We start from the raw sequence: 115,343 nt of genomic DNA, 5'->3' as shown, positions 1-115,343 counted from the left end.
AAGTGTTCTTCGCCGCACCGACGGAAAGCGCCTTGAAACCATTGCTGGCCTGAATGCCGGCAATGCCTGTCAGGTTGCTGGTCAGACCGTAGGCGAAAGTGCCGCCCAGGAAGGCCGGCTTGTCGTAGCCCTCGCTGTTGTTGTTGAATTTGCCGCTCGACAGGCTGTACTTCAACTGTCCCTCACGCACCATCGTCGGCAAGGCGGAGAACGCCTGCCGGGTGACCTTGCGCCGACCATCCGCCTCGACAATGGTGATCTCCAGATCGCCATTGGAACCCGATGGATAGATATCACTGATCTCGAACGGCCCCGGCGGCACGTTGGTGGTGTAAAGAATGTAGTTATCCTGGCGGACCTCGATCTTCGCATTGGTTTCAGCCACGCCACGAATGATCGGCGCATAGCCGCGCTCGCTGTCTGCGCGCATGCCCTCATCAGAGGCCACCTTGACGCCTTGATAGCGCACGCTGTCGAACAGATCCGAATCGGAAAATATTTCACCCGCACTCAGTTGCCCCTTGATCGCCGTAAGGTCGCGCTGGATGAACGTGCGATTGCTGACAAACCGATTGGGCCGGCCGGTGGCACTGCTCAGATTGGACTCGTTGCGCAAACGCCAGGCACCGAAGTTGATGCCGTTGCGCAGCCCCAGATTATTGGAGATTTGCGTCGAGTAATCGGTTTTGCTGCGGGTGCTGCTCAACTGATAGTTGATGAATCCGGCGGCCACGCCATCGTCCCAAAGCTCTGGGTCAACATAGCCGCGCATGCCGCGTGCCATAGCAACCTGCGGCACGCTGATATTGAGGCGCAGGCGGTTGGCGTCAAAACTGATACTGGCTTGCTCGATCATCGACGCAAGATCGTAGTGATCGGCAGGCCGTTGCTCATCAACCAGACCTTGCTCACGCAGTTTGCGCATGTCCACACCCAGCTGCTGTAACAATTCCAGGGTGATACGTGGCTCGACTTTGCCGTTGAGCGGGTTGGCCGCGAAATCAACGTCGCGACGCCCGACCAGCGTGCCGTTGCTGAAAACGTCAACGCGATATCGGCCAGGCAGAACGCTGTTGGCATTCAACAAAGGCTGCAGATCGACCGCCGATGAACCTTCCAGAAACAAGGTATTGAACGCTTCACCCGCTACCGCGGCCGGGGCTTCGGCACCCATGGCGAAGCCACAAATGGCCATGTTGATGGCAAAGCACAATGGATGCAGGCAGCCCAACGCCGTTTTGCTTTTATGGCGCACAACGTGATGCTTTACACAACTTGAAGATGTGTGGTGTTGGGAGGAGAACATGCAATTTGCCTTATCAGTCCGTGTTGCTTCAACCGGAGTCCGGAACTCGTAAATAGCTTGTGAATTGGCGGGGTGGGGCGAGGAAGTTACTGGGCGGATGCATCTTTCACGCGCTCGGCATGACTTTCGGTAGCGCTGAGTGGTGCATCGAATCGTTGTTGTGCGCCGTAATCATTAATGGCCGAAAAAGTCAGGCGTGGAGAACCGGATGGCAACGCTTTCAAATTGAACGAACGAACTTCGCCCGGAACGATCATTGTCGAATCAATCACCAGTTCCGCTTTATTTCCAGCAGCGACTTTCAGGTCGGCCAGCGATACGTGGTAATTGCTTTGATTTTTTACTTTCAGTACCGACTTGCCAGCTTGCGTGACCAATTGCCATACAAGTTGCACTGGCGCTTGCGCAGCGTCACCGGTGAGTCCGTCCGGGCGGAAGAACACCTTGATGCGCTGACGCACCGCCAATTGCAGCGTATTGACATCGGCAGCGCTGGCCTGAGGGATTTCCTGCACGTTCAGCCACACCACTGACTCTTTGTCTGCAGGCATGCCGCGGCCTTCATAGAGAATCCTCAACAGTTGCTGTTGATTGGGTTCGAGTCGGGCCAGCGGTGGAGTCACCGCAAATGGCGGCGCGCTGCCAGCCGTGTCGCCGGCATCCAGCCACGATTGCGCCAGGATGGTTTGCCCGCCGTTGCGCACGGTGACGTTCGCCTCTTTGTGCGCGCCATCGAAAATGATCCGGGTGGAACTCAAGGAGATGCTGGCGAATGCCGAGTGCGTCATCAACACCCCGGCAAGCCCCAGGCACAGCGGAAAATAGCGACTTAACATAGTTTTCACCGATTGATCTGGTGGGGAAGGACGAGGCACAGCGGCCCCGTCCAGGTATTGCGTGCTGCTTATTCGTATTCGAGAACGAACGGCAGAGTGGCGTTACCGGTACCTGCAGTAGCGGTGGTCTTGTCGCCGGTGGTGACGTAAGCGGCTGCGAACGACAGGGTGCCGTCGCCGCCAGTGGTGCCGTCGCCGGTCAGACTGGTCTGTACTTTGGCAGTGGCTTCAGAGCTCAGGTCGATCAACTGGCCGTTGCTGTCCAGCAGCGCGATACCTACGCCTTTGGCCGCATCAGTACCTTGCAGCTTGAGAACTTTCTTGCCATCAACCAGGCCCGAACCACCGTTTACGGTTGGTTTGAACAGCATCGACACTTTGGTGCCGGCGTTGCAGTTCACTTTCAGGTTGAAATCGTTGGCAGCCACGCGACCAGCACCCGGGGCAGAATCGGTGCCCATGTCTTTGATCGATACGCTGCCCATGTCCACAGCGATCATCTTGTCGTTACCCGAAGCGCCATCTACCGAGCACGCGTCGTTGTTGATGACGCCGGTGAAACTGATTTGACCGCTGCCGCCCTTGACGGCTTTAGCGGCTTCTTCAGCCAGTGCGCCAGTGGAGGCAGCCAGTACGGAAAGAGTGAGTACTGCGAAAGCGAACTTTTTCATGTTTATATCCGAAGTTATTGTGAAGTGCTGCATTGAAATGCCAGGCCATGTTAGGTCGGTGATAGCGGTGGGTCTTTGAGATTTGTCTTAAAGCGTGGCAAGTGCGAGTTATTCAGCAATATCGGAAGTGCGTGTTTATATTTTCAGTCAATTGTATGGCGGACTAAATGAGACAATTCTCAAAGTCGCACGGGCTCTGTCTGGTTAGTATTCGCGGACGCAGAAATTCTCAGTCAATGCAAAGTTTGTGAGCAATCTTTCTGTTGGAAGATGATTCAGGCTTTTCGCTATTAATGGCTGATAGAAAGAGGTTCCCGGTTTGTGAACACGCTTCGTATATTGGTATTGGAAGATCACGCCTTCCAGCGCACGGCTGCGGTCAGCGCGCTTAATAGTCTGGGTTACAAAAATATCTTTCAGGCGGCTGACGGCAAGGATGCGCTGGCTGTGATCTCCCAGGCAGGAGGTGTGGACGTTGCGTTGTGTGACTTGAGCATGGCCGGGATGGATGGTTTGACCTTTTTGCGCCTGGCGAGAGAGGCCGGATTGATACGCGCAGTGATCATCTGCAGTTCATTGCCTGAAGACTTGTTACGCACGGTCGATCGAATTGTCACGTTGCAGGGCCTGGAATTGCTTGGCAGTGTCGGCAAGCCCTTGATGGTAGATGTACTGGCGCCATTGCTGGCTCGCTATCGGCCGCACAGCCAGGTCGATGCCAAACTGGCGGAAAGTCATCTCGATCAGCCTACGGAGAACGAAGTACTGGAAGCGATACGCCGGCAGGAATTTCGCGCGTACTTCCAGCCCAAGTTTCACCTGCGCAGTGGTGAGGTGGATGGCGCCGAGGTGCTGGTGCGCTGGCAAAGCCCCAGTCGCGGGTTGCTTTCACCGGGTATGTTTCTGCCAACGATCGAGCGTTGCGGACTGCTCGACGAAATGTTTTTCAGCCTGCTCACGCAAGGCCTGAGTCTGCAGCGTTTCGTGCAGTCCCACGGCAAGCCGTTCAAGCTCGCCTTCAATCTCGACGTCACGCAGATGGCCAACCCGAATCTCGTCGACCGGATCAAGGCGCTGTTGCGCATTCACGGCGCCTCGCCAGCCGGGCTCATATTCGAGCTGACGGAAACCGGTCTGCTGCAGATGCCCGAGATCAGCATGGAAAACATGGTGCGTCTGCGCATGCTCGGCTTCAGCCTGGCGATCGATGATTTCGGTGTCGGCTATTCTTCGCTGGAACGACTGTGTCAGATGCCGTTCAACGAAATCAAACTCGACGCCGGTTTCGTGCAGAATTTCCAGCAGGCTCGCTACAGTGCAGTTATCCACGGTGCACTGGCCTTGGCGCGCGAGCTGGACATGCGAGTGGTCGCAGAAGGCATTGAAACCGCAGATCAGGTCCATCACCTGGCTCGACTCGGTTGCCAGTGGGGGCAGGGCTTCTTCTATGCTCGACCCATGAATTGGGCGCATCTGGTCGATTGGCGTTTTGAGGGGCAAAAATCGTCCTGGCGCCGGGCAATAGGCACGTCCGACCTTTGATCCGCGCGCGCGGTCTGACTTTTGGGACAAAGCCCTATTTCGTCACGTCTTCAAAACAATCATCATGTGACGAGAAATCAATCAGATGCACCTGAATGCTTCGGTGATGCCCGGGATCGGCTGCGGTTGCCAAGTGCTGATGATCCTTCAACCCTCCTCATCATGGAGCTGTTCATGCATTGGTCAGTCGTGAATCCGTTACGCGTTGCCATCCTTGATGATCACTCGCTCATACGTCTGGCGATGAAATCGCGGCTGACGCGCGAAGCCGAGTTCAGTGTCGTGGGCGTGTACGCGAGCAGTGCGCAGTTGCTCGCTGGATTGCGCGAGACCGAAATCGACCTGCTGATACTCGACTACAAGCTGCACGATGGCGAGCTGGACGGGCTTAATCTGATTCGCCTGCTGCGCAAGCAATATCCGGGCATGCGCATCCTCGTCTCATCCTCCGAAGAGCGCCCGGCAGTAGTGAACATGGCGATCGGAGCGGGCGTCAGCGGATTCTTCGGCAAGTCCCAGCCAGTCGATGACCTGATCACCGGCATCCGCTGCGCAGCGTCCGGCCAGTTGTACCTGTCGCAGGCAATGGCCTTCGAACTTGATGTGCTGCCTGTGTCAGTCGATGAGCCTGCTGGTAGCAATGATGACGGCGCGGCGCACAGCGACGATTTTCTGAGCAATCCTCTGCTGTCGCCGAAAGAGAAAGAAGTCTTGCGCTGCTGCCTCGAGGGTATGGGGGTGACGCAGATCGCTTTGAAGTTCTCGCGCAGTCGCAAAACCATCAGTGGGCAAAAACAGGCCGCTTTCAAAAAGCTTGGCATTCGTGGTGATGCAGAGCTGTTCAAGTTGCAGCACAGCCTGACAGCCGACAACCAGGGATAACTCGCTTATGTTTCATCTGTTGCGCGGTGTTTTGCTAGTCAGTGTGCTTTTCGTGTTCGGTAGCGGGTCGTTGTGGGCAGCAGAGCCGCGCACTCTGCAGGTGTTCGGTCGATCGGACTGCAAGGAGGTGCAAGTCGATCTGGGCAATGAAGACTGGAGTTGGCTACGGCAGAAACGCAGCCTCGTATTGGGATCGGCGCTTCCGGATTTTCCGCCCTATGTGATGACCGCAAGCGGTACGCGTTATGAGGGGATTGCCGCCGACATTGCCTGCATTATCGGCCAGGCCTTGCATGTCGACGTTACCGTCAAGGCTTATCCTGACCGTCGCGACGCCATGGCGGCGCTTGAACGCGGCGACATCGACATGTTGGGCAGCTCCAACAGTTTCGAGTTGATCGACGGTCTCGTCACGCTCAGCAAACCTTATGTCGAAGACCTGCCGGCGATGTTCATGCGCGGCGATGATCGGCGACCGATGCCGGCCAATCTGGCCGGTTTGCGTATTGCGGTTGCCGACGATTACCTGCCATCCAGTCAGTTGCATGGCTTGTATCCCAACGCCGAGTTCGTGCTTTTCCCGTCGAACGAGTTAGCACTGGCTGCGCTGGCGTTTGGCAAAGTCGATCTGTTTCTGGGCGACACGGTGTCCAGCAACTATCTGATCAACCTCAACTACTTCAACTATGTGCGCCTGCACTCTTTCGTCAAAACGCAAACCAACGGTTTCAGCTTTGCCCTGCGCCGAGGGAATGATCAATTGTTGCGTCTGATCGACTCGGTCATTGAGTCGATTGGTGAGGGCAAGATAGCCGAAATCACCAAGCGCTGGTCCGGTGGCGGCGGGGCACTGACACCCAAACGTATCGATCTGACACCCGGCGAAGCACGCTGGCTTGAGCTGCACCCGGTCGCGCGGTTCGTGATCAATGACGACCAAGCGCCATTTGCGTTCTTTGATGGCGATGGCAACTTTGGCGGAATCGGCGCCGATCTGCTGGAACTGATTCAGCGGCGCACTGGTTTGCAGATCGATGTAGAGCGCACCGACAGTTTTTCCAGCTTGAGCACGCGCCTGCTTGATGGCAGCGCTGATATCTCGTTGCTGACGCCAACCGTCTCCCGTGAAGTCGGTATGCGTTTCACCCACCCGTTCCTCGCCAGTCCCTTTGTGATCGTCACCGCCAAGGAAGCTGGCGCGCCTTCAAGCCTGCAGGAGCTACGCGGCAAGCGCGTCGCCGTCCCCGAGAGCTCCGCAGAGCGTGAGCTGCTCAAGGATTATCCCGACATTGAAATTGTCGACAACGAGACAGTGCTCGGCGCTCTGGCTGACGTGAAGGATGGGCGAGCAGACGCGATGATTACCACGCTGCACAGTGCGCGCTATTACATCGCTCACATCTACAGTGACAGTTTGCGCATCTCCAACATCGTCGGCATGAACAAGGGTTTTCTCGCCTTCGCCGCCCGACGTGCCGATACCGAACTGGTCAGCATTCTGAACAAGGCTCTGCTGAGCATTCCACCCGATGAGCTGGACGTAATCCTCAACCGTTGGCGCCCCATTGCTGCGTTCTCGGGCTTGTCATGGCGCGATTACAAGACGTTGATCTACCAGATCAGCGCTGGCGCTTTCTTGATTATCCTCGGATCGCTGGCGTGGAATTTCTATATTCGCCGGCAGATCCGCGAGCGCAGTCGGGCAGAGCGCTTGCTCGGCGATCAACTGAAGTTCATGGGGGCGCTGATCAACGGCACGCCGCATCCCATTTACGTTCGCGATCGGGAAGGCCGGCTTGTCACCTGCAATAACAATTATCTGCAAACGTTTGGCCTGCTGGAAAAGGACGTGATCGGAAAGACCGTGCTCGAAAGCGGCAAGCGCAATCGCCAGGAAGCGTTGCAATTTCACGATGACTATCTGCGTGTCATCGAGCGGGACGAACCTTACGAGGTGGATCGCACGCTGCATGTCGGTGAAACGCGGCTGATCATTTATCACTGGATCCAGCCTTATCACGACACGACGGGCGAAGTCAGAGGCGTGATCTGCGGCTGGATCGACATCAGCGAGCGCCGCGAACTGATCGAAGAGTTGCGTTCGGCGAAAGAGCTGGCCGATGAGTCGAGCCGCGCCAAAACCACATTCCTGGCGACCATGAGCCACGAAATCCGTACGCCGATGAGCGCCGTGATCGGCATGCTTGAACTCACACTCAAGCGCGCCGAGCAGGGCCACTTCGATCGACCGGCGATTGAAGTGGCCTACGACTCGGCCAAAGGCCTGCTGGAGCTGATCGGCGACATTCTCGATGTGGTTCGCATCGAGTCTGGGCATGTCAGTCTTTCGCCGAAACGCGCCAACCTGCGCGAACTGGTGGAGTCCGTGGCGCGGGTGTTCGACGGCCTGGCCAGGCAGAAGAGCCTGGTATTGAAACTCGATATCGACGCCACTGTCGGCTGTGACGTACTGGTTGATCCGATGCGCTTCCAGCAGGTGCTCTCGAACCTGGTCGGCAATGCCATCAAGTTTACCGATACCGGGCATGTCAGCGTCTCTATACGCGGCCAACGCCTTGCTGACGAACGGTTGCAGGTCGACTTGAAAGTCGAGGACACAGGCATCGGCATTTCCAGCGCTGATCTGCAGAACCTGTTCCAGCCGTTTTCGCAAGCCAATCACGGCCCCTCGAACCGGGGCGGCACCGGTCTGGGGTTGGCGATTTCACGCTCGTTGTGCGAGTTGATGGGCGGGCGACTGAATATAACCAGCACCTTGGGCAAGGGCACCTGCCTGGAAGTGTCGCTGTTCTTCAATATCCTCAGCCCGCTCGGCGGCAAGGTGCTGCCTGTCTCGGTTGTCCAGGACAAGCCAGTGCCGACGCTGCGGATTCTGGTAGTGGATGACCAGAGCGCCAACCGCCTGTTACTGACGCAGCAGCTCAGCTTTCTTGGTCAGGCGGTGCGTGATGCTGCCGATGGTGCGCAGGCATTGGCATTGTGGCGCTCTGAGCCGTTCGACATTGTCATCACGGACTGCAACATGCCGGTCATGAACGGCTATGAACTGGCCCGCACCATCCGCCAGGACGAACGCGACAGTGGTGGCGCGCCGTGTATCGTCTTGGGCTTCACAGCCAACGCGCAGCCGGAAGAAAAAGTGAAATGCCGAGAGGCGGGGATGGATGACTGTCTGTTCAAACCGATCAGCCTCAGCACCTTGTCGACCCTGCTTGCCGGCTGGGAAAAAGATGTCGAAACCGAGCCAGTTGAGAGCCCGCCTGCGACGGGTACCAAGGAGCTGGGATCGATTCGCGAGCGTCTGAACGAGCTCACCGGAGGCGACCTCGACATGATGAAAGAACTGCTGCGCGAGGCGCTGTCGAGTTGTGAGAAGGATCTGGAGGAGCTGCATTCGCTGATACCCGAAAGCGATCCCGGGTTGTTGGCTGACCTGGCACATCGGATCAAGGGCGCGGCGCGCATCGTCGCCGAGCATCAGGTCATCGAGGCGTGTAACGAGCTTGAGGCCGAGTGCGAAGCGCCGGTCATCGATCCACTGGATATCAATCGCAGCGCGTTGAAGCTTGAGCATGCACAGGCTGATCTGATCAAGAAAATCAAACGGGTCGAGCTGTAATCCGTATTGACGCAGGGCCCTGCTGACTGGCCCTGCATTGAAGGGGACGTTAAAGATCATTTTGCAACGGGCGATACCTTGGTTAATAACCATGGAGTTTCGCGATGATCATTCGACGTCCTTTATTGATTGCCTGTCTCTGCCTGCTGGGTTTTGACACCGTCAGCGCGGCCCAGTCTGCGCCCGTCAGCGGAGTGATTCGCTTCAATGGACGGATTGTTGAGGCAAGTTGCACGGCGAGTGGCGCCAGCCATGCTTCTGTCGAGCTGCTTGATTGTCCGCAGGCGAGCACCGGTCAGATATTCTCGGTGACTAACGTCAGTGCGGCAGGCCGGGGTGAGCCGCGCCAGCAAGTGTTCGTGAAGATGATTGCCGATTCCCACGAGCAGGAAAAATATTACGACCAGCGTTTGCTGCTCACGGACAACAAGGGCCACCCGATAATGACTGGCAATTACGTCGTGACGCTGACGCTGCCTTGATGGACTGAGAAAGAATGAGTTTGCGCCCCTTGTTTCAAGGTTACTGACAACAAGGGGCGTTAATAATGAGAATTGTCTGGTTCGTACACAACCGTCCCGCGCTTCTGGCATTGCGCCGCTCGCCACCGCTGCAAAACCCCTCCCTCCAAAGACTTTGAACCATGCCGTGCCCCGCTAGCGCGGGCTTGTCAGCAAAGTGTGGTTTTCGTTCAGCGATCCCCGTGCTCATTTTGAGACAAGTCTCATATCGGACTGGTTGGCCCTTGGTTATTTTCTTGAAAGGAAGAATGGAGCTGCCAAAGGTGTCCGATGTTTCTTGAAAATAACCGAAGTCGATCCTTGCGGATCCTGATCGCCGATAACGACGTGCGTAGAGGTCTGTCGATTGAACAACAGTTCAACAAGCTGGGCTGTCTCAGCGTAGTGAACGTCTGTACTTATCGTGACCTGAGAATACTGACGTATTACTGCCCCCAACGGCTCAGCCTGGTCGTCGTCAATGCTGAGTTGCTCAACGAGATGGCAATGGATCCGCTCGATTTTTTTGGGGAAAACCCGCTGATTCGTCACCTGTTGATTTTCAACCCCAGTGATGATCATCAGTGGTCGAAGACCTTCTTCACCCCGCATCCGCAACGCTGGATGCGTCTGGTCTCGAAAATCAATCTGCCGCGATTGGCGGATTTTCTGATGCTGGCCGACCCGACGCTCAAGGAACTGGCGGAGCCGGCCTCATCCGATTCCACGCTTTCTTCAGGTGCAAACCGCTAGCTGTTGCGCCTTCGCGCGGTAATCCGCTTGTGCTTTGAGGTGCTATTGCCCAGCGCCTGCTGTGCTGCCCACTCGTTTGCCCCATTGTCTTGAATACACTCTAAGGTAAGCATCATGCTGCTTCGTAAACTCAATCTCGCGCCGCGTTCGGCGCTGTGTTTTGGCTTGTTCTGTCTCATGATTATCGCGATCGGACTGATCGCCTTGCAGCAAGTCGACTTGCTCAACAAGGCAGAGACCTATGTCGAGACGACCATCGTGCCAAGCATCAAGCTGCTCGGCCAACTGGATCGTGAGTTCATCGAAATCAAGGGCAATAACGCCCGCCTGCGCAACCCTATCGAAACCCCTGAGCGTAAGGCTCAGGCCTTGATGGACATTCAGCAGTCGCGTCAGCTCATCAAAAATCATCAGCGAGCGCTCATTGATCTGCTGGCAACTGACGCCGGGCGTGAGGCCTTCGAGGCGTTCGCCAAAGCACAACAGGTCAATGATCAGGCGCAGGACCAATACCTTGAAACCGTGGCAAAAGGGCAGCTTGAAGCGGCCATTGCGCTGTCAAAGAATCAGATGCGTGCCGCCTCGGACGGCGTGCAGGTCGCGCTCAAGAAGCTGATTGCTCTCAACGAAATTGAAGCTTATGAAGCGGGCAAGCAGGCCGACAATGTTTACGAACATACGCTGTTGATCGTCAGTGTGTTCATTGTCATTGCCATCGGTGCTTCCTTGGCCTTGGCAGTGTTGTACACCCGCAGCCTGACGGTGCCGATTGCAGGCTCGCTAAGGGTTGCGGAATGCATCGCCGCCAACGATTTGAGCGAAACCATCGCGCTGGATGGTTCCGATGAGGCGGCGCAGATGCTGTCGTCACTGGCGGCGATGCAAACCAGTTTGCGTGACGCCCTGATCATGATCCGTGACTCGTCCACGCAGTTGGCCGAAACCTCGGAAGTCATGCACGGCGTCACCGAAGATATCTCGCGTATCACTCAGCGTCAGAGCCATGAAATCGAAATGGCCGCCACGGCCGTGACGCAAATGAGTGCAGCGGTGGAACAGGTTGCGGACAACGCCGCATCGACCTCGCAACTGACGTCGGAATCAAGCGCCGCAGCCATTGCCGGCAAAACCCGGGTCAGCGAAACGGTTGCGGCAATTAACCTGATGGTTTCCAGCGTGCATAGCACCTCGGCAGAAGTGCAGGCGCTTTCTACGATGGCGAGCGATATCAGCAGCGTGCTGGACGTGATCCGAGAAGTCGCCGAACAAACCAATCTGCTTGCCTTGAACGCAGCGATCGAAGCGGCGCGGGCGGGGGAGGCGGGCCGTGGCTTTGCCGTGGTCGCAGATGAGGTGAGAGGGCTGGCCCAGCGTACGCAGAAATCGACCGAAGACATCGAGTCCATGGTCAGCTCCATTCAATCGGGCACCAGCAGGGCAGTTTCTTCCATGAGTCACACCCGTTCTCAGGCCGAAAGAACACTCGAGATGGCCAATATCGCCGGCGAAGTGCTGACCGACATCACTGGCTCACTGAATCTTATCAATGAACGAAACCTGCTGATGGCGACCGCCGCTGAAGAGCAGGCTCAGGTTGCGCGCGAAGTGGATCGAAGCCTGATCAGCATTCGCGACTTGTCCTGTGAAACCGCAGAAGGCTCGAAACAGACGGCGGTTGCATCGGCGGAGCTCTCGCAGTTAGCGGCGTCGCTGAACAAATTGACCAAGGAATTCAAGCTCTGACTGTGAGCATAAAGCCCTGGTTGCCAGGGCTTTTTTATCAGTGCTTGATCGGTGAAGTGAAGTCTTGCGCATCGGGTGCAGAATTCTGAGCTGGCGATGCGGTTTGTGCCGTCAGTTGTTCAATGCAGGTGGCGAGTTGTTTTTCATAGCTTTCAAGCACCGCTTCGGCTTCAGCTTCGCGCTCATCACGTAAGCGAAAGAAGTCGTCGCGACTGAGCTGATCCGCTACGAGGCGGATATTTTGCTCGATGATCGCGCACAGAGAATCTTCGTCCTCTAACGCGGCGCTGGTTTGCGCCGCGCGTTGAGTGTTTTCGAGCTCCGTCTTTGCCGCCTCGGCGGCCTTCACTTGTTCCTTCGTGGTAAGCAGGTCGGTTTCCAGGGCTTGCTTCTGTTCTGCCAGACGCTTGAGTTCTGCGCTCATTGACTGGATAGCATCAGCGCGGTGGGTGAGCTGGACCTCCTGTTGCTGCACCACAGCCTTCAGTGGAAACAGTTCATTGAGCTGGTAACCGGCGACCACAGTCATGGCGATCAGCGCCAGTGCCAGAATCGTCAGGCAGTAGATGGCGGCGTTGCTCTGGGGTTTTGGACTATTGAGGGTATCGAGGGCTCTCACGGAATCGTTTCTCCTATCAAGAGCCACCAGTGTAATGGCCGAGTTTCGTTGCGCCTTTAAGACGAGTCTTAAATTGGGTGTTGGTTATTTACGCTGGTAAAGGAGGTGTTCAACAACGCGTCCTTTTTATAGGTTTCAAGATTTAGTTAGTTGACTATAAATCCATGAGAATTGTCTGATTGTTGAATAAATAAACTTTTTGCCCAAGTGCTATTTATTCATTATCTTCTCGCTCCGGTTGTGGTGATTTTGCTGCCGGTTGAATATTCGCACCATCGTCAATCATTCAGTTGTTTGCATGCAACGCAGAGTCAGAGAGAGTGTTATGAAGTTATGCTATATATTAATTGTCGGGCTCTTGTATGTGCTGTCGTCAAATGCAATGGCGGCGGTATGCGAGTTCTATCCCGACAACTCCAAGGGCAACGTCCAAGTTGTCCTTCCGGCCACGATCTCGGTGCCGCAGGACACACCGAACGGCACGGTTATCTATGAAAGCCCAATCGTGACCCTGGGAGCCATTCCCAGTTCGTTCAGGTGCTCTGCGGTACACAATGAAGGTGTGCGCAACTCTGTGGGTGTCACCCAATCAGGCGCGCAGATTTTTCCTGTTGGAAATACCGGGATCGGCTGGCAATGGATTCGACCGCCCTCGGGTAAAGCATGGAAAGGCTTTCCGGGAGACAGCGACGTTGCTGGCGGTTGGGGTTGGAATGGCAGTGAGCACATCTTGCGGCTCGTAAAGACGGGCACTATTTCAGGGAGTGCGACGATACCCTCAGGCCAATTGGGAGTCTTTGTCGCCGCTGAAATCGAGCCTCTGGCAATGAATACAAATGGCACCCGGGTCGTCTCACAGTCTTGCGAAACACCCGATGTGAAAGTTGATATGGGTAGTTATAACTTGAGCGATTTCCCAAAGAACGGTGCCTATGCCAAGGAGCAATACTTTTTTCTCAGTATGAAAAACTGTCCTACCGGAATAAACAACTTCCGCTACTCCTTTTCGCCCACTGCGGGCAGCCCTGCGTGGGACGCTAATACTGGCATGGTAAATCTGAACAGTAGCTCCACTGCCAAAGGTTTGGCATTGCAGATGCGCTTCAGAGACGGGAAGCCACTCAAGCTGAATCAGAACTACATAATGAAAGCGCCCACATCGGAAGGCGGGAATGCATCTGTAGACTTGCAAGCCCGCTTCGTGCGCATCGAGCCTTCCAATGCGCAAATGCGAGCGGGCAATGCCAATGCCGAAATTGCCTTTGTCGTTGAGTATCTATGAGGAGGCCAACAGCTTCTTCACCTCAGCCACAATCACCGCAATGTCGAAAGGCTTGGGCAGCACCACGTCAAACAGATCCGAGCGCTGCATGCCAATGTGCGCCTGCGCTCCACTCATGAGAATGATCGGCAGGTGTTTGACGGAAGGCTGGGCACGCACGGCTTCGGCGAATTCGAGGCCGTCCATGACCGGCATCATGAAGTCCGTGATGATCAGTGCTGGCCGTTCTCTCTCCAGCACTTCGAGGGCTTTCTTGCCATTGCTGGCCGTCACCGTCATGAAGCCTTCATCCTCCAGCGCAAAGCCAAGAATGTCAGCAATCAGATACTCGTCGTCGACTACCAGGATGGTGGTCATGTTATTTCAACCCGCTCGAAGACTTACGATATTGAACCAGGCAATGACTCGGATGAGACGGAAGGTTCATTTCTCAAAGCCTTTTCCAGGAACACATCTTGATCACGGATGACTACCTCGAACCGCGAAGGGTTATAGGAGCTATCACGTATCTTGAGAATGGAAAGCGTCCTGCGAAGTTCAGCGTGATTTTCAAAGAAACGCATGAGAATCAGGTTGTCGGCAATACTGGACAGGTCGGAATTCGGTGCGCTGACCTCGGAGCCGAACAGATCGCGCATTTCCCAGGAGGCGAAGACCGTGACGCCTCGGGATCGCAGCTCGTTCATCATTGCACTGAAAAAGTCCGTGATGCGTTCCGGTGTGGTTGAAACCCGAGTCATGCCGCTGAGGCTGTCGATGAACAGACGTTTGATACCTTTTTCATCGACCAAGCTCAGCAGGCGCGCACCGAGGGCGTCCAGCAAGCCCTCGGTGGTCGGCTGCCAGGCAATGCTCAACGCACCGCTGTGTTCCATTTGTTCAATATCGATGCCCAGCGAACGGCCTTTGAGTCGCAGCCGTTGCGGGCTCTCATAGAAACCGAAATGCAGGCCCGGCGCTTCGGTCGTCGACTGCGCGAGAAACTTCAGCCCCAGCGTGGTTTTGCCGATCCCGGAAGGCCCCATGACGAGCGTGACGCTGGAGCTGTGCAAGCCGCCACCGAGGATGTCATCCAGCGAAGCGATGCCGCTGGGAATGCGTGTCATGTCTGCGCTGTCGGGGGCGGAAGGGCGCTTGTACAGACTTTCCAGGCGCGGATAGACCACCAGGCCGTTTTCGGTGATCTCACACTCGTGAACACCGGTCAAAGCGCCGCTGCCGCGGGTCTTGCGCAGGTGAATGCGTCGCACCGATCGCGTGCCGAACAGCTCTTCGCCCATTTCGATGACGCCGTCGACCATCGTGTGTTCCGGGCTGCCGTCGTCCAGGCGCGAGCTGGTGAGAAACAGCACGGTGCAACCGGCGAATGCCGCGTGGCCTTGCAGTTCGGAGATGAATTTTTTCGTGTCGATCGGTGAGTCGGCCTTCGAGCGCGCGTTGAGCAAACCGTCGACGACCATGACCGTCGCTTTCTGCCGGCTGATTTCGCGCCGCAGCAGTTTCACCACTTCATCGAGGCCTTCGTTTTCCAGCGTATCGAAAGCGCTGACAAACTGTATTTCGGCGCCCACTCGCGACGCATCGAAAAAACTCATGGTCGACAGAAACTGAAACAGCCGGTCGTGGGACTCGGCCAGCAACGTGGCGACCAGAACGCGACCGCCATTGCGGGCATGATTGAAGCCGAGCTGATTGGCGAGGATGGTCTTGCCGGAACCGGGGCGGCCCTGAACGATGTACGAAGCACCCGCGACCAGGCCACCCTGAAGCAGCGCGTCGAGCCCTTCGATTCCGCTTTGAAGGCGTTTTAGCTTTTCCACTTTGCGACCCTGATCTGAAAAAACAGGCTTGTTAAGCCGAATGGGTGAAATGCTAACGCCATTTCCATTTTTGGGCCATGCCGGTGGAGGGAAAGTATCGTTGGAACGTATCGTTTTGGCGTGTTCCACCCCCCCGTGACTTCTGCCAAACCTTTCGAAAACGGTGCCCATCCAGGGCACCGTCATTAATCGAGAACTCAACCCGTTTCAAATCAAGTCTTCCGGCTGCATCGTCAAAATGATTTTCCCGACGTTCCCGGAAGACTCCATCCGGCGATGCGCATCGGCAGCCCGCGCTAGAGCAAACGTGCTATCGACGACCGGCTCAAGGCTTCCGGCACCCTCGAAGCGATCAAGCCAGTGATCGCGGAATCGCTTGATCATGGCGTGCTTCTCCGGTTGCGTGCGTGACTTCATCACCGTGCCGATGATTTGCAAGTGGCGGTAAAGAATGTCCTCCAGCGCCACCGTGACGTTGCCGCCACCGCCAAGGATGCCGACCTGAATCAGGCGACCGCCCTTGGCAAGGGACGCGATGTTGCGGGCGAAGTAGGGCTCACCGATAAAGTCGATGATCACATCGACGCCACGCCCCTGGGTTTTGTCGGCGATCACTTGAGCGAAGTCCTGCGTCTTGTAATCGATCGCCACGTCTGCGCCCAAATGCTCGACACGCGCCAGCTTGCTGCCTTCGGTGGTCGCATACACCGTGGCGCCGGTGGCGTAAGCCAACTGCACCGCAGCAGACCCGACGCCGCCAGCGGCCGCGTGTATCAGCACCGAATCGCCAGCCTTGAGCCGAGCCAGGTGCATCATCGCTTCATGGGCCGTGACGAAGACCTCGGGAATGGCCGCCGCATGTACATAGTCAACCTGCGCAGGGATGTGCATGGCCATGCGGTAATCGATGCGTGCCTGCTCGGCGTAGGCGCCGCCGCCGACCACACCCATGACGCGATCTCCGACCTCGAACCCCGTCACCGCTTTACCTTTGCCGATCACTTCGCCAGCGATTTCCAGGCCGATGATCAGCGAGTCACCGAAATTCGGATGGCCGTACCCACCGGTCCGGTGAGTCAGATCCGCACGGTTCACCCCGGCGGCATAGACACGCACCAGCAGGTCGTCGGGACGGACTTCAGGATTGGCGACCTCGACGAGTTCGAGGACGTCTGGCGCACCGAATTCTATGATGTTGATGGCTTTCATTCAGTTGTTCTCCGTTTCGCTGAACGTGGCGTTGGCGATAGCCGATGCGGTGATGGCGCCAGGGAAGCCCACATAGAAAGCCAGGTGTGTGATCGCTGCCGCCAGTTCGTCTTGGGTTACACCGTTGCCAGCCGCGCGGCGTAAGTGGGCAGGCAACTCTTCCGAGTGACCAGCGGCAATCAATGCCGCCACGGTGATCAGACTACGGTCGCGCAGGGACAGCGCGGGATCGCTCCAGATTTGCGGATAAAGCGTCGAGTCGACGAATTGCGCCAGCTTTGGCGTGAACGCGCGCGCGGCTTCCCGAGGACTGCTGAAATTGAGCTTGGACATGGGCGAGTTCCTTAAACCTGGCTGATGAATTTGTGGGTCAGATAGTGCTCGATGCCTTCAATGCCACCTTCGGAGCCGTGACCGCTTTCTTTCATGCCGCCGAACGGGAGCTCGGTTGCGACGATGCGGTATTGGTTGATCCCGATCATCCCGGCCTCTAACCCGTCGGCGACGTCAATGGCCGTGCGCGCGCTGGAGGTGAACGCGTAGGCCGAAAGTCCGTAGGGCAGGCGGTTGGCTTCTTGCAGCCCATCGGCCAGCTCATCGAACCGCATCAGTACGGCGATGGGGCCGAAGGGTTCTTCGTGCATGATGCGGGCGTTCATCGGCACATCCGCCAGAACGGTGGGCTGGAAGAAGTAGCCCTCGCCTGACAAGGCTTCGCCACCGACCAATACTCGTGCACCTTTTTCGACGGCATCGGCGACCAGTTCTTCCATTTTTGCCAATTGCCTTGGGTTGGCTAACGGTCCGACCTGAGTGTCCGGATGCAGGCCGTCACCGATTCTCAGGGCTTGGGTCGCCGCGACAAAGTGATCGACAAAGGCTTGATAGGCGCCACGCTGGATCAGAAACCGAGTGGATGAAATGCACACCTGCCCGGTGCCGCGAAAGCGGTTGGCGACGCCCTCAACGGCGGCTTTTTCAATGTCGGCATCTTCGAACACCAGCACCGGTCCGTGCCCGCCCAGTTCAAGGGTGATGGGCTTCACGCCTTCGGCAGCGCGTGCAGACAGCAGACGACCGATGGGCACCGAGCCGGTGAAGGTCACCTTGCGAATGATCGGCGAGGCGATCAGATGGCTGGACACTTGATCCGGTACGCCAAACACCACTTGCAGCACACCCTTGGGCAATCCTGCATCGTCGAGTGCACGCGCCAGGGCCAGTGCTGTGGAGGGGCTTTCCTCACCCGGTTTGAGGATGACGCTGCAACCGGCGGCCAGTGCTGCCGAGAGCTTGCGTGCCGGGGTGATGGCCGGGAAATTCCACGGTGTAAATGCGGCCACCGGGCCGATGGCCTGGCGTTTGACCAGTTGCAACACGCCTGGTCGGTTAGCCGGGACCACACGGCCATCGATACGCCGGGCGCTTTCGGCGAACCATTCGAAATACTCCGCCGCACGGGTCACTTCATCGAGGCTTTCACTCAGCGGTTTGCCTTCCTCCAAGGTCATCTGCGCGGCAATCTGCGGTGCACGTTCCAGGATCAGGTCGGCGGCACGCTTGAGGATTTTTGCGCGTTGGTCAGGCACGGTCTGGCGCCACTGCTCGAAGCTCAGGCCAGTCACTTCCAGGGTGTGATCAAGATCGCCTGCGGTGGCGAGCGGGACGCGGCCGATTTCCCGGCCGGTCGCCGGGTTGACGACGGCGGCGGTATCGCGCCCTTCGGCACTGATCCATTCACCACCGATGAAAAGATAAAGCGGGTCGTAGGAAGTCTTCATGATGTGCCCTTCAGTTGGTTGTCAGAGATTCGTAAGAAACCCGGCGCCGGCTCAGGCAGCCTGTGCAACCAAGTTTATGGAAGGAGGGGGCATTGATTTAGACGGGCCAGAGGGAATCATTGTTGTTGCCAGAGGTAATATCGAGTCGCGGGCCGAACGTGTAGCATCCGGAAAAAATGCGCGTTATCACGGGTGAGCGTCAGATCTACAGGAAGGTCGCGATGGATAAACTTTCGAACATGTCGGTGTACATAAAGGTTGTCGAGATGGGCAGTTTCACGGCCGTGGCCAATCATCTGGACTCCACCGTCGGTAACGTATCGCGTGCTGTATCGGCGCTGGAAAACGTGCTCGACGCACGTCTGTTGCAACGCTCGACCCGACGCCTGTCGGTCACCGATGCCGGGCGACGGTTCTATGAGCGCTGCACGAAAATTCTCGCTGATCTGGAGAGTGCCGAAGCCGAAGCCAGCAATGCCGCGCTGGAGCCTCGGGGAACACTGCGGGTGCATTGCGTTCCTGGGCTGGCCCGGCATCTGGTCACCGGGGCCGTGCTGGAGTACCGCCAGCAATTCCCGGAGGTGACGGTGGATTTATTGCTCTCGCAACGCATGCCTAACCTGTTGGAAGACCAACTGGATGTCTCGATCCTGATCGCCCGCGCGCTCCCCGATTCGGCGTATGTCAGCCAGAAGATCGGTGTCAGCCATTGTGTGTTGGTGGCGTCGCCAGACTACTTGGCCCGGCATGCGGCTCCCGAGACGCCAGAAGACCTGCGTGATCACCAGTGTCTGCTGTTGGGCACCGTCGACTATGTGCGGGATGAGTGGCAACTCAAGAGCAAGGCCGGGGACGCCACGTTTGTCCCGACAGGGCCAAGTTTCAGCGTCAACGATATGGATGCGATGGCGCTGGCCATTCGAGAGGGCGCGGGGATTGGCTTGCTGGCCGGATTTACGGCCATCGATGATTTGCGTTCCGGCAAGCTCGTGCGGGTTTTGCCTGACTACCATACCTATGAGCGTAACGTGTACGCCGTCTATACCTCTCGGCAGTTTGTCGATGCAAAAATCACCCGGTTTATTGAAACGCTGAAAGATCGGGTTGGCAGTCAGCTGGCAGCCACGGCCAAAGAACTGATCGATTGAAATACTGCGGAGCAAAAAGGTATTTGCGCCTCGATGAGACCACTCTCCGAGGCGCAATGATGGGTAAACAGCTGACTTAGCCCTGGCTGCAACGGCCCATGACGTTATAGGCCAGTACATGGCGTTTGCCTTGCGAGTCCTGGTAAGTCATGTGCGTCGGTACCACTGCGCAAACATCCGGCACCGGTTCTTCAGAGATGACCTTGGCGACATCCAGGTGGGTACCGTAGCGATATTGCTCGACCTGTTTAGTCGTTGCAGGACCGTCCTGCGCTGCTACCACAGAGCTGAAGCCCAAGAGTGCGACGATGATCATTGCCGTTTTCATGATGAGATTTCCTAAAGTAAGTGTGATGTTGCTGGCAGGACGAACTTTAGGCTTGAGGGTGTTGCGCAAACAGGCACGGATCAGGGAAAGACTTTTATCAATTTCGAACACAATCGGGAGGTGTCTGACGTTACGGGCGCTCTACAAGGTCGGCGTGGCGGTGACAGTAACCGGGCTTGAGTGCCGCGCACCTTCGGATGCGCGGCAAGCTGTGTTTCGACGCTCACGAAACTGTCGTGAGACGAACCGCGCTTTTACAACGCAAACGTAGTCCCCCGAGTATTCACAAACAGCGAATAGATCGAGTGACTACTGGCCATGAACAACCGATTGCCTTCGCGCCCCCCAAAGCACAAATTCGGGCAGCGCTCTGGCAGGGAAATGTGCCCGATGGCCTTGCCCTGCTGATTGAAAACGCGCACGCCGTCGAGTTTTTCCAGGTCAGCCTTGGGATCACCATTGCCGCCCCAGCCGCACCACAGGTTGCCGGCTTCGTCGCATTTGATGCCGTCGATGGCGGCATATTCCAGCCCTTCGATGTGCTTTCGGCGTTCGCCAAGTGTGCCGTCGTCATTCACGGCAATCGCCCAGATCAAGCGATTAGGCTTGGCGCGACCTTCGACGACGTAAAGGGTTTTTTCATCGGGCGAAAAGCACAGGCCGTTGGGGCCGTTGAGATCATCGATGACCCGAGTGACTTTTTTGCTCTCGCCGTCGATTCGGTACACGGCGTGGGGTTGGCTCGGGGTGATTTTGTGGCCCTCGTAGTTATTGCTGGTCTGGAATGGCGGGTCGGTGAACCAGATCGAGCCGTCACTTTTGCAGACGATGTCGTTGGGCGAGTTGAAGGGCTTGCCGTCGAAGCTGTCGGCCAGCACGGTGATCGTGCCATTGGCTTCGGTGCGCGTGATGCGCCGGCCTTCGCTGGTCGTGGTGGAGCCTTCGCAGACGATCAGACGCCCTTGGCGATCCCGGCACATGCCGTTGGAGAAATTGGAATGTTCGCGATACACGCTGAAGGTGTCGGTGATTTCGTCCCAGCGCATGATGCGATTATTGGGGATGTCGCTGACCAGCAAATAGCGGCCATCACCGAACCAAACCGGTCCTTCAGCCCAGCGCATGCCGGTGGCAAGTTTTTCAACACTGGCGTTGAAAATACGCAGCTCAAGGAAGCTGTCGTCGAGGATGTGAATCAGCGGATCAGGGTAGCGCTGACTCAAGGGTTCGGCGGCCTCGGCGATCCGCGTCAGTGCGGTGCTGCCGACGGTGGCGAGCGTGGCGGAAACAGCGAGAGACTTTTTCAGGAAGCTGCGGCGGGTATTGCCTTGCGCTCGGTCAGGGCTTTCAGGTCGAGCGGACAGGGATGAGTCCATGTAGCGATCTCCGTGGTTTTATTTTTTTTGTGGGAGACGTAGTAATACCTTGTGATAGGACATCGTACAAGTGGCTCGTAGTGCTCAAGTTGTAGGGCGCTTGTCCATAAGCGCCCTGACAGGTCAGCGGTCAAGCCAGAGCTTGATCTGCGCGCAGACGGCTTGGGTAGAAATGCCGTAACGATCGTGCAGTGTTGGCAATGCCCCCGCGTCGAGAAACGCATCGGGCAAAGCGATCTGCCTGAATGTTGGGGTTACCCCGTTACGCAGAAGCACCCCAGCGACGGCCTCACCGAGACCGCCAATAATCGAACTGTTTTCTGCGGTGACCACCAGGCGACCTGATTTGCGAGCTTCGGCAAGAATGGCTTGCTCGTCCAGCGGCTTTATCGTCGGTACGTGCAACACGGCGACATCCACGCCATCGGCTTGCAGTTCCTTGGCGGCTTCAAGTGCGCGCATGGTCATCAGGCCGGTGGAGATGATCAGCACATCGTTACCGGTGCGCAGGGTTTTGGCTTTGCCGATCTCGAACTGATAGCCGTATTCGTCGAGCACCAACGGTACATTGCCGCGCAGCAAACGCATGTACACAGGCCCCTGATGCGCGGCGATCGCGGGTACGGCCTGTTCGATTTCCAGGGCATCGCAGGGGTCGACAATCATCAGGTTGGGCATGGCACGGAAGATGGCCAGGTCATCGGTGGCCTGGTGGCTGGGGCCGTATCCGGTGGTGAGACCGGGCAGGCCGCAGACGATTTTGACGTTGAGGTTTTCCTCGGCGATGGCCATGCAGATGAAGTCATAGGCACGCCGCGAAGCAAACACCGCGTAGGTCGTGGCAAAGGGTACGAAACCTTCACGGGCCATGCCTGCGGCTGCACTCATCAGCAGTTGTTCGGCCATGCCCATTTGATAGAACCGGTCCGGGTGGGCCTTGGCAAAGATGTGCAGGTCGGTGTATTTGGACAGGTCGGCGGACAGACCGACGATGTCCTGGCGTTGATCAGCCAGCGCCGCCAGCGCATGACCGAAAGGCGCGGCTTTGGTGGCTTGGCCCTCCGAAGCGATGGACGCGATCATCGCCGACGTGGTCAGGCGTTTCTTGCTCGGCTCGGCAGTCGGCATGGGTGTTTTGACGGCGTTGTTCATTGGTTTTTTCCTTCTTCAAGATTGCGCAGCGCCAGTTCCCATTCGTGCTCTTCCACACGGATGAAGTGGGTTTTCTCGCGGGTTTCCAGGAAGGGCACGCCTTTGCCCATTTTGGTGTCGCAGATGATCACCCGTGGCTGACGGCCGGAATGATTACGCGCAGCATCGAACGCACTGACCAACGCCTCCAGATCATTGCCGTCGACGCGCTGGGTGAACCAGCCAAACGCCTGCCAGCGATCGACGATGGGTTCGAACGAGAGGATTTCGCTGGAGTGGCCGTCGGCTTGCTGGTTGTTGACGTCGACGATGGCGATCAGGTTGTCGAGCTTCCAGTGCGAAGCCGACATGACCGCTTCCCAGGTCGAGCCTTCGTTCAACTCGCCATCGGACAGCAGGTTGTAGACGAAGGATGGCGAATCTTTGCGCTTGAGTCCCAGACAGGCGCCGACCGCGATGCCCAAGCCTTGGCCCAGCGAGCCGCCGGTGATTTCCATGCCCGGGGTGTAGGCGGCCATGCCCGACATCGGCAGGCGACTGTCGTCCGAGCCGTAGGTTTCCAGCTCTTCGAGCGGGATGATCTCGGCCTCGATCAGCGCTGCGTACAGCGCAATGGCGTAGTGACCGATGGAAAGGTAGAAGCGATCGCGCTGCTCCCATTCGGGATCAGTTGGGCGATGATTCATCGCATGAAAGTAAGACACCGCCAGCAAATCGGCAGCGCCGAGTGCCTGGCCGACGTAGCCCTGACCCTGGACCTGGCCCATGCGCAGCGCGTGGCGGCGAATGTTGTGCGCGCGCTCCGTCAGGCTCAGGGATGCAGCGTGTGAAAGATTAGTCGTCATGATGAAACTCCGTTAACTCAACGATTGACCAAGGCGGCGGGGATGCGCAGGACCAGACTGGCACCGAGGAACAGCACGCCCGTGATCAGGTACATGCCGATGGCACTGGAGCCGGTCAGGGTGGTGATCCAGCCGATCAGATAAGGCGAGCAGAACCCGGCAAGATTGGCGAAGCTGTTGACCGCGGCGATGCCAGCGGCAGCAGACACCCCGCCCAGCAGCGTGGTGGGCAGCATCCAGAACAGCGACGTCGCCGACAAAATGCCGGAAGCGGCCAGGCACAGACTGAGGATCGACAGCGTTGAGTTGCCACCCATCATCGCCGCCAGGCTCAAGCCAATCGCACCGGCAATCATCGGCACGATGAGGTGCCAGCGGCGTTCGCGATGCTTGTCACCACTGCGGCCCACCAACAACATCGCGACGATGGCGCACAGGTAGGGCAGGCTGGTCATAAAACCGATGTGCAGCGGGTCGGAAACCCCTGCATTGCGCACCAGCGTGGGCAGCCAGAAGGTGATTGCGTACTGGCCCATCACCACGCAGAAGTAGATGGCTGCCAGCAGCCATAACCGGCGATCGCGAATGAACTCGCCAACCGAGGCGTGGGTGACTTTTTGCTGGTCGTCGTCGGCCAATTCGCGAGTGATCAGGGCTTTTTCTTCGTCATTCAGCCAGGTGGCCTGATGCACGCCGTCTTTCAGATAGCTCAGCACCAGCAGCCCGACGATGACGGTCGGTACCGCCTCCAGAACGAACATCCACTGCCAGCCGGCCCAACCGTGCACGCCGGCAAAGTGGTTCATGATCCAGCCGGACAGCGGACCACCGACCATGCCTGACAACGGAATGGCGATGAACCACAACACCGTCATGCGTGCCCGACGGTAGGACGGAAACCAGTAGGTAAGGTAGAGCAACAGGCCCGGCGCCAGACCCGCTTCGGCGATCCCCAGCAGAAAGCGCAGCGCATAGAACTGCCACGCGGTTTCGACGAAGGCGAACAACGCCGAGACGATGCCCCAAGTGATCATGATCCGCGCGATCCACACGCGCGCACCGACCTTGTGCAGGATGATGTTGCTCGGTACTTCGCAGAGGAAGTAGCCGATGAAGAACACGCCAGCGCCCAGCCCGTAGACCGTTTCGCTGAGGGCCAGATCGTTCATCATTTGCAGCTTGGCGAAGCCGACGTTGACCCGATCCAGATAAGCGCACAAATAGCACAGCATCAGGAACGGCATCAGGCGCCAAGCGGTTTTGCGATAGGCAGAGGAGCGCACGGTCGAAACCGCTTCGAGCGACAGGGTAGTCATGATGGTCTGATCTCTTGTTTTTATTGACCGCCAGGCCATCAGGCCCGGCTGCATCATCGATCCAGAACCGCACGGGCCGCACAGGCCCGCCCAGAAGTACTCAGTGAATCAGCATGCCGCCGTTCACATCCAAGGTGATGCCAGTCAGATAAGAGGATAAGTCGCTGGCGAGAAACAGCGCAGCGTTGGCGACGTCTTGCGCCTCACCCAAGCGACCCAGCGGAATGCCGTCGATGATGGCGTGACGGCGCTCATCCTGCATCAGGCCGCCGGTAATGTCGGTGTGGATCAGGCCCGGCGCGATGGAGTTGACGCGAATGTTGTCGGGGCCCAGTTCCCGCGCCATGGCTTTACCCAGACCCAGCACACCGGCCTTGGCCGCGCTGTAATGCGGGCCACCGAAAATGCCGCCACCGCGTTGGGCTGACACGGACGACATGCAGACGATGCTGCCGCTGGCCTGTTGACGCATAAGCGGAATCACCGCTTGGGACATGAGCAGGGTGCCGCGCAGGCTGACGTCCAGCACCTTGTCATAGTCCGAAGGACGAATGTCGAGGGTCTTGAGTGGCTGGGTAATGCCGGCGTTGTTGACGAGGATATCAATGCGCCCGAAGTGCTCGATGATGGTGGCGACGGCTTGCTGAACCTGCGCCTCGTCCGCGACGTTAGCCGCCAGTCCCAGGTGACCTTCGCCCAGCGACGCAGCAGCGTCGCGCGCGGCGGATGCATCCAGATCAAGGATCACGACACGAGCGCCTTGTTGTGCGAACGTCGTCGCTGTAGCGCGGCCGATGCCACGGGCAGATGCGGCACCGGTGATGATTGCGACTTTGCCTTGGAGAAGCATGGAGGTGTTCCTCTAATTGTTTTTATGGGTTCGGTCCGCAAAGAACCGATGACTCAGCTTGTCCTCCAGACCGGCCCTGAGCAATAACGCAAACCTCACTGGGTGCTGAAAAAAATTCAGCACTCGCCAGCGCTGTCTGCCAATGCTTGAATAGCCATAAGCCCGGCCCAAGCCACTTGCAGCGGAAAAACAATCATCATGAGTTCATCTGGCGATGCACCTGCGACCCTGCCACCCCTGAAAGCCATTCAGGCCTTTGAGCAAACGGCACGCTTCGGCAACGTTGCCCGCGCCGCCGAATTGCTGGACTTGACCCCGTCAGCGGTCAGTCACCAGTTGGCCAAGCTGGAGGCGATGATCGGGCGTCAGCTATTTCTCAGAACAGCCAGAGGCGTGACACTGACGCCAGTGGGCGAGCAATACCTGACTGAAGTGTCCGGCATCCTGCACAGCCTAGCGGTGGCGACAGAGCGTGCCGCCAGCGATGTCAGCCTCGATTGTCTGCGGTTGCACTCGTCGCCCAGCTTCGGGCTGCTGTGGCTGATGCCGCGGCTGGAACAGTTCCGCCAGAGTCATCCCGACATCCAGCTCAATCTTTCGTGTTCTTACGAATCACTGCATTTCAGTCGCGACAAGATCGATGTCGACATCCGTCACGGCATGCCCAATTGGCCAAGTTTCGAAGTCCGTACGGTGCGCAATGAAAAGATCGCGGTTCTGGCGTCACCGAAACTGCTGCAGCAGCGCCCGATCCGCACAGTCGTGGATCTGCTCGACTGCAACCTGATCCTGTCGGAAGCGACGCTGATCAAGTGGCCGCAGCTGTTTGCTCAACATGGCCTGTCGCGTCCTGAAAAACCCTATTCACTCAGCTTTGACCGCTCCTACATGACATTGGAGGCGGCCAGTCACGGTCTTGGGTTCGCGTTGGAAAGCACGCTGCTTGCGCAGGATTATATGGCGCGCGGCGCGTTAGTCGAAGTGACGCCAGGGTTGAGTGCCCCGATCACCGCACACCACCTGGTGTTCCCGAGGGCGCACGCCGGTTTTCCGCGGGTCAGGCGATTTCTGGAGTGGATGCAGAATGAGCTGGGGCACGACTTCAACTACTGACGGTTATGTCATGAAGCCTGTGCCCGAATGCCGGGTATCTATTGATGTATCTCGGTCACGGACATGGTGAACACCAATTTGGATCTGCCCGCGTTGGAATAGGAGTGAGGTACATCGGTTTTCGCTACTGCCGAACTCCCGGCCGGAATGATCAGCTCTGTTTCCCCGATCATGCATTTCAACGTGCCTTTCTCTACATGGAACAGTTCAAGCGTGCCTTGAGGGTGCCCCGGTGAAGCGAACGATTCACCGGGATGCATTTCCCAGCGCCATAACTCGATCATGTTCGGGCCGGACGTTCCTGCAAGAAGTCGCGCAGTGCCTCCAAGGTCACCGGTCCAGAGCGTGGGGATATCCTGGCTTTCGATGATATGGGCAGAGGGTGCCTCGGTCACATTGACTATGTCGGCAACCGACAGGCCCAGCGCGGCGGCGATTTTGCAAAGAATGCCGATACTGGGATTCGCGGTGCATTTTTCTATTTCGACGACCATTCCTTTACTCACGCCTGAGCGCCGAGAAAGCTCGTCCAGCGTAATTTTCTGTGCCTTGCGGGCTTGTTTGAGTGTGCGTGCGACGGCCAGGCTGACGGCTTGAGCATCAGCACCCGGGGTAGTCGACAAACTGGCATTCATGGTCATTGATCAGGTTCATGAAAAAAGTACTGGAATTTTCGGCCCTTAACGATCGTGGCGTCAATCGACTCAGCCACTGAAGTGGATCATGGTGGTCATTATATTGACTAAATCGGTCATCGATAGATAGCATGAAACACCATTTGAATCCTCGAGGTTTTTTATGCAGTCCGTACTGCCGTTGATTGATCAAGCCGTTGCAGAACTGGCTCCGGAGTTCCGGGCCCTGAGCATTGTGGTGGAAGCTGCACTACTCACCCGTCCTGAAGTTGCTCGGGCCGCCCTGGATCATGCTTGCAAGGCTGTGCAGGCGGGTGGTCCAAGCTGGGGAGACGCTCACCTTGCCGCCTGGGCCGACGCCTTCAGAAAGTTCGGGGCCAAGCCACAGCGCACGCCTTGTTCAGCCGAAGCGTTGCGTAAAAGGGTTTTACGTGACGGGACCTTGCCGAGCCTCGATCCCATCGTCGATCTCTACAACGCCATCAGTATCGAGTACGCCATTCCGGTAGGCGGGGAAAACATAGAGGCTTATGCAGGCGCTCCGCATCTTGTCGTCGCCGATGGCAGCGAGCCGTTTGACACGATGAAAGAGGGCGTTCCTGCTGTCGAGTATCCGGATGCCGGTGAAGTGGTCTGGCGCGATGACAAAGGCGTGACCTGCCGCCGCTGGAATTGGCGGCAAGGTGTCAGAACCCGCCTTGGGGCCGATGCGAAGTGCATGTGGTTCATTCTGGAGAGTTTGCCAGCGATGCCGCTTGAAGCCTTGACTGAGGCAGGGGACAAGCTGATCGCAGGTTTGCAGCAAATGATGCCCGGCGTGCAGATTGAAAGCTCGCTGATTGGTCCCGGGACCAAATAGTCGATAGACCACTGAACAGAATGATGAACCGCCTTGCTGGAAGAAGGGCACACGTCGGGAATGCCCTTCTGGAGTTCAAGCGTTAGGAACGATATGGGATCTTAGTCAACCATCACCTCATCCAGTGCCTGCTCCAGCAGGCTGACCGTGCGCTCGATATTCTGCAGCTTCTCCAGTCCGAACAGCCCGAGGCGAAAGGTCTGGAAGTCGGCCGGTTCGTCGCATTGCAGTGGCACACCGGCAGCGATCTGCAGGCCGTGTTCGGCAAATTTCCTGCCGTTCTTGATATCCGCATCATCGGTGTAGCTCACCACCACGCCAGGCGCCTGAAAGCCGGCTGCGGCGACGCTTTTGAAACCTCTGCCGGTCAATAGCGCACGCACCCGATCGCCCAGCGCCTGTTGTTCACCGCGAACCTTGTCGAACCCGTACGCTTGCGTCTCTTTCATCACATCGTTGAACCGCGCCAGGGAATCGCTGGGCATGGTCGCGTGATAGGCATGTCCGCCCTGTTCGTAGGCCTGCATGATCTGCAGCCACTTTTTCAGGTCGCAGGCGAAGCTGCTGCTTTGCGTCTGTTCGATGCGCTCAAGTGCCAGAGCACTGAACATCACCAGGGCGCAGCAAGGGGAGGCGCTCCAGCCTTTCTGCGGTGCGCTGATCAGCAGGTCGACGGCGCATTTGTGCATATCCACCCAGATCGTGCCGGAGGCGATGCAGTCCAGCACAAACAGACCGCCCACCGCATGCACGGCGTCGCCGACCGCTCGCAGGTAGTCGTCGGGCAGGAGGATCCCGGATGAAGTTTCAACGTGGGGCGCGAAGACCACCTGCGGTTTCTGTGCGGCGATGGCGGCCAGCACTTCGTCCAGCGGCAGCGGGGCGTAGGCTGCCTGGCGCCCCGTCTCGACCGGCCGGGCTTTGAGCACCGTGGTGGCCGCCGGAATATTGCCCATATCAAGGATCTGGCTCCAGCGATAACTGAACCAACCGTTGCGTATCACCAGACATTGCTGGTCGGTAGCGAACTGCCGCGCCACCGCTTCCATGCCGAATGTGCCGCTGCCCGGAACCACCGCCACCGCTTCGGCGTTGTAGACCTGTTTCAGGGTCGTGGAAATGTTCCTCATCACGCCTTGAAAGGACTGCGACATGTGGTTCAGCGAGCGGTCGGTGTAGACCACTGAGTACTCGACCAATCCCTCGGGATCGATGCTCGGATAGAGCTTGGACATGGTGACTCCTTTGGCAGAGGGGTAAACATCATTGGCAAGCAAGTGTAGGCAAAGGGCAGGGAACAGCTCATTGAATTACGCAAATGAGGTTAGAGTGCTCAGCACTGTCTCGATCGTTGCGTGAATCATGAATCTGCCGCTGTTTATTTCTCTGGATGGGCCCAAGGGCACCGGCAAAACCACACTGCTGGAGGCCGTTACCGCAGCACTGCGGGCAAACAACCAGAAAGTCATTCGGCTGTGCGAGAGAAAAAGCGATCCATACCGCGGCGAAACCATGGCCCTGGTCAACCAACTCGCCAGACATCCCTCGCGGGATCTGGAGTGGGCGGTGTGTCAGCGCCTTGCGGATAGCCGTCGCTGGATTTCTGAGCGGGTGCTGCCCAAACAGCCATTGAACAGCATCATCCTGATCGACCGCTGGTATCCGTCGGATGCCGCATTTCGTCATAGCGTGCCGTTTGCCGAGATTCTGCAGTTGAACATCGAGCGAGGCGTGCGCGTGCCGGATCTGCATGTCGGTGTTGTCACCGCGCCGGATATTTCATGGGCGAGGGCAACGGCACGGTCACGCGGACTTGGCGGCACGGTGATCCAGAAACACGCAGAGCACGTCACCTGTAGCGAGATGTTCGAGCAGGCGGTTGTCGATCACGGCTGGATGTTGTGCCGTAACGAAGGAACCATCGAAGCCGCAACGACTCAGGTGGTTGCAGAGATCTATAAAGTGCTTGGCTGATTGTCGATGTGCAGGCGCTGGTTTAATTTGAATTTCAGGTTTCTCTGATCTGAGCTAACTGTACTGACGGATCAACCCCCACCCATGCTCACAAACCTCTGGTATGTCGTTCTCCCATCGTCCCAGTTGACTGATGGATTGATGCCGGTTCGATTGCTCGGACAACCCTTCGTAGCGTTCCGCGATGACGCGGGGGTCGCTCACCTGCTTTCGGACATCTGCGTGCATCGCGGCGGCTCGCTGTCCGCTGGCCGCAAGGTCGGCAACAGCGTGCAGTGTCCCTATCACGGCTGGCGGTTTGGCGCTGATGGCGTCTGCACGCAGATACCGGCGCAGCCCGACCTGCTGATTCCCGCCAAGGCCCGCGTCGATGCGTACCCGACGCTGGAGCGATACGGTTGGATCTGGGCATTTTTAGGTGATCTGCCTGAGTCCGAACGTCCACCCTTGCCCACGCTCGACTGGGTCGACGATCCCGCCCTCCGCGTGGTCTCGGGCCACTTTGACTGGCAGGCCAGTTGGGACCGGATTATTGAAAACGGTCTGGACTTCGCGCACGCGCCGTTTGTCCATGGCTCAACCTTCGGCGATCCGGATCATCCCGAGATTGAATCGTTCGAGGTCAACAGCGATGCGTGGAGCGGCAGCGCCCAAATGCTCATGCGCAGGCCAGCACGCAAAGGGCTGCTGCGGCGTAAATCCTCCACCGAGTTTGTTAGTGTGACCACCGTTCCGGGTTTCCACTTGTCCGGCCCTTGTACAACGCTTGAGCTTGAGTTGCCCAACGGCTGGCGGATCTACATCGTCTCGGCGCATGTCCCGATTGACGCCAATCGCACCCGCACCTGGTGGATGATGGGCAGAACGTTTCTGCGCTCACGGCTGCTGGATCGCAGATTCATTGCGAGCAATATCCGTATCTTCGACCAAGATCATGCCGTGCTGAAAAACGTCCGGCCCGAACGTGTGCCGGACTCTTTCCAGCAGGAGGTTTCGTTGAAATCCGATGCGCTGCAGATTGCTTTTCGCAAAGGCGTGCAGACACTGGAGTTGCGCGGCTGGCGCATCGATGAAGAGCGGCTGGCGCGAACGTTCACCGGACGCAAGGCCTGTGCAATACCCAGCCCCGAACGTCGACAAATTCGCGCTTGGGCGATCGAGCCGATTCCGCTCGTGGATATCACCCACGAATCTGAATAGCGGTGCGAGCCAGCCTGCGTTTGGCGCAGACTGGCGCAACCCTTAGCGCGTCTCGCACTGAGGTGAAGGCTCGCCGCTCAGTGCATCCACCATCGGCGGATGCTCCTGCACCGCCTGACGCAAGTCCTCGGTCACCCGCAGCTCCGCACCTGTCGGCGAGAACGTGGCTGCCGCTGCAAACGGCGCGGGATTGGCTGGAACCGGGCGTTTGCCACGGCGCCACAGGAAGAAGGTGACCATGCACAGATTGACCAGCGCAAATACCCAGAACAAACCATTGGCGCCGAACGAATTCATCACCGGAGAGATCATCATCGGGCTGATCGCCGAGCCGAGCGAATTGATCAGCAGCAGGCCCTGAATCATCGGCACCAAGGCTTCGGCCGGGGCGCGGTCGGCGGCGTGGCTGACGGCAACCGGGTACAACGCAAACACACCGCCACCGAGCAGAAACAACATCACCGCGAGCATTGTCGCGGACAACGGCAACAGCACGATCACCAGCGATAACACCGTGCACGCCACCGTCAGAATCGTCAGCACCTGCAAGCGATCCTTGCGGTCGGACCAACGCCCCACCGGGTATTGCAGAAGCATCGCGCCGAGGATCGTCCAGGCCATCATGCTGCCGACTTCACTGACATTCAGACCGGCGCGTTGCAGATACAACGGCAGCAAGGTGTAAATTGCCGCGATGGTCACACCCGAACCGAAACAGCCGACCAGCCCGGTCGGCGTCACGCCCAGCAGTTGGCGTGGCTTGAGCGGCTCGACCTGATCGAGCAGCGGCGACACGCGCGGCAGGATCACGATCGGCAGCACCGAAAACGAAGCGAGCATGCCGGCAACCATGAACGGTGCGCTCTCGCTCAACCCGGTGATTTTTCCCAGCGCTGCCTGGCCCAGTACACCGGCGCCGTACAGGACGATCATGTACAACGCGAGCAAGCGCCCGCGAATCTTCGCGTCGCCCGCCAGCAGCAGCCAGCTTTCGATCACCAGAAACACACCGACCGTGGCCCAACCGTTGATCAGGCGTAGCGCGAACCAGCCCCAGGTGTCATAGAACAATCCCTGCAGCAGGATGGTCACGGCGATCAGCGAGGCAAAGCTGCCGTAGGCGCGGATATGGCCGATGCGCAGAATCAAACGGTCATTGAACACGGCACCCAGGGTCAGGCCGATGAAGTAGGCCGATGAAACGATACCGATCATCGTGGTCGACGCACCGGCAGCGTCCAGGCGAAGGGTGGTCAGCGATGACATGAAACCGTTGCCCAGCGCAACAATGAACAGCCCGAGCAGGGGCGCCAGCGCCATGGCCAGCAAACGCGGAGACATAAAAACCTCTAGAGATCGAACAGCGCAACGTGCGCCTCTGCGCATGCGATTGCCAAGCCGAAAAAATGTGTGGTGCGAATGCCTGCCGAACGGGCAGGGCGGTTGAGTCGGACACACGTCAGCGAGGTGTGGCCAGCCATTCAGGAACACGTTTTTGTGACCGTGATGCAGGCAGCCACCGATGGGGGCTGCAAGAGAGCGCGGGATTCTAAGGCTTGTGCAGGATTTGCCAAGAGCTGCTTGCTGCGACGTTAGGACGCAGGTGTTGCCATTTATGCCAGTCCTGAGTGGCTGAGCAAAAAACAGCTTTTTGCCATCACCTAAGTGCTAAATTGCCTCGCGTACGGTCAGTGTTCAGCAATCACGCACGTTCCAGGAGATCAACCGCATGGAAGCCACCCCAATAGGCCGAAGAGCCGCAACACGTTACCTCGCAGCATTTGGTCTATCGCTGCTGTTCAACCCTTCAACCCCGGCCTTCGCCTTCAACCCCGACCTGCATTCGGTTTACGCACTGAAAGCGGCTCACGCTTATCAGCGCTGCGCGGGGGTGAAGTTGCCCGAGCATTTGGCCGAGGCATTGGCGATTGGCACTGACGCTGAGGATTCAAACCTGCTGACGCTCCCTCAGCGCGCTACCAATTGGCACTTCTATAACCGCAACAAAAAACTTGAGCCATTCTGGTTCGCCAACCGTAGCCTGGACGTGATCTTTTCAAAACGTATTGAAAAGCTGAACGCGCTGCTGGCGAAGCCTGACGCCGACCCGGTTGAAGTATACGAGCAGGCAGGAAGAGTCTTGCATTACATACAGGACATGAGCGTACCCGGCCATGTAATCCCGGCTTACCACGCCAAGTTGCCGGGCAATCATTCCGATCCGTTTGATGAGTTCGAGAGCATTGAAGCGCTGCCTGTTTTCGACTTGTCTGACACACAGTGTCAGGCACTTCGTGATGAGGCGGATAAAGCCGATGCCAACCCTCGACGTTTTCTGGATGCCGCTGCCACAGCAACCTTGCAAGCGATAGAGCAGATAGACGCGGCCGGTAAACCTGTCGTCGATGGTGCATGGAAAGCGTATTGGGTTTACCCCGCGCGAGACACCGATGAAGCCCGCAAAGGCTGGGGCCAATACGGTACCTGCGAATTTGCAAAGGGCAATGTCAATGCTGGGTGCAAGCGTGAAGAACAGCTTGTGGCGTTGTTCGAACAACAGTCTCGGCAGGCTCAGAGAAACTCGGTGCTGATGCTTTTTTATGTGCAAAAGAAGCTGGCCAAAGCAGGCCAGAAAAACGCCAGTGCAATGGCTAATCAATAATTAGGACTGAAATCTAGAATGCGCCGCTTAATAGCTCATGGATGTGTTGTTGTCAGTGTTGCGATGCTGTGTTCAGGATGTACCTCCTATGCGACCGTGCCGACAATCAACGAGCACGCTGGAACCGCAACCCAGGAAATCATCTCCAGCTTCAGTTACGAAACAGACTCTCCTTGGAAAAACAGTCGCCTTGGCAAAGACGCCTATGCGCTGACAAAGAACATGATTCCAAATGCACAGGATCACAGCTCCAGCCCTGCAGCCTCAAGCCTCCCTGCACTGGAAATAAAAGTCTCGGAATTTTCATTGGGTGGCGCTTGCACACAAGAGTATTTGACGGGGTTGAGTTTTGGTTTGATTCCGAGTTGGTGTACAAGGCCAGACCTGTACAAGTTTGATTTCACCCTGAATAAAGATAACGGCTTTTGCAGGCAAAGAACTTACTCAGTAAGCGCCACAACCGTTTCACACCTCGTGATGATTCCGTTTGCGCTGTTTGAGCCAGAGAAACGACCACTGGCCATTTATCAGGCTTCGCTAAAAGATTTCCTTCAAGCCGATCAATGTTCCAAAGGCTTGTGACCAGCGCATCAGGCTTTCAAAAATCTCGCGGCGTAACTGACAAACAACAACAGAAAAACCAAGCCACCCAACGCGACCACCAGCGTACTGAGATGCGCAACCATGCCGATGAACGCTGGGCCCATGAGAATGCCGGCGTAGCCCATCGAGATGATCGCCGGAATCGCGGTGCGCTGCGGCATACGCTGTTGTCGACCCGCCGCAGTAAACAGCACCGGAACAATGTTCGAGCAGCCGATGCCGACCAAGGCATAACCCAGCAATGCCGCCTGCCAACTCTCGAACACCAGCGAAACCAACATGCCAGCGGCCGCGCAAATCCCGCCTAGCGCCACCACACGAATGCCCCCCAGTCGGCTGACGATGGCATCTCCGGTCAGGCGCCCGAGCGTCATCGCCGCGGCGAAACTCGCATAGCCCAAACCGGCGTAGCTGGGTTCCATTGCCCGTTGCGAGGCGAGAAAAACCGCGCTCCAGTCGAGCATGGCGCCTTCGGTCAAAAAAACAATGAAGCACAGGCAGCCCAGCAGCAGCACGATCCCCCGTGGCAGCGCCAACAACGGACCGTCTCTCTCGGTGCCATAGGGCAGCAAACTCGGCGCAGCCTTGTACAGTGCGGCGAGGATGATCGCTACCAGACATAGCACAGACAACAGCGGATCCAGACCCAGGCTGAGCATCGCCGTCATGGCCCCGGCACCCGCGATACCGCCGACGCTGTAAAGCCCGTGAAAACCGGATTGCAGGGTTTCGCCGCTGTTCTTTTCAACAATGATCGACTGGATATTGATCGCGCAATCGAGCATGCCCATGCTGGCGCCGAACCCCAGCACCGCAAGAGCCAGCCCCGGCAGCCATGTCAGATGGCTGAGCATCGGCAGCACCGAACACAACGCGAGAGTTGAGCAGATGATCACTGGCCGGCAGCCAAAACGTGCGGTCAGGTAACCGGCAAACGGCATGGCGACGATCGAGCCGATACCAAATCCCAGCAACAACAGGCCCAGTCCACCGTCGTCCAGCCCGGTACGCGCTTTCACCAACGGCACGAGCGGCGCCCAGGCCGACATCACAATGCCGGTGATCAAAAATACGATGCGCGTGGACATGCGCTCGCCGTAGTTCGCATAAGCTGCCAGGGATGACGTCGAAGCGTTCATTGATGCGGACATCCTTATCGGTGTCTCCCGGCTTTTTTGGCGACGAACCGGAACAACAGCTTTTCGGGACAAAAGAGTCCCTGCCAGCATCCGTCGGGATGCTGGCAGGGAAGAGGGATGGAACTGGTGAGGAGAACGGGTCAGCCAACAGACTTCAAAGGGATGGGGCCTTTGAGCCGTTCCATCATGGTCGCGCAGTACCAGTCATCGAACTGACAAACACCGGTCTCGGCGGTTTCCGAATAAGGGCCCGGCTCGTACGACGGCGAGGTCACGCCACGCTGGGTGCCCTCGACCAGCGTGCGGTCCTGATCGTTGGTGGCAATCCAGACTTTGGTCAGGCGTTCGAGATCGTAATCCACGCCTTCCACTGCGCTGTCGGGTACCAGCCATTTGGTCGTGACCAAGGTTTCGGTGGCGCTGATTGGCAGCACCCGGAAGCTCAACGCATGGTCACCGAGGAAGTGATTCCAGGTGGAGGGGTAGTGGAAGTACAGCAGCGCGCCGATGTCCGTTTCAGCTGTCTTGTCCAGGCGTCCGGCAACGGCCGGTTTACCATCCATGGTGTAACTGACGGCACCGGATGACAGCGGAATACGGGTCATGCGGAACTGACCATTGATATCCATCACCAGACGGCTTGGCAACCCGGCGCTCTCGCACTTGGACCAGTAGGCCGACAGCTCTGGATCATCTTCGCCACTGACGCCGCCCACCGAAAGGTTATCGACGAACGAATGCAGCAGCTCCGGGTGTGAGCCGTCGCAGTGATAGCACTCGCGATTGTTTTCGAAGACCAGTTTCCAGTTGCCTTTCTCGATGATGTTCGACTCGAACGCCACTTTGCAGTTTTCAAGGTAATGTGGCGCGATGAAAGGGCTGACGGCTTTGCGGAATCCTTCGAAGTCCGGGGCCTTGGCGGCCACGCAGACATAAATGTAGGTATCAACGATCTCGCAGTGAACGCTTTTCAGACTGTATTGGGATTTGTCGAAATCCTGGCCCATGTTGCCGGCGAACAACAGGTTGCCATCCAGCTCGTACGTCCACTTGTGATACGGGCAAACCATCTTCGCCACTTTGCCGTGATCGGCCTCGCAGATTTTTGCGCCACGGTGACGGCAGGCGTTATGGAACGCCCGAACTTCTCCGTCTTTGCCGCGTACCACTGCAACGGGATAGTCCCCGATCTGCAGGGTGAAATACTGCCCCGGCTTGGTGATTTCAAAGGTGTGGCCGGCGAAAATCCAGTCCTTGTGCCAGATCTGCTCAAGATCCTGGCGGTAAACGCTTTCACTGCTGTAAAGAGCGCCGGGCAACGAGTGCCAAGCTTTACGCTGTGCAATCAGGTCAAAAACGCTTTCTTTATTGTTCATTTTTATCCTCCCATAGGCGACATGGTTCTCAGCCTATATGGCCCAGGACTGACGTCACAAACGACATTTGCTGTGGGCAATTCATGCGTTGGCGTTATCGATGCAGGCCTGACTGGAGTGGTGGGACTGCGTGAAAAATCAGTTCCAAAGCAGTAATGGCGCAACTGGATTGAGCAATGTGTTTGATCGCTGTTTTCACCTCGGCACTGCGCTCTACACCGAGACCGCTGGCGAACAGATCAAATTTATGATCCAGCTCTTCTTCGCTGAGGGCCGTTTCGGGATCGCCCCGCGCGGCGGTGACCGGACTCACCAACACGGCACCGTTTTTCAGGTTGATGGTCAGTCGCGAGAGGATTTCGTCGGGGAATCGGGCGGAGATATCGGCGGCTTCGACGATTTCGATACGGCGGCTCAACGCCAGAATATCTTCAGCAAAAATCGCCGCCCCGGTGACTTCCTCCGGACCGACCTTGCCCCGGACAATCAGTGCTGCCAGCGGGAAGGCCAAGGCGTACTGCGCCTGGTCGGCATCACTCGGCGTATGGCCCTGTAAACACATCGACTCGTAGAACGTTTCCACGCGTACAGTTTCAATTGAGTCGGCATCGAGCTGAGGGTTTTCCCGCTGCAGTTCGAGCATGGCGGTCAGCGCCGGTTGCGCCCAACGGCAGACCGGCCAGGGTTTGAAGTACTGACTGTCGATCTCCCAGCGTGTACCAATGTCGGTCCAGTATTCGGCGACGGTGACGTCTTCAACCGTTTCTGCCGGTGCACCGGTGATGCCTTCCCGGGCCATGAACAGCGCGTTCAAACCCGCAAATGCGCCTGCGCCGTGGGCATCGCGCAGCATCGTCGGTGCTTGCACCACGCGCATCATCGGGCAGCGTGCGCTGAAGTACTCGGCGATGCCCAAGGCATGGCGAAAGGTCGGTTCATCGAAGCCCAGCAAGCGCGCGCCGGCACAGACCACACCTAGCGCGGAAAAACCGCCGGATGCGTGATAAGTCGGCGAGGTCGCCATCAAGGCCGAACCTGCCCGCAGTGCCGTTTCATAACCGATGCACAGGGCGGTGAGCAGTTCATGACCACTAATTGACTGACCCTGATGATGCAGCGCATCGGCGAGGGCGAGCACGGCGGGAACAACAGTCGCTCCGGCGTGCCCCTTGGATTTGAAGTGGCCTTCGTGAGCGTCGAGGCTGTCAGCGCTGAATCCTCCGGCCCACGCTGCGCCGAGTACGTTGACACGCTGACCGGCAAAGATCAGGCGACTGCTGTAAGCGCCCGCCGGGTAATGCCGTTCGGCAAAACGCCGCATTGCCCTGCTGGTGTCATTGCTGGCCGCACCGGCCATGACGCCGACGATATCCAGCAGACTGTCCTGCACGATTGCACGAGTCTTGAGCGGGGCATCGAAGAAATCAAAGTCGCGACAGAATTCGAAGAGTGACATTCAACAATCCCTTCCTGTGAGTTGAGCCTTACCGATCATGGCCGGCACGGCTCAACAATGAGCCACGGGGAGGGTGCCGCTCTAGCAACATTTTCGTCGGGCTATTGATAACCAAATCGCCCGAGGCTTGTGCAGGCTGGATTAACGGCGGGGAAACTTCGCCAGAATCCATTCGCGAAAACGCCGCAGTTCGTCTTCGTTTTCGGAGCTTTCGCGACAGCTCAGGTAGTGCCAGCTATTACGCAATTGCACCTGTTGCTCGATCGGTCGCACCAGCAGGCCTTGCTGCACCAATCCCGTGACCAAGTGATTCCAGCCCAATGCAATGCCCTGATGGGTCAGGACCATACTGATGAGCAGGTTGTAGTCGTTGGCGTTGAAGATTTGCGGGCTGTTGGTCGGACGGTCATCGATATCGATGGCCTGAAATGCCAGCCACACACCCCAGTCGACATGCTCGGCGACTTGCGAGCGGCCGTAAGGGCTGAGGTTGAGCAGTGCCGAATCGCGCACGCCTTCGATCGTCGAAATCTCCGGGTGTTTCTCCAGATACTGCGGGGTGCAGACCGGGTAAATCACGTCGTGGCACAACGGGTAGCTTCTATAACCATCACGGATGCGCGAAATCTTGGTGATGAAGATGTCCGGCTGCACACCGGGTTCCATGGTCAGAAAGTTCTGCGTGGTGATCAGGTTGAGTTCGATGTCCGGGCACTGCGCGAAGAACTCCTGCAGGTGATTCGACAGCCACAGTGCGGAAAAGGCCGGCGAGCAACAGACGGTGAGCACCTTCTTGGTCGACTGGCTGCTGCGAATGCGTTCGGCAGCCTGAGCGATGTTGACGAACGACAGTTGCGCGGCATCGAAGAACACTGCACCAGCGGCCGTCAGTTCCACCGCACGGCCGACCCGGGTAAACAGTTGCGCGCCCAGATAGCTTTCAAGTTCACGGATCTGCCGGCTGATCGCGGCTTGCGAAACGCACAATGCCTCGGCCGCACGGGTGAAGCTTTCGTATTTGGCGGCGGCCACAAATGCCTTCACAGCCCTCAAGGACGGCATTTTCAGCAGGATGGTGTCAGGGTCGACATGCTTGCTCATTCGTACACACTCCTAACGATACAGCTCCCCAACGAAGCGCGAGGAGGGTAACGGAACCGTGCGGGGAGGGCTACGCGAGCGTCGCTTTGGGGATAGACCCGGTCGCTCATGGTGCTGACGCGGCACTCGGCAGTGGCAGTCGTCGCAACCGATAACCCGACGTTATCGAATTGCCCCTGTAAATGTAGTTGGATTAAGCGGGGTGATGCTAATAGATTTGAAACATCCCTTTTTCCTGGGACCTCAAAAATAATAAAAGGAAGCCCGTCGTGAAGACATTTATTCATTACCGCTGCCGCTTACAATTATTTTTGCTCGTTTGCCTGTCGCTTAATGCGAAAGATGCACGATGCGAAGGAGGCAAGGTATGACAAGTTCCGACGAGATCATTTGCGTAAAGAATGTTTTCAAAGTCTTCGGTACGCAGCCAGCACTTGCCATGAAAATGGTTAAAGAAGGCGCATCAAAATCTGAAGTGTTCAAAAAGACCGGTCAGGCGATTGGTGTTTTTGATGCCAACTTCTCTGTTCGCCGTGGCGAGATTTTTGTGATCATGGGGTTGTCCGGCTCCGGCAAATCGACCATGGTCAGATTGTTTAACCGGCTGATTGAACCGACGTCCGGGCAGATCTTTCTCAATGGCAAGGAAATCACCGGCCTGGGCGACAAGGACTTGTTGCAGGTTCGTCGCAAAGACATGGGCATGGTTTTCCAGTCGTTTGCTTTAATGCCGCACATGAGCGTCATCGACAACGTCAGCTTCGGCCTGGAAATCAGCGGTGTCAGCGAGAAGGAACGCTATTGCCGCGCGATGGGCGCACTGGAGCAGGTCGGGCTTTCGGGGCAGGAGCTGAGCTTTCCTCACCAACTCTCCGGCGGTATGCAACAACGCGTCGGCCTGGCCCGCGCGCTGGCCAATGATCCCGCCATTCTGCTGATGGACGAAGCGTTCTCGGCACTCGATCCGATGATTCGCAGCGAGATGCAGGGGGAGCTGATCAAGCTCCAGGCCGAGCAGGACCGCACGATCATTTTCATCTCCCACGATATAGAAGAAGCGGTTCGCATCGGTCACCGCATTGCGATCATGGAAGGCGGGCGCGTGGTGCAAATCGGCACGCCGCGCGAACTTCTGTGCAACCCGGTGAATAAATATGTTCGTGATTTCTTTAATGGCTTCGACACCAGTCGCATTCTGAAAGCGGGTGATATCGCGCAACAGGATTGCAATGTCGCTTATATACCGGGCGGGCAAACGCCGATTAAAGCGGAAGCGTCTCTTCGAGACATCTTTCATCTGGTTGCTGCCTCGGCAACTCCCATGCCGGTGGTGGATGAAGTTGGGCTTTATAAAGGTTCGATTTCGCAAGGCCATCTTCTGAGCTGTCTGTGTAACAGCTGAACTCTGAATAATCAGAATTGATTTACCGCTTCTGAGGGCGAGGTAGCACCATGTCAGACTTCAACTTTTTAGATCCTTTTCAAAGTCTCAATATTCCCTTGGGATCGTGGGTGGAAACCGCCCTTAAATATCTGGTGCATAACTTCAGGGAAGTGTTTCGCTCGATCCGCTGGCCGGTCGATCAAGTGCTGGACGGTGTGCAGTGGGGACTGCTGTCGGTTCCGCCGACGGTGTTCATCATCATTGCCGGACTGATCAGTTGGCAGATTGGCGGCAAGCGCATCGCCATTTTCAGCGTCGCCACCCTCACCGGGCTTGGGCTGATCGGTGTGTGGAGCGATGCGATGGTCACGCTCGCCCTGGTGCTGACATCGCTGTTGTTCTGCGCAGTGATCGGCATACCGCTGGGCATCCTGTGTGCACGCAGTGATCGCACGGAAATGATCATCCGCCCGGTGCTGGATGCCATGCAGACACTGCCGGCGTTCGTCTATCTGGTGCCGGTGGTGATGCTCTTTGGTATCGGCAACGTCCCCGGTGTGATCGTCACCATCATCTTTTCCGTCGCGCCGCTGGTGCGGCTGACCAACCTTGGTATTCGTCAGGTCCCTGCGGACAAGGTCGAAGCCGCCCGAGCGTTCGGCTGCACGGCTACGCAAATGCTGATGAAGGTGCAGTTGCCGTTGGCGGCGCCAACGATGATGGCTGGTCTCAACCAGACATTGATGTTGTCGCTGTCGATGGTGGTCGTCGCCTCGATGATCTCGGTGGGCGGTCTGGGTTTGATGGTGTTGAGCGGCATCGGCCGCCTCGACATGGGCCTGGCCAGCGTCGGCGGCGCCGGCCTGGTGCTGCTCGCGGTATTCCTTGATCGACTGACCCAGGCAATGGGAGAGCGCAGCAGCGATCTGGCCACAGGGCAGCGCTGGTATGAAAGCGGCCCCGTGGGGCTGGTCATGAAACTGAAGAAAAAGAAGAACGTTGCACGTCCAGTGACGAATTGAGTTGGCCTGCTCACCCCATTAAAAACTCCAAGCGTGGTGAAACATGAAACTGACAAATCTCAAGAAAAGCGTGGTTGCGAGCCTGGTAGCTGCAGTGTTTGGCACCTTGTTGTGCTCGGCGGCCTACGCGGCCGATGCCAATAAACCCGGTGCCGGTGTTTCGATTACGCCGATTTTCCCGACGATCGCCGAAGAGCGCTTTCGCGGCGAAGTAGTGATCGCTGGCCTTAAGGAGTTGGGCTACGACGTCAAACAGCCTAAAGAAGTCGACTACCCGGCGATGTTTCTCGCGCTGTCTTATGGTGATGCGGATTTCACCGTGCATGAATGGGAACACCTGCACCAAGCGTTTTATGAGAAGGCCGGCGGCGATGACGTGATGGTCAAGGTCGGGCAAATCATGAAGGGCGTGCTGCAGGGCTACATGATCGACAAGAAGACCGCAGAGGCTTATCAGATCAAGGATCTGTCGGACTTGAAGAAACCCGAAATCGCCAAACTCTTTGACAGCAACGGTGACGGCAAGGCTGACCTGACAGGCTGCAACCCGGGTTGGGGCTGCGAGATCATGGTCGAGCACCACATGAAAGCCTACGGCCTGGGGCCAACGGTGGTCGACAACCGCGGCTCGTATTTCGCGTTGATGGCGGACACCATTGCGCGCTTTCAGCAAGGCAAACCCGTGCTGTTCTTCACCTGGGTTCCGCAGTGGATCGCCAGTGTTCTGGTAGAAGGGCGTGACGTGGTTTGGTTGCCGGTGCCGTTCACTTCGCTGCCGGATGGCAAGGAAAGCAAGGACACCTTCCACGACGGCAAGAACCTCGGTTTCCCGGTGGACACGATCAATGCCGTCATGAGCAAAGAGTTCGCCGAAAAGAACCCGGTGGCGCGCAAGTTCCTCTCTGAAGTCAGCATCCCGACGGCCGCTGAAAGTGCGCAAAACCTGCGTATGCAAAACGGTGAGAAGTCGCTGGCCGACATCAAGCGCCATGCCGCGGAATGGATCAAGGCCAACCAGCAAGCCTATGACGGCTGGTTGAGTGACGCCCGGGCGGCAGCGAAGTAATCGGTTCGACCACGGTTTGGCGGCGGGCGGTGCCAGTCGCCAAACCAACGAGTTGTCGTTTCAAGTGAAGGCGAGCGGGTGACGCAACATGGAAACTTTCCAGAGTCCGTTGAAACAACAGAACATCGGCTTTCGCCCATCCACCGTGATGTCGGGCCACGAACGTGTGGTGCGGGTGGCGTTTATCCTGCTCGATCATTTTTCGTTGACGACCCTTTCAACGGCGATGGATGCCCTGGCCACTGGAAACCTGATCAATGGCGAAACGATTTACCAAGTGTCGACCTACTCACTGCAGGGCGGGCTGGTTGAAAGTGATATCGGCGTGTCGCTGGCCACGCAAAGGCTGGTGGCGGAAGGCTTCAGTCATGATGCAGTGATTGTCGTCGGAGGCCAGCGTGTGAGGCTTGCCACACAGCCAGTGCTGCGCCGAGTGCTGAAGAAGTCCGCGAGCAAAGGGATCGTTGCCGGTTGCTGGAATGCCGCGTTTTATCTGGCCGATGCCGGTTTGCTCGAGACTGGAGACTTTGCTTGTCACAGCGACAGCTGCGGTCTGCTCCATGAATATTTCCCGCAGTTGAAGGTATCCACTCGCGAGTTTATTTGCACACAGCGCCGGGCCACTTGCGCCAACGCTCATTCAGCGCTGGATATGACCTTGGCGATCATGCAGGAACTGGGTGCGCACAACGATGCGCCATTGGTTGATGAAATAAAAAGGGTTCACCAGTCTGGACATCTTCAACCGAAGACTGCCGACAGTCTGCGCTGTTCAGCGATTCCCAAGCCTTTGAACATCGCGCTCGACTTGATGGAAAAAAACATTGAGGAACCGTTGGAAATTGACGCAATCGCCAGCCAGGTTGGCGTGTCTCGCCGGCAATTGGAAAGAAGGTTTGCCCGCTATCTGAATGCGGCACCGAATCGTTACTACCTGGAACTGCGTTTGACTCGGGCCCGACAATTGATTGTGCAAAGTGATCGTTCGTTGACGGATGTGGCTCTAGCCACCGGGTTTGTCAGTTATCCGCACTTCTATAAACGCTTCAAGGATCTGTTCGGCTTACCGCCCATGACCTTCAGGGATTATTACTACTCGAGTGACTATGCCAGCAGCGGCCGTTATGCCGTGGCGGCCGGTTTTTAGAACAAACAGTCAAATCATCATTGTTTGAACAAGTGTGAGTTTTGCAAGTTTCCGGATCGACGCTACTGCGTGCGTTTGCTTTGTGCCGCGTGCGTTTTGCAACTTCAACGATTAACGGTTTAACACTATGAAAGTCAGTTCATTACCCGCCGATGATGATAGTTGTGGCTGGTTTCATTTGAGCAAGCCACGCAGTCCCGAGCCGGCTCACCATGGGCACCGTTCCGCTCGCTGGGTGATCATCGGTGCCGGCTTCACGGGACTGGCGTGCGCGCGGCAACTGGCGTTGAATTTTCCCGACGACGAAGTGGTGCTTATCGAAGCGCAGGAAGTCGGGCTGGGGCCATCGGGGCGCAATGCCGGTTTTGCCATTGATCTTCCCCATGACATTGGCGCTGAGGATTACATCGGTGACATCGCGCAGGCCCGGACCAGTTTGAAACTCAATCTGGCCGGCCAATCGATACTTCGCGAGCTGGTCGATCAGTACCGCATCGAATGCCAGATGAAAGCCTGCGGCAAATATCAGGCGGCGGTGGAGAACCGTGGTATCGCTGTACTCGATGCCTATCGCCGGGGCCTGGAAAAACTCGATCAGCCTTTTCAAATGATTGATGCCGATGAGTTGCCCGAACACTTGGGCACGCGGTTTTATCGCAAGGCGTTGTTCACCCCGGGCGCAGTGTTATTGCAACCGTCCGGACTGGTGAAAGGCCTGGCCGACCATTTGCCATCGAACGTCACGCTGTATGAGCGCACCCCGATTCTGGAAGCGGAATACGGCGTCAAGACGGTCCTCAAACACGCTCACGGCAGCATCACCGCCGACAAGCTGATTCTGGCGAACAACTCGTTCGGCATGCGCTTCGGTTTCCTGCAAGGGCGCATGTTGCCGATCTACACCTACGCGAGCATCACTCGGCCGCTGACCGAAGAGGAGCAGGCGCGCCTGGGCGGCAAACCGTTCTGGGGCGCCATTCCGGCGGATCCGTTCGGTACCACGGTGCGGCGTACCCCGGACAACCGCCTGCTGATCCGCAACAGTTTCACCTTCAACCCGGATGGCCGCAGCAACAGCAAATACAACGAACGTTTCGTGCGCCGGCACAAGGCTTCATTCGATCAGCGTTTTCCGATGCTGCCGGACGTGACGTTCGACTACACCTGGGGCGGCGCCTTGGCCATGTCGCGCAATCACAACGGCTTCTTCGGTGAACTGGCGCCCAATGTATATGGCGCGCTGGGATGCAACGGTCTAGGCGTCACGCGGGGAACCGTCACCGGCAAGTTGCTCGCTGACTGGCTGGCGGGGCAGCGTGACCCGCTGATTGATTTCCTGTTGCAGGCGCCCGGGCCCAACAGCAACCCGCCAGAACCGTTTCTTTCGCTTGGGGTGAACATGAACCTCAAGTGGGGGCAGTACCGCGCCGGGAGAGAAAGTTGAGTCTCCTTTGACTAGTCGCTGCAGCCTCGTCGCTCTGCTGCCGTCCTGAAGGCTTGCGCCGCCAATAACCACGGTCTGCCCGGCATGCCGTCGGGCGCTCGGATTGAACATTGAACCACTGGAGAAAACGCTATGAACTTTGACGGAATTTTTACCCCTGCCATTACCCCGTTGTCCGCTGATGGCCAAATCGACTATTCAGCGTTCTCCGACGTGCTCGAATATCTGATCGAGTCCAAGGTTCACGGCATCGTTATTGGCGGCTCCACCGGCGAGTATTACGCGCACACCGCCGAAGAGCGCGTGGCAGTCGCCGAGCGAGCCAAAGACGTGATCCGTGGACGTTTGCCACTGGTGATCGGCACCGGTGGCATTCGTACCGAAGACTCGGTGTACTTCGCCGAAAAGGCCAAGTCTCTCGAAGCGGACGCCATTCTGGTCGGTTCGCCACCGTATGCGTTGCCGACGCAAAAGGAAATTGCCGCCCATGTGCTCGCCGTGGACAAGGCGGCCGGGCTGCCGATCATGCTTTACAACTATCCGTCGCGAATGGGCGTGGCGATGGGCGACGAGTTTTTCGAAGCGATTGCCGGCTGCAAGAACATCGCCGCGATCAAGGAAAGTTCGGGCGAGATGAGTCGCCTGCACCGTCTGGCGCATGCCCATCCGTCGATCCAGCTGTCCTGTGGCTGGGATGATCAGGCGCTGGAGTTCTTCGCCTGGGGTGCGCGCAGCTGGGTCTGCGCCGGCTCGAACTTCATCCCGCGTGAACACATCGCGCTTTACGAGGCCTGCGTGCTCGAAAAGAACTTCGATAAAGGCCGGCGGATCATGTCGGCGATGCTGCCGTTGATGGATTTCCTCGAGAGCGGCAAGTTCGTGCAGTCGATCAAACACGGTAGCGAACTCAGTGGCCTGCGTGCCGGCGGGGTCCGTGCGCCACTGCAACCGCTGGAGCCTTCCGAGAAGCAGACGCTGGAAGACGTGATCAAAACCCTGCAGAAAAACGTCGCGCGTATCGTCGAGGAGGCTTGAAATGGCAGACCTGCTGAGTCAAGAGCAATACCGTGAACTGGCTGCGAAGCTCGAGTTTCGCAATCAAGCGTTCATCAACGGCCAGTTTTGCTCGTCGTGTTCAGGCAAGACATTCACCACGACCAACCCGGCTACCGACCAGGTGCTGACTGAGATTGCCGCGTGCAACGCCGATGATGTCGACGAGGCCGTAGCGGCGGCGAAGGAAGCCTTCGACGACGCACGCTGGCATTCACTGGCGCCGTCCGCACGCAAATCGGTATTGCTGCGCTTTGCCCAATTGCTGGAAGACAACGCCCATGAACTGGCAGTGCTGGAAAGCCTGGACAGTGGCAAGCCGATTCGCGAATGCCAGAACATCGACGTGCCGGAAACGATTCATACGTTGCGTTGGCATGCCGAGCTGATCGACAAGATTTACGACGCTACGGCTCCCGTCGGCTCGGGTGCGGTGACCATGGTTGTGCGTGAACCGATTGGCGTTGTCGGCCTGGTGTTGCCGTGGAACTTCCCGCTGCTGATGCTCGCCTGGAAAATCGGTCCGTCGCTGGCCGCAGGCTGTTCGATCGTGGTCAAACCCGCCAAGGAAACCACCTTGAGCACCTTGCGCGTCGCCGAGCTGGCGCATCAGGCGGGGATTCCCGCCGGTGTTTTCAACGTCGTGCCCGGCGGAGGCAAGGAAGCGGGTGAGCCGCTAGGCCGTCACTCGGATGTGGCCATGGTCAGCTTCACTGGTTCAACCGATACCGGGCGGCTATTCCTCAAATACTCCAGCGAATCGAACCTGAAACGCATCGTGCTGGAATGTGGCGGCAAGAACCCTGCCGTGGTGATGAATGATGTCGAAGACATCGACCTCGTTGCCCAGCATGTGGTGAACGGCGCGTTCTGGAATATGGGTGAAAACTGCTCGGCCTCTTCGCGCCTGATCGTCCACGCCGACGTCAAGGATGAACTGTTGCAGCGTGTGCAGGTTCATTTGGGTGACTGGAAAATGGGCGATCCATTGGACCCTGAAAATCGCTTGGGCTCGATGATCAGCAAGGCGCATTTCGACAAGGTGCGCTCCTACCTTGATGTGGCCCGCGACGAAAACCTCAGCGTGTTGGTGGGCGGAAACACCCGCGACGACATCTTCGTCGAACCCACCATCGTTGATGGCGTGAGCCGCGATAGTCGTCTGTTCCAGGAGGAGATCTTCGGCCCGGTACTGAGCGTCACCACGTTCCAGACCGTTGACGAAGCCATTGAGCTGGCCAACGACACGGCCTACGGCCTGGCAGCGTCGGCTTACACCGGCAACCTGCGCCATGCCCTGAAACTCTCACGCGGGATTCGCGCCGGGATCGTCACGGTGAACTGCTTCGGTGAGGGCGACGCCTCCACGCCATTCGGCGGCTACAAGGAATCAGGGTTCGGCGGGCGCGACAAGTCGATCTGGGCGCACGACCAGTACACTGAAATCAAAACCATCTGGATTGATGCTTCCTGATAGCGCCTTGACGCAAGAAACCACATCGCCCCGACCACTCGATTGAGTGGCGGGGCGATTGCCCCATACCGTTATCCAATCCGTGAGCTGGATTGGTTGGTAGCCACATCAGCAGAAAGCTTTCAGTCATCCGCTTTTCTTCAGACATTTTGAACCTAAGCCGAAGTCGGTCGCTCAACCGGGAAATGTTCGGGGTGAGCGAAATGAACGCGTTCAAAAATCAACTGACGTTCGCACAAGAAACCAGATTACTCGCTTTGGCGGCCTGGCAACGTGCACTGGAAAACCTTGAACTGCGCATGGATTGCCCAGACGCTTATCACGACGAACTGGTGCGCCAGTCGGATGAAATGGATCGCTTGGGCCTGCTCAGTTGGGATGAATGGCGCGACCTGCGGAGAGAAGCAGATGTCGCGTACCTGCGCGCAGTCGCTGGAGACGATTACCATTGAGGCCATGTACGGTCGTTATCCGCATCCGCTGAAAATATCGAATCAGCAAAACAGGAGATTTCCATGCCCGAGCCGTTGACCTCATCAGGCGCACCACCTCGCTCCTGGTTTGCCCGTTTCTCAGCATCCGGGTGGGGCGGGCGCGTCTTCTGGTCAATTCTGATCGGGGTGACAATCTTCCTGCTGATCAGCGGGTATGGCGCCTTCGTCGGGGCCAACAAACAGAATCTGTACTTCGCCTTTCTCGGTGGCATGACCGGCTTCGCGGCCACGGCAATGGGCGCTGTCGTAGCGATTGCGTTGCGAGACATCGCCGCCCGAACCCAAGACATCATGCTCGGCTTCGCCGCCGGGATGATGCTGGCCGCCAGTTCGTTTTCGCTGATTCTGCCGGGCATAGAAGCGGCTCAGGCGCTTTGCGATAACCAGTTGCTTGCGGCCTGCGTCGTTGTTGCAGGGTTGGGGTTGGGTGTCGCGCTGATGGTCGGTCTTGATCGTTTCGTCCCTCACGAACACGAGAAAAGCGGACGCCGTGGGCCGGACGCGCAGCGCATCAATCGTGTCTGGTTGTTCGTGCTGGCAATCACATTGCATAACCTGCCGGAAGGCATGGCCATTGGCGTGAGCTTCGCCAACGGCGATATGAAGGTCGGACTGCCGCTGACCACTGCCATCGCCATTCAAGACATTCCCGAAGGTCTGGCAGTCGCCCTGGCATTACGCGTAACCGGCATCTCAGCGCTTCGCGCCGCGCTGATTGCGGTGGGTTCGGGGTTGATGGAACCGATTGGCGCCGTTGTCGGCTTGGGTATTTCCAGCAGCTTTGCGTTGGGATATCCCATTGCGCTCGGTCTGGCCGCCGGGGCGATGATTTTTGTGGTGTCCCATGAGGTCATTCCCGAAACCCATCGTAACGGGCATGAGACCCCGGCCACGTTGGGACTGATGCTTGGCTTTGGGGTGATGATGTTTCTCGATACTGCTTTGGGTTAATCACGAACCTGACCACTGGAGAGAAACCCTCACGCACTGGCTTTAACCTCAACCTTGACCACTGATTTGCGATAAGTCAGCAAAACGATGCCCATGACCACAATCACTCCCCCGAAGATCTGTCCTGTACTGAGCATCTGATCCAGCACAATCCAGCCCATCAGCAGCGTTGCCAATGGCTCGATGTTCATGACCGGCGCATTGCGCGGCATGTCGAGTCGCGGCACGGAAATGAACAGGACGATAAAGCCTGTGCCGTACAGCACTACCAAAGTGGCGAGGGCCAGCCATCCGGTTGAGGTGGCGGGCAGGTTCAATCCGCCGGGAAGGGCACCTGTCAACCCTGCCAGGTTGACGCTGCTGAACACGATGAAAATGGTCAGCAGACTGCGCACCGAGCCACGTACCTGAGACAACTTGTGGTCGGTGATCCACAGCGCGCAGGCGAACACGCTGGCGGCGCAGAATGCGAGCGCGACGCCCGTCAGCCATTGCGCACTGACGTCTGTCGTGGTCGAGAGACGCCCGGGGACGTCCAGCACAAACACCAGGCCCAATAGAATCAACCCCATTAAACTCGCGGTGCGTGCGCTCGGTCGCGGGCCACCCAGCGCCCAGGTGAGCAATGCCAGCAGAATTGGGAATACGTTCGCCACCAGCAGGGCCAGCGCCACCGGCACCCGCGCGACAGCGGAATACAGACACAGACTCTGCGCTGTGATCAGCAACCCCAGCAACAGTTGCCAGCGCCAGGCACCCGCCGGCAAGCGCGGGCTTTGTCTTTGCCACAGCACCAGGATGGCGAGCACCAGCAAGGTCCCGCCGGAACGCATCAAAATCGCCAGCAGCACACCCGCACCATCATCAAAGGCGACTCGCGCCGCCACATGATTGCCGGCAAACGCACAGCCCATGCACAACAGAATGATCACCGCCAGAGAACGGGGGTAGGGCGGCGGTACGGTTTGCGTAGCGGTAGGGCGAGGCATGGCAGATCTCAGGATTGTTAGCCGTTCGAGCGACTTGGTTTTATTAGGTTGTCGTACAACTAGCCCGTTTTATCGCATTCGGCGACGTCGGGCAATAGACCTGAAAGCGCACAGCTACGCATAAGTTCAGCGTTATGGTGGATTTTTAATTATTTGATTAATCGCAGAGATCGTATGACTTGAAAGGGCAGGGGCGCATCGGCCCCTGCTTCCAGGGATTTACACATTCATGAGAGGCGGGTGGTCTGCTTCTGCTCAGGCATGAAATGGATAATCGATGTACCCACGCTGATCCCCACCGAAAAAGCTGCTCGGATCCGGCGCGTTGAGCGCCAGGCCATCGTGCAGCCGACGCGGCAAGTCAGGGTTGGCCAGGAACGGGCGGCCAAACGCGATGATGTCGGCACGATCGGCAATCAGCGCCTGTTCGGCAGATCGCGCATCGTAGCCACCCGCCAGGATCAGCACGCCGTTCCACGTCTTGCGCAACTGGGCAATGATCGCGTCCCAGCGCGGGTCGAAGTTCTCGTCTTTAACTGTGCCGACCATCGCCGGCTCGACCAGGTGCAGATAGGCCAGATTCCAATGATTGAGCGCTTCGACGAGATGGCCGAAGGTGGCCTCCGGGGTGTCATCACCCATGCCCATAAAACGCCCCATCGGCGTCAGGCGTACGCCGACCCGTTCGGCGCCGACCTCTTCAGTGACGGCCGCGACCACTTCCAGCAGAAACCGCGCGCGGTTCTCCACGCTGCCGCCATAGGCATCGTCACGCTGGTTGCTGTTGCTGTTAAGAAACTGGTCGAGCAGGTAACCGTTGCCGGCATGAATCTCTACACCGTCCATGCCCGCCTGCAATGCGTTGCGCGCAGCCACGCGGTAGTCCTCGACGATACCGGCGATTTCCGCGGTTTCCAGCGCGCGTGGCACCGGCACATCACCCCAGACGCCGTTACCGTTTTCATCGACGATAAACGTCTTGCCCGGCACTGGCAGCGCGCTGGGCGCAACCGGCAGGCCGGCATCGGGTTGAAAGCTCGGATGGGACACCCGGCCGACATGCCACAGCTGCATGAAGATCAACCCGCCGGCCTCATGCACCGCCGCGCTGACGTCACGCCATGCCTCAACTTGCTCAGGACTGTAGATGCCCGGCGTCCAGGCGTAACCCTGAGCCTGCCGGGAGATTTGTGTGGCCTCGGTGATGATCAGCGCGGCACTGGCCCGTTGGCGGTAGTACTCGGCGTTCATCGGCGTCGGCACATCGCCCGGGTGGCCGGCGCGGGAGCGCGTTAACGGCGCCATGGCCACGCGGTGGGCGAGGGTGTAAGGACCGAGTGCAAGGGGTTGGAACAGACGACGGGTCATGGGTAGCTCCAGATTTCAATAAAGGAAATTCAAGCGCGGCAGCGGCGCCGCGAACCAGTGCCGCTAACTTAACCGCGCTCAGCGGGGCTGATAATCGGTGACCGGCGCTACGCTGTTTTGCGCGCAACGCAACGGCGCCCGTGCTCATCAGCGATGTACACGGGCGTGGCTCAGGCGGGCTGGTTGGAACGGGTCAGCGGCAGGTTCAGCCAGCGCCGGCCGGTGGCGTTGGCGACGGCGTTGCCAAGGGCGGCGGCCATCGGCCCCTGAACGATTTCAGCGGCACCGAGGAAGGGTTCTCCCGGCTGGTCGAGCAAATGCACATCGACTTTATTCGGCAGTTGCGTGAAACGCAGAATCGGATAACCGCTCCAGTCGTAGCTGCGAATGCCTCCCGCGTCGTAGGCGACTTTTTCGTACAGGGTCCAGCTCGCGGACTGGACGATGCCGCCCTCGACCTGATTGCGCAGGCCATCGGGGCTGACGATCTGGCCGACGTCCACCGCCGTCACCACGTGATCGATGCGGATCTCGCCGGTCTGCGGATGCACTCGAAGTTTCACCGCGATGGCGCAGTAACCCATGATGTTTTTGTAGCGGGCAAAGGCGAAACCGATACCGGCGCCGGGCTCGCTGCGTTTTTGCGGCCAGCCGATCTCATCACGCACACGTTCTACGACCGCGCGAGCACGCGGGTCGCTGAGATGAGCCAGACGCAAAGCGACCGCGTCGATGCCGGCCCGGATCGCCAACTCGTCGATACTCGCTTCGATGGCGAAGATGTTGATGTGCGCACCCAGCGAACGCATGGCCGAGGTGCGAAAGGGCATTTCGGTGACGAAGGTCATGTTGATGCGCGTCGAGTTCAACTCGTACAACGGCACCGCGTTGCGATCACCATCGCCTTCGGGCTGGGCGATCGGCACAGAGGGCGCCGAGGCGAAGGGCCGCGCGAGCAAGCGTGCCGGCAGCAGACGCCCGGCGTTGACGATGCGTTCGTTGTGCGGCGTGGTCCATAGTTCGTAGGCCCAGTCCTGCAAACGGCCATGGCTGAGGCCGGCGTCGACTTCAGTGACCATCGCCGAGCTATACGGCTCCCAAAGATTTTCCTGTTCGCGCATCCATTGCACGCGCACCGGCGTACCGGGCACGCGCAGGGCAATCAATGCCGCATCGGCGGCGGCATCATCGGCGCCGTTATGCCCGTAGCACCCTGAGCCTTCGGTATGAATACAGCGCACCCGCTCAGGCGGCAGGCCGAGCATTTCGGCAATGCCGGCGCGCAGCGGGTAAACACCTTGGGTATGGGTCCAGACGGTGAGCGTGCCGTCCTTGAACCAGGCCACTGCGCAAGACGGGCCGATCGAGCCGTGCATCAGATATTGCTTGGTGACCCGCGCCTGAAAACGCGTGTCGGCCGCGCCGTTTGGCGTGCCGCTGTTGCTGATCGGATAGCGCCGTGAGGGCAGGCGTTTGAGCAGGCCATGAATCTCGGCCGCCTCGGGAATCGCTTCGCCCTCGCTCCATTGCGTCACATCGCTGGCACGGCGCATGGCTTTGATCGCTTGCCACTCATCACCGGCGACCACCGCCAGATAGTTGCCGTCACGGATCACCTTGACCACCCCAGCCAGCGCCTCGATGGACGCCGCATCGAATGCTTGCAACGTGCAGCCCGGACGAGGCGGGCGGATCACCCGCGCATGCAGCATGCCCGGCAGGCGCATGTCCTGGACGAATGCTGCGCCACCGCTGACCTTCGCCGGAATGTCGAGACGCGGCAACGAATGGCCGATCAGTTTGAAATCAGCGGCGGCCATTGCCGGCGACTGAGCCTTGGCATATTGATGCACATCGACATGCTTGACCGCGTCGGCGTAACTCATCCGCTGAGCGGCCGGGCCTTCGATCACACCGTCGCGGGTGCTTAGCAGTGCTGCATCAACCTGCCAACTGCGCGCTGCGGCATCGACGAGCATTTCGCGCACCTGCGCGGCGGCGTTATACAACGCGGTACCGCTGTCGAAAATGCTGTGGCTGCCGGCGGTGTAGCCTTCGTTGGGTGTCAGCGCGGTGTCGGCGGTGAGGAGGTTGATGGAAGCAGCCGGCACCTGCAAACGCTCGGCGGCGATTTGCAGCAGCGCGGTTTTCACCCCGGTGCCCAATTCGACCTTGCCGGTGTAGACGGTAATGCCGTCGGCGCCGATGCGGATCCAGGCGTCGAGAAACGGGTTAGTGCGCAGGCTGCCGGGGAGGTCGGGGGCGAGGACCACGGTGCCGAGCGTATCGACTTCGGTGTCGGCCAGTGCTCGCCGCGCCACCGGCATCAGGGTAAACGCCATCAACAACGCACCACCACGCAGGAAAGCGCGCCGACTCGGGTTCAATTCATTCGACTCACTCATGTCAAGCTCCCGTTGTGCCCGGCTACCTGCTTGATCGCCTCGATGATCCGCAAGTGCGTACCGCAGCGGCATAGGTTGCCGGCCATATGCTCGCGAATGGTCGCCTCATCCGGGTGACGATTACGCTCAAGCAACGCTTGCGCGCGCATCAACATGCCGGCGATGCAGTAGCCGCATTGCGCGGCCTGTTTCTCGATGAACGCCGCTTGCAGAGGGCCAGGTTTTTCCGCGCTGCCGAGGCTTTCCACGGTGCGGATTTTTTTGCCTTCGAGGCCGGCGCAGGGCGTCAGGCAGGCGAACACCGGTTGATCGTCGACGATCACCGTGCAGGCGCCGCACTGACCGAGACCGCAGCCGTATTTGGCGCCGTTGAGGTTCAAGTGATTGCGCAGCGCATACAGCAGCGGCATGTCCGGCTCCAGCTCAAGCGGTTGCGCGGCTCCGTTGACGTTGAGGGTGATCTGGCTCATTTCGTCTCCTGACGTAACGCTTCAATAGTGGAAGAGAGGTCGGCCCACGGCTGATCGGGGCTGGCTTGCTGACGCAGATACGCGGCCAGTGCGCCGAGTTGCGCGTTGTCCAGGCTGGCGGCGAATGCAGGCATCAGCGGACCGGGCGATCCGGGTGTGGCGGGCAAACCTTCGAGCACGGTTTTGAGGAAGTTGCGCGCACTGGCCGCTTGCAGCGCCGAGGTGTTTTGCAGGCCCGGACGACCATCGATGGTGCGCATCGGCGCCGCTGGGCCATGGCAACCGGCGCAGGCGCTGCTGAAAAGCAGGGCGCCAGTCGAGTGGTCTGCCGCTTCACTGGCAGGCGTCTTTGGCAGCGGTTGCGTCAGTGGGTGCGGGTTTTCCAGGCTGAGTAAATAGTCGGCAATCGCCTCGGCCTCACTGGCGGGCAAGCGGGCCAGACTCAAGCTGACCGGACGCATCGGCCCGGCGGGTGTGCCGTGGCCATCGACGATCTCGGCGCGCAGATAGCCGACCAATTGCGCACGACTCCACGGGTTGACGCGCTGGCCCATGCCGACCAGCGCCGGCGCTTGCCAGCCATCGACGCTGCCGCCCTGCAAATACTCCGAGGACTTTTCCGCGCCGATCAGGTTCAGCGGCGAATGGCAGCCAGCGCAATGGCCCGGGCCGTCGACCAGATAACGTCCGCGATTCCACGCGTCGCTGCGCCGCGCCAACGGCGTCATGGGCTCACCGTGTAGAAACAGCAGGTTCCAGAACGCCACCAACGGGCGAATATTCATCGGGAAATTCATCTGGTTCTGCTCGGCCGGCGCGTTCACGGCGGGGCCGCTCATCAAGTAGGCGTAGGCGTCGGCGATATCTGCTGCACTCATGCGCCGGTAGTGCACGTAGGGGAACGCCGGATAAAGGAAGTGACCATCGCGAGCAACGCCCTGACGCATCGCCCGCTCGAAGGCCGGCAGTGACCATTGGCCGATACCGGTTTCTACGTCCGGGGTGATGTTGGTGCTGTACAGCGTGCCGAACGGCGTTACCAGCGGCAGCCCGCCGGCCAGATATTCACCACCGGGGCGGGTATGGCAGACCGCACAGTCGCCGGCCTCGACCACCCGCGCCCCGCGTTGCAACTGCGCAACATCGAACATCGTCGGGCGCTCGATCGGCGCAATCGCCGGGCGCCACATCAGCCAAACGGCGCCGATCAGGCCGAGCACGGCGGCGACTGCCACGCTGATCCATAGCGTTCTGGACTTCAGCAAATGGCGGTTCATGGGACGGAGAACAACGCGGCAGGCAATGGCAGAACGGATGGGATACGGATCATGACAACGCTCCTTGTAACAGCCGGGGGAGGGCGCCGCTGGGGACGACAGCGCCAGAGGCCAAAGCGTAGAGAAACCGTCTGCGCGGGAGAATCAGCGGCGCGCGCAACAGCGCGTTGCGCGAGAAGCAACGCCTGCGCCGTTGCGCCGGACGCATCACTGCGTTGCCCGCCGCGTGGATTCTGTGGATCGCCACAGGGCCGTAGCCTTGGCAGCACTTTCCTGAACTCAATGAGGTGTCATCATGCTCACGGGCAATCCAGCCGTTGCGGCCAGCGCCGAGCAGCCAACTTCACTCTCCGGCCTGATGGTCGCGTTCCTGGCATTTTGCTGTGGCGCGGTCGTGGCCAATCTTTATTACGCACAGCCGATCGTCGAACTGATTGCACCGCAGATCGGTCTGTCCAGCGCCAATGCCAGCCTGATCGTTTCGCTGACGCAGTTTGGTTATGCACTGGGCCTGTTACTGCTGGTGCCACTGGCCGACCTGATGGAAAACCGTCGGCTGGTGGTCGGCTTCACGCTAGCGGCGAGCGTCACGCTGTTGTGCGCCGGGCTGACCCATTCACCGTCGATGTTCCTGGTGTTGTCTTTGCTGATCGGCCTGACCTCGGTGGCCGTGCAAATCCTGGTGCCGCTGGCGGCGCACCTGGCGCCCGAGGCCAGCCGTGGCCGCGTTGTCGGCAATATCATGAGCGGTCTGCTGCTGGGGATTCTGTTGTCGCGGCCACTGTCGAGCCTGTTGGTTGAAGTGTTCGGCTGGCGCGGGGTGTTTTACAGCGCGGCGGCCCTGATGGCGGTCATCGCGCTGATCACTGCGGTGGCGCTGCCGCGTCGGCTACCGACGCATAAAGCCACCTATGCTGCGCTGATCGGTTCGGTGTTCGCCTTAGCCCGGCGCTATCCGCTGTTGCGTCAGCGCTCGCTGTATCAAGGGCTGCTGTTTGCCAGCTTCAGTCTGTTCTGGACCCTCGCGCCGATTGAACTGATGCGTCAGCACGGCTTCACTCAGGCACAAGTCGCGATCTTCGCGCTGGTCGGTGCGGTGGGTGCCATTGCCGCGCCGATTGCCGGACGTCTGGCCGATGCCGGGCATGGTCGTCGCGGCACGCTGGTCGCATTGCTGCTGGCGCCGGTTTCGCTGCTGATCGCCGCACTTCCGGGCAGCGGCTATGTCTGGCTGGTGGTGTGTGCGGTGCTGCTGGATTTTGCCGTGCAATTGAACATGGTACTCGGCCAGCGAGAGGTGTACGCCCTCGATCCCCACAGCCGTGCGCGCCTTAACGCCGTGTACATGACCAGCATTTTCGTCGGCGGCGCGCTGGGGTCTCTGGTTGCGAGCCCGCTGTACGAGCACTTCGGCTGGAACCTGTCCGCCGTCGCGGTGGCGCTGCTGCCAGCGCTGGCGCTCGGGTTGTTCCTGAGCCGCAAGGCCGATGTCTGAACATCCGGCAAGTGCGGGCGAGCACGGCGGCACAAGACGAAGGGCGAACAGTGATGCACAATCATCCGCGTTCCCTCTCGACCGGACCCCGCTTATGGACAAGTTGCTGGCATTGAAGATGTTTGTGGAAACCGTGCGCTGCGGGGGCTATTCCTCGGCAGCGCGCAAACTCGGGATATCCACGTCGTCAGTGACACGGCAAGTGGCGGGGCTGGAACACGAGCTGGGCGCTAGCCTGCTCAATCGCACCACGCGCAACACCAGCGTGACCGTTGCCGGCCAGACCTATTTCGAAAAAGCCGTGGCGATTCTCGACGCGATCGACGAAGCCGATGCCGTTGTCGCCGATCGCGGCGCCGAAGCGCAGGGCCGTCTGCGCATCAGCGTGCCGGTGGAGTTCGGCCGGCGCCTGATCGCGCCGCACCTGAGCCGCTTGCTTGAGCGGCATCCGGGTCTGGAGATCAGTCTGTCGCTGAGCGATCAGGTCAGCGACCTGCTCAGCGAGCAGATCGATGTTTCCGTGCGGCTGGGATCGTCGGTGGTCAGTGAAGACATCGTCAGCAAACGCGTGGGGCATTTCGAGCGCTGGGTGGTGGCCAGTCCGGCGTATCTGGCGCGTAGCGCGGCGCTCTGTCATCCACGGGATTTGCTGGAGCATCAATGCCTGCGTTTCGATTACGGCGGCACACACCAGCACTGGACCTTTCAGAATGAAGACGCGCCTATCCAGCTCAACGTTCACGGGCGCCTGCAAAGCAATAACGCCGATATCCTGCGCGAAGCTGCCATCGGTGGCGGCGGGGTAACGCTGCTGGCCGACTGGCTGGTGCGCGACGACGTCGCAGCCGGCCGGCTGACCCGCTTGCTTGAGCATTACGAGGTCAATCCCGGCAGTGCCAGCACGTGCATCAACGCGTTGTATTTACCCAATCACCGTGGGTCCAGCCGGATCAATGTGTTTATCGATTTCCTCATGGAAATTCTCAGCCCGTCGCCGGCACCCGCAGCGTGACCCCTACGGCTCAACGGCGCCCGGTCCGCGTACTGACATCCACCCAAACCGCCAACACCAGAATGCTGCCCTTGACGATCATCTGCCAATAACTGTCGACGTCGAGCATCGACATGCCGTTGTCCAGACTGGTAATAACCAGCGCGCCGAGGAGGGCGCCGTACACCGTGCCGGAACCGCCGCGCATGGAGGTGCCGCCGATAAAGCAGGCGGCGATGGCGTCGAGTTCGCCCATGCTCCCGGCCGAAGGTGAACCGGCGGCGAGGCGCGCGGTGTTGACCACGCCGGCGAGGGCGCACATCACGCCCATGATCCCGAAGATCCACAGCTTCACCGCCTGCACATTGATCCCGGACAGGCGCGTCGCTTCCATGTTGCTGCCCACGGCATATACGCGGCGACCGAACACGGTCTGGCTGGTCACGTAGCTGAACACGCCGAGCAGAATCAGCAGCAACAAGACCGGCACGGGAATGCCGTCGTAGCTGTTCAGCGTCTGCACGAAACCGGCGAGCACGGCGCCGATCACCAACACGCGGATGACGTCACGCACTAACGAATGCGCCGCGAGGCCGTGAAGAGCGCGATTACGCCGTTGCTTCCAGGTGAGGAACACGGTCAGCGCGAACAGCAGAACGCCGAGGCCAGTGCCGATCGCGTGGGGCAGGTAGCCCTGGCCGATGTAAACCAGCTCCGGCGATACCGGCGCAATGGTCGTGCCACCGGTAATCCCCAGCAGAATCCCGCGGAACGCCAACATGCCGCCCAGACCGACGATGAACGAAGGAATGCGCAAGTAAGCCGTCATGTAGCCGTTGGCGAGACCGATCATCAGGCCACACAGGGCGACCAGACTCAGATTCGCCAGCAGCGGAATGTGGTAGACCACATCAAGAATGGCCGCGAGACCACCGAGCAGGCCCAGCAACGAGCCGACCGACAAATCGATCTCGCCGCTGATAATCACCAGCACCATGCCGCAGGCAAGAATCCCGGTAATCGACATCTGCCGCAGCAGATTGGACAGGTTGCGCGGAGTGAGGAATCCGCCCTCGGTCTGCCAGCTGAAAAACAGCCAGATCAGCACCACGGCAAACACCAGCGCGAGCATTTTGTAGCGGGTGAACAGTTGTTTGACCTGATTCATTTACGCGGATTTCCGATCATTATTGTTATGGCTGCCAGGCTGGCTGAGGGCGGCGGCGAGCACTTGTTCCTGCGTCAATTCATGGTTGACGAAGTCGCCGCGTAACTGGCCTTCGCCGATCACCAGCACGCGGTCGGAAACGCCGAGCACTTCGGCCAGCTCCGACGAGACCATGATGATCGACACACCGGCGGCGGCCAGCGCGCCCATCAACTTGTAGATTTCGTATTTGGCGCCGACGTCCACGCCTCGGGTCGGCTCATCGAGAATCAGCACCCGGGGTTTGGCCAGCAGCATCTTCGCCAACACGGCTTTTTGCTGATTGCCGCCCGACAGGCTGGTGATCGGCAGGAACGGGCTGGCGGTTTTGAGGTGCAGGCGCGAAATTTCCTTATCGATGCTGCCCAGTTCAGCTTCGGCGTCGATGCGGGTCAGTTTTGAGTAGTTGTCCAGCACGGCGAGGGTGATGTTCTGGCCGACGCCCAGATCGGGAATGATGCCTTGACGCTTGCGGTCCTCCGGCACCAGGCACAGGCCGGCACGGATTGATTTGAGCGGCGTGCGGGTGTCGATGGGTTGCCCGTCCAGCCAGACTTCGCCCTCGTGGCGACCGGGGTAAGCGCCGTACAGCGCGGTCACCAGTTCGGTACGGCCGGCACCGACCAGCCCGGCGATGCCGAGGATTTCGCCGCGTTTGAGGACGAAGGAAATATCGTCGACCCGTTTGCGCTTGGGGTTGTCGACGTCGTAGCAGGTGATGTGACGAGCCTCGAAAATCACCTCGCCAATATCGTGTGGTTCGCTGGGGTAGAGGTTGCTCATTTCCCGCCCGACCATCTGCGTGATGATCTGCGCAATGTCCATGTCGGCCATGGCGGTGGTGGCGATGTGTTTGCCGTCACGAATCACTGAAATGGTGTCGCACACGGCGGCCACTTCATCGAGCTTGTGCGAGATGTAGACGCAGGCAACGCCCTTGGCTTTGAGGTCGCGGATGATGTCCAGCAACACCTCGATTTCCGAACGGCTCAAGGCTGATGAAGGCTCGTCGAGGATCAGCAGGCGGGCCTTTTTGTTCAGGGCCTTGGCGATTTCCACCAGTTGCTGATAGCCGCCGCCGTACTGCGAAACCGGCAGCGACACGTTCATATCGGGGACTTTCAATTCGCGCATCAGGGCTTCGGCGTGGTGAATCATCGCCGGGTAATTCATGCGTCCGCCGGGCAGCGTCAGTTCATGGCCCATGAAGATGTTTTCGGCCACCGACAGGTCAGGCACCAGCGTCAATTCCTGGTGAATGATGACGATGCCGGCAGCTTCCGTTTCGCTGATCGATTGCGCCCTGAGCGGTTGCCCGTCCCAGAGGATTTCACCGTCCCAGGTGCCGTGCGGGTAGACCGCCGAGAGGATCTTCATCAGCGTCGACTTGCCGGCGCCATTCTCGCCGCACAGGCCAACGCACTCGCCGGGCCTGACCTTGATGTCGATGCCGTTGAGCGCTTTGACACCGCCGAAGGTTTTGACGATACCGTTCATTTGCAGCAGATAGTCGGACATGGAGAGGGCTCGTATATCAAAGACTCACACACCACTGAACCTGTGTGGGAGCGAGCCTGCTCGCGAAAGCGTCAGTTCAAACACTGCTTCGTTGACTGACACAGCGCATTCGCGAACAGGCTCGCTCCCACAAGGGTTTTTCGCATTACCGGAGATCACTTCCCGGCAATTTGCGCCTTGGTGTAAAAGCCGTCCTGTTCGAGCAGGTCGATGTTGTCCTTGGTCAACGGGGTTGGCGTGAGCAGGATGGTGTCGACCTTTTTGCTACCGTTGTCGTACTGCGAGCTGAAGGCGGGTTTTTCGTTGCGCGCCAGTTGCACCGAGAGCTTGGCAGCTTCGCTGGCGATGAGTTTCAGCGGTTTGTACACGGTCATGGTTTGCGTGCCGGCGATCACACGCTTGACTGCGGCAAGGTCAGCATCCTGCCCGGAAATCGGCACCTTGCCGGCCAGTTGCTGCGCCGCCAATGCCTGGATCGCGCCACCGGCCGTAGCGTCGTTGGAGGCAACGATGCCGTCGATTTTGTTGTCGTTGCGGGTCAGGGCGTTTTCAACAATGCTCAGCGCTTCGGTCGGGTTCCATTCCTTCACCCACTGCTGGCCGACGATCTTGATATCACCCTTGTCGATGGCCGGTTGCAGCACTTTCATCTGGCCTTCACGCAGGATCTTGGCGTTGTTGTCGGTGGGCGCACCACCGAGCAAAAAGTAATTGCCCTTGGGCGCGGCATTCAGCACGCCGCTGGCCTGCATTTCGCCGACTTTTTCGTTATCGAAGGAAATGTAGGCGTCGACATCGGCGTTAAGAATCAGTCGATCGTAGGAGACGACTTTGATCCCGGCTTTCTTCGCTTCGGCCACCGCGTTGGTCAGCACCGTGGCGTTGAACGGCACGATGACGATGACATCGACGCCCCGGGAAATGAGGTTTTCGATCTGCGAAATCTGTTTCTGCTCGTTGGCATCGGCCGACTGTACGAAGACCTTGGCGTCCATTTTTTCTGCCGCCGCAACGAAGTAGTCACGGTCACGCGACCAGCGCTCCAGGCGCAGGTCATCAATGGAGAAACCGATTTTCGGGTGGGCTGCGTCAGCCAGCACCGGCAGCGACAGCAAGGCCAGAGCAGTGGCCAATAACGTGCGTTTTACGTTCTTCATGTGGGGCGTCCTTTTATTGTTGTTGGAAAGACACGGCCTGACGATGAGTATCGGGCTGGTAAAACTGTAGAGAATCCGCAGACGCCGCAGGCACAGAATTGTCGTGCAATTGTCACAGCGTCGAAGCGCCGGCAGATTCTCGTAGCGATCAGCGATAGAGGTAGCGGTTGACGATGTTCTCGAGCATTTCCTGGCGGCCGCTGACGGCTTGCGGGTTCAACTCGTTGGTGAACGCGTGTTCGGCCAACGATTCAAGGTTGAAGTCACCCGCCATCACCGCCTGCCCGAACGGCTGCTTCCAAGCGGCGTAGCGTTGATCCTTGAGCCGTTGCAGTTCGTCGTTCTGAACCATGGCCGCTGCGCGCTCCAGCGACAGGGCGAGAACGTCCATCGCGCCGACGTGGCCATGGAACAGGTCAATCTGATCGAGGCTTTGCCGGCGGACCTTGGAGTCGAAGTTGAAACCGCCATTCTTGAACCCGCCAGCCTTGAGAATTTCATAGGTGGCCAGGGTCATTTCTTCGACGCTGTTGGGGAATTGATCGGTGTCCCAGCCGTTTTGCGGATCACCCCGGTTGGCGTCGATGCTGCCGAAAATCCCCAGCGAGACCGCCGTCGCGATCTCGTGATGGAAACTATGCCCGGCCAGGGTCGCGTGGTTGGCTTCGATGTTGACCTTGATTTCGTGTTCCAGCCCGAACTGCTGCAGAAAGCCGAACACGGTGGCGCTGTCATAATCGTATTGGTGCTTGGTCGGCTCCTGCGGCTTGGGTTCGATCAGCAGGTCACCGGTAAAACCGATCTTGTGCTTGTGCTCGATCACCATGCGCATAAAACGGCCCAATTGTTCGCGTTCACGCTTCAAGTCTGTGTTGAGCAGGGTTTCATAGCCTTCGCGACCGCCCCACAACACGTAGTTGGCGCCTTTCAGGCGATGGGTCGCGTTCATGGCGCTGAACACTTGGGCAGCGGCGCAGGCGAACACTTCTGGATCGGGGTTGCTCGCGGCGCCGGCAGCGAAACGCGGGTTGCTGAAGCAATTGGCGGTGCCCCACAACAGCTTTATTCCGCTGGCTTCCTGGTGTTGCTCCAGATGATCAACCATCTGCGCGAAGTGGTTGCGGTACTCCTTCAGGGAGCTGCCTTCCGGAGCGACATCGGTGTCATGGAAACAGTAATAGTCGATGCCCAGTTTGGAGAAAAACTCGAAGGCTGCGGCTGCTTTGCCGATCGCCAATTCCATGGGATCGCCGGCGTGTTGCCAAGGGCGCTTGAACGTCCCCGCGCCAAACACATCGGAACCCGGCCAGACGAACGTGTGCCAGTAACAGGCGGCCATGCGCAGGTGTTCGCGCATGGGTTTGCCGAGGATGAGTTTGTCGGCGTCGTAGTGACGAAAGGAGAGGGGAGAATCGCTGTCTGGGCCTTCGTAGCGAATCGCATCGACATCGGGGAAATACTGCATGGACCTTGTCCTTGTTGTTCTTGGCGGTGTCTCGATACTAGCAACGGCCCCGACCCTGCTGATTATGAAAAACATCAACACGGAGTGCGATTTTGCGTATTGAGCTTCGTCGTCCACGCGCCTAGTCTGTGCAAACCGTCTCCTTGAGAAGGGGGCCTCGAACAAGCATAAAAACAATGAAAACCGTACCGCCTGTTCACCGCATCGCCCTGTTGTTCAACGGCAGCAAGATCTACGACCGCGGCATCATCAGCGGCATCGGCAACTACCTGAGCAGCACCCGCGCCTCCTGGGACTTGTTCCTGGAAGAGGATTTTCTCTGTCGCTTGAAAGGCATCGAGCGCTGGCAGGGTGACGGGATCATTGCCGACTTCGACGATCCGCTGATTGGTGAGGCGCTGGCTGATATCCAGATGCCGGTGGTAGCAGTAGGGGGCTCGTACGAGGATAAACGCGCCTATCCGAAAGCGATTCCCTACGTCGCCACCGATAACAATGCGCTGATGACGCTGGCTTACACGCACTTGATCGAGGCGGGGCTGCAGCGTTTTGCCTGCTTCAGCCTGCCGGAAGCGCAGGCCAATCGTTGGGCGCAAGAGCGCGAAAAAGCCTTTCGAAAATTGATGAAGCGCGATGGTCTGCACGGCGAAATCTATCGCGGCATGGGCACCAGCGCACCGCTGTGGGACAGCGCCGTCGAACAACTGATCGCCTGGCTGCAAAGCCTGCCCAAACCCATCGGCATCATCGCCGTCAGCGACGCCCGCGCGCGCCAGTTGCTGCAAGCCTGCCTGACCGCCGGGATTGCCGTGCCTGAGCAGGTGGCATTGATCGGCATCGACAACGACCCGCTGACCCGCAGCCTGACCCGAGTGCCGCTGAGCTCGGTTATTCAGGGCACGGAAACCATGGGCCGAACCGCCGCGCAATTGCTCCATCAGATGCTGCATGGCATGCCATCTACCGGCACGCAGATCCTGATCCCGCCGGATGCTGTGAACGTGCAGGTGTCGAGTTCGCACCAGCCATTGGGTAATCCGTACGTCATGCAGGCGCTGCTGTTTATTCGCCAATATGCTTGCCAAGGCATTAAAACGGCGCAGGTGGCAGCTTATGTCGGTGTGTCGCGTTCATCACTTGAAGCGCATTTTCGTGCGGAGCGTGGTTGCAGCGTGCATGACGAGATTCTGCGTTTCAAACTGGCAGCGGCGACCAAGGGCCTGACAAGTACCGACTCGGTGATTGCCGACGTTGCGCGCAGTTGTGGCTTTAAATCCGCGCAGTATCTGCACACGGTGTTTCGCCGGGAGTTTGGTTGTACACCTCGGGAGTATCAGCAAGGGGCAGAGACGCGCTGATGTTTAAGCACGCGGTTGCAGATCACGACTGGGTTTTATGTCGTAACGAGGGAACGATTGAAGATGCGAAGAGGCAGGTGGTTGATGAGATCTACAAGTTGCAGGGGTGATTGTCGAAATGGAGACAGGTGTTGCCGCAAGGGCGCATAGCGTAATACATGATTTAACATAATATACATTACACGTAACAAGATGTTACCAGATCAGCCCGGTTGCACAGTGGATTTCAACCTGCAGAATCGCCCTGAATCCGATCCACAGCTTTTCCTTGAATTCGACGGCGCTCAACCCTCATCACGCGTCAGCTTTTCAATCAGCGCTCGATGCTGTGGGAATTGCTGTGTGAGTTTCTGCCGATCACCCATTTCCATATCGGCAAAATCAAATCCTGGCGAAACGGCTTCGCTGATCAGCCCAAATCCGTTTTCGCCTTCGAGCAACCGCGAAGCTTTCCATATTCCACTAGGTACGTGTAATTGCAAAAGCTGTCCTGCCAGAATGTCGCCGCCCATCACCAATGTCTGCAATGAGCCGTCAGCATGAATCAGGCTGTACTCAATGGCGTCGCCCAGGTGGAAATAATGCAGGATGTCGGATCGATTGAAATGAAACTGGCCCACCGGTGATTGCTGATCCAGCAGATAGTAAATCGAGGTCATCAGATACCGTGGGCCGCTGCGAGTTTCGAGTGGGTCGCGATGATCGGCTTGATAAGTTCTACGGAAATAGCCACCTTCGAGATGAGGCTGCAGATCCAACGTTCTAATAACGTCTCCAGCTTTGGCTTCATGCTTAATCATGGCCTCTTCTCCGTCGAATATGCGGATAATTTACGTTAACTCGACTAAACGACCATTTAGTGTAGTTAAACATGATTTCTAATAAATATAGGTTCATGCTCGTGCCACTGCTTTTGAAATTCACTACGCCGGTGGTATCGCCCGGCAATCATGACGGAGCCGCCCTACCCTTAATGCAAAACCTCATCAGCTGGAGTTAAAAGGCAACTCGGTGACTATCGCGCCGGTACTCCCTCGATCAAATAGACATCGGTCTTGGCTGAGCGCTGGCGGATTTTCCTCAGTTCGGTGTACTGCGCAGAGTTGTACCAAGCTCAAGCGAATACCCGGAGCGATACGCGCCAAATCTTGGGATGAGCGATTGTAGAGCCCGATGCCTTGCTCCGTTATGTAAGCGGAATGAGGACGACCAGATCCGTATCACCTATGTCGACACCCGCTTGTGAAAGCAACGTTGTCACTTGTCCGCGGTGGTGCGTCTGATGGTTGAAAAAATGCATGACCAAGCCATAAAAGCTCCTGTCAGCGGGTATTCCCTTGATGCTTGTGTAATTGAGGGTGTGATCCAGGTCCGGCTCTGCAATGGAGCGAGACCACTCTACAATTTTCTGATCAAGCCACACTCGATGTGCCGAAAGATCTCGGATATTCGAGAAAAGCAACTGGTCGAGGCTTCTGGGGGCAGGAAGCTGTTGAATCGGTGCCAGAGCCAAGTAATTGGCAGGGTGCCTGGCGAATCGCTTTAGCCAGACAGTGTCGCCGGCCACCAAGTGGTTCAACGTCCCGAGAATTGAACCAAAGAATGCTTTCCTGTCCACTGAGAGTTCTTCATCTGACAGGCTTCTGGCTGCCTCAAAAATCTTTGCGTTCATCCATTCGTTATAGTTGGCCATCAGGCAAATATGACTGGTTCGGTTCATCGTGCTCGTCCTTTCAATGGATCGCTTTGTAATCGATCCACGCTCATCTTGCATCCCAGTCCAGTGTCGCGCTTTGTTGTGAGGAACCGTCTGATCATCTATGAAAGAAGCGCTCGCAACGGAGCTGGGATGGGTACAACTTCCTTACTTTCCGGTGAGACACAAACGTGTGTGACATTCGCGGTAAATGACAGCACGCCTTCGCCTGCAAACCCCTCAACCAAAAAAGTAAAAGAGTGCTCGCCCAACCTGGCCACGCCAACTTTAATAGTCATTTCGTCATCCCAGGTCACCGGAGCCAGCAACTCGATCGACATCGCACGCACCGGCGGCAATATATTAAAACTCATCACCGCTCTAAGCCCCGGCCCCCCTACCCATCTGTCGAGTGCTACACCAATGGCCTCTACAGCAAAATATGAGAATCGCGGGGTGTAAACCACCCCTGCCGGATCACAATCTCCGAACAAAATAGTTCGACTTACAAAAACCGCATCAGGCATAAATCCCCCTACTCGCCAGCGTCAGTCCGATATCGATGAGTTCTTCTCGCTCGGCCATCAAGGGCTTCTGCCTTTGATGGCGGCGATTTTGCCCATATCAGCGACTCAAAGATTTTCGCCTGGAACCTAAGCACTCAGTTGCTTGATCCAGTCAAGACTCGCAACGGTAGATCCAGAAGGACGGTATTCACAGCCAATCCATCCGGCGTAGCCGCGTTGCTCCAGCGCCGCGAACAACGCAGCAAAGTCGATACTCCCCGTTCCCGGCTCGTGACGACCCGGGCAATCGGCAATTTGCACATGCACGGTTCTGTCATAAAACCGCGCCAGCACATCGGCTGCGTCTCCGGTCAAAAGCTGCGCATGGTAAAGATCAAGAATCAGCCCGACACTCGGGAAGGTCTCCAGTACCTGTTGCGCCTTGCTGAAGTCGGACATGTAATAGCCCGGCATCGCCTCCGCGCTGATCACTTCGATAAGCGGCCGCAGCCCCTGGTCTTCCAAGTACTTGATCGCATATTCCAGGTTGCCCGCGTAGGTTCGCTCAGCGTCATTCTGCGTGGTAACGCCCGACATGATGTGGACATCCGCACACGCCAATGTTTTTGCGTAGCGGGCGGCCTGGAGCAACCCGTCACGGAACTCCTCGCCCCTGCCCTGTAACGCGGCGATGCCTTTGGTCACGCCAGCCGGGGCGGCGAACTGAATCAACGGCAAACTGTATTGGGCTAGATGGTCGGCAAGCAGACTGGCGTCGAATTCATACGGCGACGGGAACTCCACTGCCCGGAAACCGGCGGTTGCGGCGGCTTCGATGCGTTGCAGAAAAGGCAATTCATTGAATTGGAAGCCGAGATGAGCATTGAACTTGAGCATTGGGTAATCATCCATCCTGGGAAGAAACGACATCACTAGCCTGGAGCATCCTTTGCCGCTCCAGCACTGCACTATCGCAAGTGCGTTCAAGGATTAAAACCAGGTTTCCATCTGGATGCCGTATTGCCACACCCCTCCCGCCTGGAAGTCGGACATGCCAAAGGAGTCGTTAGTACTGAACCGGTCCAGATCCGAAGACCAGTTCATGTAGCTGGCGAACACTCGCAACTCCGGACGCGTGAGTAGATCACCGACGTCGAGTTTGAATGTCGGGGCGACAGTGAATTTCCAGAAGTCACCATCGACCGCATTGCGTTGTAGATAGCCTTTGGGGTCGAGGTTCATGGTTTGCCAGCTCATTTCGTAGGCCATTTCGAAGTTGCTGTTGATTTTGTTGGCCAAGCGCACGTTCAGGGTCAGCCAGCGGTAGTCGTCACCTTTGACGTATCGATCCTTGCTCTGTTCGGCCAGCAAGCTGGGCCCGATGCGCCAGTCAGAGGTCAGCGGGGTCTCACCGTAAAGCGCCAGACGCAGCGCGCGGGCGTCGTCGATCAACTCACCATCCGAGCCAACGTTCTTGACCTCAGCCCCCAGACCTTGCCCATAGAGCAGCGCCGTTTTGAAGAAGCCTTCCCTGCCGAAAAAGGTTTTCTGGTGATTGGCCAGCATGCTGTGCAAACCGCTATCCGCAGGCGTCAAACCGGCTTTATTGGTGCGGGTGCCGAAATCGTTTTTCTTTGCACCGATGGCGTTGTACATCCACTGCCACTGGCCATCCTCGAAGAACTGGTTGGAGGTCAGGATGTAGCTTTCCACGTCGGCATTAATACCGCCCTGACTGAAATCCCCGTAGCTACGCCCTATCAACGAGTAATTCGAGCGCCAATGCTTGTTCATCTGCACATCGTAAATTCCACCGCCGGTGCCGGCGAGGTAAACGACGTCGGAGTCCAGCCAGTGGATATCGAAATTATCTCTATCGAACCGCTTGCCCGCCCACAGCGTAGCGTTCTCAAAGACTGAATTGCCTTTGAACGCAGCGACATGGTCGAGCGTGGCGAACACTTGGCGTACGTTGAGGTTGCTTTCGTCGGCCGTCCAGTCATTGGAGCTTTCCACACCGTCGGCGATAGAGACCGTGAACTTGGAACGCGTGCCGTTTTGCGCATAGAGCTCTTTCGACAGGTCGATACGCATGTAGGTGTCGTCCTCGTTACCGAGTCGCCCGACTGCCCCGCCCACCGAGCCGGCCGGGGTTGTATAAGGGCCGCCACGGCCACCACCCATCCCCTCGTCGACCAGCAATCCGGAGCGCGCATAGCCGTTGAAGCTGAACCCATCGGTGAGGTGTCCGGTACCGCCCTCCTTCTCCAGGCTTTGCTGACGGGCTTCGAGTTTTGCCAGTCGGGTATCCAGAGCCGGCGCCGAAATGGCTGTTGCGTTAGATGCGACGGGTTGCAAGGGCGGCGCCGCGCGTTTGACCTGCTGCAATTCCCGGGCAATTGCCTGGGTCTGCTGTTCGGCCGTGGCCGCACGCTTTTCCGCTGCGCTGGCACGTGCTTCAAGTGCGGCCATACGCTCTTCCAGCGTCGCGGCCTGAGAAGCCGCCGCCGATGTGCCGAGCACGCCGACAAGTAGCCAGCTTGATCCTTTCTGCATGTTGATTCCCTGTTTTGTTTTTATTTTTGGTTGCTGCGACTGCCTTTTTTGCGTGAGTTGCGAGTTGTCACAAACGACAAAAAAAGGATGCCTCCTCGCAAATACGCTGCTACATTTGGCGATGTTAACGTTAACTTTTCTAAAAACAAAAATAAAGGACGCTCGATGAAACACCTGAAATCGCTCCTGCCAGTCGCATTGATCACCCTGTCTGCCGCACTGCCATCCGTGTCGAACGCAACCGATCTGACGATCTCCTGCGGTGCGGTGGGTGCGGAGTTGCAGCTGTGCAAGGAGGCCGTCGAGGAATGGTCGAAACAGACTGGCAACAACGTCGAGGTGGTCTCCACGCCTAACTCGGCAACCGAGAGGTTGTCGTTCTACCAGCAGATCCTCAGTGCGCAGTCCACCGACATCGACATCATTCAAATCGATATGGTCTGGCCGGGGATGCTGGCCAAACACCTGCTGGATCTGCGTGAGGTGCTTCCCGCCAACACGACCCAAGGCTACTTCCAGGCCCAGGTCGATAACGCCACGGTCAACGGACGGCTGGTGACGATGCCGTGGTTCACCGACTCGGGGCTGCTGTATTACCGCAAAGACTTGCTTGAGAAATACAACAAGCAGGTTCCTCAAACATGGGAGGAAATGACCGCGACCGCCAGGGATGTGCAACAGGCTGAACGTAACGCCGGCAACGCCAATGCCTGGGGTTATATCTTTCAGGGACGCGCCTACGAGGGACTTACGTGTAATGCGCTGGAGTGGATCAGCAGTCAGCCGCAAGGCGGACTGATCAATCAACGCGGCGACATCGTGGTCAACAGTCAGGCCTCAAGAGCGGCGTTAACGCTGGCGAAAAGCTGGGTCGGCGACATTTCCCCGCGTGGCGTGCTCAATTACACCGAGGAAGAAGGACGTGGCGTATTCCAGTCAGGCAATGCGTTGTTCATGCGCAACTGGCCGTATGTCTGGGCCCTGGTGCAAAGCCAGGACAGCGCCGTAAAAGACAAGGTCGGCGTCGCTCCCCTGCCCCGCGGCGGCGAGACTGGCGCGCATGCCTCCACCCTCGGTGGCTGGGGCCTGGCGGTCTCGCGTTATAGCGCTCATCCGAAACTTGCCGCCGAGCTGGTGAGCTACCTGAGCAGTGCCCAAGAGCAAAAACGTCGAGCGCTGAAAGGCGGCTATAACCCGGTGATCGAGTCGCTGTATCAAGATCCCGAATTGCTCGCGGCCATGCCTTATTACGCTCAGTTGCACAGCATTCTCAACGCTGGGGTCATGCGCCCCGCCGCCATCACCGCCGATCGCTATCCACGGGTCTCCAATGCGTTCTTCGATCGGGTGCATGGCGTGCTGGCGGGCGAGTTGCCCGTCGATCAGGCACTGGCCGAACTGGAAAGCGAACTCACGCGCATCAAACGCCGGAACTGGTAAGCCACAAGGAAGGAAATCACCATGTCTGTCTCTACGACCCATGCCCCCTTTGACGAGCTGCTGCTCACGAGGGAAACGCCTGTACAACGTCGCCGGGTGCGCGCTGCCTGGCTGTTTCTGACGCCAATGCTGGTCTGCCTGGCCCTGGTGGCTGCGTGGCCGCTGCTGCGCACATTCTGGTTCAGCCTGACCGACGCCAGCCTAGCGGACACCGGTGGCGCAACCTTCATAGGTTTGAGCAATTATCTGTTGTTCAGCGGTTCCGGCTGGTCGGGCATCCTCGTCGATCCACAGTGGTGGAATGCGGTGCGCAACACGTTGTATTTCACGGTGGTCTCGGTGGGACTGGAGGTCGTGCTGGGGCTGTTGGTGGCGTTGCTGCTGAACATCAAGTTCACCGGCCGTTCTCTGGTGCGAGCGTTGATTCTGATTCCGTGGGCGATTCCGACGATTGTCTCGGCGAAGATCTGGTCTTGGATGCTTAACGACCAGTTCGGCATCATCAATCACCTGATGCTCAGCCTCGGGCTGATTGACGCCCCCCTGGCCTGGACGGCGGATGCCGACCTGTCGATGTGGGCGGTGATCATCGTTGATGTCTGGAAAACCGTGCCCTTCGTCACGCTGCTGATGCTGGCGGCCTTGCAGATGTTGCCGAGCGACTGCTACGAAGCGGCCAGGGTCGATGGCATTCATCCACTTAACGTTTTCTGGCGCGTCACGCTGCCACTGTTGATGCCTGCACTGCTGGTCGCGGCGATCTTCCGCATTCTTGATTCCCTGCGGGTATTCGACGTCATCTATGTGCTGACCTCGAACTCGTCGAGCACCATGAGCATGTCGGTGTATGCCCGCCAGCACTTGGTGGAGTTCCAGGATGTCGGTTACGGCAGCGCGGCGTCGACGCTGTTGTTTCTGGTGGTCGCGGTGATCGCCATGCTTTATCTCTACCTCGGACGCCGTCAACTGGAGGTCCGCGCATGAGCCCGCGTCTGCTGAAAAAAGCGCTGTTGCGCCTCGGCTTCTGGTGCCTGATCGGGGTATTGCTGCTGTATGCGGTTTTCCCTTTCTACTACGCCATCGTGACCTCGCTGAAGCCCTCCAGCGCCTTGTTCGAGGTGAGTTACTGGATCGAACATCCTGACTTCTCCAATTACGCGGCGGTCCTCCACCAGGCCTCATTCCTGCGGGCGATCGGTAATTCGCTGGTGGTTGCGCTGTGCGTGGTGACACTGGCGCTGTTCCTCAGCCTGACCGCTGCCTATGCCTTGGGCCGAGTGAAGTTCCGTGGGCGTGGCACGGTGTTGATGATGGTCCTTGGCGTGTCGATGTTTCCTCAGGTCGCGGTGCTGTCGGGACTGTTCGAAGTGATCCGCGCCTTGGGCCTGTACAACACGTCGTGGGCGTTGATCCTCAGCTACACGATTTTCACTCTGCCCTTCACCGTCTGGGTGCTGACCACGTTCATGGGACAACTGCCCCATGAACTGGAGGAAGCGGCAATCATGGATGGTGCGTCGCCCTGGGTAACGCTGACCCGCGTGCTGTTGCCTTTGCTCTGGCCAGCCCTCGTCACCACGGGCTTGCTGGCCTTCATCGCCGCGTGGAACGAGTTTCTGTTTGCCCTCACGTTCACCCTCACCGACAGCCAACGCACGGTGCCGGTGGCCATCGCCTTGATTTCCGGCGGCAGCCCCCATGAGTTGCCTTGGGGCTTGTTGATGGCCGCCTCGGTGTTGGTCACCGTCCCACTGGTGATTCTGGTGCTGATCTTCCAGCGCCGAATCGTTTCCGGTCTCACTGCCGGCGCGTTAAAGGGTTGATGCCCAATAAAGACAAGGAACCGCATCGTGATGAAATTGAAACTGGACAACGTCAACAAACAATTGGGCGGCGCGCGGATTCTTCGCGACATCAACCTGGAGATCGCTGCGGGTGAATTCGTGGTGTTCGTCGGTCCTTCGGGCTGCGGAAAGTCGACGCTGCTGCGACTGATCGCCGGACTGGATTCGATCTGCGCCGGCGACCTGCTGATCGACGGGCGCCGGGTCAACGACCTCGAACCGCGCGAGCGTGGCGTCGGCATGGTGTTTCAGTCCTATGCGCTGTACCCACACATGAGCGTCTACGACAACATCAGTTTTGGTCTCAAACTGGCCAAAACTGAAAAGAGCAGCTTGCGCGAGCGGGTACTGAAAACTGCGCAAATCCTGCAATTGGACAAACTGCTGCAACGCAAGCCAAAAGAGTTGTCTGGAGGGCAGCGTCAGCGTGTAGCCATGGGCAGAGCCATGGCGCGGGAACCGGACATTTTGTTGTTCGATGAGCCGCTCTCCAACCTGGATGCGTCCTTGCGGGTGCAGATGCGCAACGAAATCGCCCGGCTGCATGCGCGTCTGCGCTCAACCATGATCTACGTCACCCACGATCAGGTTGAAGCGATGACCCTGGCCGACAAAATTGTTGTGCTCAATGGCGGTCACGTCGAGCAGGTCGGTTCACCGCGCGAACTCTACGAGCGCCCTGCCAGCCGCTTTGTCGCCGGTTTTCTCGGTTCGCCGAGAATGAATTTCCTGCCGACCCGCCTGCGTGCGCCGGGCGAAACCAGCCTGGTTGATACTCCGGTTTTGGGGATGACCACCCTGCCCTTCGACAGCTCGAACCTGGCGGCAGATGCCTCGCTGAGCCTGGGCGTTCGCCCGGAACACCTGTCACTCAAAGCGGCGCCGGGAAGCGCTGGCGTCGTCGTGACCGGGGTCGAATACCTGGGCAGTGAAACCTATGTGCACCTGGATACCGGGCAGGACGAGCCATTGATCTGTCGTTGTGAAGTCAACGCCGGATGGCAGGCAGGCGATCGGGTCGAACTGCAGCCGGACATCGACAAGATTCACCTGTTCGACACCGACGGCTTGGCATTGAAGCGCTACCCGAAAGTCATTGAATCCATGGCGGATGACCTCTCTCTACGCTCAATCCGAGCACACGCCCTATGACCCTGTCTTTGAATACCCCGAGCGATCTCATGTCTTCGACCCTTGACCTTGCGCAGCGCGCACTGGCTGACAGCCAGTCTCGCGTCATTGAGGATTATCGACCCGGTTACCATATTGCCCCGCCGGCAGGCTGGATGAACGACCCCAACGGGGTCGTGTACTTCCGTGGCGAATATCACGTTTTCTATCAGCATCACCCCTTCGACGCGAAATGGGGGCCGATGTATTGGGGCCACGCCAAGAGTGCCGATCTGGTGCATTGGCAACACCTGCCCATTGCGCTGGCACCCGGCGATGACTGCGACCGCGACGGCTGTTTTTCCGGGAGCGCCGTGGTCTGTGGCGATACCCTGGCCCTGATCTACACCGGGCATACCTGGCTGGGCGAAGTGGGTGACGAACGCTTGATCCGTCAAGTGCAGTGCCTGGCAACCAGTACCGATGGCATCCGCTTCGTCAAACACGGGGCCGTCATCGACAGCGCGCCGCAAGACGCCATCATGCATTTCCGCGACCCCAAGGTCTGGCAGGCGGATGGCTATTGGTACCTGATTGCCGGCGCACGTTTGGGCGACAGGCCGCTGCTGCCGTTGTACCGGTCCACGGATCTGCACGTCTGGGAATTCCTCGACTATGTGTCCGCCGGCAGCGAGGGCGATGGCTATATGTGGGAATGCCCGGACCTGTTTCGCCTGAATGGACGCGACGTGCTGCTGTACTCACCACAAGGCATGCAAGCCGACGGTTATGACCGGCTCAACAAGTACCAGACCGGTTATCGAGTGGGCCAGCTCGACAACCAGTGGCACTTCACCGGCGGGCCTTTTATCGAGCTGGATAACGGCCACGATTTCTATGCAGCGCAAACGCTGTTGGCCGCCGATGGTCGGCGCCTCGTATGGGCATGGCTGGACATGTGGGAAAGCCCGATGCCGAGCCAGGCCCATCACTGGTGCGGCATGCTCGGATTGCCCCGCGAACTGGAACTGTGCGCCGATCGCCTTCGCGTGTATCCGGCACGCGAGCTCACCGCGCTGCGAATGACGCAATTGCCGGGGACGCCGTGGTGGGAAGCGTCGGGAACCCGCTGGGTGCCGGAGTTAAACGGCGACATGCTCGAAATCCATGTGCATCTGGATCTGCTCGGCTGCACTGACGGCCACTTGGGAGTCGCTTTGCGCTGCAGCGACGATGGCCGTGAAGAAACCCTGCTCTATTACGATGCGTCACTGCAGCGCCTGGTGCTTGATCGCAGCCGCTCGGGTGCGCAAGTCACAGGCCAGCGCAGCGTGGCGATAGACCCGACACAAGAGCGCTTGGAACTGCGCGTGTTTCTTGATCGCTCATCCATCGAGGTATTCGACGAAAACGGCCGCTTCAGCCTCAGCAGTCGCCTCTATCCGCGTTCCGACAGTCTGGGCGTGAAGCTTGTGGCCAGCGGGAGTGGCGGGCGCGTCTCGATTGCCAAGGCATGGCCTCTGGGTTCGGGATGGTCATGAGCGGCGTCATTCGGGTCGCGAGAAGCCCGGGCCCTGTGTCATGATTCTGCGTCAACCTGACCGGCCGCACTTCGCATGACTTCAGTGAAAGACGTTGCACAGCTGGCCGGCGTGTCCCTGATGACGGTGTCTCGAGCGCTCAATAGTCCGGAAAAACTGAGCCCCGAAACCCTTCTACGGGTGCGTCGAGCCATTGATGAACTGCAATTCGTACCCAGCCTGTCAGCGCGCAAGATGCGCGGTGACAACCTCCAGTCGCGAACCATCGGTGTGTTCGCGCTGGACACTGCGACCACGCCCTTCGCGGTCGAGCTGTTGCTGTCCATTGAGCAGACCGCGCAACAGGCCGGTTGGAATGTCTTTATCCTCAACCTGCTAAGCAACCCGCCCACCGACCAGAACATCGATCTGATGCTGTCGCACCGTCCGGACGGCTTGATCTTCAGCGCCATGGGGTTTCGCCAGGTCAGCATTCCCGAGCGCTTGAAGAGCAAGCCTCTGGTGCTCGCCAATTGTCTGGCAGATGACAGCAGCCTCGTCAGCTATGTACCCGACGACGAAATGGGCCAGTATCGCGCCGTACACCACGCGTTGAGCCTCGGCTACCAGCGTCCGCTGTGTATCAATCTGCCGAAACAGAGTCTGGCATGGGGGCTGCGACAGAAAGGCCTACAGCGTGCCTGTCAGGCATTCGGACTGGCGCCGGACACGCTCCTGCAATACGACCTTTCCGATCATGATGCCTACAGTGAAACAGCCGCCATTCTCGACCGGCATGTCGTTGATGGTCGTCCCCAATTTGATATTTTGATCTGCGGCAACGACCGCATTGCCTTTTGTGCCTATCAGCTGTTGTTGGGGCGTGGCCTGAAAATTCCCGACGATGTCGCCGTTCTCGGCTACGACAACATGATCGGCATTGCCGAGTTGTTCATCCCTCCGTTGACCACCGTGCAACTGCCGTACTACGACATTGGGCGCCAGGCTGCACGGCATCTGATCGAGACCCTGGAGCTTTCGGGACCCCAGCGAGTTGACTGTCCATTGGTGGTCAGGACATCACTGTAAGAGTGGGTCAGCTCGCTGAGAGCACGCTTTTGATTTTTCGAGTTGAATCAGAAATCCACCGTCGCTGAAAGCAGATAAGTTCTCGGTGTCGACAACGTCAGCCCCGGTTCACTGTCATCCGAAGCGCCTGCTGAACTCCAGTAGCGTTTATCCAGCACATTCTCGACGTTGGCGCGCAGGGTGATGGTTTTCTCATCGACTTTGAAGGCGTATCGCGTACCTACGTCGAAGCGCTCCCAGGAATCGATTTCCTTCTCGTTGGACTGATCCAGATACTGCGAACTCGAATAGATGCCACGGCTTGTCAGCGTCAGCCCCTGCACAGTCGGCACGTCCCACTCTGCGCCCAGATTGACGTTGTATTTCGGCGTCGCCGGCGCGCGATTGCCGTCGAAGGTGCCATTGGTGGTATGAGTCAGCTCGCTGTCGATGTACATCACGCCGCCAAGCAAACGGAAGCCTTTGAGCGGTTCGCCGAATACGCTCAACTCCACGCCATTGTTCTCGCGCTTGCCATTGGGCCCGAAGACTCGCGTGGTAGCGTTGGTTTCGTACGCCGGTTGCTTGATGCGAAATACCGCAGCGGTCAATGCGTAGGCGCCGGCATCGTACTTGGCACCGACCTCGACCTGACGGCTGATGAACGGTGGGAAGATTTCGTCTTCGTTGATGGAAGTCGACGGCGCGATCTTGCCCTGACTCAAACCTTCCATGTAGTTGGCGTACAGCGACAATCGGTCCGTTGCCTTGAACAGAATCCCGCCCGAGGGCGAGACCTTTTCCTCGTCGTAAGCGGTGTCGCCTTTGACGTCATCGCTCCAGTCATCAACTTTCACCCGCTGCCAGCGAGCGCCGAGGGTCAGCAGCAATCGATCGTCGAAAAAGCCCAGGGTGTCGGACAGCGCTACGCCGCTGAAGCGATTTTCGGTGTAGACCTTGGCGTCATTGCGTGTCGGCGTGCCGGGTTTCGCCGTTTCCACCGGGTCATACAGGTTGCTACGCCCTGCGGCGTAACGCGCGCCGCCGTTCTCGAAATCCATGTAGAAGTAGCTGGCCGCGAGGTTGACCTCATGGCTCACGGGCCCGGTATGGAACCAGTTGCGCACGCCTGCCGTGGCGGTACGGACATTCTCGTCGCGGGTAAAATCTCGCGGTTGAACGCTGAAGTCGCCGGCATCGTTGGTCACGGACACGGCGTGGCGCAAGAAGTCATGATTACTTTTGCGCGCGCCGACGCCGCCGTACAGCATCACCGAATCACTGACGTCGAACTCAGCGTTGAACGTGCCGAAGGTGTCCTCGGTTTTCGCCTGAGTCCACGGTTGCGCGTAGTTGCGATGCACCTTGTTCGCGCTCGGAACCTTGGCATTGGCCGCGACCTGCACGCGCTCCTGCGGCGCGTCGGTGTCGCGTTCGGTGTGGCCGATATCGGTGGAAAGTCGCAAGCGCTCACCGCGAAAATCCAGGCCGAGCACCGCCATGTCACGGTCGACGCTCTGGTGATCCCACTCGGTGTCGCCAGACTGTTTGACGCCGTTGAAGCGCAGGCCGAACTGGTTGTCTTCACCGAAACGGCGGCCGACATCCACCGCACCACCGACCTGATTATTCGATGCGTAATTGGCCGTCAACGAGGTGATCGGCTTATCGGTAGCGCGCTTGGGTACCACGTTGATCCCCCCGCCCACACTGCCTCTCGGCGAGATGCCGTTGATGAGCTGGCTCGGGCCTTTGAGAATGTCGACGCGATCGGCCATTTCCATGTCGATCGTGTAAGTCGGCAAAACACCATAGAGGCCGTTATAGGCCACGTCGCTGTTGAACAGACTGAAACCACGGATGGTGAACTGCTCGTAACGGCCACCGGCCGGGTTGGTCGCGCGCACCGACGGGTCGCTGGCAATCAGTTCACCCAGCGTGCGTGCCTGTTGGTTTTTCACGGTTTCGCTGGTGTAGGTGGTCATGCTGAACGGGGTTTCCATGAAGTCTTTCGACCCGAGCAAACCCTGTGAACCGCGACGCGCTACCTGCCCGCCGGCAAATACGTCGGCACCTGTAGAATCACTGGCGCCGAGAATCGAAGTCGGTGCCAATTGCAGGCTGCTGCCATCTGCAGTAGGAACCAAGGTGTAAGCGTGCTCGCCCAGCGGTTGCAGTTGCAAACCAGAGCCCAGCAACAACCGGGTAAACCCCTCCTCCACGCCAAACTCGCCAGACAACCCGTTGCTGTTGCGCCCGCTGACCAGCGCCGGATCGACCGACAGATTGACCCCGGCCAACCCGGCAAAGCGCGTCAACGCCGCACTCAGACTCCCGCCGGGTACCTGATAACTACGCCGGGCGTCTTCGGCCCAGCTCGACTGGATCAACACCGGGCTGGCACTCAGGCTCAGCAGGAGGCTCAACTGCAACAACGGACGCAAACGACTTGGGAATACTGCGGGCATTGGAAGAAGCTCTCGATTTTGTTCACTTACCTGCAATGACCGGTGAGGCGAAAAAAAGGGACAGGCTTCAGCCAACATTTTGCCGAGGCGTAAGAGAAACCCAGAACCGCGTACGGGTGTGGACTTCAATCGGCAGACTCGCCGCGAGCAGTGCAAGCACTTGATCGGTGTTGTCGAGGCGGAAACTACCGGTGATGCGCAACGCTTCCAGCGCCGGATCCCAGCGCAACAGCCCCGAACGATAGCGACTCAGTTCACGCAGGAAATCCCCCAGCGGTTGGTTCTGCGCCATCAGCACGCCGTCGCGCCAGTCCGGCATTTTTTCGTCGAACAGCGCGATCGGTCCAGCGCCGGAAGCTTGCAGACTGACCTGTTGCCCGGCGTTCAACTGCAGCACCGGTCCATGCAACGGCTGCAATTGCACCGAGCCGCTGACCACCGATACGTGGCAATCACGCTGGTTGAGGCGCACACAGATTTCGCTGCGGCTGACGATGATCCGACCGTACGCAGCGTTGACCGTCAACGCCTTGCTGCCGGGGACGTTGAGCGCCATTTCGCCACGCACCAGGGTCAACTGATGGCTGGCCAGATCGACGTTTACCGCACTGGCGGTGTTCAGTTGCAAGGTGCTGCCGTCGGCCAACCGTGTTCGGGTGTGCTCGCCAGTGCCAGTCTGTAAATCGGCGCGCCAGACGTCGAGCGGCAACTGGCGACTGATCAACCACGCCGTCGGTACCAAAGCCGCCAGCCCCAAAGCCTTTTTCAACGCTGCACGCCGCGCCAGATTCGGGCGATCAAGTGTGGCCATGGCCAATTCTGTCGGCAGACTGGAAAAGCGCTGACGCAACAATTGAATCTTCTGCCAGGCGTGTTCATGACGACTGTCGCTGCTGCGCCAATGCTGCAATTGCGCATGATCGTCATCGGTGGCATCACCGGATTCGAGTAACGCCAGCCATTGCGCGGCGGCACGTGCAACTTCGCGCGCGTCTGCGTTGGGCGCCATACGCATCATAGATCCCACATCAAACAATGCTCGTAAGCCATTGCCATGTAACGTTTTATAGTGCGCTCTGAGACCTGTAAACGCTCGGCAATTTCGCGATAACCGAGGCCCTCAAGTTGACTCCACAAAAACGCCCGCCGCACCGGCCGTGGCAAACCATCGAGCAATTCGTCCAGCGCTTGCAGGGTTTCCAGCAGCAGCCAGCGCTGTTCGGGCGACGGCACGCACTCCTCCGGCAATTGCGCGAGGGCTTCGAGGTAGGCTTTTTCCAGACTGCGGCGGGAGTAGAAATTGCTCAGCAGGCGTTTGCCCACGGTCAGCAGATAAGCGCGCGGCTCGCGCATGTCGGCAATCGGCTGAGCGCTGCACAGCACGCGCAGGAAGGTGTCCTGACTGAGGTCAGCCGCATCCCACGCGTTGCCCATCCGCCTACGCAGCCAGGTTTCCAGCCAGCCGCGATGATCGCGATACAGTTCGTGCAGGTGCTGCGGCGAGGGCGTCGCTGCTTCAGTCATCTCAAGAGTCCCGGCGCGAAGTAAGAATTCAAATGAGACTGATTCTATTTAACTCTCTCGCCGACACAAAGCCTTTTTATCTGCCGCGCGTTTTATGAGCGCTTCAGCGTCTCACTCGGAAACTCCTTGAACAATGCCCGATAACTGCTTGAAAACCTTCCCAAATGCCAGAACGACCACTGCATCGCCACCTCGGCCACGGTGGTTTCCGTCGGCCGGCGCTTGAGCAATTCACGGTGTGCACTGTTCAACCGGCGCAGGCGCAGCCAGTGACTCGGGGTCATCCCGGTGTAGGCCTTGAACGCCTGCTGCAATTGGCGCAACGGCACGCCTGCCACGTGTGACAGCTCAAGCAGATTGACGGTGTCTTCCGGCGAATCCGCCGCCCACTCCCCCACCCGTTTCATGATCATCCGCTCTTCGCTACGCCGCTGTAATCCGCCGCGATCGAGGCTGGTGTGAGCGTTGTCGAGGATGAACAGGCAGTCTTCAAGTAGCTGCTGCGTCAGCGACTCTTTATCAAGCAGATCAATAGGTTGCGACAACTTCGTGAGAGTTGAGCTTAACCAGCGACTGAACAAAGCGTTCTGTCCGCAATTGAGTTGCGTCATGAACAACCCTTCGAGTTTCGCCACATTCAGACCGTGCTGACGGACAAACTCCGGACCGAACACCACGGCGATTTCCTGGTAGTTCTCCGGGGTGATCCAGATGTTGCGGCTCTCTTCATTGAGCAGATACAGCGCGTTGTCGCTGCGATCGAAACAGAACGCCAAAGCACCCGATGGCGCGCTGAAGTTCTGCTCGACGCGGGTGTTCATCTGCTCTTCGTAGACCTCGACACCCTGCAGATCCAGATAGCGGATCTGCCCGGCGAAATGGCCCGGCGACATCTGTTGGTAATGCTGGACCCAGCCCGGTGTGGCGCGGACTTGCTCGGCCACATCGGCGGTGTTGAACGCTTGAACCTGGAGCGAATTGCACGTTGTCATGGGGTGACCTTGCGCACTCTTTTGGTGCGCTTTGGTGCTGCTTAAAGTGGATAGATGGAACTGCAAGGCTCGCCCAAGATAGTCGTCAACGCGCCACAGGGGAAGGGGCGGAAGATGAAACCCGCCCTCCCCGGCGTCTATAAAACCAATAACGAGGTCTTTATGAATGCCCCTTTCGATCAGCTGTTCACGTGGCTGAAAGATCACAAGATTACCGAAGTCGAATGTGTGGTCAGCGACCTGACCGGCATTGCCCGCGGCAAGATCGCACCGACCAACAAGTTCCTGCATGAGCGAGGCATGCGCCTGCCGGAAAGTGTGCTGCTGCAAACGGTAACCGGGGATTTTGTCGACGACGACATCTACTACGACCTGCTCGATCCTGCCGATATCGACATGGTCTGCAAGCCAGTGGCTGACGCGGTCTACGTGATTCCATGGGCGATCGAGCCGACCGCCATCGTCATCCACGACACCTTCGACAAGTTCGGCAACCCGATCGAACTGTCGCCGCGCAACGTGTTGAAGAAAGTCTTGCAGCTGTACACCGACAAAGGCTGGAAGCCGATTGTGGCGCCGGAAATGGAGTTCTACCTGACCCAACGCTGCGAAGACCCGGACTTGCCACTGAAGGCACCGCTCGGCCGCTCGGGCCGTGCTGAAAGCGGTCGTCAGTCGTTCTCCATCGACGCCGCCAACGAATTCGATCCGTTATTCGAAGACGTCTACGACTGGTGCGAACTGCAAGGCCTGGACCTCGACACGCTGATCCACGAGGACGGCCCGGCGCAGATGGAAATCAACTTCCGTCATGGTGACGCACTGGATCTGGCCGACCAGATCACCGTGTTCAAGCGCACCATGCGTGAGGCCGCACTCAAGCACAACGTTGCGGCGACGTTCATGGCCAAGCCGATCGGCGACGAGCCGGGCAGCGCCATGCACATTCACCAGAGCGTGGTGGACATCGCCACGGGCAAACCGATCTTTGCTAACGCTGACGGGCAGATGAGCGAACTGTTCCTGCATTACATCGGTGGTTTGCAGAAATACATCCCGAAAGTGCTGCCGATGTTCGCGCCCAACGTCAACTCGTTCCGCCGCTTCCTGCCGGACACCTCGGCGCCGGTCAACGTCGAATGGGGCGAAGAAAACCGCACCGTCGGCCTGCGCGTGCCGACTTCCAGCCCTGAGGCGATGCGCGTGGAAAACCGCTTGCCGGGCGCGGATGCCAACCCGTATCTGGCGATTGCCGCGAGCCTGCTCTGCGGTTACATCGGCATGGTCGAAGCCATCGCGCCGAGCGCTGCCGTACAGGGCCGCGCTTACGAGCGCCGCAACCTGCGCCTGCCGATCACCATCGAAGAAGCGCTGACGCAAATGGAAGAGTGCGAGGCCGTTGCGCAGTATCTGGGCGACAAGTTTGTCCGTGGCTACGTCGCGGTGAAACGTGCCGAGCATGAAAACTTCAAGCGCGTGATCAGCTCGTGGGAGCGTGAGTTCCTGATGTTGAGCGTTTAACTCACTTCACAAATCCCCTGTGGGAGCGAGCCTGCTCGCGAAGGCGTCAGCACAGTCACCATTGATGTTGCCTGACCCACCGCTTTCGCGAGCAGGCTCGCTCCCACAAGGGGAATAGCGAACCACCTGAGAAATCCAACAATCGATCGTTCCCACGCTCTGCGTGGGAATGCAGCCCGGGACGCTCCGCGTCCCATCCAAAGCCGAACGCGGAGCGTCCGTTGAGGCATTCCCACGCAGAGCGTGGGAACGATCATTATAAGAAGAGGTGTCGAAATGCGTCTGTTGAAATCCGTACTCCCGGTCGCCCTGAGCGTGCTGTTCAGCGCCGTAGCGCACGCCCAACCCCAGGTCAGCGTCTACAACTGGACCGATTACATCGGCGAAACCACCCTCGCCGACTTCCAGAGCAAATCCGGGATCAAGGTAATCTACGACGTTTTCGACTCCAACGAAACCCTCGAAGGCAAACTTCTCGCTGGCCGCACCGGCTACGACGTGGTGGTGCCGTCCAACCACTTCCTCGCCCGTCAGGTGAAGGCCGGCGCGTTCCTCAAACTGGATCGCTCGCAACTGCCGAACTTCAAGAACCTCGACCCGAAACTGCTCGAACTGCTGGAGAAAAACGATCCGGGCAACGAACACTCGGTGCCATACCTGTGGGGCACCAATGGCATCGGCTACAACGTCGACAAGGTCAAGCAAGTGCTGGGCATCGACCACATCGATTCCTGGGCCGTGCTGTTCGAACCCGAGAACCTGAAAAAACTCACCCAGTGCGGCGTGTCGATGATGGACTCCGCCGACGAAGTCTTCCCGGCGATGCTCAATTACATGGGCCTGGACCCGCGCAGCGAAAACCCGGAAGACTATAAAAAGGCTGAAGCCAAACTGCTGAGCATCCGCCCGTACATCACCTATTTCCATTCCTCGAAATACGTGTCGGATCTGGCCAACGGTGACATCTGCGTGGCCTTCGGTTACTCCGGCGACGTATTCCAGGCCGCCAACCGCGCCAAGGAAGCCAAGAACGGCGTGAACATCGCTTACGCCATTCCGAAGGAAGGCGCCAACCTCTGGTTTGATCTGTTGGCCATCCCCGCCGATGCGAGCAACACCAAAGAAGCCCACGCCTTCATCAATTACCTGCTCGATCCGCAAGTGATCGCCAAAGTCAGCGCTTCGGTGGGTTACGCCAACCCGAACCCGGCCGCCAAGCAGTTCATGGATTCGGAACTGGTCAACAACCCAGAGGTTTACCCACCTCAAGCCGTGCTCGATAAACTCTACATTTCTACCACCCCGCCCCAGGCGATCATGCGTCTGATGACCCGCTCCTGGAGCAAAGTGAAGTCGAACAAATGAATCAGTACACCCAGGAACACGCTCGCTCCTACTACGCTGCTTCGGCGCGGGCGACCACACCTTATCCGGTATTGGACGCTGACCTGACCGCCGATGTCTGCGTGATCGGCGGCGGGTTCACCGGGGTCAACACCGCCATCGAGCTGGCTCAGCGCGGATTGTCGGTGGTGTTGATCGAAGCCCGGCGCATCGGCTGGGGCGCCAGCGGGCGCAACGGCGGTCAGTTGATTCGCGGGATCGGTCATGAAGTTGAAGGCTTCGCCAAATATGTCGGCCAGGAAGGCGTGCGTTATTTGCAGCGCGCCGGCATCGATTCGGTGGAGCTGGTGCGTCAGCGCATCGGCGACAACGGCATCGAGTGTGATCTGCGCTGGGGCTTCTGCGATCTGGCCAATACCCCGGCGCAGTTCGCGGCCTTCAAGGATGAGCTGGTCGACCTCGCCGAACTCGGTTATGCCCACGAAACCCGTCTGATCGGCCCGGAGCAGATCCGCCAGCAAGTGGTGAATTCCGACATCTATGCCGGCGGACTGGTTGACATGGGTTCCGGGCACCTGCATCCGTTGGATCTGGTGCAGGGCGAGGCGCGACTGGCGGCGTCACTCGGCGTGCGAATTTTCGAGCAGAGTGAAGTGCTGGAAATCATCCACGGCCCGACCGTTCAGGTGCGTTGCGCCAAGGGCTCAGTGCGCGCCGGCAGTCTGGTGCTCGGCTGCAACGCGCATCTGGACGACCTCGAACAACAACTCAGTGGCAAAGTCCTGCCCGCCGGCAGTTACATCATCGCCACTGAGCCATTGTCCGAAGAACGCGCCGCGCAACTGATCCCGCACAATCTGGCGGTGTGCGACCAGAAAGTCGGCCTCGATTACTACCGGATCTCGGCGGACCGGCGCCTGCTGTTCGGCGGTGCCTGCCACTATTCCGGGCGCGATCCGGCGGACATCGCCGCTTACATGCGCCCGAAGATGCTCAAGGTCTTCCCGCAACTGGCCGACGTGCGCATCGATTACCAGTGGGGTGGGAAGATTGGCATCACCGCCAACCGCTTTCCGCAGGTCGGCCGGCTCAAGCAGCACCCGAACGTGTTCTATGCGCAGGGTTATTCCGGCCATGGCCTGAACGTCACGCACTGGTGCGCGAAACTGCTCGGCGAGGCGATTCATGCCGGTCACAGCCAAGGCATGGACGTGTTCAGCGGCGTGCCGCATATGACCTTCCCCGGCGGCCCGGCCTTGCGCTCGCCACTGCTGGCACTGGGGATGTTCTGGTATCGCCTGCGGGAAATGCTCGGATAACCCCCAATCCCTGTAGGAGCTGCCGCAGGCTGCGATCTTTTGATCTTAAAAACAAAATCAAAAGATCGCAGCCTGCGGCAGCTCCTACAGGGGTACCGCGGTGCATGCGCTATTCACATTTGCTCTATCGCCAAGCACTTCTATATTGATGAGGTGCTTTTGCGTTCCTGACGCTCAGTGCCCATTCAATCGAGGAGACATGGATGAAGTCGTCAGCCACCGACGAGCCGCGAGCGCCAGGCCAAGCCCCAGTCAAAACCCGCCGTTTCGGCATTTCACTCGTCTGGATTGTGCCGATTGTGGCGGTGCTCGTGGGCATCTCGCTGGTGGTGCACAACGTGATGCAGGAAGGGCCGACGATCATTGTCAACTTCAAGACAGGCAGCGGCCTGACGGCGAACAAGACCGAGGTCAAATACCGCAACGTGGTCATCGGTCAGGTCACGGACGTCGAGTTGAGTGGCGACCAGAAAAGCGTCGACGCCACCATCAAACTGTCCAAACAGGCGGAAACCTTCACGCGCGAAGATTCACAGTTCTGGGTGGTGCGCCCACGCATTGGCGCCGGCGGGGTTTCGGGCATCGACACCCTGCTTTCCGGTGACTACATCGGCGCCGACGTCGGCCAGTCCAATGGCCGCGCAAAGAACTTCAAGGGTCTGGAAAATCCGCCGCCGATCACCTATGGCGAACCCGGCAAGCGCTTCATGCTGCACGCGCCGGACCTCGGTTCACTGGACATCGGTTCACCGGTCTATTACCGCAAGATTCCGGTCGGCCAGGTCGTCACCTACGCCCTCAACCCCGAAGGCAAAGGGGTGGATATCGAGGTGTTCATTCACGCGCCGAACGACGCGTTCGTCACTGAAAATACCCGCTTCTGGAATGCCAGCGGCATCGACATCAATGTCGGTGCCAACGGCTTTGCCGTGAAGACCGAATCGCTGTCGACGATGCTGGTGGGCGGTATTGCATTCCGTGCTCCGGATTACAGTCCCAACGATGTGGCCGCCGCTGACGACAAGGATTTCGAACTGTTCGCCGACCAGCAGAGTGCCCTCGCGCCGCCGAACGGCAAGGCGCAATACATGGTGCTGCGATTCGACCAGTCGCTGCGCGGACTCAAGGTCGATGCGCCGGTCGAGTTCCTCGGTATGGAAATCGGCCGGGTCGTGGGCATCAACCTGGATTTCGATGCAAAAAAACGCACCTTCCCGCTTAATGTCGGCATCGTCATTTACCCGCAGCGTCTCGGTCAGGCCTACAAAAAGATGCTCACCGAATTCAAGCACGACCCCAACGACGAAGCCGCCGGCATCCGCCTGCTGGGCACCTTCGTCGATAATGGCCTGCGTGCCCAGGCCCGCAGTGGCAACCTGCTGACCGGCCAGTTGTACGTGGCACTGGACTTCTTTCCGAAAGCGGAGAAAGTCGCGTTCGATCCAAGCGCTCGCCCGGTCGTTCTACCGACCGTTCCGGGCAGCCTCGAACAGTTGCAGGAAAAACTCGAAGCGATGGTCGACAAGCTCAACAAACTGCCGGTTGAACGGATTGCCGGTAACCTCGACAGCAATCTGGTCGAACTGCGCAAAGGCCTGAGCCAGTTCAATGCCAAGACCCTGCCGGGTGTGCAAAGCACCCTCGCCGACGTCAGCAAGACATTGCAGTCCGCCAGTTCAACGCTCGCCGAAGACTCGCCGCAACGCGAAAAACTCACGGAAACCCTCGACGAACTCGGGCGGATGTCGCGCTCGCTGCGTGAGCTGTCGGATTACCTGGGCCGACATCCGGAATCGCTGATTCGCGGTCGTCCCGATAACGCCGCGCCGCTGGATCTGAAAGGGCCACCACGCAATTGAGCACAGGAGCTACCACAATGGCTTTACCGCTGAAGTTCACCGTGCTCGCTGCCGTGTTGCTGTTGGGCGCCTGCCGCAGCGACCCGATCAGCTTTCACACCCTGACCCCGGTGCAACTGAGTAACAGGGGCGGCGGCGCGCAGATTCCCATCGAAGCCCTCAGCGTTCCGCCACAGGTCGACCGCGCGCAAATCGTTATCCGCCAAGGCAACAGCGGCCTGGCGATTCTGGAAACCGATTGGTGGGGCGCGACACTTGCCGATGAGCTGCGCGGTGCGCTGAGCGATCAATTGAGCAATACCGGCGGCCAGGGCGCTACCTCGGTACGCATCGAAGTGCAGCGCTTCGATTCGATTCCGGGGCAGTACGCCTTGATCGACGCCAAATGGCGTCTGCGTCCATCAGGGGCGACCGACAGTGGCCTGCTGACCTGCCGTTCGACCCTGCAAACACCGTCCGGCCCGACCATCGATGATCTGGTGGGCGCCCAGCAGCACAACGTCAAACGGCTGGCTGCGGCGATCAGTCAGGCCGCCGGCAATCCGCGCGGCTGCCCGCCCGCGTCCTGAGTCAGGGTCACGGTAAAGCGACAGCCATTCGGCTCACGGGTGGTGAGTTGCACTTGCCAGTGTTGCTGGCTGCAGATCCGCTGCACCAGCGAAAGCCCGAGGCCGAGCCCTTCGCCGCGTTGTTCATCGCCGCGCACGAAGGGCTGGAACATCGCATGGCGCTGTTCTTCCGGAATACCGATGCCGCTGTCTTCAACCACGAAGCTGTTTTCGAGCAGGGTCAGGCGCACGTAACCGTGGTCGGTGTAATGCCAGGCGTTGCGCAACAGGTTGCCCATCACTGATTGCAGAAAAGTCAGGTTGAAGCGCGCTGCGCCGGCGTGCTGCGGATCGTAGACAAACTCCAGGCCTTTTTCGCGGATCAAGCGGCCCCACACCTCTGTCTGCGCATTGGCAATTTCCTTGAGCGTACACGTGGACTGCACGCGAACTTCTTCAGGCTTGCGCGCCAGCATCAGAAAGGTTTCGACCAACAGGCGCATCTCGTGGCTGGCCCGGGCAATCCGGCTGACCTGTGCGCCTGAACGGGCATCAAGCGACGGGTTGGCCAACAGCAGTTCGCAGGACGTCGTTAGCACCATCAAGGGTGTGCGCAGTTCATGGCTGACATCGCTGGTGAACAGTTTCTCCCGGCTCAAGGTCGCGCGCAGGCGTCCCAAAGTCTGATCGAACGACAGCGCCAGCTCGCCGACTTCATCAGCGGCGTAATCGGGATGCAACGGCGGCGCCACCTCGATGAGCTGATCGCGGTGGCGCACCTGGCGAGCCAGACGAATCACCGGCGCCATGACCCGTCGCGCCAGCAAGCGGCCCAGAATAATCGCCAGAATCACGCTGAGGATGAACCCGACAATCACCACAATAAACAGCAGATGCTCACGTTGTTCGAGGCTTTCCTGATCCCGCAGCAACACGTATTTGCGCCCGCCAACGGCTTCGACCATGGCGTAGAAAGCGTCACCGTGAAAAGTGATTTCCTGAAAGCCCAAGGGCAGCGCCGCCAGTTGCCGGGTCAGTGCCAACGGCCCCTGGCCGCCCTCGAAAAAAAACAATTCGCCCTTTTCCGGGGCGTGGCTCCAGTGACTGATGTCATCCATTGCCAATAAACGGCGTAGACCTCCGCTTAGCGTGGTGGTGGTCAACTTGCGCTCGACCACGTGCACGGTGGCGACGATCCCCAACGCAAACACACCGGCCACAAGAGCACTCATCAGGGCGAACACGATCACGATCCGTTTTGTCAGGCTTTGCTTGAGATCCATGCGTTCGAACGACTCCTGAGTGTTTATCCGGCTAGCCCGGCGCTATGCCGTTGCGTGACAGCCTGAGCTTCACCGCAACGATGGAGACTTGTTAAGGCCCCTCGATAAACAAAAACAACAATTGAGTTTGTTTATCAAATAGGCGCTTTAGTTTGTCCGAAGTAACTTCTGGCAATTTTTTCACATGTTCTTCACCGCGCCCCGACGACCTTGAACGTAGTGTTCAGCCAGCATTCAAGTAAACAGTCGTAAAGTTGCTCGCTGCCCAAGCCTTGCGTTGCACTGAATGAACTATCTGGCGTTTAAAGAGGCAACATTGTGGCGCAATTATTTCAGTTGAAACATTTATTTCGGTACCGGCGTACGCCGCGCTTTCGGCTATGGGTTGCACTCGTGTGTGTCATCGCACTGGCCATTCTGGTCAGTGGTTTTGTCTGGTGGCCGCGCTCACCGACCGACCTCGATCATGCCGGGCGCAGCACCACCGCTCAATGGGTAAAAGCCTGGCGGGCCGGTGAAGTCGTTGCGCTGGTGCGACACACCGAACGCTGCGATCGTTCGAGCAATACCTGCCTGGGCCCGGCGGATGGCATCACCGAAGTGGGCAGCCGCGCGGCGCAAGCGGTCGGTCAAGGCTTCGTCAGACTGGGCATGCAGCAGGCCGTGGTGTTGAGCAGCCCGCTGACCCGCACGGCGCAAACCGCGCATTACATGTTCGGCCACGACGCCAGCGCCGAAGACTGGCTGGCCACCTGCGGCCCGACACTTCGCGATGACATCGTCGCGCGCAAAGTGGCGCAGCAGAATCTTGTACTGGTCACGCACAGCGGCTGTATCAGTGATTTTGAAAAACAGACCGGTTTTCCTCACGCGATTGCCGCCGAGTATGGCAGTACCTTACTTGTACGAATTGATGACCGGAAACAACTTACAGTGCTGGGCATTATCAATACACCGTTCTGGCAGATATTAGACGTTACACATAAACAATGAAAAAACCGCCAAGGCTTCTAGTGTTTTAAGCCAGATACTATTTATTCGCCCCAAGGCCCAGTCATGACGTCCGATACCCCTCCGTTGCGCCACGCTGCCCGTCATTTGATGCAACCTCCCTCGCCGATCGAACGCTGGGCGATCCCTGGGTTGATCCTGGCGTTTGTGCTGTTTTATCTGTTGCCGCTGATGAGCCACGGTTTGTGGATTCCCGACGAAACCCGTTACGGCCAGATCAGCCAGGAAATGCTGCTGAGCGGCAACTGGGTCGCGCCGCATTTCATGGGCATTCGCTATTTCGAGAAACCGATTGCCGGATACTGGATGATCGCCATCGGCCAGGCGATTTTCGGCGACAACCTGTTCGGTGTGCGCATCGCTTCGGCGGTGAGTACGGGCGTCAGCGTCTGGCTCGCCTATCTGTTGGCACGCAGGCTCTGGAACAACCCGCGGATCAGCGCGGCATGTGCCTTGCTGTACATGAGTTTTGGCCTGATCGCCGGTCAGGCAGGCTACGCCAACCTTGATCCGCAGTTCACCTTGTGGGTCAACCTCAGTCTGGTAGCGGTGTGGTTTGCCATCGACAGCACCACCCCCAAGGCCCGTCTCGGCAGTTGGGCATTGCTCGGCGCCGCTTGTGGAATGGGCCTGATGACCAAAGGCTTTCTGGCCCTGCTGCTGCCGGTGCTGATCGCCCTGCCCTACATGATCTGGCAACGCCGTTTCAGCGAACTGCTGCGCTACGGCCCGGTGGCGATACTGGTGGCCGCATTGGTCAGCGTGCCGTGGGCACTGGCGGTACACGTGCGCGAGCCGGACTTCTGGCGGTTTTTCTTCTGGCATGAACACATCCGCCGTTTCGCCGCTGGCGATGATGCCCAGCATGCACGGCCGTGGTGGTTCTATCTGCCGTTGCTGTTTGCTTCGACGTTGCCATGGGCGCTGTTGTTGCCGTCGACGCTGATTCGTACCTGGCGTGAAAAACGCGAGGCAAAAACCGCGTTTCTGGCGCTGTGGTTTGTGCTGCCGCTGATCTTTTTCAGTCTGAGCAGCGGCAAGCTGCCGACCTACATCATGCCGTGCCTGTTTCCTCTGGCCCTGCTGATGGGCTACACCGTGGTCAACTGGCTGGAGCAGCGCAACACGCAGGTTCTGCGCCTGAACGGCGTGATCAATACCGTAATGGGCAGCGTTGCCCTGATTGCGCTGATCTACCTGCAAGCGAGCAAGGAACTCTACGAAAACACCGAGATGTTCAGCCTGTCGCTGGTGTATATCGTGCTGATCGGCTGGATCATCGCCAATGCCCTGCAAGTCATGCGGCCGCTGACGATGTGGGCCATGCCGGCGCTCGGCATCGGTCTGCTGATCGCCTTGCTGCCCGCCGCAATGCCGGCGCAAATCGTCGACAGCAAGATGCCCGACCAGTTTATTGCCGAGCATCAACAGGCCTTGAGCGAAGCGTCCTCGCTGTTGAGTAATGACCTTGGCGCCGCGTCGGCCTTGGCCTGGCGTCTGAAGCGGCCGCAAGTGGATCTGTTCAATACCGTCGGTGAACTGAAATACGGCCTCGACGATCCGGCCATGGCTGCCCGCAAGGTCGGTCTGGACGATGTTGGCCAATGGATGACCGACGCGCGCAAAAAAGGCTCGGTGGCGGTGGTGATGCGCGTCAACAGCACCCAGGAAGCGCAGGAAATCGAACTGTTGCCGGCTGACGGCAAGCATTACCAGCGCGGCAATCTGCAGATCTACATTTTCGCCAAGCGCCAGCCATGACCGCGACGGCCAAAGAACCCAGGGCGTTATGGATTCTTCTCGCAGCGACTGCGCTGATGTTGCTGCTTGGGCTGGGCAGCCGCGAACTCTGGGGCGCGGAAACCCGCTGGGCCAATATCGCTTTGCAGATGCTGCAAAGCGGTGACTACTTCGACCCGTATCTCAAGGGCGATCCGTACTACGACAAGCCTTTGCTGTCGTACTGGCTGATCACCGCAACTTCCTGGCTGACTGGAGGCCTGGGGCCTTGGTCATTGCGCTTGTCGTCGGTCATTTCGGCGTGGTTCAGCGTATGGCTGGTGTACCTGCTGGGCGAGCAATTGTTTCGCAAAGGGACCGGGCTGATTGCCGGATGGATGTTGGCGACCACATTCTATTTCGTCTTCTGGGCGCGGGTCGCGACGGCCGACATCCTCACCGTCTGCGGTGTTCTCGCGGCGGTGTGGTGGTATTGGCGTGACCCTGATGACACCCGGTTCTGGCGCTATGTGGTGTTTTTCGGCCTGTTGGCGCTGACGTCTTTGTTCAAGGGCCTGATCGGTTTCATCCTGCCGGGGCTGCTGCTGTTACCGCATCTTTTGCAAAACGGCCGTTGGAAACGCCATCTCAACCTGCGCCTGTGCGCCGCGCTGCTGATCGCCGGAACGTTCTATGGATTGCCGTTCCTGCTCTCGCATGTCTACGGATCCCCTGACTATCGGCAAAGCGGACTGGAACTGGTGTTGCGGGAAAACGTTGTGCGGTTTTTCCAGCCGTTCGACAACATCGGGCCGATTTACATCTACTTGTTGTATCTGCCGATCTACACCCTGCCATGGGCGCCGTGCTGGCTCATTGCGTTGTGGGTGGCGCTGCGAAACTGGCGGAACATCGAGCCAGACACCCGCTGGCTGATTCAGGGGCTAGGTCTGTTGCTGCTGTTTTTCACTGCCAGCGGTAGTCGACGCAGCTATTACGTGTTGCCACTGGTGCCATTCGCGCAACTGCTCGGTGCGTGGTGGATCACCCGGCGCATGGCCACGCGCAAGCTCGACGGACGCGGTTGGAAAATCGCTTTTGCAATCGCTACGGTCGTGATGGCCGGTGTGCTCGGTGTGCTGTATCCGTGGACCAACAGCGCTGGCGGCGTGATCCGCTTCGGCGCAACCGTGCGCGAGCAGGCCAGCCAACAGGCACCGTTGAATCAGTGGCGCATGGTCATGATCGAGGTCGACAACAAAGTGCCGATGTACCTGCAAACCGGCGGCGCGCCCTTCTACTACGTGGCAGAAACCGCTGATTTTCCACGTGCCGGCACCAGTGCTGCGTTGTTCGCCTGGCTGGAGCGCACTAGCGGTCAGCATTGGGATGCGCAACGCACCATCATCGTCGCGCAATACCGAAATGGCGATTCGCTGCCGCTGGATTATCTGAGCGCAGACCACCGGATCATCACCACCACGCCAACCCGCGGCGAACAGGTGTTCCATGGCCGCGCCGACCAGAGCGTCGCCTACCTGCCCAATCCCTTCTGAACACCTGACGCGGAATGACGCACGGCCACCGCGCGTCACCGAGTCGCTGCTAATCTGAATGGCAATGACATGTATTAACGGTTTGTTTGACGTTTTTTTCTCATTTGCCTCTCTACATTGCCTGCGGCTGAATATCTGCAAATCATTCGCATTGAAGTCTGCCCGCGAATGCCTGCCTATAACGTCTAAAAAATCAGGAGCGTTGTCGTCATGAATCCACAGTTTCCGTCCTTTCTGAAACGCGCATTGTTGGTCACCGCCCTGCTCAGTGCCGGCCACGCCTTCGCGGCTGACGGTGTTGGCTTGCTGGTTTATAACGCCCAGCACGAAAGCCTGACCAAGGCCTGGGTCACCGGTTTCACCGAAGAGACGGGCATTCCGGTGACGATCCGCAATGGCGATGACACCGAAATGGGCAACCAACTGGTGCAGGAAGGCGCGGCCTCGCCGGCCGATGTGTTCCTCACCGAAAACTCCCCGGCGATGGTACTGGTCGACAACGCCAAGCTGTTCGCCCCGATCGCGCCAGCCACGCTGGAACAAGTCGATGCGGCGTACCGCCCGGCACACGGCCAGTGGATCGGTATCGCCGCGCGTTCAACGGTGTTCGTCTACAACCCGGCGAAACTGGCGGAAAAAGACCTGCCGAAATCCCTGCTCGATCTGGCCAAACCGGAGTGGAAAGGCCGTTGGGCTGCCTCGCCGGCCGGTGCCGACTTCCAGGCCATCGTCGCCGCCGTGCTCGAGCAAAAAGGCGAAGCCGCCACGCTGGACTGGCTCAAAGGCATGAAAACCAACGCCAGCGTGTATCGCGGCAACAGCGCCGTGCTCAAAGCGGTGAACGCCGGGCAGATCGACAGCGGCGTGATCTACCACTATTACAGCTTCGTCGATCAGTCCAAGACCGGCGAAAACAGCAAGAACACCCAGCTTTATTACTTCAAACATCAGGACCCGGGCGCGTTTGTCAGTACCTCCGGCGCTGGCGTGCTGGCCTCCAGCAAACGTCAGGAAGAGGCGCAGAAGTTCGTCAAATACATCACCAGCAAAGAAGGCCAGGAGATTCTGCACAGCGGCACCTCGTTTGAGTACGCGGTCGGCAAAGACGCACCGTCCAACCCGAAACTGACGCCGCTGAAAGATCTCGACGCACCCAAAGTCGATGCGTCAAAACTCGACAGCAAGAAAGCCGTCGAGCTGATGACTCAGGCGGGAATCCTGTAAGTGCTCCCCGAAACCCTTCCTGCGCAGGTCGCTGCGGCCTCCTCCGCCAGCCTGAGGCTAAAACCCCGCGCCCTGACCGGGCGCGGTGGTTCTTGGGTGGTCGCGCTGGCCGTCGGTGTTTCACTGTTGTCGTTGCTGCCGATCGCGTTTGTGCTCGGTGTGTCGTGGGCCACCGGTTGGGCGACCATCGAAGCGTTGGTGTTTCGCCCACGGGTGGCGGAACTGCTGATCAACACCGTGCTGCTGGTGTTGATCACCCTGCCGTTGTGCATTCTGCTCGGCACCGCACTGGCCTGGCTGACCGAGCGCACCGATCTGCCCGGTCGACGCCTATGGTCATTGCTGGCCGTGGCGCCACTGGCGATACCGGCGTTCGTGCATAGCTATGCGTGGGTCAGCCTGATTCCATCGATTCACGGTTTATCGGCCGGCGTGCTGGTGTCGGTAATCGCCTATTTTCCGTTTCTCTACTTGCCGATTGCCGCAACCTTGCGCCGACTTGATCCGGCGATCGAAGACGTCGCCGAATCCCTCGGTCTCAAGCCTTGGGCGGTGTTTTTCCGGGTGGTGTTGCCGCAGTTGCGCCTGGCGATCTGTGGCGGGGCGTTGCTGGTCGGGCTGCATTTGCTGGCCGAATATGGCCTGTACGCGATGATTCGTTTCGACACGTTCACCACGGCGATTTTCGATCAGTTCAAATCGACCTTCAACGGCCCGGCAGCGAACATGCTGGCGGGCGTTCTGGCGTTGTGCTGCCTGGCGATGCTCACCGCCGAATCCGCCGCCCGGGGCAAGGCGCGCTATGCGCGCGTGGGTTCCGGCAGTGCCCGCGAACAACGCACGGTTCGGCTCGGTCGTGGCAGCGTGATCCTCGGGCTCGGTCTGCAAGTGCTGACCTGCCTGCTCGCCCTCGGCGTGCCGCTGCTGACATTGAGTCGCTGGTTGATCGCCGGTGGCTGGGACGTGTGGGGCGGCGACGAACTGTTGCCTGCGCTGCTGCAAACCCTGTCGTTTGGCGTCGCCGGTGCGCTGTTGACCAGTCTGGCGGCGATTCCGATTGCCTGGCTGTCGATCCGCGCGCCGGGCAAATTGCAGCGTCTGCTCGAAGGCTGCAATTACATCACCAGTTCCCTGCCAGGGATTGTCGTGGCGCTGGCACTGGTCACCGTGACCATCCATTTCGCCCGGCCGATCTACCAGACCACCATCACCGTGCTGCTCGCCTATCTGCTGATGTTCCTGCCACGCGCACTGGTCAGCCTGCGTGCCGGTTTTGCCCAGGCGCCAGTAGAACTGGAGAACATTGCGCAAAGCCTCGGCCGATCGCCCCTGCGCGCCTTGTGGCTGATCACCTTGCGCCTCGCGGCACCGGGCGCTGCCGCCGGAGCCGCGCTGGTGTTTCTGGCGATCACCAATGAACTGACCGCGACCTTGCTGCTCGCCCCCAACGGCACCCGTACGCTGGCCACCGGCTTCTGGGCGATGACCAGCGAAATCGATTACGCCGCCGCCGCGCCTTACGCACTGTTGATGGTGCTGCTTTCGCTGCCGCTGACGGCCCTCCTCTATCACCAATCCAGGCGCACCGCTGGCCGATGAACGCACTCGAACTGATCTCCCTGAACAAGTCCTTTGGCGCGCAGAAAGCGCTGGATGACATCTGCCTGTCAGTGCCGACCGGCAGCCGCACGGTGATTGTCGGCCCGTCCGGCTCCGGCAAAACCACGCTGCTGCGGATAATTGCCGGGTTTGAATTCCCCGACGCCGGCAGCCTGACCCTCAACGGTCAGGTGCTGGTCGACAGCACCCATGCGGTGCCCGCCTACCAACGGCAGATCGGCTATGTTCCGCAGGACGGCGCGTTGTTTCCGCACATGACCGTCGCCGCCAATATCGGGTTCGGCCTGGCACTGACCGGCGCGGCCAGACACGAGCGGATCAAGGAGCTGATGGACAGCGTCGCGCTGGACGCCAACATGGCCGAGCGTTGGCCCCATGAACTGTCTGGCGGCCAGCAGCAACGAGTGTCCCTCGCCCGGGCCCTCGCGCAGCAGCCACGGCTGATGCTGCTGGATGAACCGTTCTCCGCCCTCGACACCGGCCTGCGCAGCGCCATGCGCAAAATGGTCGCGCGCTTGCTTGAGGACGCCGGCGTCACCACGATTCTGGTGACCCACGATCAGGGCGAAGCGCTGTCCTTTGCCGATCAGTTGGCAGTGATGCGCGGCGGGCGGCTGGTGCAGTCCGGGCATCCGATGGACCTTTACCGCTTTCCCCGCGACGAGCAAACCGCACATTTTCTCGGCGAAGCCGTAGTGATGCCGGCACGGATCGAATCCGGTCTGGCCCACTGCGATCTCGGTCAAGTGCCGGTGAACAGCAACGGTTTCATTGGCGACGCGCAGATCATGCTCAGGCCCGAGCAGTTGCAGTTGTCCGGCGCCGTAGTCGGCACACAAGGCTGCCCCGCCGTGGTCACTGAGCGCGATTTTGCCGGCAACACCTGCACCCTCACCGTCGAACTGCGCTCGCCGATCACTCAGGATCCCGGGCGGTCGCTGCTGGTGCGCAGCTCCGGCATGCACGCGCCGCCTGCTGGCAGCGACGTGCAGTTATCGGTGCTCGGTGCGGCGCATCTGTTCGCCGCGTCCTGATTACAGATCGAAGCGATCCACCGCACGCCGCCGCTCGTTGTCATCACGCACATCGTAGTTGGCGGTGGTCTGGATGTTGCTGTGGTGCGCGAGTTTCTGCGCGATCGACAGATCATGTTCCTCGATGACCCGCGTGATAAACGAGCGACGGAAGTCGTGGGGCATGATCTTCACCCCGACCTGCGCGCCACGCTGACGGGCAATGTAGTAAATCGCGTGTTTGGTGATGCGCTCGCGGGTGATGTGGCTGCCGCGACGGATGCGGTTGAACAGAAAGGCATCGTCGCGCTCGCCTTCCTTGAGCTGCGAGCGCCGCAGTTCCAGCCACGCATCAAGTTTGGCGAATGCCCAGGCCGGCGCGTACTTGATCAGTTGTTTGTTGCCTTTGCCGGTGACGGTCAGGCTGCGCTCAGTGAAGTCGACCTGATTCAAGTCCAGGTCCACCGACTCCGATTTGCGCATGCCGGTGCCGTACAACAACGCAATCACCGCTGCGTCGCGCAGCCCTTGCGGACGCGGATCGGCGGCGCAGACTTCCATCAATTCGTGGATCAAGGTGCGCTTCAAGTTGCGCCCCTGGGACAAGCGCGTGCCGGCAATGGCTTTGACCGAACGCATTTTCAACAAATGATCCTGAGAGATCAGGCTCATGCGCCAGGCTTCATTCATCACACCGCGCACGGCATTCACATAAAGCGAAGAAGTGTTGGGCGCATAGTTGTCTTCGCGCAAAGCGGCGACCAGCGCAACAACATCTTCAGGTTGTAATGCGTGCCAGGGAATATCCTCGACATTCATGTCTTCAAAGCCGAGGCGGTCGGCCGCATCCTGCAAAACATAGCGCATGGTTAGCTGGCTGGAGGGGGCCAGGCGCGCCAGATACAGGGTCATCGGATTGGTTTGGCGGGTTTGCAGCGGTACAGCGGACAAGTCAGTCAAACGTAAAGGCCTTGAGTAAAAACAATTCAACACACCAACTAATAACTGCAACATTCCCAGTGTAAGGGGAACACTTCTGTAGGACTTTTCTACTAAAAATGACGATAAGCGGCAGAAGTCTGAACAGTGGCTGTATGGGGTTCAGATAAACGATTCGCCGACCGGTTTTTCATGTTCCTTTCACAAAAACGGGCATAACCTTAATTCCAACAGATCCCGTGTCGGCGCCGTTCAAACTGCCGCGCGAAGCCACAAAAGTCAACCGAACCCCGACGGTAAGTCACTCAGCAACTTATTGATGCAAAGGTGTTTTTTGCGTCTACGCTGAGATTGGATCCTACCCGGTGAATTGGTTTTCTTCTGATTGTTTGTGATGAGGTGTTCATGAGTCAGGCGTTTCTCCCCTTCTCTCGCCCGAGTATCGGCGATGAAGAAATTGCAGCCGTTGAACAAGTATTGCGTTCCGGCTGGATCACCACCGGACCGAAAAATCAGGCACTCGAAGAACAATTCGCGCAATACGTTGGCTGTCGCCACGCGGTGGCACTTTCGTCCGCCACCGGCGGCATGCACATTACCTTGCTGGCGCTGGGCATTGGCCCGGGTGACGAAGTCATCACCCCGTCGCAGACCTGGGTCTCGACCGCCAACATGATTTCCCTGCTCGGCGCCACGCCGGTGTTCGTCGACGTTGATCGCGACACCTTGATGACCGATGCCGCGCGCATCGAAGCTGCCATCACCCCACGCACCAAAGCAATCATTCCGGTGCATTACGCCGGCGCCGCATTTGATCTTGATCCGCTGTATGCGCTGGCCGACAAACACGGCATCGCGGTCATCGAAGACGCCGCCCACGCTGCCGGCACCCGTTACAAGGGGCGCCACGTCGGCTCGCAAGGCACGGCGATTTTCTCCTTCCACGCGATCAAGAACATGACCTGTGCCGAAGGCGCGATGTTCGTCACCGACAACGAAGCCCTGGCCAGCCGTGTGCGCATGCTCAAGTTCCATGGTCTGGGTGTCGACGCCTACGATCGCCTGACCGGTGGCCGCAAGCCGCAGGCGCAAGTGATGGAGCCGGGTTTCAAATACAACCTCGCCGACATCAATGCGGCGATTGCCCTGGTGCAACTGGAGCGTCTCGACGCGATCAACGCGCGCCGCACCGAACTGGCCGCCGCCTACCGGCGAAAACTCGAAGGCCTGCCGGTGCAACCACTGGCTTTGCCCGCCTACGCACAAACCCACGCCTGGCACCTGTTCATCCTGCGCATCGACAGCGAGCGCTGCGGCATGGACCGCGAAGCCTTCATGAAAGGCTTGCAGGACCAGGGCATCGGTACCGGTATCCATTTCATCGCCACTCACCTGCACACCTGGTATCGCCAGCGTGACCCCGATCTGTATCTGCCCAACACCGAATGGAACTCGGCGCGGCTGTGCTCGATTCCGTTGTTCCCCGACATGAGCGATCAAGACCTTGATCGCGTGGTCGGTGCCATCGCCACTCTTATGGACAAACGCCCGTGAAACCTTATCCGATCCGCTGTGTGTCGATCGTTATCCCGGTCTACAACGAACAGGACAGCCTGCCGGAACTGCTGCGCCGTACTGAAGCCGCCTGCCAGATGCTGCGTCACGACTTTGAAATCGTCCTCGTCGACGACGGCAGCCGTGACGAGTCCGCCAACCTTCTGGAAGAAGCCGCGACCCGTGAAGACAGCCCGTTCGTGGCGGTCATCCTCAACCGTAACTACGGCCAGCACGCAGCAATCATGGCCGGTTTCGAACAATGCAAAGGCGATGTCGTGATCACCCTCGACGCCGACCTGCAGAACCCGCCGGAAGAAATCCCGCGGCTGGTCGCCGAAGCGGAAAAGGGTTACGACGTGGTCGGCACCGTGCGCGGCAACCGCCAGGATTCGGCCCTGCGCCGCTATCCGTCGAAGCTGATCAACCTCGCCGTGCAACGCTCCACCGGCGTCGCCATGAGCGACTACGGCTGCATGCTCCGCGCTTACCGCCGGACGATCATCGACGCAATGCTCGCCTGCCGTGAACGCAGCACCTTCATCCCGATTCTGGCCAACAGCTTCGCCCGCCACACCACCGAAATCGTCGTGGCCCACGCCGAACGTGAGCACGGCGATTCGAAGTACAGCCCGATGCGTCTGATCAACCTGATGTTCGACCTGGTCACCTGCATGACCACCACGCCGTTGCGCCTGCTGAGCATCGTCGGTTTCACCATGGCCGGGCTTGGATTGCTGTTTGCTTTTGCGTTGATCGTCATGCGTCTGGCCTTCGGTTCCGGCTGGGCCGGTGACGGCATGTTCGTGCTGTTCGCCGTGCTCTTCGTGTTCACCGGTGGCCAGTTCATCGGCATGGGCCTGCTCGGCGAATACCTGGGACGCATGTACAGCGACGTGCGCGCCCGCCCGCGTTTCTTCATTGAAAAAGTCTTGCGCAGCCACGCCGCCGAGCCGGCGCCTGCAGTCACCGTTGATGGTCTCTCCACTACTACTTCTACTACCGGTCAGGTTCTCTCATGAGTGCAAAAACTGTTGTCTTCGCTTATCACGATATTGGTTGCGCCGGCATTCAAGCCTTGCTCGACAGCGGCTACGACATCGCGGCGGTGTTCACTCACGCCGATGACCCGAAAGAGAACGCGTTCTACGGATCGGTTGCGCAACTGTGCGCCAACAAAGGCATCCCGGTGCACGCGCCGGAAGACGTCAACCACCCGTTGTGGATCGAGCGGATTGCCAAGCTCGCCCCTGAGTACATTTTCTCGTTCTACTACCGCAACCTGCTGAGCGAGTCGTTGCTGGCCGTGGCCAAAAAAGGTGCGTTCAACCTGCACGGTTCGCTGCTGCCAAGCTACCGTGGCCGCGCCCCAGCCAACTGGGTACTGGTCAACGGCGAAACCGAAACCGGCGTCACTTTGCACCGCATGGTCAAGCGTGCCGATGCCGGCGCCATCGTTGCTCAGCAACGTGTCGCCATCGAACGCAGCGACACCGCGTTGAGCCTGCACGGCAAATTGCGCGCTGCGGCCAGCGATCTGTTGCGTGACACCCTGCCAGCCATGCTGCAAGGCAAGATCAGTGAAACCCCGCAGGACGAATCGAAAGCCAGCGTATTCGGGCGTCGCACCGCTGCGGACGGCAAACTGGTCTGGGCGAAACCGGCCGAGCAACTGTTCAACCTGGTGCGTGCGGTGACCCAACCGTATCCGGGCGCGTTCTGCGCGGTTGGCGAGCACAAACTCATCGTCTGGAGCGCCGAAGTCGTCAAAGGCAACGACGGTCAGGCGCCGGGCCGGGTGATCAGTGTCGACCCGCTGCGCATTGCCTGTGGCGAAGACTCGCTGGTGATCCTCTCCGGCCAGCGCAACGACCACGGCCTGTTCCTCAGTGGCCCACAACTGGCCAACGAACTCGGCCTGGTCGACGGCTCGCTGTTGCGCGGTGCCGAATCCGGCCGTGCGCCACGTCGCACGCGCGTGCTGATCCTCGGCGTCAACGGTTTTATCGGCAATCACTTGTCCGAGCGCCTGCTGCGCGATGACCGCTATGAAGTCTATGGTCTGGATATCGGTTCCGACGCCATCGACCGTCTGCGCAGCCATCCGCACTTCCACTACGTCGAAGGCGACATCAGCATTCACTCCGAGTGGATCGAGTACCACATCAAGAAGTGCGACGTGGTCCTGCCGCTGGTGGCCATCGCCACGCCGATCGAATACACCCGCAACCCGCTGCGTGTGTTCGAACTCGACTTCGAAGAAAACCTGAAACTGGTGCGCTACTGCGTCAAGTACAACAAGCGCGTGATCTTCCCGTCGACCTCGGAAGTCTATGGCATGTGCCAGGACAAACACTTCGATGAAGACACTTCCAACCTGGTGGTCGGCCCGATCAACAAGCAGCGCTGGATCTACTCCGTGTCCAAGCAACTGCTGGACCGGGTGATCTGGGCCTACGGCGCCAAGGGCTTGAATTTCACCCTGTTCCGCCCGTTCAACTGGATGGGCCCACGCCTTGACCGTCTGGATTCGGCCCGCATCGGCAGCTCCCGCGCCATCACCCAGTTGATCCTCAACCTGGTCGAAGGCACGCCGATTCGCCTGTTCGACGGTGGCGAGCAGAAACGCTGCTTCACCGACATCGCTGACGGCGTCGAGGCACTCGCGCGGATCATCGATAACGACAACGACGTCTGCAACGGCCAGATCATCAACATCGGCAACCCGGACAACGAAGCCAGCATCCGTCAGTTAGGCGAAGAGCTACTGCGTCAGTTCGAAGCGCACCCGCTGCGTGACAACTTCCCGCCGTTCGCCGGTTTCCGCGACGTGGAAAGCAAGGCGTTCTACGGTGCCGGTTACCAGGACGTCGAGCACCGTAAACCCAGCATTGCCAACGCCAAGCGTCTGCTGGACTGGACGCCGACCGTGGAAATGCGCGAGACCATCGGCAATACGCTCGATTTCTTCTTGCGCGAGGCCATGCTCGAAATCGCGGACAAGAAGTAATGCAGGCAGGACTTCGTATCGACGTCGACACCTACCGCGGCACCCGTGAAGGTGTGCCGCGGCTGCTGGAAATGCTCGACGAGGCGCAGATCAAGGCAACGTTCTTCTTCAGTGTCGGCCCGGACAACATGGGCCGGCATCTGTGGCGCCTGATCCGCCCGCAGTTTCTCTGGAAAATGCTCCGCTCCAATGCTGCCGGCCTGTACGGCTGGGACATTCTGCTCGCCGGCACCGCGTGGCCGGGCAAGCCGATCGGCCGCGATCTCGGGCACCTGATGCGTCAGGCCCGCGACGCCGGTCATGAAGTGGGCCTGCATGCGTGGGATCACCACGGCTGGCAGGCCAATGCCGGGCGCTGGAGCAATGCGCAACTGATCGAGCAGATCCGTCAGGGCGTCGACACTTTGAGCGACATTCTCGGCGAGAAAGTCGAGTGCTCGGCCGCCGCCGGTTGGCGTGCGGACGAACGCGTGATCGAGGCCAAGCAAGCCTTCGGCTTTCGCTACAACAGCGATTGCCGTGGGCAACACCTGTTTCGCCCTTTGCTGGCCGACGGTACGCCGGGCACCCCGCAGATTCCGGTGGACCTGCCGACCTTCGACGAAGTCGTCGGCCCCATCGTCGCGGCGCGGGATTTCAACGGTTTCATCCTTGATCACTTTCGCCCGCAACAACTCAACGTCTACACCATTCACGCCGAAGTAGAAGGGATTCTGATGGCTGAGGATTTTCGTCAATTGTTGGCCGATGCGCGCCAACGCAACATCGACTTCAAACCACTGGGCGACTTGCTGCCCGAGTTCTTCAACACCTTGCCCGTGGGTCGCGTGCAACGCGGCGCCCTCGACGGCCGTGAAGGCTGGCTGGGAGTGCAAGGCGCATGATTAAACGCTGGACGCTGCCACTGCTGTTGCTGGGTATTTGCTTGCTGGCCTATCTGCTGCCGCTAGGCACGCACGGTTTGTGGATTCCTGATGAGACCCGTTACGCACAGATCAGCCAGGACATGCTGCTCAGTGGCAACTGGGTGTCGCCGCACTTCATGAGCCTGCGTTATTTCGAGAAGCCGATTGCCGGTTACTGGATGATCGCGCTGGGTCAGGAGTTGTTCGGGCAGAACCTGTTCGGCGTGCGCTTTGCGTCGGCGCTCAGCACCGGGTTGAGCGTGCTGCTGTGCTATCTGGTCGCTCGGCGCTTGTGGAACGAGCCGCGCAAAAGCTTCGTCTGCGCCCTGCTTTACATGAGTTTCACTATCGTCGCCGGTCAGGCCGGTTACGCCAACCTCGATCCGCAATTCACCTTCTGGGTCAATCTGAGTCTGGTGGCGCTGTGGTTTGCCTTCGACAGTCAAACCGGCGGCAAGCGCATGGCAGCCTGGGCGGTAATGGGGCTGGCCTGTGGCATGGGTTTCATGACCAAAGGCTTTCTCGCCTGGCTGCTGCCGGTGCTGATCGCCCTGCCGTGGATGCTCTGGCAAAAACGCTGGCGTGAACTGCTGATGTTCGGCCCGGTGGCGATTGCCGTGGCGATCCTCGTCAGCCTGCCGTGGGTGCTCGCAGTGCATGCGCAGGAGCCGGACTACTGGCGGTTCTTCTTCTGGCACGAGCACATCCGCCGCTTTGCCGGTGACGATGCGCAACACGATGCGCCCTGGTGGTTCTACCTGCCACTGCTGGTGGCGTTCAGTCTGCCGTGGGTGGGGTTGCTGCCGACCGCGTTCAAACAAGCCTGGCAAAGCCGCGCTCAGCCGAAAATGGTCTTTGTGCTGCTCTGGCTGGCGATGCCGCTGGGGTTTTTCAGCCTGGCCAACGGCAAACTGCCGACTTACATCCTGCCGTGCCTGCTGCCGATGGCGTTGTTGCTGGGCAATGCGCTGGCCGACCGCTTGCGTCTTGAGCAAGGTCGCGCGCTGAGCATCAATGGTCTGCTCAATCTGTTGCTGGGCGTCGTCACGTTGATTGCGCTGGTCTATCTGCAACTGACCAAACCGGTCTACGACCACGAACTGCACAGCATGGTGCTGGTGTTTATCGCGCTGATCGGCTGGATCATCGCCAACCTGCTGCAAGCCTTTCTGCCGCTGCAATGCTGGGCAGCACCGGCGCTCGGCAGCCTGTTGCTGATCGCGGTGCTCCCGGCGGCACTGCCGAAATCGGTGGTCGCCAACAAGATGCCCGATCAATTCATCAGGCATCACGTCACCGAACTGGCGCAAACCACGCATCTGCTGAGCAACGACCTCGGCGCTGCTTCGGCGCTGGCCTGGCGCCTGAAAACGCCGCAAGTGGCGTTGTACAACACGATAGGCGAACTGAAATATGGCCTTGCCTATCCTGACGGCATTCAACAGCGGGTTGACACCAAAGACGTGCAACGGTGGATGCGTGAGGCGCGCCGCAGCGGTTCGGTCGGCGTGGTGATGCGCGTCAAGGGGCAGGACGAACTGGACGAAATCGACAAGTTGCCCAAGGACGGCCTCCGTTACGAACAGGGCAACCTGGTGATCATGATCCTGCCCAAGGAGGCGTCATGAGCCTGTTGCTGCTGTTGGCCGCGTGCCTGCTGACCTGCCTCGGCCAGGTGGCGCAGAAGTACGCCGTGGAGAGCTGGCGCGGCGTCGAGTCGGGCTGGGCCGAAAAGCTGCGTACGCCGTGGTTGTGGTTGGCCCTGCTCGCCCTCGGCTCAGGTCTGTTGGTCTGGTTGCTGGTGTTGCAGCGTCTGGAAGTCGGCATCGCCTACCCGATGCTCAGCCTCAACTTCGTGCTGATCACCCTGATTGCGCGCTTCGTCTTCCGTGAACCCATCGACCGCCAGCATTGGTTTGGCGTGGCATTGGTCATCGGCGGCGTGGTTTTGCTGGGGCAACAGTCATGAATCAACGTCGCGGCATCACGTTCGCGCTGGGCAGCGTGTTCCTCGTCAGCGCTGCGCAACTGGGCATGCGCTGGAGCATGACCCGCCTGCCCGTGCCGGAACAATGGCTGCACATCGACAGCCTCGATTGGCGGGCGCTGGCCGTGGTCATTGCGGCGGTTTTTGCCTACGCCCTGTCAATGCTTTGCTGGCTCGCCGCCCTGCGCGATCTGCCGCTGGGCCGGGCTTACTCGCTGCTGAGCATCAGCTATGCGCTGGTGTATCTGCTGGCGGCCAGTCTGCCGCTGTTCAACGAATCCTTCAGTTTCACTAAATCACTCGGCGTGGCGCTGGTCATGCTCGGGGTCATCACCATCAACACTCGTCCGGCTCGTGCGCCCGAATTCAGGAGTGCTCCATGAAAATCACAGTATTTGGCAGCGGTTACGTCGGTCTGGTGCAAGCGGCTGTGTTGGCCGAGGTCGGCCATGATGTCGTGTGCATGGACGTCGACCAGAAGAAGGTCGACCTGTTGCGCCAGGGTCATGTCAGCATTTTTGAGCCTGGGCTGGCCAGCCTGGTGCGCGAAGGTCTCGACTCGAAACGCCTGCAATTTACCACTGATGAGCAACTTGCCGTGCAGCACGGTCGAGTCGCGTTTATCGCCGTGGGTACGCCGTCGCGTGAGGATGGCTCGGCGGATCTGCGCTACGTGCTGTCGGTGGGTGACGCGATTGCCCGCCATCGTGAGCAGCCGCTGATTCTGGTGGAAAAATCCACGGTACCGGTGGGCACCGGCGACACCTTGCGCAAGCACATCGAAAAAGCCTTGATCAAAACCGGCCGCCTGCTGCAATTCGATATCGTCTCCAACCCGGAATTCCTCAAGGAAGGCTCGGCCGTTGCCGACTGCCGTCGTCCGGACCGCATCGTCATCGGCTGCGAGGGTGATGACGTACGCGATGTGATGCGTGATCTGTACTCGCCGTTCAACCGCAACCACGACCGCATCATGTTCATGGACCTGCGCAGCGCCGAGCTGACCAAGTACGCCGCCAACTGCATGCTGGCGACCAAGATCAGCTTCATCAACCAGATTGCCGAACTCGCCGAACACCTGGGTGCCGACATCGAATCGGTGCGCCAGGGCATCGGTGCTGACACGCGCATCGGTTACCACTTCATTTATCCGGGCTGCGGGTATGGCGGCTCGTGCTTCCCGAAAGACATGCGCGCGCTGATCTACAGCGCCGAAGAAGCGCATTGCTCCAGCGACTTGCTGCAAGCGGTCGAGGCGATCAACCAGCGGCAGAAACACAAGTTGTTCGAGCGCATCAATGCGTTCTACAAGGGTGATCTGCGCGGCAAGACCTTCGCCCTGTGGGGCCTGGCATTCAAACCCAACACCGATGACATGCGCGATGCACCGAGCCGGGTGTTGCTGGAAGAGTTGTGGGCGGCCGGTGCCAGCGTGCGCGCGTTCGACCCGGAAGCCATGCAGGAAACCCAGAACCTCTACCCGGACGAGTCGAAACTGATGCTGATGGGCACGCCGGAATCGGTATTGCCCGGCGCCGACGCGCTGATCATCTGCACCGAGTGGCAGCAGTTCAAGGCTCCGGATTTCGACCTGATCAAACAGCGTCTCAACACCCCGGTGATCTTCGACGGGCGCAACCTTTACGACGCCGAGCGTCTGGCGCGCAACGGCTTCCAGTACTTCCCGATGGGCCGTGGCGAATCGCGCAAATTGCCGATCCCGCTGCAACAGTGGCCACACGCGTCCGACGTCGCTTGATCGCGTTATCGCCCGAGATTCGCCGGCAGTCCCTGATCGCAGGGCTGCTGGCGTTTTTAGTGTTCATCGCCGGGGTCTATGGGCAGGCTCCGATCGGTTTCGACTCGCGGTTTGTGCTGTTTGCGCAGGAAATGCTGCGCCATGGGCCGACGGTGTTTCCGACCACTTATGGTCAGCCGTACGCGGATTATTCAGCGGTTTCGACGCTGTTTATCTGGCTGCTGTCGTTGCCGTTCGGCGCGGTGAATGCGTTGACTGCGTGGGCGCCAAGTGCGTTCGCGGGCGCGTTGATCGTGACACTGATGTATCGACTGCTGGCTCCGTACTCACGGCGTTGGGCGTTGATCAGTATTGCCTTGCTGATGCTGACCAGCGGTTTCGTCACAGAAGTGCGCGCAGTGTCGCAGGATTTGATGCTCGCGGCGGTGGCGTTTGCGGTGTTCTATCTGGGTTATGCCCATGATCATTTTGGCGGCGGACGTCGTTGGCCGCTGATCTTCGTATTGCTCTTGCTGGGTTTCGGGATTCGCGGGCCGATCGGGCTGGTGGTGCCGACCGGCATGCTGTGCAGCTATTACCTGCTCAACCGTGAATGGTCGCGGCTGCTGGTGTTCGGCGTGTTGGCTTCGCTGTTGCTCGCAGCCTGTGTCGGCCTGCTGTTGTGGCTGGCGAAACTCAGCGGTGGCCCGGTCTTCTTGCAGGACGTGATTCGCATGCAGTTCATGGGGCGCATGGACGGCAGCGAAGGTGTCAGTGGTTCGCTGTATTACTTCACCAGCTCGCTTGGTAACTATGCGCTGGCGTATCCGTTGGCATTGCTGGTGTTGGCGGCGGCCTGGCTAAGCAAACCGCAGCAACGTGGCCCGGCGCTGCGCTTGGTGCAGTATTGCGCGGCGGCGGGGTTGATCGTGATGCTCGGGCTGTCGATTCCGCAGGCGAAGAAGGCCCGGTATGTGCTGCCGATGCTGCCGATGGCGGCGATCATTGCGGCGTATCCGTTTCAGGTCGCGCACGGGCGCGTGTTCCGCTATTTGCGCGGTTTGCTCATGGGCTTGTGGCTGGTCACGCCGGGCTTGTTGCTGGTGGTTTTGCTGGTTGCCCAACGGCGCTTTCCCGAGCAGTTGAGTGAAGTTTCTGTTGTCTTGATCGCGTTGGGCGTTTTTCAGTTGCTGGCTCTGTCGAGATTGTTGGTCCCGCGTTGGCGCGCCGAACTGTTGGCATTGTGTGCCGTGTTGGCGCTATGGACGGTGTATGCGGCAGTGTTTGAACCGGTGGAGCGGCGCCTGTATGACACGCAGACATTCAGTCTCGCGGTGTTCGCCCAGGTTCAGCAAAATCCGGCGCCACTGGTGTTGCACGGCATGGGCAAGGACGCGAAGGCGATCAAGTTCATGGTCAATCTCTCGCAGGATCTGCAACCGCAGTTCAGCGACTCGGTGCAGCAGCTGGAGGCGCTCAAAGGTCCGGCGTGGTTGATGATGGATCGCAGTGATCTGCCATCCCTCAAGGCCACACCGCTGGAAAACGCGCAGCCGGTGTTGAGTGGGCGTTTCGACAAAAACGACTATGTATTGCTGTGGCTGAAACCGTAACCTGTCGACCTTTTGATCGGCAGGATGCGCCTCAACATGACCATCGACGTACGCCGCGCCAGCCTCGCTGACGCGGTTGCCCTCCCCGCGATCGAGCGCTCGGCAGCGCAATTGTTTCGTCTTGATCCTTCACTGGCATGGCTGGCTGATGCCGAGGTGCCCGCTGCTGCGCGACATCTGCTGGCCATCGAACAGGCGTACGTGTGGGTTGCGGCAAATAGCGACGGGCAACTGACTGGATTTGTTCGTGCTGTAGCTATCGATCAGCACCTGCACATTGAGGAGCTGTCCGTCAGTCAGGCTTTTCAAGGACAAGGCATGGGTCGCGCACTGGTTGCGGCCGTCATTGAACAAGCGCGCGCGATGCAGTTGAACTCAGTGACGCTGACCACCTTTCGCGATCTGCCGTGGAATGCGCCGTTTTATCAGAGGTTGGGGTTTGTCGAGTTGGCGAATGTACAAGCCGATCGCCATTTACGCGATGCGCTGCAAGCCGAAGTCCGTTATGGCTTTCCCGCAGAGCGGCGCTGCGCCATGCGCCTGCCCCTTTCCTGAAGACCACACACCCCCCTGTAGGAGCGAGCTTGCTCGCGAATGCGGTGGTCCTGTGACATGGATGTTGACTGACAAACTGCTTTCGCGAGCAAGCTCGCTCCCACAGGGATAGTGTTGTGGCAGCTTGACCGGTGATGGCCGCCCGGTGAGGATGACGTACGCCCACCAAGCATTTGAAATAAGGACATTGACCCTTCGTGGCCACCTACTCACGCCTCATCCGCCGGTTGATGATCAGTTCGCTGACCGTCGTCATCAGCCGTGCGCTGATCAGCCCGCTACTGACGCTGTTCCTCAGCAACAAGCTCGGCCTCAACCCACAGGACGTCGGTCTGCTGTTGGGCATCGCGGTGTTCAGCGCCACGCTATTGTCGTTGTACGGCGGCTACATCATCGATCGGCTCGACAAGCGCCGGTTGCTGATCCTGACCATGCTCTCGAGTGGTATCGGTCTGATCCTGCTGACCTTCGCGCAGAATCTGTATCTGGTCACCGTGGTGCTGATCATCAGCGAAACGGCGTCGGCGCTGTTCCTGATCTGCTCCAAAGCCATCCTCAGTGAAAATCTGCCGGTGGGCCAACGGGTCAAGGCGTTTTCCCTCAACTACACACTGACCAACATCGGTTACGCCGTCGGCCCGATGATCGGCGTGGTGATTGCCGGCGTTCAGCCGTCAGCGCCGTTTATCGTCGCAGGCGCGATTGCCATCGGCAGCCTCTTTCTGCTGCTCGGTCCCGCGCGCGAAGCAAATCCTCCCTCAATCGTCGCTCAGCCACAAAGTTTTCTGAAAACCCTGATCATCCTGAAAAACGATCGCACGATGATCCTGTTTACCTTGGGTTGCCTGCTCAGTACGTTGGTACACGGGCGTTTCACCCTGTACCTGTCGCAATACCTGCTGGTCACGCATACCCAGCAACAGACCCTGGACACCATGGCCGCCCTGCTCGCCTGCAACGCGATCACGGTGATTGTGTTGCAGTACCAGATCGGCCGTTTACTCAGCCGCGAACACCTGCGCCACTGGATCGCCGGCGGCACCGCGTTGTTCATCGTCGGGCTGATCGGCTTCAGTCTGGCCGACAGTCTGGTCGGCTGGTGCGTGGCGATGTTCATCTTCACCTTGGGCGAGATGATCATCTATCCGGCAGACTTCCTGTTTGTCGACACCCTGGCTCCCGAAGAACTGCGCGGCAGCTATTACGGCGCGCAGAACCTTGCGGCCCTGGGCGGCGCGGCGAGCCCCGTCATGTGCGGGTTTCTGCTGATGCATACGCCGGCGCCGAGCATGTTCTATGCCTTGAGCGCCTTGGCGGCGGTGGGCGGCTACTTGTGCTTCGTGAGTGGTCGTCGCGTCGCTTCAATTCAAAATTAATGCACTAAATGTGCATTAATATGAATTTGTCAGCATCGAGTTTGCCCGGCACACTGTGCGCGTTCCTCCCCCAATGTTGGAACACTTCGAGGGCTTTCCGGATATGCCGGACAAGTCCTTTTTTTTGCCTCGAATTTGCTGCAAGGATCGGATTCACATGCTCGCTCGCTGGTTGCCCGCCGCCATCAACACCCGCCCCACCGAATGGAGCCGTGCCGCCATCGGCATGGCATTGGGCACATTGTTCAGTGTGTGGCTATGCGCGCAGGTGTTCGGCCATGAAGTCGCCTATCACCTGATCGGCCCGCTGGGTGCTTCGGCGGTGTTGCTGTTCGCCGTGTCCTCCGGCGCCCTCGCCCAGCCGTGGTCGATTCTCGGCGGCTACTTGTGTGCTGGCGTCGTCGCGTTGCTGGTCGCCCATGTGCTCGGCCGGACTTTGGGCAGCGCCTGTCTGGCGGCGGGCATGGCGTTGATTCTGATGTGCTGGCTGCGTTGTCTGCATCCGCCGGCCGGGGCGTTGGCACTGACACTGGTGCTGGCCGATCCTGCGACCATCGCCATGAACTGGAAAGCCATGGAACCGGTGATGCTCGGCGCGGCGTGCATGCTGCTCAGCGCGCTTGCCTACAATAACCTGACGCGCATTCGTTATCCGAAACGTCCGACGGAACCGGCGCCGGTGCTTGGGCCGGTCGACAGTCAGGCGATCACCGCCGAAGACCTGAAACTTGCCTTGGCCGAGATGGAAGCCTTCATCGACATCACCCCCGAGGATCTCGAACAACTGATCCACGCCAGCGAACTGCACGCCAAGCGCCGCAGCATTACCCAAACCTTCCGTTGACTCTGTGTAGGAGCTGCCGCAGGCTGCGATCTTTTGATCTTTAAAATCAAAGTCAAAAGATCGCAGCCTGCGGCAGCTCCTACATGAGCGCGCACATTTTCGACCAAGGTAAAAACGCAAACTCCCCCTGCGAATATCCCGGTTGTACACGACAAATTTGCACTGTTACGATCCGGTAACGCTCGCGCGCGAGCTTCTCGAATAAAGACAATAAAAGCAGGGAGTTACTGATGACAGCTCAGGCTTCATCCCCGCGGACCCAGTCCATGGATGCCACGCAAAACGAAGTGCTGGCCGAGGTTCGCAACCACATCGGTCACCTGACCCTCAACCGCCCCGCCGGTCTCAACGCCATTACCCTCGACATGGTGCGTTTGCTGCAACAGCAGCTCGATGCCTGGGCGACTGACGCCAATGTTCACGCCGTAGTCCTGCGCGGTGCCGGTGAAAAAGCCTTCTGTGCCGGGGGCGACATTCGTTCGCTGTACGACAGTTTCAAAAGCGGCGACACGCTGCACGAAGATTTCTTCGTCGAGGAATACGCCCTCGATCTGACGATTCATCACTACCGCAAACCGGTGCTGGCGCTGATGGACGGTTTTGTCCTCGGCGGAGGGATGGGCCTGGTACAAGGCGCGGATTTGCGCGTGGTCACCGAGAAGAGCCGTCTGGCGATGCCGGAAGTGGCCATCGGTTATTTCCCGGATGTCGGTGGCAGTTATTTCCTGCCGCGCATTCCCGGTGAGCTGGGGATTTATCTGGGCGTCAGCGGCGTGCAGATTCGTGCCGCCGATGCGCTGTATTGCGGCCTCGCCGACTGGTATCTGGACAGCAGCAAACTGGCGCTGCTCGACGAAAGACTCGACCAGATGGAATGGCAGGACACGCCGCTCAAGGCGCTGCAAAACCTGTTGGCCAAACACGCCGTGCAAACCCTGCCCGACGCGCCACTTGAGGCCTTGCGCCCAGCCATCGACCACTTCTTCGCCCTGCCGGATGTGCCGAGCATGGTTGAGCAGTTGCGTGCGGTGACCGTCGCCGACAGTCATGAATGGGCGACCACCACCGCCAATCTGCTGGAAACGCGTTCGCCGTTGGCCATGGCGGTGACCCTGGAAATGCTTCGTCGCGGTCGCCACCTGAGCCTGGAACACTGCTTTGCGCTGGAGCTGCATCTGGATCGCCAGTGGTTCGCCCGTGGCGACCTAATCGAAGGCGTACGCGCCCTGCTGATCGATAAAGACAAGACACCGCGCTGGAACCCGCCGACCCTCGCCGCGCTGGACGCAGGCCATGTCGCGAGTTTCTTCCAAGGCTTTGATGAGAGCGGGAGCTGAGCCATGCACGATCTCGAACTGACTGAAGAACAAGTGATGATTCGCGACATGGCCCGGGACTTTGCCCGTGGCGAAATCGCGCCCCACGCGCAGGCCTGGGAAAACGCTGGCTGGATCGACGACGCGCTCGTCGCGAAGATGGGTGAGCTCGGGTTGCTCGGCATGGTCGTGCCCGAGGAATGGGGCGGCACCTATGTCGATTACGTTGCCTACGCCTTGGCCGTGGAAGAGATTTCCGCCGGTGACGGCGCGACCGGCGCGTTCATGAGCATCCACAACTCAGTGGGCTGCGGGCCGGTGCTCAATTACGGCAGCGAAGCGCAGAAACAGACCTGGCTGGCGGATCTGGCCAGCGGGCAAACCATCGGCTGCTTCTGCCTGACCGAGCCGCAGGCCGGTTCCGAAGCGCACAACCTGCGTACCCGCGCCGAACTGCGTGACGGCCAGTGGGTGATCAACGGCGCCAAGCAATTTGTCAGCAACGGCAAGCGAGCGAAGCTGGCGATTGTGTTTGCGGTGACCGATCCGGACCTGGGCAAGAAAGGGATTTCGGCGTTTCTGGTGCCGACCGATACCGCCGGTTTCATCGTCGATCGCACCGAACACAAGATGGGCATCCGCGCCTCTGATACCTGTGCGGTGACGCTGAACAACTGCAGCATTCCCGAGGCCAATCTGCTCGGCGAGCGCGGCAAAGGTCTGGCGATTGCCCTGTCCAACCTTGAAGGCGGACGCATCGGTATCGCCGCGCAAGCACTGGGGATCGCCCGCGCGGCGTTTGAGGCGGCGCTGGTGTATTCGCGAGATCGTATCCAGTTCGGCAAACCGATCAATGAACACCAGAGCATCGCCAACCTGCTCGCCGACATGCACATGCAGATCAACGCGGCGCGGCTGATGATCCTGCATGCGGCGCGTCTGCGGACGGCGGGCAAACCGTGTTTGTCCGAGGCCTCGCAGGCCAAGCTGTTTGCTTCGGAAATGGCCGAGAAGGTCTGCTCGTCGGCGATTCAGATTCATGGCGGGTATGGCTATCTGGAAGATTATCCGGTCGAGAAGTATTACCGCGATGCGCGGATTACCCAGATCTATGAAGGCTCGAGCGAGATTCAGCGGATGGTGATTGCGCGGGAGTTGAAGAACTATCAGTTGTAATGGTGTTGGCCCCTTTCCCTCACCCCAGCCCTCTCCCTGTATGTACCGGACACATGGTGGACAGGTGTTCGGAGACATGGTGGACACATTTTAATAGACACATTGCTCATCGCGAAGGAGATGGCCTGTGTCTTGGG

The 115,343-nt window shown here is 58.9% G+C and carries 99 protein-coding genes and 2 pseudogenes (1 of these 101 running past the window's edge); 58 read left to right on the top strand and 43 right to left on the bottom strand.

The window, feature by feature from the left end:
- The 3 genes from GTU76_RS00500 to GTU76_RS00490 all read right to left on the bottom strand — a co-directional run.
- Positions 1 to 1,174, bottom strand: partial view of a fimbria/pilus outer membrane usher protein gene (locus GTU76_RS00500; protein ID WP_016986832.1) — the 5' end (the start) only. The gene continues 1,274 nt to the left of window position 1, outside the view; 1,174 of the gene's 2,448 nt are visible here — the first part of the coding sequence; its start codon is at positions 1,172 to 1,174; the stop codon falls past the left edge of the window.
- A gap of 218 nt (positions 1,175 to 1,392) precedes the next feature.
- Positions 1,393 to 2,142, bottom strand: a complete 750-nt coding sequence (locus GTU76_RS00495; protein WP_127930401.1) for a fimbrial biogenesis chaperone — start codon at positions 2,140 to 2,142, stop codon at positions 1,393 to 1,395.
- Between the two features lie 68 nt (positions 2,143 to 2,210).
- The gene (locus tag GTU76_RS00490; RefSeq protein WP_016986831.1) at positions 2,211 to 2,813 is read right to left on the bottom strand and encodes a fimbrial protein; all 603 of its coding nucleotides are present in this window, start codon (positions 2,811 to 2,813) and stop codon (positions 2,211 to 2,213) included.
- Between the two features lie 321 nt (positions 2,814 to 3,134).
- Between GTU76_RS00490 and GTU76_RS00485 the strand changes: the two genes are divergently transcribed.
- The 6 genes from GTU76_RS00485 to GTU76_RS00460 all read left to right on the top strand — a co-directional run bounded on the left by GTU76_RS00485 (position 3,135) and on the right by GTU76_RS00460 (position 11,873).
- Positions 3,135 to 4,355: an EAL domain-containing response regulator gene (locus GTU76_RS00485; RefSeq protein ID WP_077572905.1), complete on the top strand. Its 1,221-nt coding sequence runs from the start codon at positions 3,135 to 3,137 to the stop codon at positions 4,353 to 4,355.
- Positions 4,356 to 4,529: 174 nt separating this feature from the next.
- On the top strand, positions 4,530 to 5,237 hold the full coding sequence (locus GTU76_RS00480) for a response regulator transcription factor (RefSeq protein WP_034154080.1): 708 nt from the start codon (positions 4,530 to 4,532) through the stop codon (positions 5,235 to 5,237).
- A gap of 7 nt (positions 5,238 to 5,244) precedes the next feature.
- Positions 5,245 to 8,877 (top strand): transporter substrate-binding domain-containing protein, encoded by a 3,633-nt coding sequence (locus GTU76_RS00475; RefSeq protein ID WP_180697812.1) that lies wholly within the window; start codon positions 5,245 to 5,247, stop codon positions 8,875 to 8,877.
- A 104-nt stretch (positions 8,878 to 8,981) separates the two neighbouring features.
- Positions 8,982 to 9,359: a type 1 fimbrial protein gene (locus tag GTU76_RS00470; RefSeq protein WP_180697811.1), complete on the top strand. Its 378-nt coding sequence runs from the start codon at positions 8,982 to 8,984 to the stop codon at positions 9,357 to 9,359.
- A 309-nt stretch (positions 9,360 to 9,668) separates the two neighbouring features.
- Entirely contained in the window at positions 9,669 to 10,130 is a 462-nt protein-coding gene (locus GTU76_RS00465; protein WP_180697810.1) for a hypothetical protein, read from the top strand.
- A 114-nt stretch (positions 10,131 to 10,244) separates the two neighbouring features.
- Positions 10,245 to 11,873: a methyl-accepting chemotaxis protein gene (locus GTU76_RS00460; protein ID WP_016984510.1), complete on the top strand. Its 1,629-nt coding sequence runs from the start codon at positions 10,245 to 10,247 to the stop codon at positions 11,871 to 11,873.
- Positions 11,874 to 11,910: 37 nt separating this feature from the next.
- Here GTU76_RS00460 and GTU76_RS00455 read toward each other — a convergent pair whose 3' ends face one another.
- Entirely contained in the window at positions 11,911 to 12,402 is a 492-nt protein-coding gene (locus GTU76_RS00455; RefSeq protein WP_180697809.1) for a hypothetical protein, read from the bottom strand.
- Between the two features lie 388 nt (positions 12,403 to 12,790).
- On the opposite strand from GTU76_RS00455, the gene GTU76_RS00450 reads away from it, so the two are divergent.
- Positions 12,791 to 13,774, top strand: a complete 984-nt coding sequence (locus GTU76_RS00450; protein WP_100216369.1) for a fimbrial protein — start codon at positions 12,791 to 12,793, stop codon at positions 13,772 to 13,774.
- On the opposite strand, the gene GTU76_RS00445 is transcribed toward GTU76_RS00450, so the two are convergent.
- The 5 genes from GTU76_RS00445 to GTU76_RS00425 form a co-directional block, all read right to left on the bottom strand.
- Complete coding sequence (locus tag GTU76_RS00445) at positions 13,769 to 14,131, bottom strand: response regulator (RefSeq protein WP_016984513.1); 363 nt, start codon at positions 14,129 to 14,131, stop codon at positions 13,769 to 13,771. The genes GTU76_RS00450 and GTU76_RS00445 overlap by 6 nt on opposite strands.
- Positions 14,132 to 14,154: 23 nt before the next feature.
- Positions 14,155 to 15,594: an ATPase domain-containing protein gene (locus GTU76_RS00440; RefSeq protein WP_016984514.1), complete on the bottom strand. Its 1,440-nt coding sequence runs from the start codon at positions 15,592 to 15,594 to the stop codon at positions 14,155 to 14,157.
- 207 nt (positions 15,595 to 15,801) lie between these two features.
- Positions 15,802 to 16,803, bottom strand: a complete 1,002-nt coding sequence (locus tag GTU76_RS00435; protein WP_077572897.1) for an NAD(P)H-quinone oxidoreductase — start codon at positions 16,801 to 16,803, stop codon at positions 15,802 to 15,804.
- Positions 16,804 to 17,136: a carboxymuconolactone decarboxylase family protein gene (locus tag GTU76_RS00430; RefSeq protein ID WP_077572896.1), complete on the bottom strand. Its 333-nt coding sequence runs from the start codon at positions 17,134 to 17,136 to the stop codon at positions 16,804 to 16,806. It lies immediately after the preceding gene.
- Positions 17,137 to 17,147: 11 nt separating this feature from the next.
- The gene (locus GTU76_RS00425; RefSeq protein ID WP_180697808.1) at positions 17,148 to 18,584 is read right to left on the bottom strand and encodes an NAD-dependent succinate-semialdehyde dehydrogenase; all 1,437 of its coding nucleotides are present in this window, start codon (positions 18,582 to 18,584) and stop codon (positions 17,148 to 17,150) included.
- Positions 18,585 to 18,805: 221 nt separating this feature from the next.
- On the opposite strand from GTU76_RS00425, the gene GTU76_RS00420 reads away from it, so the two are divergent.
- Positions 18,806 to 19,732 carry a LysR family transcriptional regulator gene (locus GTU76_RS00420; RefSeq protein ID WP_122661952.1) on the top strand — a complete coding sequence of 309 codons (927 nt, stop codon included), beginning with the start codon at positions 18,806 to 18,808 and terminating at the stop codon, positions 19,730 to 19,732.
- A gap of 76 nt (positions 19,733 to 19,808) precedes the next feature.
- On the opposite strand, the gene GTU76_RS00415 is transcribed toward GTU76_RS00420, so the two are convergent.
- The 6 genes from GTU76_RS00415 to GTU76_RS00390 all read right to left on the bottom strand — a co-directional run bounded on the left by GTU76_RS00415 (position 19,809) and on the right by GTU76_RS00390 (position 25,599).
- Positions 19,809 to 20,060, bottom strand: coding sequence for a DUF2790 domain-containing protein (locus tag GTU76_RS00415; RefSeq protein WP_016984519.1), 252 nt, complete (start codon positions 20,058 to 20,060; stop codon positions 19,809 to 19,811).
- A 254-nt stretch (positions 20,061 to 20,314) separates the two neighbouring features.
- Positions 20,315 to 21,436, bottom strand: a complete 1,122-nt coding sequence (locus GTU76_RS00410; RefSeq protein WP_180697807.1) for an SMP-30/gluconolactonase/LRE family protein — start codon at positions 21,434 to 21,436, stop codon at positions 20,315 to 20,317.
- Positions 21,437 to 21,559: 123 nt separating this feature from the next.
- Entirely contained in the window at positions 21,560 to 22,588 is a 1,029-nt protein-coding gene (locus GTU76_RS00405) for a transketolase family protein (RefSeq protein WP_180697806.1), read from the bottom strand.
- Complete coding sequence (locus tag GTU76_RS00400) at positions 22,585 to 23,433, bottom strand: transketolase (protein ID WP_077572890.1); 849 nt, start codon at positions 23,431 to 23,433, stop codon at positions 22,585 to 22,587. Before GTU76_RS00400 ends, GTU76_RS00405 begins: the two co-directional genes overlap by 4 nt.
- A gap of 17 nt (positions 23,434 to 23,450) precedes the next feature.
- On the bottom strand, positions 23,451 to 24,749 hold the full coding sequence (locus GTU76_RS00395; RefSeq protein ID WP_077572889.1) for an MFS transporter: 1,299 nt from the start codon (positions 24,747 to 24,749) through the stop codon (positions 23,451 to 23,453).
- Positions 24,750 to 24,849: 100 nt separating this feature from the next.
- Positions 24,850 to 25,599, bottom strand: coding sequence for an SDR family NAD(P)-dependent oxidoreductase (locus GTU76_RS00390; protein ID WP_122843954.1), 750 nt, complete (start codon positions 25,597 to 25,599; stop codon positions 24,850 to 24,852).
- A gap of 198 nt (positions 25,600 to 25,797) precedes the next feature.
- Between GTU76_RS00390 and GTU76_RS00385 the strand changes: the two genes are divergently transcribed.
- A complete protein-coding gene (locus tag GTU76_RS00385; protein ID WP_180697805.1) occupies positions 25,798 to 26,712 on the top strand; it encodes a LysR substrate-binding domain-containing protein in 915 nt (304 codons plus the stop codon).
- A 38-nt stretch (positions 26,713 to 26,750) separates the two neighbouring features.
- Here GTU76_RS00385 and GTU76_RS00380 read toward each other — a convergent pair whose 3' ends face one another.
- Positions 26,751 to 27,353 carry an XRE family transcriptional regulator gene (locus GTU76_RS00380; RefSeq protein ID WP_180697804.1) on the bottom strand — a complete coding sequence of 201 codons (603 nt, stop codon included), beginning with the start codon at positions 27,351 to 27,353 and terminating at the stop codon, positions 26,751 to 26,753.
- Positions 27,354 to 27,510: 157 nt separating this feature from the next.
- Here GTU76_RS00380 and GTU76_RS00375 point away from each other — a divergent pair, with 157 nt between their 5' ends.
- Positions 27,511 to 28,206 carry a B3/B4 domain-containing protein gene (locus GTU76_RS00375; protein WP_180697803.1) on the top strand — a complete coding sequence of 232 codons (696 nt, stop codon included), beginning with the start codon at positions 27,511 to 27,513 and terminating at the stop codon, positions 28,204 to 28,206.
- Positions 28,207 to 28,307: 101 nt separating this feature from the next.
- On the opposite strand, the gene GTU76_RS00370 is transcribed toward GTU76_RS00375, so the two are convergent.
- Complete coding sequence (locus tag GTU76_RS00370) at positions 28,308 to 29,441, bottom strand: pyridoxal-phosphate-dependent aminotransferase family protein (RefSeq protein ID WP_077572885.1); 1,134 nt, start codon at positions 29,439 to 29,441, stop codon at positions 28,308 to 28,310.
- Between the two features lie 127 nt (positions 29,442 to 29,568).
- Here GTU76_RS00370 and GTU76_RS00365 point away from each other — a divergent pair, with 127 nt between their 5' ends.
- The gene (locus GTU76_RS00365; protein WP_116030294.1) at positions 29,569 to 30,180 is read left to right on the top strand and encodes a dTMP kinase; all 612 of its coding nucleotides are present in this window, start codon (positions 29,569 to 29,571) and stop codon (positions 30,178 to 30,180) included.
- Positions 30,181 to 30,264: 84 nt separating this feature from the next.
- Positions 30,265 to 31,380 (top strand): aromatic ring-hydroxylating dioxygenase subunit alpha, encoded by a 1,116-nt coding sequence (locus tag GTU76_RS00360; RefSeq protein WP_180697802.1) that lies wholly within the window; start codon positions 30,265 to 30,267, stop codon positions 31,378 to 31,380.
- Positions 31,381 to 31,422: 42 nt separating this feature from the next.
- Here GTU76_RS00360 and GTU76_RS00355 read toward each other — a convergent pair whose 3' ends face one another.
- Complete coding sequence (locus GTU76_RS00355; RefSeq protein WP_016986059.1) at positions 31,423 to 32,721, bottom strand: MFS transporter; 1,299 nt, start codon at positions 32,719 to 32,721, stop codon at positions 31,423 to 31,425.
- 388 nt (positions 32,722 to 33,109) lie between these two features.
- On the opposite strand from GTU76_RS00355, the gene GTU76_RS00350 reads away from it, so the two are divergent.
- Positions 33,110 to 34,042 carry a phospholipase C/P1 nuclease family protein gene (locus GTU76_RS00350; RefSeq protein ID WP_180697800.1) on the top strand — a complete coding sequence of 311 codons (933 nt, stop codon included), beginning with the start codon at positions 33,110 to 33,112 and terminating at the stop codon, positions 34,040 to 34,042.
- A gap of 18 nt (positions 34,043 to 34,060) precedes the next feature.
- The gene (locus tag GTU76_RS00345; protein ID WP_180697799.1) at positions 34,061 to 34,624 is read left to right on the top strand and encodes a hypothetical protein; all 564 of its coding nucleotides are present in this window, start codon (positions 34,061 to 34,063) and stop codon (positions 34,622 to 34,624) included.
- 8 nt (positions 34,625 to 34,632) lie between these two features.
- Here GTU76_RS00345 and GTU76_RS00340 read toward each other — a convergent pair whose 3' ends face one another.
- From GTU76_RS00340 to GTU76_RS00325, 4 genes are all read right to left on the bottom strand, one after another.
- Entirely contained in the window at positions 34,633 to 35,784 is a 1,152-nt protein-coding gene (locus GTU76_RS00340) for an MFS transporter (protein ID WP_180697798.1), read from the bottom strand.
- 140 nt (positions 35,785 to 35,924) lie between these two features.
- Positions 35,925 to 37,160 (bottom strand): aromatic ring-hydroxylating oxygenase subunit alpha, encoded by a 1,236-nt coding sequence (locus GTU76_RS00335; protein ID WP_016986062.1) that lies wholly within the window; start codon positions 37,158 to 37,160, stop codon positions 35,925 to 35,927.
- A gap of 94 nt (positions 37,161 to 37,254) precedes the next feature.
- Entirely contained in the window at positions 37,255 to 38,616 is a 1,362-nt protein-coding gene (locus tag GTU76_RS00330; RefSeq protein WP_180697797.1) for an MmgE/PrpD family protein, read from the bottom strand.
- A gap of 141 nt (positions 38,617 to 38,757) precedes the next feature.
- Entirely contained in the window at positions 38,758 to 39,717 is a 960-nt protein-coding gene (locus GTU76_RS00325) for a LysR family transcriptional regulator (protein WP_016986064.1), read from the bottom strand.
- 367 nt (positions 39,718 to 40,084) lie between these two features.
- On the opposite strand from GTU76_RS00325, the gene GTU76_RS00320 reads away from it, so the two are divergent.
- The 9 genes from GTU76_RS00320 to GTU76_RS00280 all read left to right on the top strand — a co-directional run bounded on the left by GTU76_RS00320 (position 40,085) and on the right by GTU76_RS00280 (position 49,752).
- Entirely contained in the window at positions 40,085 to 41,119 is a 1,035-nt protein-coding gene (locus GTU76_RS00320; RefSeq protein ID WP_180697796.1) for a quaternary amine ABC transporter ATP-binding protein, read from the top strand.
- A gap of 50 nt (positions 41,120 to 41,169) precedes the next feature.
- A complete protein-coding gene (gene proW, locus GTU76_RS00315; RefSeq protein WP_077572874.1) occupies positions 41,170 to 42,123 on the top strand; it encodes a glycine betaine/L-proline ABC transporter permease ProW in 954 nt (317 codons plus the stop codon).
- Positions 42,124 to 42,166: 43 nt separating this feature from the next.
- On the top strand, positions 42,167 to 43,189 hold the full coding sequence (gene proX, locus GTU76_RS00310) for a glycine betaine/L-proline ABC transporter substrate-binding protein ProX (RefSeq protein WP_180697795.1): 1,023 nt from the start codon (positions 42,167 to 42,169) through the stop codon (positions 43,187 to 43,189).
- Between the two features lie 88 nt (positions 43,190 to 43,277).
- The gene (locus GTU76_RS00305; RefSeq protein WP_180697794.1) at positions 43,278 to 44,336 is read left to right on the top strand and encodes a GlxA family transcriptional regulator; all 1,059 of its coding nucleotides are present in this window, start codon (positions 43,278 to 43,280) and stop codon (positions 44,334 to 44,336) included.
- 127 nt (positions 44,337 to 44,463) lie between these two features.
- Positions 44,464 to 45,780: an NAD(P)/FAD-dependent oxidoreductase gene (locus GTU76_RS00300; RefSeq protein ID WP_180697793.1), complete on the top strand. Its 1,317-nt coding sequence runs from the start codon at positions 44,464 to 44,466 to the stop codon at positions 45,778 to 45,780.
- A gap of 132 nt (positions 45,781 to 45,912) precedes the next feature.
- Positions 45,913 to 46,815, top strand: a complete 903-nt coding sequence (locus GTU76_RS00295; RefSeq protein ID WP_180697792.1) for a dihydrodipicolinate synthase family protein — start codon at positions 45,913 to 45,915, stop codon at positions 46,813 to 46,815.
- Between the two features lies 1 nt (position 46,816).
- The gene (locus tag GTU76_RS00290; RefSeq protein WP_180697791.1) at positions 46,817 to 48,307 is read left to right on the top strand and encodes an aldehyde dehydrogenase; all 1,491 of its coding nucleotides are present in this window, start codon (positions 46,817 to 46,819) and stop codon (positions 48,305 to 48,307) included.
- A gap of 203 nt (positions 48,308 to 48,510) precedes the next feature.
- Positions 48,511 to 48,759 (top strand): hypothetical protein, encoded by a 249-nt coding sequence (locus tag GTU76_RS00285; RefSeq protein WP_026000673.1) that lies wholly within the window; start codon positions 48,511 to 48,513, stop codon positions 48,757 to 48,759.
- A 63-nt stretch (positions 48,760 to 48,822) separates the two neighbouring features.
- Entirely contained in the window at positions 48,823 to 49,752 is a 930-nt protein-coding gene (locus GTU76_RS00280) for a ZIP family metal transporter (protein WP_180697790.1), read from the top strand.
- Between the two features lie 29 nt (positions 49,753 to 49,781).
- Here the strand turns inward: GTU76_RS00280 and GTU76_RS00275 are convergent, their stop codons facing one another.
- From GTU76_RS00275 to GTU76_RS00255, 5 genes are all read right to left on the bottom strand, one after another.
- A complete protein-coding gene (locus GTU76_RS00275) occupies positions 49,782 to 50,741 on the bottom strand; it encodes an EamA family transporter (protein ID WP_180697789.1) in 960 nt (319 codons plus the stop codon).
- A gap of 255 nt (positions 50,742 to 50,996) precedes the next feature.
- A complete protein-coding gene (locus GTU76_RS00270; protein WP_180697788.1) occupies positions 50,997 to 52,109 on the bottom strand; it encodes an alkene reductase in 1,113 nt (370 codons plus the stop codon).
- Positions 52,110 to 52,279: 170 nt separating this feature from the next.
- On the bottom strand, positions 52,280 to 54,514 hold the full coding sequence (locus GTU76_RS00265; protein ID WP_180697787.1) for a xanthine dehydrogenase family protein molybdopterin-binding subunit: 2,235 nt from the start codon (positions 54,512 to 54,514) through the stop codon (positions 52,280 to 52,282).
- On the bottom strand, positions 54,511 to 54,984 hold the full coding sequence (locus GTU76_RS00260; RefSeq protein WP_123375250.1) for a (2Fe-2S)-binding protein: 474 nt from the start codon (positions 54,982 to 54,984) through the stop codon (positions 54,511 to 54,513). Before GTU76_RS00260 ends, GTU76_RS00265 begins: the two co-directional genes overlap by 4 nt.
- On the bottom strand, positions 54,981 to 56,261 hold the full coding sequence (locus GTU76_RS00255; protein WP_180697786.1) for a c-type cytochrome: 1,281 nt from the start codon (positions 56,259 to 56,261) through the stop codon (positions 54,981 to 54,983). The genes GTU76_RS00260 and GTU76_RS00255 overlap by 4 nt, the downstream gene beginning before the upstream one ends.
- Before the next feature lie 295 nt (positions 56,262 to 56,556).
- On the opposite strand from GTU76_RS00255, the gene GTU76_RS00250 reads away from it, so the two are divergent.
- Both GTU76_RS00250 and GTU76_RS00245 read left to right on the top strand, forming a co-directional pair.
- Positions 56,557 to 57,756 carry an MFS transporter gene (locus tag GTU76_RS00250; RefSeq protein WP_180697785.1) on the top strand — a complete coding sequence of 400 codons (1,200 nt, stop codon included), beginning with the start codon at positions 56,557 to 56,559 and terminating at the stop codon, positions 57,754 to 57,756.
- A 94-nt stretch (positions 57,757 to 57,850) separates the two neighbouring features.
- Positions 57,851 to 58,768 (top strand): LysR family transcriptional regulator, encoded by a 918-nt coding sequence (locus GTU76_RS00245; protein WP_016986080.1) that lies wholly within the window; start codon positions 57,851 to 57,853, stop codon positions 58,766 to 58,768.
- Between the two features lie 10 nt (positions 58,769 to 58,778).
- On the opposite strand, the gene GTU76_RS00240 is transcribed toward GTU76_RS00245, so the two are convergent.
- From GTU76_RS00240 to xylA, 4 genes are all read right to left on the bottom strand, one after another.
- A complete protein-coding gene (locus tag GTU76_RS00240; protein ID WP_110718360.1) occupies positions 58,779 to 59,915 on the bottom strand; it encodes a sugar ABC transporter permease in 1,137 nt (378 codons plus the stop codon).
- Positions 59,916 to 61,472: a D-xylose ABC transporter ATP-binding protein gene (xylG, locus tag GTU76_RS00235; RefSeq protein ID WP_180697784.1), complete on the bottom strand. Its 1,557-nt coding sequence runs from the start codon at positions 61,470 to 61,472 to the stop codon at positions 59,916 to 59,918.
- 155 nt (positions 61,473 to 61,627) lie between these two features.
- Positions 61,628 to 62,629 (bottom strand): D-xylose ABC transporter substrate-binding protein, encoded by a 1,002-nt coding sequence (gene xylF / locus GTU76_RS00230; protein WP_122598279.1) that lies wholly within the window; start codon positions 62,627 to 62,629, stop codon positions 61,628 to 61,630.
- A gap of 148 nt (positions 62,630 to 62,777) precedes the next feature.
- Complete coding sequence (gene xylA, locus GTU76_RS00225) at positions 62,778 to 64,094, bottom strand: xylose isomerase (protein ID WP_175554304.1); 1,317 nt, start codon at positions 64,092 to 64,094, stop codon at positions 62,778 to 62,780.
- 176 nt (positions 64,095 to 64,270) lie between these two features.
- Here xylA and GTU76_RS00220 point away from each other — a divergent pair, with 176 nt between their 5' ends.
- Entirely contained in the window at positions 64,271 to 65,452 is a 1,182-nt protein-coding gene (locus GTU76_RS00220; RefSeq protein WP_180697783.1) for a XylR family transcriptional regulator, read from the top strand.
- A 2-nt stretch (positions 65,453 to 65,454) separates the two neighbouring features.
- Positions 65,455 to 65,562 (top strand): annotated as a pseudogene (locus GTU76_RS29925) (thymidylate kinase); the annotation flags it as partial.
- A 174-nt stretch (positions 65,563 to 65,736) separates the two neighbouring features.
- Here GTU76_RS29925 and GTU76_RS00215 read toward each other — a convergent pair.
- The 6 genes and pseudogenes from GTU76_RS00215 to GTU76_RS00190 form a co-directional block, all read right to left on the bottom strand.
- Complete coding sequence (locus tag GTU76_RS00215) at positions 65,737 to 66,252, bottom strand: cupin domain-containing protein (RefSeq protein WP_016986714.1); 516 nt, start codon at positions 66,250 to 66,252, stop codon at positions 65,737 to 65,739.
- 215 nt (positions 66,253 to 66,467) lie between these two features.
- Positions 66,468 to 66,554 (bottom strand): annotated as a pseudogene (locus GTU76_RS00210) (DUF1330 domain-containing protein); the annotation flags it as partial.
- Positions 66,555 to 66,638: 84 nt separating this feature from the next.
- Positions 66,639 to 67,172, bottom strand: a complete 534-nt coding sequence (locus GTU76_RS00205; RefSeq protein WP_175554302.1) for a DinB family protein — start codon at positions 67,170 to 67,172, stop codon at positions 66,639 to 66,641.
- A 98-nt stretch (positions 67,173 to 67,270) separates the two neighbouring features.
- Positions 67,271 to 67,675: an acyl-CoA thioesterase gene (locus GTU76_RS00200; protein WP_180697782.1), complete on the bottom strand. Its 405-nt coding sequence runs from the start codon at positions 67,673 to 67,675 to the stop codon at positions 67,271 to 67,273.
- Positions 67,676 to 67,801: 126 nt separating this feature from the next.
- The gene (locus GTU76_RS00195; RefSeq protein ID WP_180697781.1) at positions 67,802 to 68,551 is read right to left on the bottom strand and encodes a hydroxypyruvate isomerase family protein; all 750 of its coding nucleotides are present in this window, start codon (positions 68,549 to 68,551) and stop codon (positions 67,802 to 67,804) included.
- Between the two features lie 93 nt (positions 68,552 to 68,644).
- Positions 68,645 to 70,210: a carbohydrate porin gene (locus GTU76_RS00190; RefSeq protein WP_180697780.1), complete on the bottom strand. Its 1,566-nt coding sequence runs from the start codon at positions 70,208 to 70,210 to the stop codon at positions 68,645 to 68,647.
- 165 nt (positions 70,211 to 70,375) lie between these two features.
- Between GTU76_RS00190 and GTU76_RS00185 the strand changes: the two genes are divergently transcribed.
- The 6 genes from GTU76_RS00185 to GTU76_RS00160 all read left to right on the top strand — a co-directional run bounded on the left by GTU76_RS00185 (position 70,376) and on the right by GTU76_RS00160 (position 77,213).
- On the top strand, positions 70,376 to 71,650 hold the full coding sequence (locus tag GTU76_RS00185) for an ABC transporter substrate-binding protein (protein WP_180697779.1): 1,275 nt from the start codon (positions 70,376 to 70,378) through the stop codon (positions 71,648 to 71,650).
- A gap of 21 nt (positions 71,651 to 71,671) precedes the next feature.
- Positions 71,672 to 72,634, top strand: a complete 963-nt coding sequence (locus tag GTU76_RS00180; protein ID WP_150706747.1) for a carbohydrate ABC transporter permease — start codon at positions 71,672 to 71,674, stop codon at positions 72,632 to 72,634.
- Positions 72,631 to 73,473, top strand: coding sequence for a carbohydrate ABC transporter permease (locus GTU76_RS00175; protein WP_016986707.1), 843 nt, complete (start codon positions 72,631 to 72,633; stop codon positions 73,471 to 73,473). The genes GTU76_RS00180 and GTU76_RS00175 overlap by 4 nt, the downstream gene beginning before the upstream one ends.
- Before the next feature lie 27 nt (positions 73,474 to 73,500).
- Positions 73,501 to 74,646: a sn-glycerol-3-phosphate ABC transporter ATP-binding protein UgpC gene (locus GTU76_RS00170; RefSeq protein WP_180697778.1), complete on the top strand. Its 1,146-nt coding sequence runs from the start codon at positions 73,501 to 73,503 to the stop codon at positions 74,644 to 74,646.
- Positions 74,647 to 74,675: 29 nt separating this feature from the next.
- A complete protein-coding gene (locus GTU76_RS00165; protein ID WP_425503616.1) occupies positions 74,676 to 76,145 on the top strand; it encodes a glycoside hydrolase family 32 protein in 1,470 nt (489 codons plus the stop codon).
- Positions 76,146 to 76,220: 75 nt separating this feature from the next.
- The gene (locus GTU76_RS00160; protein WP_180697776.1) at positions 76,221 to 77,213 is read left to right on the top strand and encodes a LacI family DNA-binding transcriptional regulator; all 993 of its coding nucleotides are present in this window, start codon (positions 76,221 to 76,223) and stop codon (positions 77,211 to 77,213) included.
- A 47-nt stretch (positions 77,214 to 77,260) separates the two neighbouring features.
- On the opposite strand, the gene GTU76_RS00155 is transcribed toward GTU76_RS00160, so the two are convergent.
- From GTU76_RS00155 to GTU76_RS00140, 4 genes are all read right to left on the bottom strand, one after another.
- Positions 77,261 to 79,660, bottom strand: a complete 2,400-nt coding sequence (locus GTU76_RS00155) for a TonB-dependent receptor (RefSeq protein WP_180697775.1) — start codon at positions 79,658 to 79,660, stop codon at positions 77,261 to 77,263.
- Positions 79,661 to 79,727: 67 nt separating this feature from the next.
- The gene (locus GTU76_RS00150; protein WP_180697774.1) at positions 79,728 to 80,675 is read right to left on the bottom strand and encodes a FecR domain-containing protein; all 948 of its coding nucleotides are present in this window, start codon (positions 80,673 to 80,675) and stop codon (positions 79,728 to 79,730) included.
- Positions 80,675 to 81,184 (bottom strand): sigma-70 family RNA polymerase sigma factor, encoded by a 510-nt coding sequence (locus GTU76_RS00145; protein WP_180697773.1) that lies wholly within the window; start codon positions 81,182 to 81,184, stop codon positions 80,675 to 80,677. The genes GTU76_RS00150 and GTU76_RS00145 overlap by 1 nt, the downstream gene beginning before the upstream one ends.
- Positions 81,185 to 81,276: 92 nt before the next feature.
- Positions 81,277 to 82,176, bottom strand: a complete 900-nt coding sequence (locus GTU76_RS00140; protein WP_180697772.1) for a helix-turn-helix domain-containing protein — start codon at positions 82,174 to 82,176, stop codon at positions 81,277 to 81,279.
- Positions 82,177 to 82,338: 162 nt separating this feature from the next.
- Here GTU76_RS00140 and GTU76_RS00135 point away from each other — a divergent pair, with 162 nt between their 5' ends.
- From GTU76_RS00135 to GTU76_RS00115, 5 genes are all read left to right on the top strand, one after another.
- A complete protein-coding gene (locus GTU76_RS00135; RefSeq protein ID WP_095048920.1) occupies positions 82,339 to 83,697 on the top strand; it encodes a glutamine synthetase family protein in 1,359 nt (452 codons plus the stop codon).
- 276 nt (positions 83,698 to 83,973) lie between these two features.
- Positions 83,974 to 85,062, top strand: a complete 1,089-nt coding sequence (locus GTU76_RS00130) for a polyamine ABC transporter substrate-binding protein (protein WP_180697771.1) — start codon at positions 83,974 to 83,976, stop codon at positions 85,060 to 85,062.
- Entirely contained in the window at positions 85,059 to 86,360 is a 1,302-nt protein-coding gene (locus GTU76_RS00125; protein ID WP_180697770.1) for an NAD(P)/FAD-dependent oxidoreductase, read from the top strand. The genes GTU76_RS00130 and GTU76_RS00125 overlap by 4 nt, the downstream gene beginning before the upstream one ends.
- A gap of 203 nt (positions 86,361 to 86,563) precedes the next feature.
- A complete protein-coding gene (locus tag GTU76_RS00120; RefSeq protein ID WP_180697769.1) occupies positions 86,564 to 88,219 on the top strand; it encodes a PqiB family protein in 1,656 nt (551 codons plus the stop codon).
- 17 nt (positions 88,220 to 88,236) lie between these two features.
- The gene (locus GTU76_RS00115; RefSeq protein WP_180697768.1) at positions 88,237 to 88,788 is read left to right on the top strand and encodes a PqiC family protein; all 552 of its coding nucleotides are present in this window, start codon (positions 88,237 to 88,239) and stop codon (positions 88,786 to 88,788) included.
- Here GTU76_RS00115 and GTU76_RS00110 read toward each other — a convergent pair.
- Positions 88,746 to 90,050: a sensor histidine kinase gene (locus GTU76_RS00110; RefSeq protein ID WP_180697767.1), complete on the bottom strand. Its 1,305-nt coding sequence runs from the start codon at positions 90,048 to 90,050 to the stop codon at positions 88,746 to 88,748. The two genes, GTU76_RS00115 and GTU76_RS00110, sit on opposite strands and share 43 nt — an antisense overlap.
- 393 nt (positions 90,051 to 90,443) lie before the next feature.
- Between GTU76_RS00110 and pmrG the strand changes: the two genes are divergently transcribed.
- The 6 genes from pmrG (at position 90,444) to GTU76_RS00080 (ending at position 98,214) form a co-directional block, all read left to right on the top strand.
- Entirely contained in the window at positions 90,444 to 91,043 is a 600-nt protein-coding gene (gene pmrG / locus GTU76_RS00105; RefSeq protein WP_016985302.1) for a lipopolysaccharide core heptose(II)-phosphate phosphatase PmrG, read from the top strand.
- Positions 91,044 to 91,106: 63 nt separating this feature from the next.
- Positions 91,107 to 92,822, top strand: a complete 1,716-nt coding sequence (arnT, locus tag GTU76_RS00100; RefSeq protein ID WP_180697766.1) for a lipid IV(A) 4-amino-4-deoxy-L-arabinosyltransferase — start codon at positions 91,107 to 91,109, stop codon at positions 92,820 to 92,822.
- Complete coding sequence (locus GTU76_RS00095; RefSeq protein ID WP_180697765.1) at positions 92,819 to 94,336, top strand: ArnT family glycosyltransferase; 1,518 nt, start codon at positions 92,819 to 92,821, stop codon at positions 94,334 to 94,336. Before arnT (GTU76_RS00100) ends, GTU76_RS00095 begins: the two co-directional genes overlap by 4 nt.
- Positions 94,337 to 94,546: 210 nt before the next feature.
- A complete protein-coding gene (locus tag GTU76_RS00090) occupies positions 94,547 to 95,560 on the top strand; it encodes an iron ABC transporter substrate-binding protein (RefSeq protein WP_175554287.1) in 1,014 nt (337 codons plus the stop codon).
- Positions 95,561 to 97,159 carry an ABC transporter permease subunit gene (locus GTU76_RS00085; RefSeq protein ID WP_180697764.1) on the top strand — a complete coding sequence of 533 codons (1,599 nt, stop codon included), beginning with the start codon at positions 95,561 to 95,563 and terminating at the stop codon, positions 97,157 to 97,159. It begins immediately after the preceding gene.
- Positions 97,156 to 98,214, top strand: a complete 1,059-nt coding sequence (locus GTU76_RS00080) for an ABC transporter ATP-binding protein (RefSeq protein WP_093432691.1) — start codon at positions 97,156 to 97,158, stop codon at positions 98,212 to 98,214. The genes GTU76_RS00085 and GTU76_RS00080 overlap by 4 nt, the downstream gene beginning before the upstream one ends.
- On the opposite strand, the gene GTU76_RS00075 is transcribed toward GTU76_RS00080, so the two are convergent.
- The gene (locus GTU76_RS00075; protein WP_180697999.1) at positions 98,215 to 99,105 is read right to left on the bottom strand and encodes a site-specific integrase; all 891 of its coding nucleotides are present in this window, start codon (positions 99,103 to 99,105) and stop codon (positions 98,215 to 98,217) included.
- Between the two features lie 432 nt (positions 99,106 to 99,537).
- Between GTU76_RS00075 and arnB the strand changes: the two genes are divergently transcribed.
- The 14 genes from arnB to GTU76_RS00005 all read left to right on the top strand — a co-directional run bounded on the left by arnB (position 99,538) and on the right by GTU76_RS00005 (position 115,206).
- Positions 99,538 to 100,686 (top strand): UDP-4-amino-4-deoxy-L-arabinose aminotransferase, encoded by a 1,149-nt coding sequence (arnB, locus tag GTU76_RS00070; protein WP_180697763.1) that lies wholly within the window; start codon positions 99,538 to 99,540, stop codon positions 100,684 to 100,686.
- Positions 100,683 to 101,708, top strand: coding sequence for an undecaprenyl-phosphate 4-deoxy-4-formamido-L-arabinose transferase (arnC, locus tag GTU76_RS00065; protein WP_099759112.1), 1,026 nt, complete (start codon positions 100,683 to 100,685; stop codon positions 101,706 to 101,708). Before arnB ends, arnC begins: the two co-directional genes overlap by 4 nt.
- On the top strand, positions 101,705 to 103,696 hold the full coding sequence (gene arnA / locus GTU76_RS00060) for a bifunctional UDP-4-amino-4-deoxy-L-arabinose formyltransferase/UDP-glucuronic acid oxidase ArnA (protein WP_180697762.1): 1,992 nt from the start codon (positions 101,705 to 101,707) through the stop codon (positions 103,694 to 103,696). The genes arnC and arnA overlap by 4 nt, the downstream gene beginning before the upstream one ends.
- Positions 103,696 to 104,580: a 4-deoxy-4-formamido-L-arabinose-phosphoundecaprenol deformylase gene (arnD, locus tag GTU76_RS00055; protein WP_099759110.1), complete on the top strand. Its 885-nt coding sequence runs from the start codon at positions 103,696 to 103,698 to the stop codon at positions 104,578 to 104,580. Before arnA ends, arnD begins: the two co-directional genes overlap by 1 nt.
- A complete protein-coding gene (gene arnT / locus GTU76_RS00050; protein WP_180697761.1) occupies positions 104,577 to 106,229 on the top strand; it encodes a lipid IV(A) 4-amino-4-deoxy-L-arabinosyltransferase in 1,653 nt (550 codons plus the stop codon). Before arnD ends, arnT (GTU76_RS00050) begins: the two co-directional genes overlap by 4 nt.
- Positions 106,226 to 106,570, top strand: a complete 345-nt coding sequence (gene arnE / locus GTU76_RS00045) for a 4-amino-4-deoxy-L-arabinose-phosphoundecaprenol flippase subunit ArnE (RefSeq protein WP_016986766.1) — start codon at positions 106,226 to 106,228, stop codon at positions 106,568 to 106,570. The genes arnT (GTU76_RS00050) and arnE overlap by 4 nt, the downstream gene beginning before the upstream one ends.
- Positions 106,567 to 106,971, top strand: coding sequence for a 4-amino-4-deoxy-L-arabinose-phosphoundecaprenol flippase subunit ArnF (arnF, locus tag GTU76_RS00040; RefSeq protein ID WP_016986767.1), 405 nt, complete (start codon positions 106,567 to 106,569; stop codon positions 106,969 to 106,971). The genes arnE and arnF overlap by 4 nt, the downstream gene beginning before the upstream one ends.
- Positions 106,968 to 108,347, top strand: coding sequence for a UDP-glucose dehydrogenase family protein (locus GTU76_RS00035; RefSeq protein ID WP_180697760.1), 1,380 nt, complete (start codon positions 106,968 to 106,970; stop codon positions 108,345 to 108,347). Before arnF ends, GTU76_RS00035 begins: the two co-directional genes overlap by 4 nt.
- Positions 108,344 to 109,939, top strand: coding sequence for an ArnT family glycosyltransferase (locus GTU76_RS00030; RefSeq protein WP_180697759.1), 1,596 nt, complete (start codon positions 108,344 to 108,346; stop codon positions 109,937 to 109,939). The genes GTU76_RS00035 and GTU76_RS00030 overlap by 4 nt, the downstream gene beginning before the upstream one ends.
- A 36-nt stretch (positions 109,940 to 109,975) precedes the next feature.
- Positions 109,976 to 110,494, top strand: coding sequence for a GNAT family N-acetyltransferase (locus tag GTU76_RS00025; protein ID WP_175554279.1), 519 nt, complete (start codon positions 109,976 to 109,978; stop codon positions 110,492 to 110,494).
- A gap of 197 nt (positions 110,495 to 110,691) precedes the next feature.
- Positions 110,692 to 111,870, top strand: coding sequence for an MFS transporter (locus GTU76_RS00020; RefSeq protein WP_180697758.1), 1,179 nt, complete (start codon positions 110,692 to 110,694; stop codon positions 111,868 to 111,870).
- 157 nt (positions 111,871 to 112,027) lie between these two features.
- Positions 112,028 to 112,714: an HPP family protein gene (locus GTU76_RS00015; protein WP_180697757.1), complete on the top strand. Its 687-nt coding sequence runs from the start codon at positions 112,028 to 112,030 to the stop codon at positions 112,712 to 112,714.
- Positions 112,715 to 112,944: 230 nt separating this feature from the next.
- Complete coding sequence (locus GTU76_RS00010) at positions 112,945 to 114,051, top strand: enoyl-CoA hydratase/isomerase family protein (protein ID WP_180697756.1); 1,107 nt, start codon at positions 112,945 to 112,947, stop codon at positions 114,049 to 114,051.
- A gap of 3 nt (positions 114,052 to 114,054) precedes the next feature.
- On the top strand, positions 114,055 to 115,206 hold the full coding sequence (locus tag GTU76_RS00005; RefSeq protein WP_180697755.1) for an acyl-CoA dehydrogenase family protein: 1,152 nt from the start codon (positions 114,055 to 114,057) through the stop codon (positions 115,204 to 115,206).
- The last annotated feature ends 137 nt before the right edge of the window (positions 115,207 to 115,343 follow it).

Source organism: Pseudomonas crudilactis (assembly GCF_013433315.1).
Classification (GTDB): Bacteria; Pseudomonadota; Gammaproteobacteria; order Pseudomonadales; family Pseudomonadaceae; genus Aquipseudomonas; species Aquipseudomonas crudilactis.
Note: the sequence above shows the minus strand (reverse complement) of the source record. Positions and strands in the feature narration are given on the sequence as shown.

Coding starts and splice junctions, on each gene's coding strand:
- GTU76_RS00145 (WP_180697773.1), bottom strand. CDS start 81,184: ATGACTGAAGCAGCGACGCCCTCGCCGCAGCACCTGCACGAACTGTAT.
- GTU76_RS00350 (WP_180697800.1), top strand. CDS start 33,110: ATGGAAGCCACCCCAATAGGCCGAAGAGCCGCAACACGTTACCTCGCA.
- GTU76_RS00160 (WP_180697776.1), top strand. CDS start 76,221: ATGACTTCAGTGAAAGACGTTGCACAGCTGGCCGGCGTGTCCCTGATG.
- GTU76_RS00185 (WP_180697779.1), top strand. CDS start 70,376: ATGAAACACCTGAAATCGCTCCTGCCAGTCGCATTGATCACCCTGTCT.
- GTU76_RS00410 (WP_180697807.1), bottom strand. CDS start 21,436: ATGGACTCATCCCTGTCCGCTCGACCTGAAAGCCCTGACCGAGCGCAA.
- arnE (WP_016986766.1), top strand. CDS start 106,226: ATGAGCCTGTTGCTGCTGTTGGCCGCGTGCCTGCTGACCTGCCTCGGC.
- GTU76_RS00290 (WP_180697791.1), top strand. CDS start 46,817: ATGGCAGACCTGCTGAGTCAAGAGCAATACCGTGAACTGGCTGCGAAG.
- GTU76_RS00095 (WP_180697765.1), top strand. CDS start 92,819: ATGACCGCGACGGCCAAAGAACCCAGGGCGTTATGGATTCTTCTCGCA.
- GTU76_RS00280 (WP_180697790.1), top strand. CDS start 48,823: ATGCCCGAGCCGTTGACCTCATCAGGCGCACCACCTCGCTCCTGGTTT.
- GTU76_RS00115 (WP_180697768.1), top strand. CDS start 88,237: ATGGCTTTACCGCTGAAGTTCACCGTGCTCGCTGCCGTGTTGCTGTTG.
- GTU76_RS00405 (WP_180697806.1), bottom strand. CDS start 22,588: ATGAACAACGCCGTCAAAACACCCATGCCGACTGCCGAGCCGAGCAAG.
- GTU76_RS00275 (WP_180697789.1), bottom strand. CDS start 50,741: ATGCCTCGCCCTACCGCTACGCAAACCGTACCGCCGCCCTACCCCCGT.
- GTU76_RS00255 (WP_180697786.1), bottom strand. CDS start 56,261: ATGAACCGCCATTTGCTGAAGTCCAGAACGCTATGGATCAGCGTGGCA.
- GTU76_RS00345 (WP_180697799.1), top strand. CDS start 34,061: ATGCGCCGCTTAATAGCTCATGGATGTGTTGTTGTCAGTGTTGCGATG.
- GTU76_RS00025 (WP_175554279.1), top strand. CDS start 109,976: ATGACCATCGACGTACGCCGCGCCAGCCTCGCTGACGCGGTTGCCCTC.
- GTU76_RS00300 (WP_180697793.1), top strand. CDS start 44,464: ATGAAAGTCAGTTCATTACCCGCCGATGATGATAGTTGTGGCTGGTTT.
- GTU76_RS00150 (WP_180697774.1), bottom strand. CDS start 80,675: ATGCGTATGGCGCCCAACGCAGACGCGCGCGAAGTTGCACGTGCCGCC.
- GTU76_RS00250 (WP_180697785.1), top strand. CDS start 56,557: ATGCTCACGGGCAATCCAGCCGTTGCGGCCAGCGCCGAGCAGCCAACT.
- xylF (WP_122598279.1), bottom strand. CDS start 62,629: ATGAAGAACGTAAAACGCACGTTATTGGCCACTGCTCTGGCCTTGCTG.
- arnT (WP_180697766.1), top strand. CDS start 91,107: ATGACGTCCGATACCCCTCCGTTGCGCCACGCTGCCCGTCATTTGATG.
- GTU76_RS00220 (WP_180697783.1), top strand. CDS start 64,271: ATGAAAACCGTACCGCCTGTTCACCGCATCGCCCTGTTGTTCAACGGC.
- GTU76_RS00175 (WP_016986707.1), top strand. CDS start 72,631: ATGAGCCCGCGTCTGCTGAAAAAAGCGCTGTTGCGCCTCGGCTTCTGG.
- GTU76_RS00460 (WP_016984510.1), top strand. CDS start 10,245: ATGCTGCTTCGTAAACTCAATCTCGCGCCGCGTTCGGCGCTGTGTTTT.
- GTU76_RS00395 (WP_077572889.1), bottom strand. CDS start 24,749: ATGACTACCCTGTCGCTCGAAGCGGTTTCGACCGTGCGCTCCTCTGCC.
- GTU76_RS00355 (WP_016986059.1), bottom strand. CDS start 32,721: ATGTCTCCGCGTTTGCTGGCCATGGCGCTGGCGCCCCTGCTCGGGCTG.
- GTU76_RS00165 (WP_425503616.1), top strand. CDS start 74,676: ATGTCTTCGACCCTTGACCTTGCGCAGCGCGCACTGGCTGACAGCCAG.
- GTU76_RS00015 (WP_180697757.1), top strand. CDS start 112,028: ATGCTCGCTCGCTGGTTGCCCGCCGCCATCAACACCCGCCCCACCGAA.
- GTU76_RS00415 (WP_016984519.1), bottom strand. CDS start 20,060: ATGAAAACGGCAATGATCATCGTCGCACTCTTGGGCTTCAGCTCTGTG.
- GTU76_RS00240 (WP_110718360.1), bottom strand. CDS start 59,915: ATGAATCAGGTCAAACAACTGTTCACCCGCTACAAAATGCTCGCGCTG.
- GTU76_RS00125 (WP_180697770.1), top strand. CDS start 85,059: ATGAATCAGTACACCCAGGAACACGCTCGCTCCTACTACGCTGCTTCG.
- GTU76_RS00450 (WP_100216369.1), top strand. CDS start 12,791: ATGCAACGCAGAGTCAGAGAGAGTGTTATGAAGTTATGCTATATATTA.
- GTU76_RS00495 (WP_127930401.1), bottom strand. CDS start 2,142: ATGTTAAGTCGCTATTTTCCGCTGTGCCTGGGGCTTGCCGGGGTGTTG.
- GTU76_RS00445 (WP_016984513.1), bottom strand. CDS start 14,131: ATGACCACCATCCTGGTAGTCGACGACGAGTATCTGATTGCTGACATT.
- GTU76_RS00295 (WP_180697792.1), top strand. CDS start 45,913: ATGAACTTTGACGGAATTTTTACCCCTGCCATTACCCCGTTGTCCGCT.
- GTU76_RS00130 (WP_180697771.1), top strand. CDS start 83,974: ATGCGTCTGTTGAAATCCGTACTCCCGGTCGCCCTGAGCGTGCTGTTC.
- GTU76_RS00420 (WP_122661952.1), top strand. CDS start 18,806: ATGGATAAACTTTCGAACATGTCGGTGTACATAAAGGTTGTCGAGATG.
- GTU76_RS00430 (WP_077572896.1), bottom strand. CDS start 17,136: ATGTCCAAGCTCAATTTCAGCAGTCCTCGGGAAGCCGCGCGCGCGTTC.
- GTU76_RS00455 (WP_180697809.1), bottom strand. CDS start 12,402: ATGACTGTGGTCGCCGGTTACCAGCTCAATGAACTGTTTCCACTGAAG.
- arnA (WP_180697762.1), top strand. CDS start 101,705: ATGAGTGCAAAAACTGTTGTCTTCGCTTATCACGATATTGGTTGCGCC.
- proX (WP_180697795.1), top strand. CDS start 42,167: ATGAAACTGACAAATCTCAAGAAAAGCGTGGTTGCGAGCCTGGTAGCT.
- GTU76_RS00155 (WP_180697775.1), bottom strand. CDS start 79,660: ATGCCCGCAGTATTCCCAAGTCGTTTGCGTCCGTTGTTGCAGTTGAGC.
- GTU76_RS00335 (WP_016986062.1), bottom strand. CDS start 37,160: ATGAACAATAAAGAAAGCGTTTTTGACCTGATTGCACAGCGTAAAGCT.
- GTU76_RS00195 (WP_180697781.1), bottom strand. CDS start 68,551: ATGCTCAAGTTCAATGCTCATCTCGGCTTCCAATTCAATGAATTGCCT.
- arnB (WP_180697763.1), top strand. CDS start 99,538: ATGAGTCAGGCGTTTCTCCCCTTCTCTCGCCCGAGTATCGGCGATGAA.
- GTU76_RS00425 (WP_180697808.1), bottom strand. CDS start 18,584: ATGAAGACTTCCTACGACCCGCTTTATCTTTTCATCGGTGGTGAATGG.
- GTU76_RS00010 (WP_180697756.1), top strand. CDS start 112,945: ATGACAGCTCAGGCTTCATCCCCGCGGACCCAGTCCATGGATGCCACG.
- arnT (WP_180697761.1), top strand. CDS start 104,577: ATGATTAAACGCTGGACGCTGCCACTGCTGTTGCTGGGTATTTGCTTG.
- GTU76_RS00370 (WP_077572885.1), bottom strand. CDS start 29,441: ATGTCCAAGCTCTATCCGAGCATCGATCCCGAGGGATTGGTCGAGTAC.
- GTU76_RS00200 (WP_180697782.1), bottom strand. CDS start 67,675: ATGCCTGATGCGGTTTTTGTAAGTCGAACTATTTTGTTCGGAGATTGT.
- GTU76_RS00330 (WP_180697797.1), bottom strand. CDS start 38,616: ATGTCACTCTTCGAATTCTGTCGCGACTTTGATTTCTTCGATGCCCCG.
- GTU76_RS00365 (WP_116030294.1), top strand. CDS start 29,569: ATGAATCTGCCGCTGTTTATTTCTCTGGATGGGCCCAAGGGCACCGGC.
- GTU76_RS00385 (WP_180697805.1), top strand. CDS start 25,798: ATGAGTTCATCTGGCGATGCACCTGCGACCCTGCCACCCCTGAAAGCC.
- GTU76_RS00320 (WP_180697796.1), top strand. CDS start 40,085: ATGACAAGTTCCGACGAGATCATTTGCGTAAAGAATGTTTTCAAAGTC.
- GTU76_RS00080 (WP_093432691.1), top strand. CDS start 97,156: ATGAACGCACTCGAACTGATCTCCCTGAACAAGTCCTTTGGCGCGCAG.
- GTU76_RS00490 (WP_016986831.1), bottom strand. CDS start 2,813: ATGAAAAAGTTCGCTTTCGCAGTACTCACTCTTTCCGTACTGGCTGCC.
- GTU76_RS00465 (WP_180697810.1), top strand. CDS start 9,669: ATGTTTCTTGAAAATAACCGAAGTCGATCCTTGCGGATCCTGATCGCC.
- GTU76_RS00005 (WP_180697755.1), top strand. CDS start 114,055: ATGCACGATCTCGAACTGACTGAAGAACAAGTGATGATTCGCGACATG.
- GTU76_RS00245 (WP_016986080.1), top strand. CDS start 57,851: ATGGACAAGTTGCTGGCATTGAAGATGTTTGTGGAAACCGTGCGCTGC.
- GTU76_RS00260 (WP_123375250.1), bottom strand. CDS start 54,984: ATGAGCCAGATCACCCTCAACGTCAACGGAGCCGCGCAACCGCTTGAG.
- proW (WP_077572874.1), top strand. CDS start 41,170: ATGTCAGACTTCAACTTTTTAGATCCTTTTCAAAGTCTCAATATTCCC.
- GTU76_RS00190 (WP_180697780.1), bottom strand. CDS start 70,210: ATGCAGAAAGGATCAAGCTGGCTACTTGTCGGCGTGCTCGGCACATCG.
- GTU76_RS00205 (WP_175554302.1), bottom strand. CDS start 67,172: ATGAACCGAACCAGTCATATTTGCCTGATGGCCAACTATAACGAATGG.
- GTU76_RS00400 (WP_077572890.1), bottom strand. CDS start 23,433: ATGACGACTAATCTTTCACACGCTGCATCCCTGAGCCTGACGGAGCGC.
- GTU76_RS00110 (WP_180697767.1), bottom strand. CDS start 90,050: ATGGATCTCAAGCAAAGCCTGACAAAACGGATCGTGATCGTGTTCGCC.
- arnD (WP_099759110.1), top strand. CDS start 103,696: ATGCAGGCAGGACTTCGTATCGACGTCGACACCTACCGCGGCACCCGT.
- GTU76_RS00035 (WP_180697760.1), top strand. CDS start 106,968: ATGAAAATCACAGTATTTGGCAGCGGTTACGTCGGTCTGGTGCAAGCG.
- GTU76_RS00135 (WP_095048920.1), top strand. CDS start 82,339: ATGAATGCCCCTTTCGATCAGCTGTTCACGTGGCTGAAAGATCACAAG.
- GTU76_RS00140 (WP_180697772.1), bottom strand. CDS start 82,176: ATGACAACGTGCAATTCGCTCCAGGTTCAAGCGTTCAACACCGCCGAT.
- GTU76_RS00325 (WP_016986064.1), bottom strand. CDS start 39,717: ATGAGCAAGCATGTCGACCCTGACACCATCCTGCTGAAAATGCCGTCC.
- GTU76_RS00075 (WP_180697999.1), bottom strand. CDS start 99,105: ATGACCCTGTATCTGGCGCGCCTGGCCCCCTCCAGCCAGCTAACCATG.
- GTU76_RS00265 (WP_180697787.1), bottom strand. CDS start 54,514: ATGAGTGAGTCGAATGAATTGAACCCGAGTCGGCGCGCTTTCCTGCGT.
- GTU76_RS00475 (WP_180697812.1), top strand. CDS start 5,245: ATGTTTCATCTGTTGCGCGGTGTTTTGCTAGTCAGTGTGCTTTTCGTG.
- GTU76_RS00180 (WP_150706747.1), top strand. CDS start 71,672: ATGTCTGTCTCTACGACCCATGCCCCCTTTGACGAGCTGCTGCTCACG.
- GTU76_RS00435 (WP_077572897.1), bottom strand. CDS start 16,803: ATGAAAGCCATCAACATCATAGAATTCGGTGCGCCAGACGTCCTCGAA.
- xylG (WP_180697784.1), bottom strand. CDS start 61,472: ATGTCCGACTATCTGCTGCAAATGAACGGTATCGTCAAAACCTTCGGC.
- GTU76_RS00120 (WP_180697769.1), top strand. CDS start 86,564: ATGAAGTCGTCAGCCACCGACGAGCCGCGAGCGCCAGGCCAAGCCCCA.
- GTU76_RS00390 (WP_122843954.1), bottom strand. CDS start 25,599: ATGCTTCTCCAAGGCAAAGTCGCAATCATCACCGGTGCCGCATCTGCC.
- GTU76_RS00470 (WP_180697811.1), top strand. CDS start 8,982: ATGATCATTCGACGTCCTTTATTGATTGCCTGTCTCTGCCTGCTGGGT.
- GTU76_RS00360 (WP_180697802.1), top strand. CDS start 30,265: ATGCTCACAAACCTCTGGTATGTCGTTCTCCCATCGTCCCAGTTGACT.
- GTU76_RS00285 (WP_026000673.1), top strand. CDS start 48,511: ATGAACGCGTTCAAAAATCAACTGACGTTCGCACAAGAAACCAGATTA.
- GTU76_RS00340 (WP_180697798.1), bottom strand. CDS start 35,784: ATGAACGCTTCGACGTCATCCCTGGCAGCTTATGCGAACTACGGCGAG.
- GTU76_RS00305 (WP_180697794.1), top strand. CDS start 43,278: ATGGAAACTTTCCAGAGTCCGTTGAAACAACAGAACATCGGCTTTCGC.
- xylA (WP_175554304.1), bottom strand. CDS start 64,094: ATGCAGTATTTCCCCGATGTCGATGCGATTCGCTACGAAGGCCCAGAC.
- GTU76_RS00270 (WP_180697788.1), bottom strand. CDS start 52,109: ATGACCCGTCGTCTGTTCCAACCCCTTGCACTCGGTCCTTACACCCTC.
- GTU76_RS00375 (WP_180697803.1), top strand. CDS start 27,511: ATGCAGTCCGTACTGCCGTTGATTGATCAAGCCGTTGCAGAACTGGCT.
- GTU76_RS00380 (WP_180697804.1), bottom strand. CDS start 27,353: ATGACCATGAATGCCAGTTTGTCGACTACCCCGGGTGCTGATGCTCAA.
- arnF (WP_016986767.1), top strand. CDS start 106,567: ATGAATCAACGTCGCGGCATCACGTTCGCGCTGGGCAGCGTGTTCCTC.
- GTU76_RS00215 (WP_016986714.1), bottom strand. CDS start 66,252: ATGATTAAGCATGAAGCCAAAGCTGGAGACGTTATTAGAACGTTGGAT.
- GTU76_RS00480 (WP_034154080.1), top strand. CDS start 4,530: ATGCATTGGTCAGTCGTGAATCCGTTACGCGTTGCCATCCTTGATGAT.
- GTU76_RS00090 (WP_175554287.1), top strand. CDS start 94,547: ATGAATCCACAGTTTCCGTCCTTTCTGAAACGCGCATTGTTGGTCACC.